The organism is Actinoalloteichus caeruleus, assembly GCF_049311605.1.
GTDB lineage: Bacteria > Actinomycetota > Actinomycetes > Mycobacteriales > Pseudonocardiaceae > Actinoalloteichus_B > Actinoalloteichus_B caeruleus.
This window is the reverse complement of the sequence record NZ_CP186005.1, coordinates 3,856,306-3,971,648: the sequence shown is the minus strand read 5'-3', so window position 1 is coordinate 3,971,648 and position 115,343 is coordinate 3,856,306. Positions and strand designations below refer to the sequence as shown.

Here is a 115,343-nt window from a genome sequence, read left to right as displayed (position 1 = left end):
TCCCGCAGCATCCCGCGCACCTCCTCCTGGAACTCCTCGCTCCACAGGTGCGGGTTCTCGATCTTGATCTGGTTGATCGCGTCGATGCCGAAGTTCAGGTGGATCGACTCGTCGCGCAGGATGTACTGGTACTGCTCGGCGATGCCGATCATCTTGTGCTGGCGGCCCAGCGAGAGGATCTGCGCGAAGCCGGTGTAGAACCACATGCCCTCGAAGATCACGTAGAACGCGACGAGGTCCCGCAGGAAGGCCTGGTCGGCCTCGTGGGTCCCGGTGCGGAACTCCGGGTCCTCCAGGTTCTGCGTGTAGTTCAGCGCCCAGGCGGCCTTGTCGGTGATCGAGGGCACCTCGCGGTACATGTTGAACAACTCGCCCTCGTCGAGGCCGAGGCTCTCGCAGATGTACTGGAAGGTGTGGGTGTGCACCGCCTCCTCGAAGGCCTGGCGAAGCAGGTACTGCCGGCACTCCGGGTTGGTGAGGTGCCGGTAGACGGCCAGCACGATGTTGTTGGCCACCAGCGACTCGGAGGTGGCGAAGAAGCCGAGGTTGCGCTTGATGAGGCGGCGCTCGTCGTCGGTGAGGCCGTTCGGCGACTTCCACAGCGCGATGTCGGCCTGCATGGACACCTCGGTGGGCATCCAGTGGTTGTTGCAGCCGGCCAGGTACTTCTCCCACGCCCAGTGGTACTTCAGCGGCAGCAGCTGGTTGACGTCGGCGCGGGCGTTGATCATCGCCTTGTCGTCGACGCTGACGCGCTCGGCGTCGCGGACGATCTCACCGAGACCGGTGGTGTCGGTCGAGGGCGATTCGGTGTTGGTCACGTCCTGGTCCTTTCCAGAGTTCGGTGGGGGAGCGCGGTGGGCGCTGGAGCGGGGCCGCCGGCGATGTCGGTACGGCGGCCCCACCCGCCAGTCGTCACTGGCAGGCCTCGCACTCCTGGTCCTCCACGGAGCACGCCGCGCCGTCGGCGTCCTGGGGCTTCGCGGGAGCGGCCGGCGCGGGGGCGGCGGCCGGGGCGGCCGAGGCCGAGGGCAGGTTCGGCGACACCGCGTTGAGCTTGCCGTCCGTGCCGCGCAGGGTGCTCTTCTCCACCGCGGTGGCCGCGCGGGACCGCAGGTAGTAGGTGGTCTTCAGGCCGCTGCGCCAGGCCAGCCGGTACAGGGCGTCCAGCTTGCGGCCGCTGGGGGCGTCGAGGTACAGGTTCAGCGACTGGGCCTGGTCGATCCACTTCTGCCGGCGGGAGGCGGCCAGCACCAGCCAGGACGGGTCCACCTCGAAGGCGGTCGCGTAGAGCGCCTTGAGGTCGGCGGGCACCCGGTCGATCTGGCCGAGGCTGCCGTCGTAGCGCTTGAGATCGCTGATCATGTCCTCGTCCCACAGCCCCCGCTCCTTGAGGTCGTGGACCAGGTGCGGGTTGACCACGGTGAAGTCACCGGACATGTTGGACTTGACGAACAGGTTGCGGTACAGCGGCTCGATGGACTGGCCGACGCCGCAGATGTTGGAGATCGTCGCGGTGGGGGCGATGGCCATCACGTTGGAGTTGCGCATCCCCTTGGTCCGCACCCGCTCGCGCAGGGTGTCCCAGTCCAGCCGGGTGGTGCGGTCGACCTCGAAGTTCTCGCCGCCCCGGGCCTGGGCGACCAGTTCCAGGGAGTCGATCGGCAGGATGCCCCGGCTCCACAGCGAGCCCTCGAAGGACTCGTAGCTGCCGCGCTCCTCCGCGAGGTCGCTGGACGCGGAGATCGCGTAGTAGCTGATCGCCTCCATCGTCTCGTCGGCGAACTCGACGGCGGCCTGGGACGACATCGGCAGCCGCAGCGTGAACAGCGCGTCCTGGAAGCCCATCAGGCCCAGCCCGACCGGCCGGTGCCGCAGGTTGGAGGTCCGGGCCTCGGGGATGGTGTAGAAGTTCACGTCGATGACGTTGTCGAGCATCCGCACGGCGGTGCGCACGGTGCGCTCCAGGCGGGCCTGGTCGACCCGGGGGACGCCGTCGCCGTCCGGCCGGATGTGGTTGGCCAGGTTGACCGATCCCAGGTTGCAGACCGCGACCTCCTCTGCGGAGGTGTTCAGCGTGATCTCGGTGCACAGGTTCGAGGAGTGCACCACGCCCACGTGCTGCTGCGGCGAGCGCAGGTTGCAGGGGTCCTTGAAGGTGATCCACGGGTGCCCGGTCTCGAAGAGCATCGTGAGCATCCGCCGCCACAGGTCGACGGCGCGGATGCGGCGGTACACCTGGATCTCGCCGTTGTCGGCGGCCGCCTCGTAGGCCAGGTAACGCTCCTCGAAGGCGGGGCCGGAGAGCTCGTGGAGGTCGGCGACCTCGTCCGGGGAGAACAGCGTCCACTGCTCGTTGGCGGCCACCCGGCGCATGAACAGGTCCGGCACCCAGTTCGCGGTGTTCATGTCGTGGGTGCGGCGGCGGTCGTCACCGGTGTTCTTGCGGAGGTCGAGGAACTCCTCGATGTCGATGTGCCAGGTCTCCAGGTAGGCGCAGACCGCGCCCTTGCGCTTGCCGCCCTGGTTGACGGCGACGGCGGTGTCGTTGGCGATCTTCAGGAAGGGGACGACGCCCTGGGACTGGCCGTTGGTGCCCTTGATGTGGGCGCCCATCCCCCGGACCGGGGTCCAGTCGTTGCCGAGCCCGCCGGCGTACTTCGACAGCAGCGCGTTGTTGCGGATGCCGTGGAAGATCCCGCTGAGGTCGTCGGCCACCGTCGTCAGGAAGCAGGAGGACAGCTGCGGGCGGGTGGTGCCGGAGTTGAACAGCGTGGGCGTGGAGCACATGAAGTCGAAGGACGACAGCAGCTCGTAGAACTGGATCGCCTTGCCCTCGCGGTCGTCCTCCCGCAGCGCCAGCCCCATCGCGACGCGCATGAAGAAGGCCTGCGGCAGCTCGAAGCGAACGCCGCGGTGGTGCTGGAGGTAGCGGTCGTAGAGGGTCTGGAGACCCAGGAACTGGAAGTCGAGGTCACGCTCGGGGCGCAGCGCGCGCCCGAGGCGGTCCAGGTCGAACTCGGCCAGTTCCGGGGCGAGCAGCTCGTGCTCGATCCCCCGGTGGACGAAGGCGGCGAAGGTCTCGGCGTAGCGTTCGGCCATTTCGGACTGGCTGGCCTGCTGGCCGGGTCCGAACAGGAACTCCAGTGCCTCGCGGCGGAGCTTGTCCAGCAGGAGGCGGGCGCTGACCAGCGAGTACTGCGGCTCGTTCTCCACCAGTGTCCGGGCGGCCATGATCTGCGCGGTCTCGAACTCGGCCGAGGTGATCCCGGGGTAGAGGTTGCGGACGGTCTCCTCCACCACGACCCGCTCGCTGACCCCGTCGAGACCGGCGCAGGCCTCGGCGACCACCAGCCGGAGGCGGTCGGCGTCGAGTGGCACCACCTGTCCCTGGGGGTCCCGCACGGTGAGACCGGGAGGGACCGAGGGGCCGGGTTCTGCGGCGGGGGTGGGGGACTGGCTGGCCAGTACGGTCACGACGCTCTCCTCGCGTGCTCGGCTGCGGTGACTTGCGGAGGGCGCGACGCGCGGGCATCGCGGACGGCCGTGCCCCAGACACGGTTCCGTCCCGCGAGACTGCCCGCCCGGCCCACCCTCGAAGCCGTCCGAACGACAGCGCACCCCTGGTGTCGGTGCGCGTGCTGACGGCAGGTCTTCGGACTCGTGGGCGCTCCGGCCGCCGTTGGCCGGCTTCTACTGGCCGTCGCTTCCCGGCGCCCTGGCCGGGCTCCAGTGCTTCTCGAGGCACCCGGTCCCCAGGGTTGGGCGCCATCGGACGGCGGTCGTTCCCACTCACCGCTGCGGGGCAGTTCCGGACTCGCACCGGATTCCCTCTTGCCTCGGTCGGCCCGTCGTCGGGCCTCCCGAACCATCAGCGGCCAAGAGACTACATGTTGGGGTTCGTGCCTCGCGCACCCCCAATATGGTGGCGTGTTGCCGGTTGTGATGCGTTATATTCCCGGCTGCCTCATAACCGGGTACGGTGACTTTGGGTGTGGATCTTCATGACTGCGAGTAGCGATTCGCTGGTCACGTGCGCGCGCGACACGGTGTCCCCGATGGGTTGACCAGCGGGCGTAATGATAATGATTTTCAACTAGGGTGTGGGGTTGTCGGCGGCGGTGATCGCCGCCGGCCAGCACGACCGGGAGGACATCGTGCCCGACGAACGACCAGGCTCCGCCACCGACCGGAGGTCGGCCCGACGCCGCCGCGCCAGGGTGATCCTGATCACCACCCTTGTCGCCGTGGTGGCCACGATCGGGTTGATCGTGTTGGCCCTGCGGCCCACCGACGACACCACCGCGAGAGCCACCGGTGACGAGGCCGGCCTCCGCGTCGTCGCCACCACCAACTTCCTCACCGACACCGTCCGGCGGATCGGCGGCGAACACGTCGACGTCGCGGGACTGATGGGCCCCGGAGTGGACCCCCACCTCTTCCAAGCCAGGGCCGGGCACCTCCACCAGCTCCGCGAGGCCGACCTCGTCCTCTCCGTGGGACTGCACCTGGAGGGCAACCTCCAGACCGTCCTCGACGGGCTCGGGGACACCGCGGTCGTCAGGGTCGCGGAGAGCATCCCGGAGTCGGAACTGCTCGCCGCCCCCGACACCGAGCCGGGGGACGGCGAGTTCGACCCGCACGTGTGGTTCGACGTCAGCCTCTGGTCGAGGGTGGTCGAAGGGATCAGGGACGCCCTGGTGGCCGAGGACCCCGAGCGCGCGACCGCCTACCGGGACGCCGCCGACGAGTACCTCGTCGAGCTCGCCGACCTCGACGAGGAGGTCCGGGACCGCCTCGCCGAGATCCCCGAACAGCGGCGCGTCCTGGTCACCTCGCACGACGCCTTCCGCTACCTCGGACGTGCCTACGACGTCCAGGTCGAGGCGATCCAGGGGATCTCCACGGTGGACGAGGCCACCACGGCCGACATCGACCGCGTCGCGGCGCTGATCGCCGAACGGGGAGTGCGCGCCGTCTTCGTCGAGTCGAGCGTGTCCGGGCAGAGCCTGGAGGCCGTGCTCGCCGCGGCCGGCAGCAGGGGCGCCGAGGTGACCGTGGGCGGCGAGCTCTTCTCGGACGCGGCGGGAGCGGAGGGCACCCCGGAGGGCACGTACGTGGGGATGGTGCGCGCCAACGTCGACCAGCTCGTCGAGGGGCTGCGGTGATCCCGGTCGGGGGCGGGACCCCGGGCGGTCAGCCGGTCAGTCACCAGGGGTCCGCCCTCACCGCGACCGACGTCCGCGCCGGGTACGGCGGCGCGGACGTGCTGGACGGGGTCACCCTGCGGGTACCGGCGGGTCGGCTCGCCGCCGTGGTGGGACCCAACGGGGCCGGCAAGTCCACCCTGGTCAGGGCGGCGCTCGGGCTCGTCCGGTCCAGCGGGCGCTTCACCCTGCTCGACGACACGCTCCGCGCGGTCCGTCGACGCGTCGCCTACGTCCCGCAACGCGACGCCGTCACCAGGGACTTCCCGATCACGGCCGGCCAGGTGGTCGAGATGGGGCGCTACCCCCGGCGCGGCTGGTTCCGTCGACTCACCGAGGAGGACGACGCCGCAGTCGAGGGAGCGCTGCGGCGCACCGGTGTGCTCGACCTGGCCGACCGCCCCCTCGACGAACTGTCCGGTGGGCAACGCCAACGTGTCTTCCTCGCCAGGGCGCTGGCCCAGCGGGCCGACCTCCTCGTGCTGGACGAACCCTTCGCCGGGGTGGACGCCCGCACCGAGGCCGCACTGCTCGACCTGCTCACCGAGCTCTGCCGCGACGAGGGGCGCTCGGTGATCGCGGTGCACCACGACCTCCGCACGGTGCGCGAGCGCTTCGACCACGCCGTGCTGCTCGCTGGTCGGGTCCTCGCCGACGGTGCGCCCGCCGAGGTGCTCCGCCCGGAGCTGCTGGAGCACGCCTACGGCCTCGCCCCGCTGCGCGGGGAGACCGACCAGCCGGGCGCGCGCGCCCCCGCCGGCGTGGCCGCGACCGACCCCCCGGACGGACCGGGGTGGACCCCGGTGACGACAGACGGGGGCCAGGACCGGTGAACTGGCTGATCACCTCGCTGCCCCTGCCCTACCCGGAGGCGGTCGTCGCGGTGGGGGCGGCCGTCATCGGACTGGTCGCGGGTGCGCTGGGTCCCCTGGCTGTCCTGCGGGGCAGGAGCATGTTCGGGGACGCGATGAGCCACGGCACCCTGCCGGGGGTCGTCCTGGGCTTCGTGGTGGCCGGCACCAAGAACCTGCCGTTGATGCTGTTGGGTGCCGGGCTGACCGCGGCCCTGGCCGCGCTGGCCGTGATCGGCCTCGAACGGTACGCGGGCAGCCGCCCGGACGTCGCCATCGGAGTGGTGCTCTCCGCCGCGTTCACCACCGGGATTGTGCTGCTCACCGCGCTGGCCGGCACCGGGAACGCGGGCCAGAGCGGACTCTCCGACTACCTCTTCGGCCAGCCCGCCGGCATGGTGGAACGGGACGTCGTCCTGACCCTCGTGGTAGGGGGGTGCGCTCTGCTGGCGGTCGCCGTCTGGTTCCGCGTGCTGCGCACCGCCGCCTTCGACCCGGGATTCGCCGCCGTCGCGGGGGTGCCCCGCTGGGCCGTGGAGGCGGCCAGCACGGTCCTGCTCGCGGTGGCGATCGTCCTCGGCGTGCGCACGGTCGGCGCGGTGCTCATGGTCGCGCTGCTCGTGGCCCCCGCCGTCGCCGCCCGGCAACTCACCACCCGGCTCGGTGCCCTGCTGACCCTGTCCGCCGCCGTCGGGGCGACGAGCGGAGCCGCCGGAGCGCTCCTCGCCGGACGAGCCGAACTGCCGGCCGGCCCGGTCATCGTGCTGCTGGCCACGTCCGCCGCCGTGCTCGCCGTGCTGTTCGCGCCTCGTCGCGGGGTGCTGGTCCGGACCCGCCGGCCCCGTGCCGCCGGCTCGACTCCCCGCGCCCCGCACGATCCGGGGGCGCGGTCCCGAGTGACGGGAGGCGCCCGGTGACCTCCGACGACCTGGTCATCGTCCTGACCGCCGGCCTGCTGGCCACGTCGTGCGGCCTGCTCGGGACCTTCCTGGTGCTGCGCGGACGCGCACTGCTGCCCGACGCGGTCAGCCACGCGGTGCTGCCGGGGATCGTGGGCGTCTACCTGGTGACCGGGGGCCGGGACACGATCGCCATGCTGCTCGGCGCGACGCTCTTCGGCGTGGTCTGCGTGCTCGCCTTCCAGGCGCTCCGCCGCAGCGGGATCGTCGCCTCCGACGCCGCCATCGCGCTCGTCTTCCCCGCGCTGTTCTCGCTGGGCGTGCTGGGCGTCAGCCAGTACACCTCCGGGGTCCACCTCGACCTCGACTCGACCATCTACGGCGAGCTGACCTTCGCGCCGCTGCGCACCCTGGACCTCGGGGGCACCCAGGTGCCCCGGTCCCTGCTGATCACCGGTGCCGCCGCCGTCGTCGTCCTGGCCGTCGTCGTCCTGTTCTGGCGTCCGCTCGTGCTCACGAGTTTCGACCCCGAGTTCGCCGAGGCCACCGGAATCAGGGTGCGGCTCGTCGAACGGGGGCTGTTGGTGCTGGTCGCGGCCGTGGCCGTGACCGCGTTCGAGAGCATCGGCGCCATCCTGGTCGTGACGTTCTTCGTCGTCCCCTCGGCCACGGCCCAGCTGGTCGCCCGGCGGCTCGACAGCATGCTCGGCATCGCCGTCGCCGTGGGCTGGGTGAGCGCGCTGCTCGGGCAGCGGGCCGCCGTGCGCCTGGACAGCTCGGTGGCCGGCTCGATCGGACTGGCCGCGGTCGGGCTCTTCGTGGTGGCCCTGGTGTTCGCCCCGCGACGGGGTCTGCTGTGGCGGCGGCGCGGACGGGGCCCCCGCGACAGCCCGACCCGCCGCTCCGGGACGAGCGCCGGCCCCACTGCCCGACGGGGCTAGGGGAGCGGCCGGCTGGGATCAGCCGCCGTTCGGGTTCCTCGGGTTGTCCGTGCGGTGCTGGCGGATCGCCTCCCGCCGGGCCAGGCGGTGCTGGCGGCGGATCTCGGCCTCCGCCCACCGCCGGCGGTCATCGGGCGTCACCGGCGTCAGCGGGGGCACCGGACGCGGCCGGTTCTCGGCGTCGACCGCCACGAACACGAGGTAGGCACTCGCCACGTGGGTCGCCGGGACGGACTCGTTCCACCGTTCCGCCACCACGCGCACCCCGACCTCCATCGAGGTGCGGCCCGTCCAGTTCACCTGGGCGCTGGCGTGGACGAGATCCCCCACCTTCACCGGCACCAGGAACAGCATCTCGTCCATGAAGACCGTCAGGGCCGTGCCACCGGAGTGCCGGCCGGCGCACGCGGCCGCCACGTCGTCGACGAACTTCATGATCACGCCACCGTGCACCGTGCCGTAGAGGTTCGTGTCGGAGCCGGTCATGATCTGGCTGAGCGTGGTCGCCGCCGCGGAGTTGGGCTTGCCGGGAAGGGGTGTGCCGGGCGTGTCGGAGGGCATGCCCCGAGCCTAGGTCCCCGCTCATCCCCCACGCCCGCCGACCGTCGGCGCAGCTCACGAGCCCGACCGTCCACCATGTGCGACGCCGGCCGAACGGGTCGGTTTTCTCGCTACGATGCGGCCGCTGGTGGTTCGCGAGGCCCCGAGGGGCCGGACGGAGCAAGAGGGAACCCGGTGCGAGTCCGGGACTGCCCCCGCAGCGGTGAGCGGGAACGAACGCCGTCCCCGTCCCGGTCGTGAGACCAGGGCGGGAAGAGCACTGGACACCCCGACGGGGCGCCTGGGAAGCGACGGCCAGTAGGGGCCGACCAGCACGGTCGGCGTGCCCGCGAGTCCGAAGACCTGCCACCGGCGTGCGCGTCGCCCGGCGCGCACCGGTCCGGACCCGGTGGGAGGCACGACCGTCTGCCCCAGGCGCCCGCCTGGCGCGTGGCTCCACGGCCGCGCGGGAACACCGCCTCCCCGGCCGGACGTGGTACGAGCTCGCGAGGAGAGAGCAGTGACCGACGTTCCGACCACCCCCCGCCCCGCCCCGACCCCGTTGGGCTCGACCGTGCTCGGCTACCCCAGGATCGGCCGCGACCGTGAACTCAAGCGCGCCGTCGAGGCGTACTGGGCCGGGCGGATCGACCAGGACGAACTCCGCCGGGTCGGCGCGAGCATCCGGTCCGAGACGTGGACCGGCCTGCTGGAGGCAGGCCTCGGCTCCGTCCCCGGCAACACCTTCTCCTACTACGACCAGGTCCTCGACACCGCCGTCATGCTCGGCGCGGTCCCGGACCGTTTCCGACGGCTCGGTCTCGACCCGCTCGACACCTACTTCGCCGCCGCCCGGGGACGTGGCGACGCGGCCCCCCTCGAGATGACGAAGTGGTTCGACACCAACTACCACTACCTCGTCCCCGAACTGGGCCCCGACACCGAGTTCTCGCTGTCGGACGACAAACCGGTCGCCGAGTACCGGGAGGCCAGGGCGCTGGGGGTGACCACCAGGCCGGTGGTGCTCGGGCCCGTGACCTTCCTGCTGCTGGCGAAGCGCGCCGAGGACGCGCCGGAGGACTTCACCCCGCTGAGCCTCCTCGACCGGCTGCTGCCCGTCTACGAGCGGCTGCTGACCGAGCTCGGCGAGGCGGGTGTCGAGTGGGTGCAGCTGGACGAGCCCGCCTTCGCGGCCGACCGCTCCGAGGGCGACCTGGCCGCACTCCGCGCCGCCTACGACCGGCTCTCCGCCGTAGCCAACCGCCCGGCGCTGCTGGTCGCCGGCTACTACGGCGACCTCGGCCCCGCGCTGGGCGTGCTCGCCGACACCGGAGTGGAGGCCGTGGCCGTCGACCTGGTGGCCGGCCCCTCCTCCGTGGACGACCTGACCGGGCTGAGCGGCCTGCGGACCAAGACCGTCCTCGCCGGCGTCGTCGACGGCCGCAACATCTGGCGCACCGACCTGGACGCCGCGCTGGGCGCCTGCGCCACCCTGCTGGGGGTGGCCGGCTCGGTGCACGTCTCCAGCTCGGCACCGCTGCTGCACGTGCCCTACGACGTCCGTCGCGAGACGCGCATCGACCCCACCGTCCGCTCCTGGCTGGCCTTCGCGGAGCAGAAGGTCGCCGAGGTCGTCCTGCTCGAGCGCGCGCTCACCGGCGGGACGGGGGAGGTCGCCGAGGAACTGGCCGGCGCCCGGGAGGTCCTGGCCGGCCGGTCCAGCGCCGCCGGTCGCAACCACCAGGTCCGGGCCCAGATCGACGCGTTGCGGCCCGAGCACCGGACCCGGGGCGACTACGAGGTCCGCGCCAAGGCCCAGCAGGACAAGCTGGGGCTGCCGCCGCTGGCGACCACCACCATCGGCTCCTTCCCGCAGACCGACGACATCCGCAGGGCGCGCGCGCTGCGCCGGGCCGGCCGCCTCTCCGAGGACGAGTACCGCCGTCGGATGCGGATCGAGATCGAGCGGGTCATCCGCTTCCAGGAGGACATCGGCCTGGACGTGCTCGTCCACGGTGAGCCGGAACGCAACGACATGGTGCAGTACTTCGCCGAGCACCTCGACGGGTTCGCCGCCACCGAGCACGGCTGGGTGCAGTCCTACGGTTCCCGGTGCGTGCGACCCCCGATCCTGCACGGGGACGTCAGCCGTCCCGCCCCGATCACGGTCGACTGGAGTTCCTACGCCCAGAGCCTGACCGACCGCCCGGTCAAGGGAATGCTCACCGGACCGGTGACCATCCTGGCCTGGTCCTTCGTCCGGGACGACCAACCGCTCGCGGACACCGCCGCCCAGGTGGCGCTGGCGCTGCGCGGGGAGGTCCGCGATCTCGAGGCCGCCGGTCTGCGGGTCATCCAGGTCGACGAACCGGCGCTGCGGGAACTCCTGCCGTTGCGCGCCGCCGACCGCGCCGCGTACCTGTCGTGGGCCGTGGACGCCTTCCGCCTGGCGACCGCGGGGGTCTCGGACGGCACCCAGATCCACACCCACCTCTGCTACTCGGAGTTCGGGGACGTCATCGAGGCGATCGACGGGCTGGACGCCGACGTCACCACCATCGAGGCCGCCCGATCGCGGATGGAGGTCCTGGCGGACCTGCACGAGATCGGGTACCGACGCGGCGTCGGTCCGGGCGTGTACGACATCCACTCGCCCCGGGTCCCCGCGGTCGAGGAGGTCACCGGCCTCGTGGAGGCGGCGCTCGCCGCCGTCCCAGGGCAGCGGTTGTGGATCAACCCGGACTGCGGGCTCAAGACCCGTGGCTACCCGGAGGTCGAGCCGGCGTTGCGCGCGTTGGTGAGCGCCAGCGCGACCGCGCGCGCCGCGCTGGCCGGCGCCGAGTGACGGACTGACGGGGGACGGCCGGCAGGTGGCCGGCGAGTGCGCACCACCAGAACGTGGCGGTGGCGCTCGTCGGCCACGTCCAGCAGGATCTACCTCTGGCCGTGGCCGCCCGTCCCGGGCGGCCGAGCACCACGCGAGGGAGGTCCGGTCCGTTGCCGCACGAGGTTCGCGGAGTCGTGTCCAGGAGCAAGGACGCGCCCGTCACGGTGGAGACGATCGTGGTACCCGACCCGGGGCCCGGGGAGGCGGTGGTCCGCGTCCTGGCCTGCGGGGTCTGCCACACCGACCTGCACTACCGCCAGGGCGGGATCAACGACGAGTTCCCCTTCCTGCTCGGGCACGAGGCCGCCGGCGTCGTGGAGGAGGTCGGCGAGGGCGTCACCGACCTCCGGCCGGGGGACTACGTGGTGCTGAACTGGCGCGCGGTGTGCGGGAAGTGCCGCGCCTGTCGGCGAGGCCGCCCCTGGTACTGCTTCGACACGCACAACGCGGCCAGGAAGATGACCCTGGCCGACGGAACACCGCTCACCCCGGCGCTGGGCATCGGGGCCTTCGCCGAGAAGACCCTGGTGCACGCCGGGCAGTGCACCAAGGTCGACCCCGCCGCCGAACCGGCCGTCGCGGGCCTGCTGGGCTGCGGCGTGATGGCCGGCATCGGGGCCGCCATCAACACCGGATCGGTCGGCCGGGGCGACAGCGTGGCGGTGATCGGGTGCGGGGGCGTTGGCGACGCCGCGATCGCCGGGAGCAGGCTCGCCGGGGCGTCGACGATCATCGCCGTCGACATCGACGAGCGGAAGTTGGAGACGGCGCGCCGGTTCGGCGCCACCCACACCGTGGCCGCGCGTGAGGTCGACGTCGTGGAGCGCGTCCGCGAGCTGACCAACGGCTTCGGCGCGGACGTCGTCATCGACGCCGTCGGGCGGCCCGAGACCTTCCGCCAGGCCTTCTACGCCCGTGACCTGGCCGGAACCGTCGTCCTGGTGGGGGTGCCCACTCCGGAGATGACCATCGAACTGCCGCTGCTGGACGTCTTCTCCCGGGGCGGGGCGGTGAAGTCCTCCTGGTACGGCGACTGCCTGCCCGACCGGGACTTCCCCATGCTCATCGACCTGTACCTCCAGGGACGGCTGAACCTCGCCGACTTCGTCACCGAGCGGATCTCGCTCGACGACGTGGAGGAGGCGTTCGAGAGGATGCACCACGGCGACGTGCTGCGCTCGGTGGTGATGCTCTGATGGCCGCCTCGATCGAACGTGTGGTGACCTCGGGCACCTTCAGCCTGGACGGTCAGGACTTCGACGTGGACAACAACGTCTGGCTCGTGGGCGACGACCGCGAGGTGCTGGTCGTCGACCCGGCGCACGACGCGCGGGCGGTGCTGGCCGCGGTGGGCGACCGCTCGGTCGTGGCCGTCGCCTGCACCCACGGCCACAACGACCACATCAACGCCGCGGTCGAGGTCGCCTCGGCGACCGGCGCTCCCGTGCTGATCAACCCGGAGGACCGCCACCTCTGGGATGTCGTGCACCCCGGCCGGGCACCCGATGGTGAGCTGGTGGACGGTGCCGAGCTCACCGTGGCCGGTCTGACCCTGCGGGTGTTGGCCACGCCCGGGCACAGCTGGGGTTCGGTCAGCCTGCACGTGCCCGAGCTGACCGCGGTCCTGACCGGTGACACCCTGTTCCAGGGCGGCCCCGGTGCCACCGGACGGTCCTTCTCCGATTTCCCGACGATCATCGCCTCGATCCGGGACCGCCTGCTGACGTTGCCGGCGGAGACCGTCGTCCACACCGGGCACGGGGACACCACGACGATCGGAGCGGAGGCCCCGCACCTCCAGGAGTGGATTGACCGGGGGCACTGACCTCCGGCCCGTCACCCGGGTGGCCCTCGGGGTGACGAACGGGCGGTCCGACCGGCCAGCGCGCCCTCGGCGAGGGGTGGTCGGTCGGAACCGCCCGTCGGCCCGATCCCCCTCCCGCCGACGTGGCCCCGTCACCGCCAGGGGAGCTCCGGGCCTCCGACGGGAGCCCGCCCACTCATCCGGTCCGGCTCCGGCGCCCCCGAGTTCCCTCGGGTCCCCGCCCGCGACGTCGGGAGCCGGCGGGCGGGTTCACGGCTCCTGGCCCCTGGCGGGACCGTCCCTGCCAGCGGTGCGCCGGCTCCCCGGTGTGTGGGGACGCCGGACGTGGCGGCGACGGGAGACGGAGAGAGCGGGGAAGCGGAGCCGTGCCATCGCGATCCTCGCCGGCCGTGGGCCGGCTGGCGGTAGGCTGTGGTCGTTCGGGCTCGCGGTGTCGACACCCAGTGCCGGGATCGGCGAGAACGGGGTGTGGACGAGGGATTTGCCCACCACCTGGGTGCCTCCCCTGCGCCCAAGTGGTGGACTGCCCCCCAGCCCCCAGACAAGGAAGACCGGTGCCCCTCGGCATTTCCACTCCACTGAAAGTGGATCGGAGGATGCTTTCAGGACAGTTGAGTCGTTCCTTGCCGCGAGTCTAAGGTGAGAGCGGAGTCCGTTTCAACCCACGTGAAGAGATTGCTCCGTTGGGGTCGTTGTGAGTCTAAGTCGGGGGGACTGAGAGGGTGGCGATGGCCGAGGCGGAGAAGCCCGAGACGCGCACACTGGCCGGCAAGCTGAACCACCTCTTCGCCCGCGTGCACCCGCCGGGACAGGGGGAGTACAGCAACGAGCACGTCGCCGCCGCGATCCGCGAACGTGGGGTGAACATCTCCCAGAGCTACATCTGGGCGCTCCGGAAGGGACGGTCGGACAACCCCACCAAGCGGCACCTGGAGGCGCTCGCCGAGTTCTTCGGAGTCCACGTCGGCTACTTCTTCGACGACGCGCTCGCGCACCGTGTCGACGCCCAACTCGACCTCGTCAACGCCCTGCGCGACGCCAACGTCCGGGACGTCGCCCTCCGCACCATGCAGCTCGACGACGACGCACGACGCTCGGTGGCCCGGATCGTGGAGGAGATCAGCCAGATGCGGGCCGCTGGGCGGACGCCCCCACCCGCCACGGCGTCCGACGCCGACGACCCACGTCGCTGAGCCCGGGACCGGGGCAGGGGCGCGGTCCCACTCCCCGCTCCCTCCTGCCAGCCGTCCCACTTCCCGGCGTCCACCGGGGCGGGCAGGTCGGGACTCGTCCGCGCGCCGCGCCGCGCTTCGCTGCTCCAGGCGGAGATCCGTCGTTCGGCCGAACGGTGGTGCCCCGGGTTGGGGGGATGTCGGGCTCGCTCCGGACGGCATAATGATCGGCGGGTCCCCCGCCAGCCCGCCACGTCGGTCACCCCGCGCGGTGCGCACCGCGGGTGACCCGCCGCTGGTGGTCCTACACCCGGGGTGCCCCGCCGTCCGCCGGGCCAGCGGCCACCCGTGGTGTGGCGGCCAGGGGAACCACGGGTCCGGCCCGGACACGGTCACGAGCCGTGCCGCCCGCCCTCGAGGAGCACCGGGAGGGAAGGGAACGTGGTCGGTGACCAGCGGACGCGGACGACGCGGCAACCCCTGGCGTGCCTACGGATGGCACGCCCGCACGCGCCGCCGTTGACGAGGGAGGTGGCCACCTCGGTGCACTACCACGACCTGCGCCGGCGCTGTGAGGAACGGGTGCGTCAGCTCGACCGGAGCGCGGGGATCCCCCGCCCGTTCGACCTCACCGTGTTCCTCGACCGGCTCGCCCACCACCGAGGGCGCCCCATCACGCTGCACCCCAGCGACCACGTCGCGGGCCGGGCGTGCGGGATGTGGCTCGATCTCGGCGACATGGACGTGATCGCCCACGCCCGGACGACCCCCCTCCACGTGTGGCACATCGTGCTGCACGAGGTGGGGCACATGATCTCCGACCACGCCGGGGCGCACCTGCTGGACCGCGACTTCCTCCGCGCGCTGGCCCCGGACCTCGATCCGGACGTGGTCGTGAGGACCTTGGGGCGTTCCTCCTACTCCGCGGTGGAGGAACAGGAGGCCGAGATGATCGCCTCGCTCATCCTGGGGCGGGCGGGCGCACCACCCAGGCGCTCCCACCGATCGGACACCTCGCCGGACATCGCCCAGGCCGCGGACCGAGCCGAAGACATCTTTGGGGTGTGAATGGTCACCGCACTGTTCCTGACCGTCTCGCTGCTCGTCTCCCTCGCCGCGGCCTTCCGGGCGGTGCGCAACCTGAGACGGGGCCCTGGCGGGAACCCGGGCAGGTGGGCGCTCGTCGGCGTGCTGGGTTCACTGGGGTTCGCCTTCCTCGTCCTCGCCCCCGCGACGCAGGCCGTGCTCGCCGGCATCTACCCCAACATCGGCCGGTTGCTGTCCAACCTCGGGACCCTCGCCGCCGCCTTCTCCGCGGTGATGCTGCTGCTGTACCTCGCTCACCCGCCCGAGGAGGCACGCCGACGGGCCCCCCGCCGGTTCCTGGTGTTCGCGGTCGCCGAACTCGCGCTCCTCGTCCTGTTCCTCGCCGCCGACATCCCCGAGTCCCGGGGGCTGTTCGGCGAGTACTACTCGACCCACCCGACACTCGCCGGCTACGTCCTCGTCTACTCCGCCTACCTGGGCGCCGTCCTGGTCGACCTCGCCTGGCTGGGGTTGAGGTACTCGAACGCCACGGGCGGAAGCCTGCGCATCGGACTCCGGGTCCTCGCCGTCGGCTGCGTCCTGGGACTCTCGTACGTCGCGGAGAAGCTGTACAGCACGACGCGCGCCGCGTTGGAGGGGCCCGAAACCGGGTCGGAGTCCTACTGCGTCACGCCGTTCGACAACTTCGGCTGCGCGATGTCGGTCGGGATGCCGGCGGCGTCCGTGCTGGTCATGACCGTCGGGCTGCTGCTGCCCGCCGTCGCCCCGATCATCAACCGGCTCGTCAGGGCTCCGGGGGAGTGGCGCGCCTACCGTGAGCTGCGCCCGCTGTGGGCGGCGCTGTACGAGGCCGTGCCGGAGATCGCGCTGACCTCCCCCGACGCCGTCAAGGGCGACTACGGCCGGCGCGACGTGGGCATGCGCCTCTACCGCCGCGTCATCGAGATCCGGGACGGTGTGCTCGCGCTCCGGCCCTATCGGGACCCCTCCGTCGCCGAACAGGTGGGCGGCGCGGGCCGCGCGGCCGGTCTCACGGGAGAGGACCTCGCCGCCACCGTCGAGGCGGCGGTGATCAGCGCGGCCATCGCCGGCGCACGGTCCGGCCGGCCGGTCGACCCCGGTGGTGGCGACTCGGCCTCCCCCGACCCCGGGCCGGAGACCGCCCTACCGCCTGACCTGGCCAGCGAGACCGCCTTCCTGCGTCGGGTCTCGGTCGCCTTCGTCTCCTCGGCGCTGGTGCGGCCCCACCGGGGCGAGCGCGCCTCCGACGACGTGCCCTCGGGGGCCTGATCGGCATGGCGGCAGCAAGGGAGCACCACCCGGAAGTCCCGAAGCCCGGCCAGGGGGCGGACGGCCCGGCCGAGCGCCCGATCGGGGCGGGTTGTCCCTCGGCGGCGGCACGGCGGGCACCAGACCAGCCGCCCACCGGGGACGAGGACGGGCCCGACCTCTTCCAGGACGAGTGGTTCCGCGACCCCCACCCCACCTACGCCCGCCTGCGGGCCGAGTGCCCGGTGCGCCAGGTCAGGTCCCCCGGGGGCCACGAGGCCTGGATCGTCCTCGGGTACGCCGAGGCCCGGGAGGCCCTGGCCGACGGCAGGATCAGCAAGGACGTGCGCGCCGCGGGCCACATCTTCGCGAGGAGCGGCCGGCGCAGGGACCTCGCCCCGGCCGTCAGCCAGACCATGCTGGCCACCGACCCACCGGACCACACACGGCTGCGGGGCCTGGCCAGGGCGGCCTTCACACCGGCGGCGGTCCACCGCCTGCGCCCGAGGATCCGGGCCATCGCCGAGGGACTGGCCGAGTCGATGGCGGCCGAGGCCGGCCCGGTGGACCTCGTCGAGCGTTTCGCGCTGCCCCTGCCGGTGACCGTCATCTGCGAACTGCTCGCCGTCCCCGAGGCCGACCGCGCGGCGCTCGGCGCGTGGTCCTCGCGGCTTTTCCTCGCCGGGCAGCCCGAGGTGATCGACGAGGCGTCCCACCAACTCGCGGACTACCTGTCCGAACTGGTCGAACGGCGTCGCCGCCAACCCGGCGACGACCTGCTCTCCGAGCTGATCGCCGCCCGGGACGCGGGCGACCGGCTCAGCGAGGGCGAACTCGTCTCGCTGGCGGCCCTGCTGCTGATCGCCGGCCACGAGACCACCACGAACCTGCTGGGTACCGCCGTGCTCTCCCTGCTCACCCATCCCGAGCAGCTCGCCTGGCTGCGCGCGGACCTCGCTCGGCTGCCGGCCGCGGTCGAGGAGCTCCTGCGGCACGACGGTCCGGTGAACGTCGCCACCTTCCGGTTCACCACCGAACCGGTGCGGCTCGCGGGGGTCGACCTGCCGGCCGACGCCGTCGTGATGGTCTCGCTCGGTGCCGCCGACCGGGACCCGTCCCGTTTCCCCGAGCCCGACCGGCTGGACCTCCGCCGACGGAGCGCGGGCCACCTGGCCTTCGGGCACGGCATCCACTACTGCCTCGGAGCGCCGCTGGCGCGGGCCGAGGCCGAGATCGGTCTGGGGGTGCTGCTGAGGCGGTTTCCCGGGCTCCGGCTGGCCGGGCCCCCCGAGGAGGTCGGGTGGCGCCGCAGCAGGCTCATGCGGGGCCCGGAGAGCCTGTTCGTGTTGACCCGGGCCGAGGCGGGCACGGCACCCTGACCGGCTCGGTACCACCGACCGCGTCCTCGGGCAACGCGCCCACGTGGCGGGGCGGACCGGCTCAGTGGCGGCCCGCCCCACCCCGCTGGTCGGATCAACCGATCTTGACGCCCCGGGCGGCGGTGAACCGCTGCGTCACGTCGGCCCAGTTGACGATGTTCCAGAACGCCTTGACGTAGTCCGCCTTGACGTTGCGGTACTGCAGGTAGAAGGCGTGCTCCCACATGTCGAGCATGAGCAGCGGGTACGAGCCGGCGGCCAGGTTGCCCTGGTGGTCGTAGAGCTGCTCGAGGATCAGCCGCTGCCCCAGCGAGTCCCAGGCCAGGATCGACCAGCCGGAGCCCTGGATGCCCAGCGCGTTCGCCGTGAAGTGCGCCCGGAACCCGTCGAAGGAACCGAAGAACTCGTCGATGGCCGCGCCCAGCTCGCCGTCCGGCTTGTCACCACCGTCGGGGGACAGGTTCGGCCAGAAGACGGAGTGGTTCACGTGACCGGCGAGGTTGAACGCGAGGTTCTTCTGGAGCAGGTTGGCCGAGCCCAGGTCGTTCTTGTCCCGGGCCTCCGCCATGCGCTCCAACGCGTCGTTGGCGCCCTTGACGTAGGTCGCGTGGTGCTTGTCGTGGTGCAGCTCCATGATCTCGCCGGAGATGTGCGGTTCCAGCGCCCCGAAGTCGTAGGGCAGATCGGGCAGCGTGTATGGCGTGGTCACAGGTCCCACCTCATGTCGGGCAACGGTCAACACGGAAACCCGGGCGTCGGCACCGACGGTGTCGCCACCCGGCTCTCGTAAAGCTACCGCCGGAAGATCGGGCGAGCAGGCGGAGGGGCTGGGCCACGCGACCGTTCGTCGGTCGGCCCGGACGACGAACGGTGCCATCGGGACGCGCGGCCGGTCAGCCCGGCACCACCGGTCCGCGCTGCTCGGCGAGCTGCTCCGGCCGGTCGGCTCGCCGCGAGGCAGAAGAACGTGAGAAGCGCTTGCCTCTGTCCGAGAATCTGGATCAGGGAGCTAACGCGGCACGCCGTGGTGCCGACAGTCCTGATGGAGGTGCGACCGCGCATGAGCGTTGACATGGCCGTGGGAACCGAGACGACGTCCGACACCCCGCCGACCACCCCCTTCACCGTCGTGTGGAGTAGGGGCCACGCGTACGTCCTCGAGGACGCCCCGGGCCGGGCCCGTTGGGTCGGCGTGGACGACAGGGGGCGTGCCCTGACCCTCACCAACGCGCAGCTCCAGCGGCGCGGTTGGAGCCGCACGAGCTCCTGACGGGAGCACTCGGCGCCCCAGTCAGGCCGGTGTGTAAGGCTTGACCTGGGGCGCGAGGGGGCAAGCGGCCCTGGGACCAGGACGTGAATGGGGTGGCGATGGGGCCCGAGGGCAGGCCGAACGAGCAGGGGGCACCGGACGGCTTCCTCAGCGCGCAGCTGGGAGACACCAGCTGGACGGCGATCAAACAGGACCGGATCCTCACGGTCCCGAACCTGTTGAGCTTCCTGCGGCTCGCCGGGGTGCCGGTCTTCCTCTGGCTGCTCCTCGTCCCGCGCGCGGACGTCGCCGCGCTCCTGATCCTGGTGCTCAGCGGTATCACCGACTGGCTCGACGGGAAGCTGGCCAGATGGCTGGACCAGTCGAGCCGGTTGGGCGCCATGCTCGACCCGGCGGTCGACCGGTTGTACATCGCGGCCACCCTGGTGGCCTTCGCGATCCGGGACATCGTGCCGCTCTGGCTGGTCCTGGTCCTCTTCGCCAGGGAGATCGTCCTCGGTCTCGCCCTGCTCGTCCTCCGACACCACGGGTTCGGGCCCTACGAGGTCCACTACCTCGGCAAGGCGGCGACGTTCTGCCTGCTCTACGCGTTCCCGCTCCTCCTGTTGGCGCAGGGGACCTCCACCGTCAGCCTCATCGCGCAGCCGGTGGCGTACGCGTTCACGGTCTGGGGCTGCGCGCTGTACCTGTGGTCCGGGCTGCTGTACCTCTGGCAGGGCGCGCGGGCCGTCCTCGGGAGCGGGGCCGCGGCGGGGACCCGCCCCGAGACCAGCGGGGTCAGCTCCGAGTAGGGGGGAGTTCCGCCGGCACCGGCTCCTTGGCAGGATGAGCCCAGCGAACCAGTGATCGGAGGAGAGATGTCGGCGGTTCCGGAAGAGTTGCGCTATACCCAGGAGCACGAGTGGGTGGCGATCCAGGAGTCCGGCACGGTGCGGATCGGCATCACGGACTACGCGCAGCGCCAGCTCGGGGACGTGGTGTTCACCCAGCTGCCGGAGCCGGGCCAGCGCTTCGCGACCGGCGATACGATCGGCGAGGTCGAGTCGACCAAGTCCGTCTCCGAGATCTACATGCCCCTTGCCGGCGAGGTCCTGACTCGGAACACTGGGTTGGAAGATCAACCGGAGTCCCTGAACGAGGACCCGTACGGGGACGGGTGGATGATCGAGGTGCGGCCGGACGACCCGAGCGAGCTCGAGGGTCTGCTGGACGCGGGTGAGTACGCCAAGCTGGCCGACAACGGCTGAGCGGGCGCGGGAACTGTACGAGAGGGATTGGCGCCGGCCCCCGGTCGCCAATGTTCATGACCACGGGAGTCGGGCCACGTGCGTTGGTGGCGGCAGGGTAGTTTGAGATCGGCTTTGGATCGCCTAACCAGCAGGAGGAGAGCTCAGGTGAGCACCAACGACGGGCCCGGCACTCCGCCGGAGCGGTCCCCGGAACAGACCTCGGTCTTCCGCGCGGACTTCCTCAACGAGGTGGAGCCTTCCGACTCCCCCGCGGCGGAGCCCGCGGTCTCGGGGGTCGACGCTCTTCCGACGGGTTCCGCGTTGCTGGTGGTCAAGAGGGGCCCGAACGCCGGGTCCCGCTTCCTGCTCGACAGGGAGACCACCAGTGCGGGGCGTCACCCGGACAGCGACATCTTCCTCGACGACGTGACGGTGTCCCGCCGTCACGCCGAGTTCCGCCGTGAGGGCGACGAGTTCGTCGTCGTCGACGTCGGCAGCCTGAACGGGACCTACGTCAACCGGGAGCCCGTGGACACCGCGGTGCTCGCCAACGGCGACGAGGTCCAGATCGGCAAGTTCCGGCTCGTCTTCCTGACCGGTCCGATCGGGGGCCAGGAGGAGCGGTGACCCCGGCCGGGCGGCCCGGACACGAGGCGATCAGCGTCGGGGCGGTGCTCACCGAGCTCCGTCCCGACTTCCCCGACCTGTCGCTGGCCAGGGTTCTCTTCCTGGTGTCGGAGGGCTTGGTATCGCCCTCCGAGTCCCGGTCCGGGTCACCCGTCTTCACGTCGGACGACATCGCGCGCCTCCGCCTGGTGCTCGCCGCTCAGCGGGACCAGGGGTTGCCCCTGAGCTGGATCCGCGATCGACTCGAGGCCGACCCGCGCTGGAGCGGTCGGAGCGAGGAGCGCCCGGACCCGTGCCCGGGCGATGCGGCGGAGGACGCTGGTCGCGCGGCCCGGCTGACCCGGGAGGAGATGCTCGCCGCCGCCGGCATCGACGAGGTCATGCTGGTCGAGCTCGAACACTACGGACTGGTCCGGTCGGGAGCTGTCGGCTTCTTCGACCGGGACGCCGTGCGGATCGCGCGCCTGGTGCGGCACGCCGCCGACTACGGTCTGGAGCCGAGGCACCTCCGAGCCCTGCGGACGTCCGCCGACCGGCAGGTAGCGTTGATGGCGCAGGCCGTCGCCCCACCGCAGAGGCCGTCCGACCGCGATCCCCACGCCGGCCTCCGGGCGGAGGAGAGGCTGCGGGAGCTGTCCGCCCTCTCGGCGACCCTCTACGAGCTGCTCCTGCGGTCGAGCGTCCGGAGTACCGGTGGTTGGTGAGCGGACGGCGGCCATAAGGATGGTTGCCGAGTTGACACGAAGAATCACGAGCGTAGTGAGCCCGAGGCGGGTAGCGTCGAAGCTGTCAGTGCGCCATCCTCGATTGTGTGATGTCCGCTCGACGTGGTTCGCGGGAGGAGGGGAGGCCCGATGAGCAGCGAGATGCGTGTGGTCGGCGTACGGGTGGAACTACCCGCCAACACACCGATCCTCCTGCTGCGCGAGGTCGAGGGTGAGCGCTACCTGCCGATCTGGATCGGCTCGGTGGAGGCCACCGCGATCGCCCTCGAACAGCAGGGTGTTCGGCCTCCACGTCCCCTGACGCACGACCTCCTCAAGGACGTGATCGGCGCGCTGGGCCGGGAGCTCGAGCAGGTGCGGATCACCGACATGCGCGAGGGCACCTTCTACGCGGAGCTCGTCTTCGACGGCGATGTCCGGGTGTCGGCCCGTCCGAGCGACTCGGTCGCACTGGCCCTCCGGGTCGGGGTTCCCATCCACGCCGACGAGGAGGTCCTCTCCGAGGCCGGCCTGATGATCCCGGACGAGCAGGAGGACGAGGTCGAGAAGTTCCGCGAGTTCCTCGACTCCGTCTCGCCGGAGGACTTCCGGGGCGCCGACACCTAGCCCTCGCGCCCGCGTCACCCGCCACGGACGGCGAGCGCCGCGACGGCGGGGTCGATTCCGCTGAAGGATGCTTGTTCAGTCAATCGGGTGATCATGGTGCCCCTCGAGTTGCGGCCCCCGAGCACCCCCACCAAGGTCGAACGTAAATTCAGCGTGTGGAGTTCTCCGCGCGTCGCGTTGACCTGTTCGCACGCCAGTCCTACCGTCATCCAGGACGAGGCGCACCCGTGGTGCCACCTCAGGTGCATACTCAGATGTCCGGTGGTCCGGATCGACCACCAGGGCGACGTTCGTCGGTCTCGGGACCGCACGAGGAGGAGGCAGGCGTGGTCGAGGATTCGCCCATCCAGACAACTCCGGGTGAGCAGGGCGCCTTGTTCCCGGACTCGCTGCTGCCGGACGAACTGGTCGGCTACCGGGGCGCCGCCGCCTGCCAGATCGCGGGCATCACCTACCGCCAGCTCGACTACTGGGCGCGGACCGGTCTGGTGGGGCCCTCCATCCGCAGCGCCCACGGTTCCGGCAGCCAGCGGTTGTACTCCTTCAAGGACCTCCTGGTCCTCAAGGTCGTCAAGCGGCTGCTCGACACCGGGGTGTCCCTGCAGAACATCCGGGTGGCGGTGGAACACCTCCGAAAACGAGGTGTCCGGGACCTCGCGAGGATCACGTTGTTCAGCGATGGCACCACCGTGTACGAGTGCACGTCGCCCGAGGAGGTCGTCGACCTCCTGCAGGGTGGGCAGGGCGTGTTCGGCATCGCCGTGAGCGGAGCGATGCGGGAGATCAGCGGAACGATCCACGAGTTCCCCGCCGAACGCGCCGACGGTATGGAGATCCAGGAGGACCACGTCGACGAGCTCTCCCGACGGCGAGCCCAGCGCACTGGTTGAGCCGCGCGTCGCGGCAGGGCGCCCGGCGGGCCGGATGACGGCTCGGTATCCCCGGAGCGGCCCGAGGTGACCACGCCGGGTGACCCCGGCGCCGCGTCGGAGGGGCGGCCGAGGTCCAGTGCGCGGGACGATCCGCACGGGCAGGGGCGGGCGCGCCACGGCCGGGTAGGCTGACGCGTGTAGTCGTAGGACTCCACGCGGGAGAGTCCGCACCGCATGCCGGTGCGGCGCCGAAGGAGCAACTTTCCCCGGAACCTCTCAGGCAGCCAGGACCGCGTGGACGAGACACCTCTGGAAAGAGGGTGGGTGAGCGGGCGGGTTCCGACCCGGCGTTGACCAGCCCCGCCGACGGTGCAAGTCCGGTGCTGGTGGACCGGGCGAAGCTCTCAGGCACCCGCGCGCCGGGTAGCGACAGAGGGGGAGCCCTCGCCATCCTGCCCGGAGGCGGGAAGCCCGACGACTACCGAGGTCCGGTCATGACGACGTCAGAGCACGCCCTCCGCCCCACACCAGCCCTCTCCGAGTTGGAGCGAGCCACGCCGTTCGCCGACCGCCACATCGGCCCGGACGACGCGGGACTGGCCCGGATGCTGTCGGTCGTCGGGGTCGGCTCGCTCGAGGAGCTCGCCGACCGCGCGGTGCCGGCGGACATCCGCGACGACAGCCCGGCCGTGGGGCTCGAACGGCCGCTGTCCGAGCACGAGGTCCTCGCGGAGCTGCGCGGCCTGGCGGCCAGGAACCGGCCGATGGTCCAGATGATCGGTCTCGGATACCACTCCACGATCACCCCGCCGGTGATCCGGCGGAACGTGCTGGAGAACCCGGCCTGGTACACCGCCTACACCCCCTACCAGCCCGAGATCTCGCAGGGGCGGCTGGAGGCCCTGCTCAACTTCCAGACCGTGGTGGCCGACCTCACCGCCCTGCCCGTCGCCAACGCCTCGATGCTCGACGAGTCCACCTCCGCCGCCGAGGCCATGACCCTGCTGCGCCGGGCCGGCCGGTCCCGGTCCGACCGGTTCCTGGTGGACGCGGACACCCTCCCCCAGACCGTGGAGGTGCTGCGGACCCGGGCCGAACCCCTCGGGATCGAGCTGGAACTCGTGGAGCTGGGCGGCGACGCGGCCCTGCCCGAGGGGGACTTCTTCGGTCTCCTGCTCGCCTACCCCGGCGCCTCCGGCCAGGTCGTCGACCTCGAGGCCGTCGTCGAGGCCGCCCACGAGCGCGGCGCCCTGGTCGCGGCCGCCACCGACCTGCTGGCGTTGACCCTGCTCCGCCCGCCGGGTGAGTTCGGGGTGGACGCGGTGGTGGGCTCGACCCAGCGTTTCGGGGTGCCCCTCGGTTTCGGCGGGCCGCACGCGGCGTTCCTCTCCGTCCGGGAAGGGCTCCAACGGCAGCTGCCCGGGAGGCTGGTGGGGGTCAGCGTCGACGCGGACGGCGCCACGGCGTACCGCTTGGCCCTCCAGACCAGGGAACAGCACATCCGCCGCGAGAAGGCCACCAGCAACATCTGCACCGCCCAGGTGCTGCTGGCCGTGGTGGCCGCGATGTACGCCGTCCACCACGGAGCGGAGGGCCTGCGCACCATCGCGCTGCGCACGCACCGGATGGCCGTGGTGCTGGCCGAGGGGCTGCGGCGGGCCGGGCTCCGCGTGGTCCACGACCACTTCTTCGACACCGTCGTCGTGGAGGTGCCGGGTCGCGCGGAGCGGGTGGTGGCCGCCGCACGCGACCTCGGCGTCAACCTTCGGCTCGTCGACGCCGACCACGTCGGCGTGTCCTGCGGGGAGGACACCACCCGCGGCCACCTCGACCTCGTCTGGCGAGCGTTCGGGTCGGACGCCTCCGTGCCGTCCGACCCGCGGCCCGACGTCGACGACCTGGACCGGCGGACACCGGACGCGGTCCCGGACGGGCTGCGCCGTACCAGCGGCTACCTCACCCACCCGGTCTTCGAGGCGCACCGGTCGGAGACCGCGCTGCTGCGCTACCTGCGCCGACTCGCGGACTCGGACCTGGCCCTCGACCGCACGATGATCCCGCTCGGTTCCTGCACCATGAAGCTGAACGCGACCGCCGAGATGGAACCCATCACGTGGCCCGAGTTCGCCGGGCTGCACCCCTTCGCCCCCGCATCCGACGCCGCCGGGCTGCTGTCCGTGGTCGAGGACCTGGAACGGTGGCTGGCCGAGATCACCGGGTACGACGCGGTGAGCCTCCAGCCCAACGCCGGGAGCCAAGGCGAGTTCGCCGGACTGCTGGCGATCCGCGCCTACCACCGCGACCGGGGCGAGCCGCACCGCGACGTCTGCCTGATCCCCGCGAGCGCCCACGGGACCAACGCCGCGAGCGCGGTGATGGCGGGCATGCGCGTCGTGGTGGTCCGCTGCGACGAGTCCGGGAACGTCGACCTCCCGGACCTGCGCCGGCTCGTCGGGGAACACCGCCACGACCTGGCCGCCATCATGATCACCTACCCCTCGACCCACGGCGTCTACGAGGACACCGTCCGCGAGGTGTGCGCCGAGGTGCACGACGCCGGCGGACAGGTCTACGTCGACGGGGCCAACCTGAACGCGTTGATCGGCCTGGCCCGCCCGGGCCGGTTCGGTGCCGATGTCTCCCACCTGAACCTGCACAAGACGTTCTGCATCCCGCACGGCGGAGGTGGACCGGGAGTGGGGCCGGTCGGCGTCCGGGCGCACCTGGCGCCCTTCCTGCCCAACCACCCCCTCCAACCGGCGGCCGGACCGGCGACCGGGGTCGGGCCGATCAGCGCGGCGCCCTGGGGGAGCGCCTCCATCCTGCCGATCTCCTGGGCCTACGTGCGGATGATGGGCGCCGAGGGGTTGCGACGGGCCACCCTCACCGCCGTCGCCGCCGCGAACTACGTCGCTGCTCGGCTGTCGCCCCACTACCCGGTGCTCTACACGGGCGCGGGTGGCCACGTGGCCCACGAGTGCATCCTCGACCTGCGTGAGCTGACCAGGACGACCGGGGTGACGGTCGACGACGTCGCCAAGCGCCTCGCCGACTACGGCCTGCACGCCCCCACGATGTCCTTCCCGGTCGCCGGGACCCTCATGGTCGAGCCGACCGAGAGCGAGGACCTGGCGGAGCTCGACCGCTTCTGCGACGCGATGATCGCCATCAGGGGGGAGATCGACCGGGTCGGTTCCGGGGAGTGGCCGGCCGAGGACAACCCGTTGCGCAACGCGCCCCACACCGCGGCCTCCCTGGCCGGGGACTGGCGGCACCCCTACGAGCGGGAGCTCGCCGCGTTCCCCACCGGCCGCCACCGGGACAAGGTGTGGCCCCCGGTGCGGCGGATCGACGGTGCCCGTGGCGACCGCAACCTCGTCTGCTCCTGCCCGCCGCTGTCCGCCTACCAGGACTGAGCGGACCGGTCGTCGGGACAAACGGGTGTACGACCCCGGTGAACTGTTGGATCCGGCCGCTGGCGCGTCGTGGCGGCTGGCGCGCCGCGGCTGGTTGGTGGACCGAGCGGCGCTGCGCGCCCTGGTCGTGAAGCGGGACGAGGCGGTCCGGCGGGCGGCGGTGTCGGCGGACCGCCGGACCCGGGTGTCGGCCCGGGTCCGCGCCGCCGCTCGGGCCGGGGCCGACCTCGCCGCCCTCCGCTCCGAGGCGCGCGGGCTGAAGGAAGGGGAACGGGCGGCGCGAAGTGCGGCGCTGGCGGCGTCGGAGCGCCTCGCCGCGTTCCTGCTCGACGTGCCCGCGACTCCTGACGACCGGGTGCCCGACGGCGCCACCGAGGAGTGCGCGGTCGAGCTCCGCCGCTGGAGCGCGCCCGGTGCGGGTCTTCGGGCAGAGACGACCACGGCCGAGCGGCCCGGCGGCCGAACACCAGCCGATCCGGGCCGCACGAGCGTGACCAGGGCTCGCCTCGAACGGGTGGTCGGCGGGTTCCTGCTCGACCTGCACGGCACTCGCCACGGCTACGACGAGGTGTCCCTGCCGCTCCTCGTGGAGCCCGAGATGAGCCACCGGGGGCCCCGGGGACCCGCCGCGCCGGCCTCGCTGGTGGGCCTGACCTCCGCACAGGGGACGCGGTACGTCGCACCGGGCGGGGACATCGGGATGACGCTGGTCCACGCCGGGCGGAGCCTGCCGGTCGAGCGGCTGCCCCTCGCCCACGTCGCGCTGAGCCCCCAGCTGGGGGTGGACGACCTCCGCTCCCCCGGGGGCGGAGGAGCGAGCCAGCCCGGCGTGGGGCAGACCACGACCGTCGACCTGCTCCGCGTCTGCCTACCGGAGCGCCTCGACGTGGAGTTCCGCCGGCTGGTCGCCCATGCCGAGGAGTGCCTCCGACACCTGGAGCTGTCCCACCGGGTCCTGCTGGTGCCCGCCGGTGATCTCGGTTTCGCCGCGCGGCGGGCGGTCCGCATCCAGGTCTGGTCGCCGCGCCGTCGCCGCTACCACGACCTGACCACCATCTCCGACTGCGGCACCTTCCTGGCCCGGCGGACGAACACCAGGGTCAGGCCGCGCGAGGGCGGCCGCCAGTACGCCGGCATCGTGCACGGGGCGGCACTCCCCGTGGGGCCGACCGTGACGGCCCTCCTCGAGCAGCACGGGCGGACCGACGGTCTCGTGCGGGTGCCGGCCGCGCTCGTGGGCGGGCTGGTGGGGCGTCGGCTGCTCGCGGTCGTCTGACGGGGTCGAACGGCCAGGTCTGGACGCCCGGCGGGCGTCTCCGGTGGGGAGTGCCCGGCCCACGGCCGAGGGGTCAGGTACCCAGCAGTTCCCGCCACCGCGCTGTCACCGCGCCCGTCACCGCGCGCTCGGCGGGTTCGAGCGTGTCCATGGGCGTGGTCCAGGACAACCCGGGGGAGGGGTCCGGGTAGGCGGTCACCGAGGCCACCCGGAACCCGGCCTGGGCGAGGAAGCGTTGTGACGTTCGTTCGGTGAGGAAGTCCCCGAACCGTTGGGCCGCGCGCAGGGTCGCGGTGTCGCCGCTGGCGTCCTTCACCGACACCAACGGGAACTGCACGGACGGGGTGGGAGCCAGCGGCAGGCCCACGATGGCCTCGGGCGGCGCGTCCGCCCCGTCCTTGCCCACGTTGCGCCGGTAGAGGTCGACCTCGGCGACCGGGACCGCGGCGAGCGAGCCGGTGAGGGGCGTGTCCGCGCCGTCCATCATCTGGAGGGCCTCCCGGCCCGTGCTGGGCACGTCGGCGGGTTGCCCTCCGGCCACCGCCGCCAGGTGCTGCTGGGCGCTCGCCCCGTCGAGGACGTCCTCGGTGACCGGGCCGGACTCGGACCCGCTGCTCGTCGCCAGCACGGCCTGGAGCGCGAGCTGGCTGGCGCGGTTCATCGCCGGGTCGGGCACGGCCAGGGAGAAGGTGCCCCACTCCGCGCGCTGCACACCGCCCCAACCGGTGGCGAGGGCCATCCCCGCGACGGTCTCCCAGGTCGCCTCGCCCTCCTGGAGGGCGGCCGCGCCGGCGGCCGGCACGGCGAGCAGGACCGGGCTGCTCGCGACGATCTGCGGCTGCGATCCGAGGACGGCGTTGTTCTCGCTGGCCAGGCGGTCCGTCCAGACCGTGGAGTCGGGGATCCAGGCGGCGGGCCGAGGCCCCGCCAGCTCCTCGTCCCACTCCTCGCCGGTGAGCCCGTCGACGACGGCGGCGGATGACGCGGTGTGCACCTCGGCCCGCACGCAGTGGTTCTGCACGCGCGGCGAGGAGGCGTTCCACTGCTCGGCCGCTGCGGTGACCGGTTCGGTCATGCTCGCCGTGACGGTGACGGGCAGGACCAGCTCACCCGCCGAACAGTTCTCCGCCTCGGCGTCGGCACGCCGGTCGACCATGTCGCTGAGCGCGCCGTAGCCGATGACGCCCAGGACGGAGACCACCACGAGACCGAGGACGAACAACGGCCAACCGGCGATCTTCCGTCGGAAGCCGAGTCCAGTTCCGCGATGTCGCGCCATTAAGTGTCCTCTCTAGCCACCTGTTCGTGTCAGATGGCTTCAAAAGGTAACGAAAATTGCGTGGCTGATTCCACGAAGCCGCATTGGTTCCCGAAGACCTTAGCCCATGAGAGGCAAGGGACGTGTTAATCCGGTTGCGCAACGTTAACCCCGGCGGGCGGCAGTCGGGTAATGGTTACCCGGCGGGCGCCGCGCCCGCCGCGTCGGCTCACTCCCGGGGGGCAGCGGTGAGCCTCGCGCGTGGCACCGGGGGTCATGACGACCCGGACAGGCGGGAGGGGGGTGGCGAGAGCCACCCCCCTCCCGGTCGCGCACTGTCAGTGAGCACCCACGTGCATCGCGTCGCGCACGGTGCCGACGTACTCCTCCAACAGATCCTCCAGTGCCACCACACCCAACAGGCGACCGTCCTTGTCGACCGCCCTCGCCAGGTGGCTCTGCGCCCGGCGGAGCGTGGTCAGGGCGTCGTCGAGACGGTCCTCGGCGGACACGACCGGCAGGCCCCGGACGCGGCTGGCCGCGACCGGGGTCGACGGGTCGGCGCCGGCCTGGTCCAACACGTCCTTCACGTGCAGGTAACCGGCGAGACCCCCCTCGTCGTCGAGGATGGGGAAGCGGGAGAAGCCCGTGGTGGACACCACCCGCTCCACGTCCCCCACGGTCGGGTTCCGGGGAAGCGTCGTCAGCTCACCGGTCGGTACGAGCACCTCCGCCACCGTGCGCTCGGCGGACGACAGGGTCTTGGCCAGCCGACGGTGCTCCGAGTCGTCCAGGAGGCCCTCCTTGCGCGACTCGGTGATCAGCAGCGCCAACTCGTCCGAGGTGTAGGCCGAGCCCAGCTCGTCCTTCGGTTCGACCTTCGCCAGCCGCAGCACCCCGTTCGCCGCGACGTTGAACAGGGAGATCAGCGGCTTGGTCAGCCGGACGAAGAGGACGTGCGGCGGCACCAGCCACAGCGCCAGGCGCTCCGGCGTGGCGATGGCCAGGTTCTTCGGGACCATCTCACCTATCAGCAGGTGCGCCAGGCCCACCAGGGACAACGCGATGATGAACGCGATGGTGTGGAGCAGGAACGCCGGGATCGCGAGTGGGCCCAGCGCCCGTTCGATCATCACCGCGACCGCCGGCTCGCCGAGCCGGCCCAGCGCCAGTGAACAGATGGTGATGCCCAGCTGAGCACCGGCCAGCATCAGCGACGCGTTCTTCCCCGCGTCCAGCACCACCCGCGCTCGGGTGGTGCCCTGTTCGAGCATGGCCTCCAGGCGGTCCCGGCGGGAGGACAGCAGGGAGAACTCGGCGCCGACGAAGAAGGCGTTCAGCGCCAGCAACACGACGATCAGCGTGATCGCGACCCAACCGCTCACCGTGCGACCTCCTCACGGGCCGAAACGGCCCCCTCCAGCGCCGGGGTTCGCGCCGCCTCCGTCCGCACCACCCGCACCTCGGCGATGCGGTGGCGGTCCATCCGGGTGACCGTCAGCTGCCAGCCCTCGACGGCGATGTCGTCGTCCACGGAGGGGATCCGGCCGAGCCTGTCGAGGACGAACCCGGCCAGGGTCTCGTAGTCGCCCTCGGGCAACACCAGGCCGGTGGCCTCGGCGAGCTCGTCGTCCCGGAGCAGGCCCGAGATCAGCCAGCTCTCCTCGCCCAGCGGGCGAACGGCCGGGACCTCGCGCCGGTCGTGCTCGTCCCGCACGTCACCGACGATCTCCTCGATGACGTCCTCCACGGTCACCAGGCCGGCGCTGCCGCCGTACTCGTCGACGACCATCGCCAGCTGGAGCCCCGAACCACGCAGCCGGTTCAGGAGGGTGTCACCGTCCAGCGAGTCCGGAACGGTGGGAACCGGCCTGGCCAGGGACGACACCCGGATCCTGCCTCGCTCGGCCGCCGGGATCCCGAAGGCCTGCTTGACGTGCACCACGCCGCGCACGTCGTCGAGGTCGACACCGTGCACGGGGAAGCGGGAGTACCCGGTCCGCCGGCCCAGCTCGACGAGCTCGTCCACCGTGGCGTCCGGCCCGAGGGAGGCGATGCGGACGCGGGGGGTCATCAGGTCACCGGCGGTGCGCTCGCCGAACCGCAGTGACCTGCCCAGCAACGCCGCCGTACCGGCGTCGAGGGTGCCCTGGGCGGCGCTGGCCCGCACGATGGAGCTGATCTCCTCCGGGGAACGCGCCGAGCGCAGCTCCTCGATGGGTTCGACCCCCAGCTTGCGGACAAGCCAGTTCGCCGCGTTGTTGCTGCCGTCGATCACCCAACGGAAGATCCGGGTGAACGCCGAGTAGACGCCGACGACCGCGCGGGCGGTGGCCAGCGGACGGGAGATGGCCAGGTTCTTCGGGACCATTTCCCCGAAGATCATGGACAGGGAGGTGGCCAGGAAGAGCGCGATGGCCAGTGACAGGCCGCCCACGAGGCCTTCTGGCATCCCGAGCGCGCTCAGGCCGGGGCTGATCAGCTGGGCGATGGCCGGCTCGGCCATGTACCCGGTGACCAGGGTCGTGATGGTGATGCCCAGCTGGGCACCGGAGAGCTGGAAGGACAGCGTGCGGTGGGCCTGCTGCACGTTGCGCGCCCGGCGGTCGCCGACCTGCCGCACGTGCGTGTCGACCGTGCTCCGCTCCAGCGTGGTCAGGGAGAACTCGGCGGCGACGCAGACGAAGGTGCCCGCGGTGATCACGACAACGCCGAGGAGAAGGAGAACGCTGATCAGTACGTCGTTCATCGGACACCCCGGAAGGGGGCGGCCGGGCTGGGACAGCCGGGTTGGTGACCCGGCTTGCTACTGCTACCGGGTGAGTCGGCTTCCGGCACGGAAGTCATCACTCCTCAGTATTCGAGTTGGTGTTAAACGCAGCCAGTGTAAGGGTGAACGGGCGGAAACTGGACGCCCTGCCCGCCGGATCGTGGCGCATTTCCCCTCCTCAGGAGGTTGCGGGCCGCACGTTCCGTGATTTCGCCCACTGTCCGTCACCGCCCGTGTCGCCCTCGTTCCGAGTTGTGCCCGACCGCGCGTCACCGCACGGTGGGGAGGCCGGAGCGGCGTCCGTCCGGGTGGACCGGCGGGGGAGGTGCGCGGTGACCGGGAGCGACGGAGGGAAGTCGGACGGCGGCTTCCTCGGGCAACCACGGGGCCTGGCCACCCTCTTCTTCACCGAGATGTGGGAGCGCTTCTCCTTCTACGGCATGCGGGCGATCCTCGCCTACTACCTCTACTACTCGGCCGTCGACGGCGGCCTGGGCATGCCGCGGTCGTCGGCGTTGGCGCTGGTCGCCGCCTACGGGTCCGCGGTCTACATGGCCAGCGTCGCCGGTGCCTGGGTGGCCGACCGGCTGCTCGGCACGCAACGAGCGGTGCTCTACGGCGGGGTGCTCATCATGTGCGGGCACATCACGCTCGCGATCGTTCCCGGGATGGCGGGGGTGGCGGGTGGGCTCGGCCTGATCATCGTCGGGACCGGACTGCTGAAGTCCAACGTCACCGCCATCGTCGGCACGCTCTACCAGGTGGGTGACCAGCGCAAGGACGCCGGTTTCTCGCTGTTCTACATGGGCATCAACCTGGGGAGCTTCGTCGCGCCGCTGCTCACCGGGCTGGCGGCGAGCAGGGCGGACTTCCACCTCGGTTTCGGGCTTGCCGCGATCGGCATGGCCCTGGGCCTCGTCCAGTACGTGCTCGGCCGGAAGCACCTCGGGCAGGCCAGCCAGGAGCCCACCAACCCGCTCGAACCCGCGGAGCGGCGGTGGCTGCTGCCCCGGCTCGGCCTCGCGGCGCTGGCCGCGGCGGGGGTGCTCGCGGTGCTCGCCCTCGGCGGCTGGCTGACCTCCGGCCGCGTCGTCAACCTGTTGAGCCTGCTGTCGGTGCTGCTGCCCGTCGGCTACTTCTGGGTCATGCTGCGCAGCCGGCGCCTGGACCGGGTCGAGCGCGACCGGGTCCTCGCCTTCGTGCCCCTGTTCGTGGCCAGCGTCATGTTCTGGACGCTCTTCGAGCAGCAGTCCACCGTGATCGCGGCCTTCGCTGACAGCAGGGTCGACCGCGACCTCCTCGGTTTCGAGATCCCGCCCAGCTGGTTCCAGTCCGTCAACCCCGTCGCCATCCTCCTGCTGGCGCCGCTGTTCGCCCTGCTGTGGACCAGGCTGGGCGCACGGCAGCCCGGGACGCCCACCAAGTTCTCCGGCGGTCTCGTCCTGGTCGGGGTGTCGTTCCTGGTCATGATGCTGGCCAGCGCGACCCTGCCCGAGGAGGGCGCCAACCCGCTCTGGCTGGCCGGGGCCCTGGTCGTCATGACCTGCGGGGAGTTGCTGCTCTCCCCGGTGGGGCTGTCCGTCAGCACCTCGCTGGCACCCCGGGCCTTCGCCGCGCAGATGGTGGGGCTCTTCATGCTGTCGGTGGCCGCCGGTTCGGGTGTCGGTGCCCAGCTGGTCCGGCTGTACTCCCCGGAGTCCGAGTTGCTCTACTTCGGCGTGCTCGGGCTGGTGGCGGTGCTGCTCGGCGTGTCCCTGGTCCTGGCCGCCCCGCTGATCCGGCGCCGGATGCACGGCGTGCGCTGAACCCGGGCACGTCGTCGGGGGCCGACCACCACCGACCCGGTCGTCACGCCCTGGCGCTGTGCCGCCGCACCGACTCCTCGACCAGGTCGAGCACCGGCTCGAGGTCGTCGGCGGGCAGACCCATCGCCAGGTGCGAGACCAGCCCCTCCAGGACCAGCTCCAGGTAGCTGGTGAGCACGTCGATGTCGACGTCGTCGCGCAGCTTGCCCGCCGCGCGCTGCCGGGCCAGCCGCTCGCGGGTGGCGACGGTCAACTCCTTCGACCGCTCGGCCCACCGCGCCCGGAAGTCCGGGTCGGTGCGGAGGCGGCGGGAGACCTCCAGCCGCGTACCCAGCAGGTAGGAGGGGTGCGCGTCGCCCTCGACGTCCGGCGGGGCCGCGATCAGGTTGCGCATCACCTGCACCAGGCCCTGCTCCGCCACCACCTCGGCCATCCGGTGCGCGTCGTCCTCGGCGAGGGCGAGGAACAACGACTCCTTGTCCTTGAAGTGGTGGAAGATCGCGCCTCGGGACAGCCCGGTCGCCTCCTCCAACCTGCGGACCGTGGCCCCCTCGTATCCGTGACGGGCGAAGCACGCCCGCGACCCGTACAGGATCTGGCGGCGGCGCGCGTCGAGGTGGTCCTGGCTGACCCGTGGCATGGGGAGATCGTCGCAGTCGACGACATCGAGGTCCAACCAGCCGGTACCTCCGCCGGCGCGTCCTCGGTCACACCGCCCCGGCTCGCTGACGGGGATGCGCGCTCCGCGGATGAGGTGTAGTTTCGGTAGTCGTCCGACTACCTGGGGTGATGTCGATGGCGTCCACGCGGAACCCGCGGGATGTGGTCAGCAGCGCACGTCCGGCCGGAAACGTCGAGTCCGCCAGGATTCGCAGCCGCGTGGAGGCCGAGGCCTATGTCGCCTCCGTCTGCTTCAAGCACGGCCCACCGCGGCTGGCGGGAGTCGAGCTCGAATGGACGGTCCACCACCACGACGATCCCACCCGGCCCGTACGCGCGGAGCACCTCGCGCTGGCCCTGGGTCCGCACGCCCCACCCTCACTGGTACCGGACAGCCCCCACGTCCCCCTCGCCGCTCGGTCGGTCGTCACCGTCGAGCCCGGCGGGCAGGTGGAGATCTCCACGGCGCCGAGGACGGCCGCCTCCGACCTGATCGCGGCCACCTCCGCCGACATCGACCAGCTCCGCCGCCTGCTGGCGGCGGTCGGCCTCGAACTCGGGAGCCAGGGGACCGACCCGCACCGTCCGGTGCGGCGCCTCCTGCGCACCCCGCGCTACGCGGCCATGGAGACGAACTTCAACCGCCGGGGACCGGCGGGGCTCACCATGATGTGCAGCACGGCCGGCCTCCAGGTGTGCCTGGACGCCGGGGAGGGCGGGCAGGTGGCCGCCAGGTGGGCGGCGGTCCACGCGCTGGGTCCCGTCTTCCTCGCCGCGTTCGCCAACTCGCCGACCCTGAGCGGGATCCGCAGCGGGTGGGCCTCCACCAGGATGCTGACCCTGTACAACACCGACCCACCCCGCACCCGCCCCGGCGGCCCGTCCGCCGACCCGGGCGCAGCCTGGGCGCGGAGGGCCTTGGAGACCCCGGTGTTGTGCGTCCGGGAGCGGGAGGAGCCGTGGCCGACGCCGATCGGCGTCACCTTCGGCGACTGGATCGACGGCGCGCTCCACCGGAGGCCCACGTTCGAGGACCTCGACTACCACCTGACGATGCTCTTCACCCCGGTCCGACCGCGCGGCTACCTGGAGATCCGCTACCTCGACATCCAGCCGGACGAGGACTGGGTGGTCCCGGCCGCCCTGGTCCTCGCCCTGTTCGCGCGGGATCGCACCGTCGACCGGCTGCTGGAACTCACCGAACCCGCTCGCGGCCGCTGGTTGACCGCGGCCTGCCAGGGCCTGCACGACCCGGTGCTGGCCAGGACCGCCACGTCCGTCCTCACCCTGGCCCTCCAGGGCCTGCGTGACCTCGGTCTGCCGCCACCGGTCCTCGACCACGTCGTGCGGCGCACCGACCAGCTCGTCCACACCCGGGTACCCCGGGTGCTCGGCGCCTGACCGGAGGTGACGACCCATGTCCTTCTCCCCACCCGGCACCAGCGTGGGACCTGACCGCCGAGACGAGGACGCCCTGCGCGACCGGGTCGCGCGGGAGCTCGACCGGGCACGCCGGCGCACCCGGTACCTGACCGAGGCCGTCGACGACGGTGACCTCCGCCGGCAGCACTCGCCCCTGATGTCCCCCCTGGTGTGGGACCTCGCCCACGTGGGCAGCCAGGAGGAGCTGTGGCTGGTCCGCGACGTCGGGGGTCGCGTCCCCCTCCGACCCGACATCGACGACCTCTACGACGCGTTCCGCCACGCGAGGGCGGACCGACCGGCCCTGCCGCTCCTCTCCCCGGTGGAGGCCAGGGGGTACGTGGCTTCGGTGCGGGCCAAGGTGTTGGACGTCCTGGCCGGCGTTCCGCTGCGGGGGCGTCGCCTGGTCGCCGACGGCTTCGCGTTCGGCATGATCGTGCAGCACGAGCAGCAGCACGACGAGACGATGCTGGCCACCCACCAACTCCGGAGCGGCGAGCCGGTGCTGACCGCACCGCCGGTGCCCGGTCCCTCCGTGCCGCCTGGTCCGGACGAGGTGCTGGTCCCGGCGGGGACGTTCACGATGGGCACGTCGGTGGAGCCGTGGGCGCTGGACAACGAACGGCCGGGGCACCCGGTGCGCGTGCCCGCCTTCCACCTGGACACGAAGGCCGTCACCAACGCCCGTTTCGTCGAGTTCATCGAGGACGGCGGCTACGAGCGGCCCGAGTTGTGGAGCGAGGAGGGGTGGGCGGCGTGCCTCGCGTCCGCACTGCGCGCGCCCCTGTTCTGGCGGCGGGACGGCGACGGGCGGTGGTGGCGGCGGGTGTTCGGCCGTTGGGAACCGGTGTCCCCCGAGGAGCCGGTGGTGCACGTGTCGTTCCACGAGGCCGAGGCGTTCGCGACCTGGTGCGGCAGGAGGTTGCCCACCGAGGCCGAATGGGAGAGGGCCGCGCGGTTCGACCCGAGGAGCGGGGAGACCCGCCGCTACCCCTGGGGCGACGAGGCACCCACCGACCGGCACGCCAACCTCGGCCAACGGCACCTGCGCCCGGCCCCCGCCGGGGCGTTCCCGGCCGGGACGTCGCCACTGGGCGTCCACCAACTGCTCGGCGACGTGTGGGAGTGGACCAGCACCCCGTTCCGGGGTTACCCGGGGTTCGCGGCCTTCCCGTACCGCGAGTACTCCGAGGTGTTCTTCGGCGAGGAGTACCGCGTGCTGCGGGGCGGCAGCTTCGGCACCGACCACGCCGTCGCCAGGGCCACCTTCCGCAACTGGGACTACCCGGGGCGGCGGCAGATCTTCGCCGGGTTCCGCTGCGCGCGGGACGCCAGCCCCGAGGAGGTGGACTGACCGTGTGCCGACACCTGGCCTACCTGGGGCCGGCCATCCCGCTGCACGACGTGGTGGTCGCGGCGAAGCACTCCCTGTACCGGCAGTCGTGGGCGCCCCGCGACATGCGCGGTGGCGGCACCGTCAACGCCGACGGTTTCGGTGTCGGCTGGTACCCGAGCGTGCCGGGGCCGCCCGTCCGGTACCGGCGCGCCGGGGCGATCTGGGCCGACCCCGGGTTCGCCGAGCTGGCCGGCGGGCTGTCCGCCGGGGCGGTGCTCGCGGCGATCCGCTCGGCGACCACCGGGATGGCACCGGGAGAGGCGGCGTGCGCCCCCTTCCGCATCGACCGGTGGCTGTTCAGCCTGAACGGCCGCATCGCCGGCTGGCCGGACTCGGTCAACGCCCTCGCCGCCACCCTTCCCCCGGCCACGCTGGCCGCCCTGCCCGCCGCCACCGACACGGCCCTGCTGTGCGCGTTGCTGGCGCGACGGCTCCACGCGGGCGAACGACCACCGGAGGCCGTCGCCGACCTCGTGACCACCGTCCTCGACCTCGCCCCCGAATCCCGGCTCAACCTGCTCCTCATCGACGGCACCAGCGTCGTCGCCACCACCTGGACCCATTCGTTGTGGGTCAGGCACGACCTCGGCCACCAGCTGACGATCGCCTCCGAACCGACCTGTGAGGAGCCCACCTGGCAGCAGGTCCCGGACGGCTCGCTCATCCAGGGCAACCTGCACCACCTGCGGGTCGAACCGTTGGCACCGGCAGGGGCGGTGATCTCGTGAGGAGCCCCGTCTTCGACGTCCGCCTCGACGAGCGGGCGGCAGCCGAGGCGTTGCGCGCCGACGTGCGGGTGGGGCTCACCGACGTCCCCCGGTGGATCTCACCGACGTGGTTGTACGACAGCCGGGGCAGCGAGCTGTTCGACGAGATCACCCAGTTGCCGGAGTACTACCCGACCAGGGCCGAGCGCGCGGTCCTGCGGCGGGCGGCACCCGAGATCGCGGTGTCGGCCAGGGCGAACACCCTCGTGGAGCTGGGATCGGGTTCCGCGGACAAGACCCGCCTCCTGTTGGACGCGATGACCGCCCTCGGCGACCTGCGCAGGTACGTGCCCGTCGACATCTCGATGTCGGCACTCCGCCAGTCCAGCACCGAGATCGCCGCCGACTACCCGGAGCTGGACGTGCACGGGGTGCTCGGCGACTTCACCCGCGAACTCGGCCCGCTGCCGGCCGAGGGGTCCCGCCTCGTGGCGTTCCTCGGGGGGACGGTGGGCAACCTCGACCCGGACCAGCGCCGGCTCTTCTACCGCACGGTGCGGTCCCACCTGCGGACCGGCGAGTGGCTGCTGGTCGGCGCGGACCTGGTGAAGGACCCGGCGACGCTGCTGCGGGCCTACGACGACCCGGCGGGAGTCACGGCCGAGTTCGACCGCAACGTGCTCCGCGTCCTCAACCGGGAACTCGACGGCGACTTCGACGTCGACGCCTTCGAGCACGTGGCCCGGTGGGACCCCCAGGAGGAGTGGATCGAGATGCGGCTGCGCGCCCGACGTCCGCTCCGCGTCCGGTTGGGCGCCCTGGACCTGACCCTCGACCTGGCCGGGGGAGAGGAGATCCGGACGGAGATCTCGGCGAAGTTCCGACCGGAGCGGGTGCGGTCCGAGCTGGCGGACGTCGGGTTCGCGGTGAACGCCGAGTGGACGGATCCGGAGCACGGTTTCACGGTGTTCCTGGCCGCCGCGACCTGAGCGGCGCTGGGCGCGGTTCCGGTCGCACGTCGTCGACGCCGTGCCGGCGACACGCGCGGTCCGGGGCGGGGAACGTCGCGGACCGTTCGGTCAGCAGTGGTCCAGCATCTCCAGCAGCGCCGCTCGTTCCGGCTCGGTCACGGTCAGCTCCCAGTGGTGCTTGACCGCGATCCAGTCCTGGGCGTAGGTGCACCAGTACCCGGTGGCCGGCGGCTTCCACTGGTCCGGGGTCTGGTCGCCCTTCGCCCGGTTCGAGGAGGCCGACACGGCGATCAGCTGCGGGGTGTCGAGGTCGTTGGCGAACCGCTCGCGCCGCTCGTCGTCCCACTCGTCCGCGCCGCTGCGCCACCCGGCGGCGAGTGGTACCACGTGGTCGATGTCCAGGTCCGAGGCGTCGTCGAACTCCTCGTCGTCGTACACGCTGTGCCAGGTGCCGGACTGCGAGCGGCACTCCTCGTCGGTGACGACGTCGACCCCGTCGCGGACCAGCACGGTCTCCCTGGTGTTGCAGTTGTCGCCCTGGCTGATCCAGTGCCGGAAGCGGTCCCGCGAGTACCCGCGCATCGGGCGTTCGGCGGCGATCTCCAGCTCGTCGAGCAGGGCGGCCGCGCCGTCGGCGTCTCCCGGGGTGGGAGCACCCTGGCCCGACCCGATCTCCTGTTCCTGGTCGTCGAGGAACGGCAGGTGGTCGCGGGCGACGTACCCCACCACCACGAGGGCCACCGCCACCAGGGTGATGAGCACGGACCGCACCGTGGTGTTCTGCTGCTTGCCGCCGGAACGGGACTGTCCTGTCATCCTCGCCTCACCCAGAGCGGGCCGTGGTGCCGAGCCCGAATGTGCACTGCCTGCCGGAGATCAGCCTATCGGGGGCTCAGGGGACCGATCACTTGCCTGATGAGGTGATTTCTGGTGACGGGCGAGCGGCCGGGCGCGGTCACCGGTCCCGCCGGCACCGGAGGGCGCGTTCCCGTGTTCCGGCGGTGGCACCGGGAACCGACGTCCGGTGTGGAGGCCGGTGCGGGGGCGGTGCCGGACCGCCGACGTCGGCGTCCGGCCGACCGGGGCGGCCAGCGCTCACCACGGCCCGATCGGTGGGCGTGCCCCTGACCAGGACGGGCCCCTGGCGGTCACCAGAACAGGCTGCGGGCGATCAACAGCACGGCGCTGAAGGCGGTGACACCCAGGAGAGCGCGGCGGAGGAGACCGGCGTCGACCACCCGCCGCAGCGGACCCGACAGGGCGAAGCCCGCCAGGAGGAAGGGCAGCAACGCGGCGGCGGCGACCAACTCCGTCGTGCCGACCTGACCGCCGACGGCGAGTGCCAGGACGGACAAGGTCGAGCCGAGGCAGAAGTACGCGCCCATCGTGGCGCGCACCTTCGGCCCTTTCTCCCGTTGGTACAGCAAGGCCACCGGAGGACCCCCGATCGAGGAGGCGGTACCGAAGACGCCACCCGCGGTGCCGGCCACCAGCAGCGCCCCACGAGTCGGGCTGGGACGCCAGGAGAGGACGGAGAGGACGACGCACACCAGCACTGACACGCCCACCACCACGGAGAACTCGCGCTGCGGCAACCAGACGACCGCCCAGACCCCGACAGCCGTGCCCGCCGCCCGACCGATCATCGCCCAACCCACGCCGCCCCAGTCGGTCGAGCGGTGCTCGCGGACGAGGGTCATGGCGGCGTGCAGCGTCCCCACCACGAGGAGGGGGACCGGTACCAACTCGGGAGCGATCATGATCAGGAACGGCGCGGCCAACAGGTTCATGCCGAGACCGACCGCTCCCTGGATGGTCGCCCCGACCATGACGATCAGACCTGCCACGAACAGGGCGGCCAGCGACATCGTTCCTCCCGAACTCAGGTGAAGCCCCTTCCCGGCAGCCAGGTGTGGCGTGCCCACGCCACACGATGTTCCGGCTCGTGGAAGGGTGCTTCCGTCACATGACCGCCTGCGGGCCGGCGCAACCCTAACGTGTGGTGCCCGGTGGGAACAGCCCGTTGAGGCGGACCGGGGGCGGACTCGGGGCCGCGCCCACCCGCCGCGCGGTACCACCTCCTCCGCCGGCTGACCCGAGCACCGGGTGACGACACTGGCAGCCCCGGCCAGGACCGGGAGCGAACCCCTCGGTGACCAGCGCGGAGGTGGCCAGCTGGGGTGGTGGGCCCCGGCCTGTCCGCTGGGCGGGCACCGAGATCGGCGGGGACGACGGGCTCGCGGGCCGACCCCGACCCCGTGGTGGGTGTGGCGGAGGACACCGCGCCGTCCCGTCGCCCGATATCGCCAGCGAACACCGCCCACGGCCACCGGCGGGCGACGGGTCACCCTGGCGCGTCACGGAGCCGCCCACCTGGACGTTGACCTTGGTTCTTCCGGCTGGCTACGCTTTTTCGGCTCGTCGGGGGCTCACGCACACTCGTGGAGGCAGCGATGGCCAGACGACCGACCTCACTCCTGGCGCTCGGGATCAGCCTCGTGCTGCTCGCCGGGGCTGCCGTCACCGCGACCGCCTCGTCCGACCCCACCGGCCGCGCCGCCCTCACCGCCGACCTCGACCGCATCCTCGACGATCCCCGGCTCGCGGGAGCGCGGACCGCGGTGGTGGTGCGGTCCGCGGAGACCGGTGAGACCCTGTACGACCGGGGCGGCTCCGACCTGCTGCTCCCCGCCTCCAACGGCAAGCTGCTCACCGCGGCGGCCGCGCTGTCCGCGCTGGGCCCCGACCACCGGTTCACGACCAGCCTGCACGCCGCCTCCCCGCCCAGGGGAGGCGCCCTCCCTGGCGACCTCCACCTCCGGGGGACCGGCGACCCGACCATGTTGGCCGAGGACTACGCGGAACTCGCCGAACGGCTGGTCGAGGCAGGGGTGCGGGTCGTGCGCGGCGACCTGGTGGCCGACGACACCTGGTTCGACGAGGTCCCGTTGGGGGTTGGCTGGTCCTGGGACGACGAGCCGTACTACTACTCGGCGCAGATCTCCGCGCTCACCGTCGCGCCGGACACCGACTACGACTCCGGGACCGTCGTCGTGCGCGTCGTGCCGGGCGACCAGCCCGGCGACCCGACGACCGTGGAGGTGGTACCCCCGACCGACCACGTCCGGGTCGTCAACCAGTCCACCACCGCGATGGCGGAGGACGCGGCCGGCTTCGCGGTGGAACGGCGACGGGGCGGCAACGACATCGTCGTGCGGGGCTCGCTGGCGGCGGGTTCCGGCCCGGTGGAGCGGTACAGCACCGTCGACGACCCCACCGGGTACGCGGCGGACGTGCTCCGGAGCGCTCTCGACGAGGCGGGGATCAGGGTGAACGGCGGGATCCGCCGTGGCGCGACGCCGGAGGACGCCGTTCAGCTCGCGGTCCGCGAGTCGATGCCGCTGCGGGAACTGCTGGTGCCCTTCATGAAGCTGAGCAACAACGGCCACGCCGAGATCCTCGTGAAGACCCTGGGGGCCGAGCTCCGGGGTTCCGGGACCTGGGCGGCCGGCACCGAGGTCCTCTCCGAGGAGCTGGCCGAGCTGGGCCTGCCCGCTGCCGGCTACCGGATGGTCGACGGATCGGGCCTGTCCCGGATGGACATGGTGACCGCCGGCCAGCTCGCCGACCTCCTCGTCCAGGCGCGCGAGGAGCCCTGGTTCGAGGTGTTCCTGGCGTCGCTACCGGTGGCCGGCGATCCCGACCGCCTGGTCGGGGGCACGCTGCGGTCGCGGATGGCCGGCACGGAGGCGGAGGGCAACGTGCTGGCCAAGACCGGTTCCCTGACCGGCGTGACGGGACTGTCGGGGTACGTCACCGCCACCGACGGCCAACCGTTGGTGTTCTCGATCCTGTCCAACAACTACCTCTCGCCCAGCCCGCGCGACGTCGAGGACGCCGTCGCGGTCCGGCTGGCGGAGTACCGGGGCGCGGAGGACCGGCCACTGCCCATGTCGCGTGCCACCGGCGCTCCGGTGTCGCCCTCGGACGACCCCGCGACCGGCGTCGACGAGTCCGTCCTCGAGTGCTCCTGGGTACCGGCTGGCTGCTGACACCCAGCGGGGCGCCACGCACCAGCACCGGACCGCCGTCGGGGCCGTCGGCACGGGCCCGGCGATACGAGAACGGCGCGGTGACCGCCCGGGTTCGGGGGTCACCGCGCCGCCGCGCTCGGCACGCCTGGATCAGCCGCGCACCATCTTCCGCAGCACGTACTGCATGATGCCGCCGTTGCGGTAGTAGTCCGCCTCGCCCGGGGTGTCGATCCGGACCACGGCGTCGAACTCGACCCGCTGCCCGTCCTCCCCGGTGGCGGTCACCCGGACGGTCCTGGGGGTGGAACCGTCGTTCAGCTCCGTCACCCCGCTGATGTCGAAGGTCTCGACACCGGACAACCCGAGCGACTCCACGCTCTCGCCCTCCGGGAACTGGAGCGGGAGCACCCCCATCCCGATCAGGTTCGACCGGTGGATGCGCTCGAAGGACTCCGCGATGACCGCGCGGACGCCCAGCAGCGACGTGCCCTTGGCCGCCCAGTCGCGGGAGGACCCGGATCCGTACTCCTTGCCCGCCAGGATGACCAGCGGCACGCCCGCCTCGGCGTAGGCCACGGAGGCGTCGTAGATCGTGGTCTGCTCACCGCCGGCCAGGAAGTTCCTCGTGAAGCCGCCCTGGACGTCGTCGAGGAGCAGGTTCCGCAGCCGGATGTTGGCGAAGGTCCCCCGGATCATCACCTCGTGGTTGCCACGACGGGAACCGTAGGAGTTGAAGTCCTTGCGCTCGACACCGTGCTCCCGCAGGTAGCGACCGGCGGGGGAGTCGGCCTTGATGGCACCGGCCGGCGAGATGTGGTCGGTGGTGACCGAGTCGCCGAGCCGGGCCAGCACGCGGGCACCGGCGATGTCGGTGACGGCCTCGGGCTCCATGCCCATGCCCTCGAAGTACGGGGGGCGGCGGACGTAGGTGGAGTCGGCGTCCCACTCGAAGGTCTTGCCCTCGGGGGTGGGCAGCGAACGCCAGCGGTCGTCACCGGCGAACACGTCGGAGTAGCCCTCGCTGAAGCCCTCCGCCGAGATCGCCGAGCCGATGACCTCCTGGACCTCCTGCGGGGAGGGCCAGATGTCCGACAGGTACACCGACTCGCCGTTCTGGTCGGTGCCCAGCGGTTCGGTGCTCAGGTCGAGGTCCATCGAGCCGGCCAGCGCGTAGGCCACCACCAGCGGCGGGCTGGCCAGGTAGTTCATCTTGACGTCCGGGTTGATCCGGCCCTCGAAGTTGCGGTTGCCGGAGAGGACGGAGACCACGGCGAGGTCGGCGTCGTTCACCGCCGTCGAGATCTCCTCCTGGAGCGGCCCGGAGTTGCCGATGCAGGTGGTGCAGCCGTAACCGACCAGGTTGAAGCCGAGCTTCTCCAGGTAGGGCAGGAGCCCCGCCCGCTCGTAGTAGTCCATGACGACCTTGGAGCCGGGGGCGAGGGTCGTCTTCACCCACGGCTTGGAGGACAGGCCCCGCTCGACGGCCTTCCTGGCCAGCAGCGCCGCCCCGATCATCACCGAGGGGTTCGAGGTGTTGGTGCACGAGGTGATCGCGGCGATCGCCACCGCGCCGTGGTCGAGCTCGAAGGTGCCGGCCTCGGTGGTGACCCTGGTCGGACGGCTGGGACGCCCGGCGGCGCCGTTCGCCGCGGACAGCACGGTCCGGGGCTTGCCGCCCTCGTCATCCGCGTGGGCGTAGGTGGGCGAGTCGCTGGCTGGGAAGGACTCCTCCACGGCCTCGTCCACGACGGACTCACCGGGGCTGACGTACTCGCCGATGGTGTTGCGGAACGCCTGCTTGGCCGCGGCCAGCTCGATCCTGTCCTGGGGGCGCTTCGGGCCGGCGATGGAGGGCACGACGGTGCCCAGGTCCAGCTCCAGGGTCTCGGAGTACAGCGGCTCGGCGTCGGGGTCGTGCCAGAGCCCCTGCTCCTTGGCGTAGGCCTCGACGAGCGCGACCTGCTCGGCGGACCGACCGGTCAGCTTGAGGTAGTCGATGGTCTCCCCGTCGACGGGGAAGATGGCGCACGTCGACCCGAACTCGGGGCTCATGTTCCCGATGGTCGCGCGGTTCGCGAGCGGCACCGCGCCCACGCCCGACCCGTAGAACTCGACGAACTTGCCGACGACACCGTGTTCCCGCAGCATCTCGGTGATCGTCAGCACCAGGTCCGTCGCGGTCGTGCCCGAGGGCAGTTCGCCGTGCAGCTTGAACCCCACCACCCGGGGGATCAGCATCGAGACCGGCTGGCCGAGCATCGCGGCCTCGGCCTCGATCCCGCCGACGCCCCAGCCCAGCACGCCGATGCCGTTCACCATCGTCGTGTGGCTGTCGGTGCCCACCAGCGTGTCCGGGTAGGCCTGCCCGCCACGGGTCATCACGACCCGGGCCAGGTGCTCGATGTTCACCTGGTGCACGATGCCGGTTCCCGGCGGGACCACCTTGAACTCGTCGAACGCGCTCTGGCCCCAGCGCAGGAACTGGTAGCGCTCGCGGTTGCGCTGGTACTCCAGGTCCACGTTGCGCTCGAAGGCGTCCGGGCTGCCGAAGATGTCCGCGATCACCGAGTGGTCGATGACCAGCTCGGCCGGGGCCAGCGGGTTCACCTTGCTGGGGTCACCGCCGAGCTGGGCGACGGCCTCCCGCATGGTGGCCAGGTCCACCACGCAGGGGACGCCGGTGAAGTCCTGCATGATCACCCGGGCCGGGGTGAACTGGATCTCGGTCGACGGGTCGGCCTTGGGGTCCCAGTTCACCAGCGCCCGCACGTGGTCGGCCGTGATGTTCTGGCCGTCCTCGGTGCGGAGCAGGTTCTCCAACAGGATCTTCAGGCTGAACGGGAGTCGGTCGGCTCCGGGCAGCGCGCTCAGTCGGAACACCTCGTGGGAGGCGTCGCCGACGGTGAGCGTGCCGCGCGCGCCGAAGCTGTCCTGGCTCGCAGGTGCGGTCACGTCAAACACTCCATCTCGCGACGGTGCAAGGTCAGTTCGGGAGACGGGTCAAGTCTGGCCCAGCCGGTTCTGCCGTGCCGATCGACCTCGCCGCAGCACAAACAGTACGCTTGTCCTTTTTTGGTTTTCAAGGCGGGGTGCGGTTTCCGGGTCGAGGTACCACCACGTCACGGAGCGGTTCGCGGGCGACCGGATCAGCGCGGGGCCGTCGCCAGCAGCGCGTCGATGTCCTCGGGCTCCACGCTGCTCAACACGACCGCCATCAGGTCGATCCCGGTGCGGAACGGGCTGACGTACCACTCGCCGTCCACCTCGACCGTCACGATCCCCGCCCCCAGCACGTTCTCGGCGAGACGCTCGATGAACGGCAACGCCTCCTGCGGGAACGCGGGGTCCTGCGACAGGCTCATCCGGGCCTGTTCCACCGGGCACAGCCGCTCCGAGCCCTGCGGTCCGGTGGCCTGGAGGCAGTCGCCATCCCGCTGGATCGACACCTGCTCGCCGTTCACCTCCAGGGACACGTGGTCGAGGGAGACCCGCGTCCCACCCGTCACGTCGGTGGTCGACGTGTTCAGCTCCACCAGGCGCGCCCCCGTCGGCTCGGTCTGCCCCACCGCCTCCAGCAGGAGCGGGCCGAGGTCGTGGACCACGGCCATCTCGTCGGGCGGCAGCAGTTCCACCAACCGGCGAACATCCACGTCCAACGCCGCCGTCACCAGCTGCTCGACGGCCGCCTCGGGGGAGTCAGCCCCGACGGCCGGGACGGAGTCCCTCGGCCACCCCATGCCCGACTCCCGCAGCGCGAAGTCCGCCACGGTGTAGAACATGCTCGGGTACCACTCGCCGTCGACCTGGATGGTCGCGATCCGCAGCGGCTGGCCGGTCTCCGGCAGGCTGGCCAGGTCGATGGTCTCGCTTTCGGCCGTGGTGTCCGGGAGCTCGGGCATGACGTCCAGGACCTTGTCCGAGAAGGGCATGTCCTCGGGCGACGCGCTCTCCAGGGTGAGCGTCCCGGAGGACACCGAGTTGATGACGAGGTGCTCGTTCACCCGTTCCTCGGCCGCCTCGTCGAACGCCAGACCCTCGAGTGAGCCATTGAAGCTCAGCGCGGCGGGGTCGGCGGACTCGTCGAAGATCCCGATCCGGGTCAACTCCCCGGTCATGATCTCGAAGTAGTCGGCGCTCAGCCTGGCCTCCGCCGGTGCGAGCGACTCGAGGAGGCCGACGGCGTCCTCCTGCTCGACGGCCGTGAGCAGCCGACTCGCCGCGCTGGCCGGATCAGCCTCACCGGACGCCGCGGCGGAACCGTTGCCGAAGGCGAAGTAGCTGCCCACGGCCGCCGCGCCCACCGCGACCACACCAACCAGCGAACCGACGAGCAGGCCGGTGCGCCGGTTCTTCGCCGGCGGTGGCTGACCGGGGCCGCCGGGAAAACCACCGGGGCCGCCGGGCGGTAACTGCCCCGGGTAGGGCTGACCCTGCTGCGGGTACTGGTAACCCTGCGGCGGCTGCGGGTGGCCGCCACCGTGTGGCGGGGTTCCCGGGGGCGGCCCAGCCGGCCCAGGGGCGTACGGGGCATGCTGGTCCGGGCCGGGCTGCTCAGGCTGCCACGGGTTTCCGAGTCCCGGTGGGTAGGTCACGTCACTTCTCCTGTTGCCGATGGAACGTCGTCCGGTGGACGACGAGCGCGCCGAGGCTGCCGATGAGGACCACGACCGCCCCCAGTGCGGTCGTGACGGGGCCGAGGGCCATGACCGTGATCAGGCCGGCGCTGGTGATCCCTTGGACGCTCGCGATGACCCCCACGGTTCCCGCGAGGAGCGAGAAAACCACGCCGAGCGCCGCACCCGTCCTCGACCACCCCGCCAGGTGCAGCAGCAGGATCGCCGCCGCAAGGGGGACCAGCATCGGCCACCCGGGGAGCAGGTACTCCACCGGAGTGCCCTCCACCAGGCCGAACCGGCGCAGCACTCCCACGGTCTGGTGGCTGTCCCGGTACGTCGAGCCGGACCTCAACCACGGCAGGAACGTGCCCACCACCGCCACGACCAGTCCGGCACCACTCACCACCGAGGCGGTCCTCCCGGCCTTCGCACGCACGGACGCAGTCTCGCAGCTCACCCGGACGGGCGAAACGACTCCGGCGGTCGGAGCCGGAACCACCCCGAGATGAGCAGCGGTTCTCCTGCGCCCGGCGTGATGTACGTGACTGGTGGGACAGCTGCGACGAATGGCCACTCCTGATGCCCTGGTGCACAGTTGCTCACGCGATGGCGAGGTGTCCGGGGCGACCCACCGCGACGCGCACGACGGTGGTGAGTGCCCGGGCTGGTCGGCGGGGGTGAGCACGGTGCGGGCACGTGAACCGGTACGAGGACTGCTCGTCGGTGGCCTGGGCGCGCTGCTCACGGTCGGCCTCGCCGGATCGTCCCTGGCCGCACCGCCGCCCAACCCCTCGGACTCCGACATCGACGGCCAACGGGCGGAAGTCGACGCGAACGCGGCCAGAGTCGGGCGCCTCACCGGCCGGCTGGCCGAGGTCGAGGCGCGACTGGATGCCGTGCTCACCGAGGTGGCGCTGCGCCGCGAGGACGCGAGCCGAGCACAGGTGGACCTCGACAGGGCGCGGTGGCGCCACCAGGAGGCGGAGGACAGGGCCGCCGAGGCCGCCGAGGCCGCGCGTGACGTGGGAGACCGGCTGGCCGCGCTGCGGACCGACATGGACTCCTTCGCCTCCGAGAGCTACCAGGGCGGCGGGGCCGTCAACTCCCTCGGCGCCTACCTCGGCGCCAGCAGCCCCAAGGACCTGCTGGACCGCGCGCAGTACCTGGACGCCGTCGGCGAGAGCCACCAGGCCGCGATGGAGGAGCTGCAGCACGTCAGCACCGACAAGGCCAACAAGGACGCCGCGGCCCGCGACACGCTGCGCGAGGCGCGGGCCAGCGCCGACGCCGCCCTCGAGGCGGAACGGGCCGCGGACACCGCCTACCGGGCCGCCCGTGAGGCCGAGGACGAACAACGGTCGCTCGCCGCCGAGATCGAACGAGAACGCGAGGAGGTCCAGGAGGAACTGGACGCGGCTCGCGACCGGGTCGACGGACTGGAACGGCAGCGGCGCCAGTACGAGCGGTGGCGTCAGGAGGAGGACGACCGGCTGGCCGCGCTCCAGGTCAACCCCCAGCAGGTCGACCCGGGCGCCCTCGCCCCTGGCGAAACCCACCCCGCGCCGAGCCTTCCCGCTCCACCCGCCGACGCCGACGCCGCGATCGAGACGGTGGTGCGCCGCGCCCTGGCCCAGGTGGGAGTGCCCTACTCCTGGGGAGGGGGCAACGCGAACGGGCCCACGCTCGGGGTCCGCGACGGCGGGGTCGCCGACACCCACGGGGACTACCGGAAGGTCGGCTTCGACTGTTCGGGGCTCATGCTCTACGCCTACGCCGGTATCGGGGTGGCCATCCCCAAGTACAGCGGCTACCAGTACGAGGCCGGCCGGCGGGTGCCCCTCGCCGAGAAGCGACGCGGTGACCTCGTGTTCTGGGCGACCGGCGGCAGGATCTACCACGTCGCCCTGTACCTCGGCGACGGCCTGATCGTCGAGGCGCCCTACTCCGGCGGCCACGTCAGGGTCACCCCGATGCGCTACGGGGGCGTCGTGCCGCACGCCGTTCGCCTCGTCTGAGCGGGCGCGCCCGCGCTGACGTCCTCGGCCCACGCGCGCCGTCGGCTACCCCGGACCACGGGCGGGAACCCGGGGTGCGCGGCCCGGGGAGGTGTGCCGCCGTGCCCGACGGCGTGGCGTTCGCCCTTGCCGACGTCCAGGCCGAGGAACACCCCGAAACCGCTGTTCATCCACCATGCCGTTCGTTCGTCGCGGGTGGTCGCCGGTCGAGCCTCGATGGCCAGCACCCACGTGACGACGGGACCTACCGTGTTGGTGGCCGTGTCCCTGTCCAGCGGTCCTTCGACGCCACCAGGTCCGGTGACACCACCCCCGGACGATGGGTTCGACCGGGGGCGTCAGTCATGCCGGGCCTGGCGACCATGACTCCTTGATCAGGAGCTACGGAAAAGGTAACGGGGGAGCGGGGGCGGTCCCTCCCGGCGAGCCGAGGAACGGCGTCCAGCGGTACTGGTCCCGGCCCTTCGGCGGTGGGACGAGCGGTGATCCTCGGGCCGGACGTCCCCCTCCCAGCCCTCCGCGCCCAGGCCGGGAGGCACCAGGACCCAGGCCGGTGGGGAACCCTGCCACCGGCCGCGTTACCAACCCGGTGCCGCGTCGTCAGGCGCGAGCAGTGCCGGCCAGCCACCCGCACGGCACCGCCCACCGCTTCCCCGACCCCGGGCGCGGACGTCACCAGCAGCGGCACCGGTCCGGTCAGGAACCGAGAAGCGGGGGTGCCGAGCCGCATCTAGCCTGGCCGACATGGACGTCACCATCCACGCCAGCTTCCTCCCGCACACCGATCCCGACGCCTCCCTCGTCTTCTACCGCGACGTCCTCGGCTTCGAGGTCCGGAACGACGTCGGGTACGGGGGGATGCGGTGGATCACGGTCGGCCCCACCGGCCAGCCCGGCACGTCCATCGTCCTCCAACCCCCGGCCGCCGACCCCGGTGTCACGGACTCGGAGCGGCGCGCGATCACCGAGATGATGGCCAAGGGGACCTACGCCGGCATCCTCCTGGCCACCCGGGACCTGGACGGCACCTTCCACCGGCTGCGCGAGGCGGACGCCGACATCGTCCAGGACCCGGTGGAACAGCCGTACGGGATTCGGGATGGTGCCGTCCGCGATCCCTCGGGCAACCTGCTCCGCATCCAGGAACTGCGCTGATCCGCCCAGCGCCCGGGGCCGCCGCGCCACGTGGGACGACCGGGCCTCCTCGGGCGCCGACCGCCGCCGTCGCCGTTCCGGGCTCGGCCGCTGTCAGCAGGCCCGACCACCCGGCACCGGGGCGCCGGTCAGGTTTCGGGTGCGCGGGGCGCCGGCACGGGCGCTCCGACCCCGGGTCGCGGACCGGATGCCGGGGACTCCGCCCGGGGCGTCCCCGTTCCCCGTTCCCCGCGAACCGCACCGACCGCGAACGGCACGTGGCCGTCGTCCTCCGACGTCCCCGGCGCGGGCGGCGCCCGACCGCGAACGGCGGACCCCGACGACCGCACCCCACCAGGGGAGGGAGACCACGATGAGCAGGGCCGCGAGGACGGGTTCCCCCTCGTCCGCCGGACTGGCCGCCGACAGCCACGACGTGTTGCGCGTGCACGGTGCCCGGGAGAACAACCTCCGGGACATCAGCGTGGAGATCCCGAAACGCCGGCTGACGGTGTTCACCGGCGTCTCCGGATCGGGCAAGAGCTCGCTCGTGTTCGGCACGATCGCGGCGGAGTCCCAGCGGTTGATCAACGAGACCTACAGCGCCTTCGTCCAGGGGTTCATACCGGCCCTCGCGAGACCCGAGGTCGACGTCCTGGAAGGGTTGACGACGGCCATCATCGTCGACCAGCAACGGCTCGGGTCGGACCCGCGCTCCACCGTCGGCACCGTCACCGACGTCCACGCGATGCTGCGCGTCCTCTTCAGCCGGCTCGGCCAACCCCACGTCGGCTCGCCGAACGCCTTCTCCTTCAACGTGCCCTCGGTCCGCGCCCACGGCGCGATCACCGTCGAGCGCGGAGCGAGCCGGACCGTCAGGCAGACCTTCTCCCGCACCGGGGGCATGTGCCCGCGCTGCGAGGGCAGGGGAACGGTCTCGGACCTCGATCTCACCCAGCTCTTCGACGACTCCAAATCCCTCGCCGAGGGCGCGCTCACCATCCCGGGCTGGAAGTCGGACAGCCTGTGGACCGTCCGCGTCTACGCCGAGTCCGGCCTCCTCGACCCGAACAAGCCGATCCGGGAGTACACGCGCGGGGAGATGGACGCCTTCCTCCACCACGAACCGACCAAGGTCAGGGTCGAGGGTGTCAACCTGACCTACGAGGGGCTCATCCCCAAAGTGCGCAAGTCCTTCCTCGCCAAGGACCGGGAGGCCATGCAGCCGCACATCCGGGCCTTCGTGGACCGGGCGGTCACCTTCGCCACCTGCCCCGACTGCGACGGCACCAGGCTGGCCGAGGCGGCCCGGTCGTCCAGGATCCAGGGGAGGAACATCGCCGACGTCTGCGCGCTCCAGATCAGCGACCTCGCCGAGTGGGTCCGCGGCCTCGACGAACCCTCCGTGGCGCCGCTGCTGGACGCGATGGGGCGCACCCTCGACTCGTTCGTGGAGATCGGCCTGGGCTACCTCTCCCTGGACAGGCCCTCGGGAACCCTGTCGGGTGGTGAGGCGCAACGGGTCAAGATGATCCGGCACCTCGGCTCCTCGCTCACCGACGTCACCTACGTCTTCGACGAACCCACCACCGGCCTGCACCCCCACGACATCCAACGCATGAACGACCTGCTGCGGCGACTCCGGGACAAGGGCAACACGGTGCTGGTCGTGGAGCACGAGCCGGAGACCATCGCGATCGCCGACCACGTGGTCGACCTCGGTCCCGGAGCCGGCGGCGCGGGCGGCACGGTCTGCTTCGAGGGCACGGTCGAGGGCCTCCGGTCCAGCGGCACCACGACGGGACGGCACCTGGACGACCGGGTCTCCGTCAAGGAGGTGGTGCGCACGCCCACCGGGAGGTTGGAGGTGCGGGGGGCCACCAGGCACAACCTCCGGGACGTCGACGTCGACATCCCACTCGGCGTGCTGGTCGTCGTCACCGGCGTCGCCGGTTCGGGGAAGAGCTCGCTGGTGCACGGGTCGCTCCCCGCCGACGTCCAGGCGGTGTCCATCGACCAGACCCCCATCAGGGGCTCCCGCCGGAGCAACCCGGCGACCTACACCGGCCTGCTCGACCCGGTACGCAAGGCCTTCGCGAAGGCCAACGGGGTGCGGCCGGGGCTGTTCAGCGCCAACTCCGAAGGGGCCTGCCCGAACTGCGGTGGCGCGGGTGTCGTCTACACCGACCTCGGGATGATGGCCGGTGTCGCCACCACCTGCGAGGAATGCGAGGGCAGGCGCTTCCAGGCCTCGGTGTTGGAGCACCGACTCGGAGGGCGCGACATCAGCGAGGTGCTCGGGATGTCGGTCTCCGAGGCGGAGGAGTTCCTCGGTGCCGGCGAAGCGCGGGTGCCGGCGGCGCACACCACCCTCGAACGCCTCGTGGACGTGGGCCTGGGGTACCTGCGGCTCGGACAGCCACTGACCACGCTGTCCGGTGGTGAACGCCAACGCCTCAAGCTCGCCACCCGCATGGCGGAGAAGGGCGGTGCCTACGTCCTCGACGAACCCACCGCCGGCCTGCACCTCGCCGACGTGGAACGACTCCTCGGCCTGCTCGACCGGCTCGTCGACTCCGGGAAGTCGGTCATCGTCGTGGAGCACCACCAGGCCGTGATGGCGCACGCCGACTGGATCATCGACCTCGGGCCGGGTGCCGGGCACGACGGCGGCCGGGTCGTGTTCGAAGGGACCCCCGCCAGCCTCGTCGCGGCGCGGTCCACGCTGACCGGCCGACACCTGGCGGCCTACGCGGGCGCCTGACCGGCAGAGGGCTCGACCGGTGTTCGCGTCGATCTGGGTAGGGTGGGGACGACCGCACAAGATGGATCGGGGTACGCGGATGCGTCGTGGAGGGGTTCGGATCAGGCGGGTCGTCGACCGGGTCAACACCTGTGCCGTCGCCCAGCGCGAGTCGCCCCGGTGGGGCCATTGGGTCCGCCGCTACCTGACCACCGTCACCTACACCGGCCGCCGTTCGGGCCGCAGCTTCACGATCCCGGTCGCCTACCGACGCCGAGGCGAGTACGTGCGCATCCCGGTCAAGCTGCCGGACGCCAAGAACTGGTGGCGCAACTTCACGGGCACCGGCGGGCCGCTGAGCCTGGAACTCGACGGTGCCCCGCGCGCCGGGCACGCCGTGGCGTGCCGGGACGAGCGCGGGCGGGTCACGGTCATCGTCCGGTTGCGCGACTGAGCGCACGGGTGGCGGGGAGCCGTCGCCGGAGTCCGACGTGGCCGGTGGCTGACGCCCCGCACCACGGCCACCCCTTTCCTCCCTCGCGCCTCCGCACCCGCGGCGCACCGCTGCCCCATCGGGCCATCGGCCGTTCGGCCCGGGTGCCGACACTGGCGGGGGCTGAGTTCCGACCCGGCGCCGGTGCCCGGCCCGTCGTGCACCCGCTCGCCGCGTCCCCGGTCCCGGCCCCACGGGAGGTGGCGCCCGGGCACCTCGCGGTCGACAACCGAGCAGGGGCGGGGGATCGTGAGGCGGCAAGCCCCGCCCGAGCGATCGGGAACACCTGCCAGGGACGCCTCCCCACCAGGGAGGCGAGGTGCCGGAGGGCCCGGACCCGACGGCGGAGCGCACCGGCCGACCGGGTGAGGACGGCCCGAACCAGGAGGGCACCGTGACGAGCGCAGCTCCCGTCCAGCACGCGCTGGTCCTCGCCGGCGGGGGTTCCCGCCGTTTCGGGGGAGGCGACAAGACCACGCTGCGGGTGGGCGGGGCCACGTTGCTGGACCGCGTCCTGGGTGCCGTACCCACCGGCACCGACACGGTCGTGGTCGGACCGGAACGTCCCACCGGCGCGGTGGTCCGCTGGACCCGCGAACGGCCCCCGGGCGGCGGGCCGGTCGCCGGGATCGCCGCCGGCCTCCACCTGCTGCCTCCCGCCGACTCCCGCCCCGGGATCCCCCTCGTGGCCCTCCTCGCCGCGGACCACCCCTTCCTCACCCCGGGCACCCTGCACCGGTTGGCGGTGGCGCTGGTGGGGACGACCGGCAGCGGCGCCGTGCTCGTCGATGACGCGGGACGCAGGCAGTGGCTGGTGAGCCTGTGGCGGCTGGACGCCCTGCGCTCGGCGGTCCCCGAGGATCCCGCGCACGCCGCCCTGCGGTCCACCCTGGGCGCGCTGCCGGCCGTCGACGTGCCCTCGGTCGGTGCCGAGGCGTTCGACGTGGACGACAGGGAGGCGGCCGCGCGGGCCGACGAACTGGCCTGAGCGGCCACCCATCCGTTCTGGCGTGAGCGGCCAGCCGTCCGTCCTGGCGGGAACCGGTCCGGTCGACAGCCTCCACTCCGCCCGCACCGCCGCCCACCGGCCACCCGCCCCCCGGTGTCGCGGACGCACGGCGGGCCCCTGGTGGCCGCCCCTGACCGAGGCATCCACCCCCATGCGCCAGCCCGCCTGCCATCCTCACCGGTGCCGAGGCGCTGCCTGGTCACGGAGCCAGGACCGACCGCGCGGCGGGGTGGATCGGACCGTGCCCGTCGCCGAGTACGAGCTGCCCGGACCCGGCAGCGAGCCCCACGGGATCGCGGGTGGGGGCGGACGGGGCGCCGTGAGTGGCCCGTGGAGTGCGGATCGCCAGCTCGGGTCGGGTGCGCGGAGCCAGGCGGTGGCTGACGAGGAGGAGCGAAGGGGCGCGTCTCGCTGGCGGCCGGGGCGCGGCGCCGTGCCGCGGCCCGGCGCGAGGACCCGCCCCCCGGCTCGCGCCGGGACCACGTCCGAGGGCGCCGTGACCAGTTGACCGCGGCCACACCCCTGTTCGGGTTAGCTGTCCGCACTCGCCGACGTGTCGAGTCCGCAGCGGTCCACGGGGGTTCGGCGATACGGTGGTGCCCGTCGTCCGGCGGTCCGCCGGGGTGGTCCGGTCGCCTCGGCGGGGGCGGGGGTCACCCCAGCCCGCGGATGCCGGACACCGAGGCACCACGAGACGTTTTGTCGCAGGAGGTAGGCAGAGTGACCGAGGGCGGGCAGGCCGGCACGGACCAGGGGGGCCAGGCGTCCGGTTACCAGACCGTGGACAGTCACCCGGCCAGCACTCCGGCACAGGACGCCGGGGTCCTCGAACGGATGGTGTTCGAGATCAAGCGGGTGATCGTCGGCCAGGATCGACTGGTCGAGCGGATACTGGTCGGGATGCTGGCCAGGGGCCACATCCTGCTCGAGGGTGTGCCCGGTGTCGCCAAGACGCTGGCAGTGGAGACCGTCGCCCGCGTCATCGGAGGTTCCTACTCCCGCCTCCAGTTCACCCCCGACCTCGTCCCCGCCGACATCCTCGGCACCCGGATCTACCGGCAGGGGAAGGAAGCCTTCGACGTCGAACTCGGTCCCGTCGTCGCGAACTTCGTACTGGCCGACGAGATCAACCGCGCCCCGGCGAAGGTGCAGTCGGCCCTGCTGGAGGTGATGGCCGAGCACCACGTCTCCCTCGGCGGTCGGACCTTCGACATGCCCCAGCCCTTCCTCGTGCTGGCGACGCAGAACCCGATCGAGAACGAGGGGGTCTACCCCCTGCCCGAGGCCCAACGGGACCGCTTCCTGTTCAAGGTCCAGGTCGAGTACCCCAGCCCGGAGGAGGAACGCGAGATCGTCTACCGGATGGGCGTCCGGGCCCCGGAACCCCAGCAGGTCGTCGACCCGCGCGAACTCAGCAGGCTCCAGGACGTCGCGAGCCAGGTCTTCGTGCACCACTCGTTGGTCGACTACGTCGTGCGCCTGGTGGTGGCCACGCGCACCCCTGCCGAACACGGTCTCGCCGACGTCGCAGACTGGATCGCCTACGGCGCGTCCCCCCGAGCCACCCTGGGACTGGTCGCGGCCGCGCGCGCGCTGGCGTTGTTGCGGGGCCGGGACTACGTGCTCCCGCAGGACGTGGTGGACATCGCGCCCGACGTGCTCCGACACCGGTTGGTCCTCTCCTACGACGCTCTCGCCGACAACGTGCCCGTGGACCACGTGGTCTCCCGCGTGCTCCAGACCGTTCCGCTGCCGCAGGTCTCCGCCCGCCCGCAGCAGCCGAGCATGCCGGCACCCGTCGTGCACAACCCCGCCCACCCGCTGCCGTGACCGGAGTTCGGACCACGCCCGACCAGCCCCGACCCGCCTGGGCGCCTCCGACCACGCGGCCGGGGCGGCCCGAGGCGGCACTGCGGTCACTCGAACTCGTGGTTCGGAGGAGGCTGGACGGGCTGCTCCAGGGCAACCACCTCGGCCTGCTGCCCGGGCCGGGCAGCGAGCCCGGCGACGCCCGGGTCTACCAGGTGGGGGACGACGTCCGGCTGATGGACTGGGCGGTCACCGCGCGGACGACGGAACCCCACATCCGGGACACCGCCGCCGACCGGGAGCTGGAGACCTGGCTGGTGATGGACCTCTCGGCCAGCCTCGACTTCGGCACCGTGAACTGCGAGAAGCGGGACCTCGCGGTGGCCGCCGCCTCCGCCCTGGCCTACCTCACCAGGAACGGGGCCAACCGGGTCGGGGCGGTGATCTCCACCGGTGACCGGACGCGTCGGCTCCCCCCGGGGAGCGGGCTGCCACACCTCAGGTCCCTGATCAAGGAGATCGCCGACACCCCTCGGGCGGAGCAGGGTGTTCGGGGCGACCTCGGGGCGGCACTGGAACAACTTCGCAGGCCGAGGCGCAGGCGGGGCCTGGTGGTGGTGATCTCGGACTTCCTCGGCCCCCTGGACTGGGTCCGTCCCCTGCGGGCGCTGGGAGCCCGGCACCAGCTGCTGTCGGTCGAGGTGCTGGACCGCCGTGACCTCGAACTCCCCGACGTGGGAACGGTCGTCCTCGCCGACCCGGAGACGGGGCGGCAGCGTGAGGTGGAGACCACCCCGAGGCTCCGCCGGGACTTCGCCGCCGCCGCCTCGGCCCACCGGGCCGAGGTCGGACGGGAACTGCGGCGCGCCGGCGGCGCGCAGCTCACCCTCCGCACCGACTCCGACTGGATCGCCGACATCGTGCGGTTCGTCGTGACGCGCAAACGACAGTGGTCAGGGGGTACGCGCTGATGCCGAGCCTGGCGTTCGGTGGTTTCGCCACGCCATGGTGGTTCCTGCTCCTGCTCGGGGTGGCCGCGCTGGCGGTTGGCTACCTGCTGGCGATGCGCCGCCGACGACGGGACGCCCTGCGCTTCGCCAACCTGGAGCTGCTCGACAGGGTCGCCCCGCCCACCCCGGGATGGCGGCGCCACACCCCCTCGGGCCTGCTCGGCGTCGCCCTCGTGCTCCTCACGGTCGGTCTGGCCGGCCCGACCACCGAGGACCGCGTTCCCCGGAACCGGGCCACCGTGATGCTCGCGATCGACGTGTCGCTGTCGATGCAGGCCACCGACATCGAGCCGAGCCGGTTGGAGGCGGCCCAGGACGCCGCCGCCGAGTTCGTCGAGGGCATGACCCCCGGGGTCAACGTCGGGCTGGTGTCCTTCGCCGGGTCAGCCACGGTCCTGGTGCCGCCCACCGTCAACCGGGACACCGTGGTCCAGGCGATCCAGGGGCTGCGGCTGGCCGAGGCCACCGCGACCGGGGAGGCCATCACCGCCTCCCTGGCGGCCATCGAGTCCTTCGGGGCCATCGTGAGCGGTGCGGAGGGGCCACCACCCGCCCGCATCGTGCTGATGACCGACGGGAAGCGGACCGTGGGCAAGCTGGAGTTGGACGCGGCCGAGGAGGCTGCCGAGGCCGAGGTGCCGATCTCCACCATCTCCTTCGGCACCGACTCCGGTCGGGTGGAGATCCAGGGGCAGGAGATCGACGTCCCGGTCGACGACGTCATGATGGAGCAGATCGCCGAGATCTCCGGCGGCGAGTTCTACAAGGCGGCCAGCGCCGAGGAGCTCCACCGCGTGTACGACACGCTCGGTGAGCAGATCGGTTACGAACTCCAGCAGGTCGACGCCTCCAAGCCCTGGTTCGTGCTGGGCACCGTCGTCGCGGTGCTCGCCGGGACCTCATCCCTGCTGATCACCAGGCGTGGCATCTGACCCGAGCCGGCCCCCACCCCCGCACAAGTGGCCGACGAACGGGGAATCAGCGCATTCCTTGTAGGACGCCGCATGTCGGCCGGCGGGAGGCGTCCCATAGCGTTGCGTCCAGTCTCGCTCCATCGGCTCGCAGGAGGACGTCTTGGCACGGTCGGTTCTGGTCACCGGAGGAAACCGCGGCATCGGCCTGGCGATCGCCCAGGCCTTCGCGGCGCAGGGCGACAGGGTCGCCGTGACCCACCGGGGCAGCGACGTCCCCGAGGGACTGCTCGGGGTGAAGTGCGACGTCACCGATGCCGCCCAGGTGGAGGCGGCCTTCGCCGAGATCAAGGAGCAGCACGGTCCGGTGGAGGTGCTGGTCGCCAACGCCGGGATCACCGACGACACCCTGCTGCTCCGCATGAGTGAGGACCAGTTCGCCCGGGTCCTCGACGCGAACCTGACCGGCAGCTACCGGGTGGCCAAGCACGCGGCGAGCGCCATGCTCAGGAAGCGGTGGGGCCGGATGGTCTTCATCTCGTCGGTGGTGGGGCTGACCGGTTCCGCCGGCCAGGTGAACTACGCGGCGAGCAAGGCCGGTCTGGTCGGGATGGCCCGCTCCATCGCCAGGGAACTGGGTTCCCGGAACATCACCGCGAACGTGGTCGCGCCGGGATTCGTGGCCACCGACATGACCGACCAGCTCCCGGAGAAGCGGCGTGAGGAGATCCTCGGCCAGGTCCCGCTGGGCCGGTACGCCACCTCGGAGGAGGTCGCCGCGGCGGTGACCTGGCTCGCCTCGGACTCCGCCGCCTACGTCACCGGCGCGGTCATCCCCGTCGACGGCGGCCTCGGCATGGGGCACTGACCCTCCCCGACCACCACTCCAAGCACAGCAACCAGGAAGGACGACACAGGTGACCGGACTGCTGGAGGGCAAGCGCCTCCTGATCACGGGTGTGATCACCGACTCCTCGATCGGTTTCCACGTCGCGAGGAAGGCGCAGGAGGAGGGCGCGACGGTGGTGCTGACCGGTTACGGCCGGCTCAGCCTCGTCGAGCGCATCGCCGGTCGACTGCCCACGCCGGCGCCCGTGGTCGAACTCGACGTCACGGACCAGGAGCACCTCGCCACCCTCGCCGAGCGGGTGGGACAGCACGTGGACGGGCTGGACGGCGTGCTCCACTCCATCGGGTACGCCCCGCCGTCCTGCCTGGGAGGTGGCTTCCTCGACGCGCCGTGGGAGGACGTCGCCACGGCCATGCACACCTCGGCCTACTCGCTGAAGTCCCTGACGACCGCGCTGATGCCGCTGCTCGCCGAGCGGAGCTCCGTCGTGGGGATGGACTTCGACGCCAGGCAGGCCTGGCCCGTCTACGACTGGATGGGCGTCGCCAAGGCGGCGTTGGAGTCCACCAACCGCTACCTGGCGCGGGATCTCGGCGGGAGGGGGGTCCGGGTCAACCTCGTCTCCGCCGGACCGCTGAAGACGATGGCCGCGAAGTCCATCCCCGGTTTCGAGGGCCTGGCCGACGCCTGGACGAGCCGCGCCCCCCTCGGCTGGGACGTCACCGACCCCGAGCCGGTGGCCCGCACGGTGTGCGCGATGCTCTCGGACTGGCTGCCCAGCACCACCGGTTCCATCGTGATGGCTGACGGCGGCTTCCACGCGGTCGGCGTCTGACGCACCGCCAGCCACGGCCCGCCGAGGGGCTTATGGCCGCCGCCACAGCCGGTGCCACCCCCTGCCGCCGAGAACCGGGCAGCGGAGTAGAAAAGGCACGTGAGCTACGACGCCGTGCTGCTGCTGTCCTTCGGCGGGCCGGAAGGCCCTGAGGATGTCCGCCCGTTCCTGGAGAACGTGACACGAGGACGCGGGGTCCCGCCGGAACGGCTCGACGACGTCGCCGAGCACTACCTGCACTTCGGCGGGGTCTCGCCGCTGAACCAGCTGAACCGCGACATCATCGACCGCGTTCGGATCGAGCTCGACCGCCAGGGACTCGACCTCCCGGTGTACTTCGGCAACCGCAACTGGGAACCGATGGTTGAGGACACCGTCGCGCGGATGGCCGCCGACGGTGTTCGACGGGCCCTCGTCTTCGCCACCAGCGCCTACGGCGGGTACTCGGCGTGCCGGCAGTACGACGAGGACATCGAGCGCGCCAGGAACGCGGTGGGCGAGCGGGCCCCGGAACTGGTCAAGCTACGCCAGTTCTTCGACCACCCGCTGTTCGTCGCCGCCAACGCCGACGCGGTGCGTGCGGCGCTGGAGGAGATCCCCGCGGAACGACGCGCCTCGGCCAGGGTGATCTACACCGCCCACTCGGTGCCCACGGCCGCCGACGCCGTGGCCGGCCCCGCCTCCGAGGGCGGGCACCGCTACTCGCGGCAGGTGGCCGAGGCGGCCCGCCTGGTCTCGGCCGAACTCGGAGCCACCGAGTACGACGTGGTCTGGCAGTCCAGGTCCGGCCCGCCGCAGGTCCCGTGGCTGGAACCCGACGTCGTCGACCACATCGAGACCCTCGACCCGGCCGAGGTGCCGGCCGTGGTGGTCTCCCCGATCGGGTTCGTCAGCGACCACCTGGAGATCCTGTGGGACCTGGACGAGGAGGCGAGGGAGGCCGCCGAGGAACGCGGGATCGGGTTCGCCCGCGCCGCGACGGCGGGAGCTGACCGCCGCTTCGCCGAACTCGTCGTGGAGTTGGTGCGCGAGCACGTGTCCGACGCGCCGCGACGCAAGCTGTCCGAGTTGGTCTCCGGCGGGTGCACCGTGAACGGGGCACCCTGCGCGGTGGGCTGCTGCGAACGGGTGGGCGCCCACCGCTGAGGCGGACGCGGCGGGCCTCGGCGGGCGGTGCGGCCGAGGTGAGCGGAGGCTGAGCGCCACCGGCCACCGGGGGTGTTCCGGTTGCGGCCGCCCACGGGGGCGACGGCGAGGACCGGCGGACCCCGCGTACGCCGGTGCGGGCACTCGGGGGACACCGAAGGGGAGCGTCAGTTCTCGACGACGGGCTCCATGCCGAGGATCCGGCTGCGGAACATGTAGCACAGGACGAGGGCGATGGTGCCCAACGTCTCGGTGTCCTCCGCGACCCGGTCCAGATCAGACCGGACCCGGTCGGGTTCACCGTTGGCCATGTCCCGGATCGCCCGCCCGGCCAGCAGCAGCGCGCGTCGGCGCGAGTCCTCCACCAGCTCCGGGTTCGTCGTGGCGGTGTCCAGCTCGGCCGTCATCGTGCCCGCCGAGCCCTCCTTCGTCTCGATCACCCGCGCGGTGACCTGGGAGCCGGGGGGCAGCCGGGAACCGAGGACCCGCGCGAGCAGGGTGATGGCCCGTCGTAGCCGGTCGGGACCCGTCAGCAGGACCCCCGCGGCCCGGGCGCCCTCCGACCCGTCGCCGTGCCACATCCTGCTGATCACGACGAGCAGGTCCTCCAGAACCGTCTGGTCCTCCTCCCCCCGGGGGATCACCGCGAGCCAGTCGAGCAGCACCAGGTAGTGGGAGGGGACCGCGAGCGGGGAGATCGTGCTGTCGACGATGCGTGCCACGGTCGAGCTGATCGCCGACTGCGCCTCGGCCGGCCAGGCCGCCACGGCCTCACAGATCCGGTGGGCCGCGTCGGTGTCACCCGCCACCGTCGCCTGGAAGAGCTGGCCGACGGCCTGCATGGTCAGTTCCCGGCTCGGATCGTCCTGGGCCGGGGCCGGCACCTGGATGCCACCCGCCTCGTCGTGCGGAGCGAACCGCACGATCGTCGTCGTCCACTGGCGGAGGAGCGCCCCGAGGCTTCCCGCCGCGCGCACCTCGTGCACGACGCGGTCGAGCTGTTCGGGATCCCGGGATCTGATCGCCACGATCGCTCGATCCGACCAGTCCGCGAGCTTCGCCTTCTCTCCGCCGCCTTGTCGCACGCGGTCATCCTCTCGCACGTCGGCGAAGTCCCGCGACTCCGCCTGCCAGCACCGCCGGGTACGGGTGGCCCTGGTCGTCGACCACCCCCCCCGGTCCGGTCGTCAGTGTCGGGCCGCGCGGTCGCCGAGGACCCGTGCCGCGTCGTCCACGGCGGTCATCCGGGCGGCGCGGACCGCGTTGAAGATGGGACGCAACGCCTCGTCGCGGGCGCGGGCCGCCGAAGCCGACAACGCTCCCCCCGGAGCGTCCCTGCTGGCGACGTCCAGGATCGCCGCCACCTCGGCGGACCGTTCCAGCACGCGCAGCGCGCGCTGCGGCATCGCCTCCGGCCACTCAGGACGGGGCGTGTTGGCCAGGGCCGCGGCGATCTCCTCGCGCACGCCGGGGCGTTTCCGGGCGACGCCCAGCTCGGTGAGCGCGGTCGCCGCCTGCCGCATCGCCGCGGCCAGACCGTGCTCGGCCTCACCGATGGGGTGCAGGGGTGTCGGTGGCATCTCGGGGAGTTCGTGGACGCTCCAGCGCATCAGCCCCTCCGGCCCCGGCCGGGGGACCAGACCGATGCCCGCCTCCGGAAGCACGACGGCTTCCCCCGCGAGCAGCGCGGCCTCGCTGAACGGGCCAGGACCGCCGAGACCGCGCACGTCACCCGCGACGGGGAGGACGAGGCGCGCGTTCGTCTCGGGACAGCGCCGCAGAGCGGCGAGCAGCATGGCGAGACCGGTCGGACCGTCGTTGGGGCCGGGCAGGTCCAGGGTCGCGGCGGTCTGGTCGTCAGCCGCTCGTACCTCGTGGGCTTCGGCCCAGATGTTCAGGGCATCAAGCACATCATCGGCGGCGGCCGAACCGCGCAGCCAGGCGGATGTCCAGATGACCATCGTCGCACTCGGGGATGGCACGGCGCACGAGAGTACTCGGTCGGGTGGCCAGACGTCGAAGGGCCACCACCAGTCCGCTCCCGCCGCCGGGACCCGCCCGGAACACCCGGGGCGCCACCTCCGGTTACCGTTGTCGACCATGCCGTTCGGAAACCCGGGCCTGCCCGGCCTCGACCCCCATCGGCCACGTCGGTCCGTACCGGAGCTGCCCGTCGAGGAGGGCCTGGTGGTGGAGGACCCGGTGAGCGGGTTCTGCGGCGCCGTCGTGAGGGTGGACGGCGGCGGCGTGGTGCTGGAGGACCGGCACGGCCGCCGCCGTGTGTTCCCACTGCGCGCGGCGGGCTTCCTGCACGAGGGACGTCCCGTGACCCTGGTGCGCCCGCGCCCGGCCGCTGCCCCCGCGCCGGCGGCGTCCCGCTCCGCGTCCGGTTCGACCAGGGTCGACGGGTTGCGGGCCCGGGTGGCGAGGGCGAGCCGGCTCTGGGTCGAGGGAACGCACGACGCCGAGCTGGTGGAACGGGTGTGGGGGCACGACCTGCGGGTGGAGGGGGTGGTCGTGGAGCCCCTCGGCGGCGTCGACCACCTCGCCGACCGCCTGGTGGAGTTCGCCCCGGGGCCCGGCCGCCGGGTCGGCGTGCTGGTGGACCACCTCGTCGAGGGCAGCAAGGAGTCCCGGCTGGTCGCCGAGCTCTCCTCGCTCCCGGGCAGCGACCACGTCCTGGTGACGGGTCACCCGTACGTGGATGTGTGGCAGGCCGTGCGCCCCACGTCGGTGGGGGTGACCGCGTGGCCGGAGGTGCCCAGGGGGCGCGAGTGGAAGGAGGGGGTGTGCGCCGCACTCGGTTGGTCGGACGCCGCCTCGGGCTGGCGCCGGGTGCTGACCGGGGTCGACAGCTTCCGTGACTTGGAGACGCCGCTCATCAACGCCGTGGAACGCCTCATCGACTTCGTCACCGAACCGGACGCCGAGCGCGCCGGCTGAGGCCTCCGGACGGCGCAACCCCTGTCGCCCCTCGTGCACCGGCCCCCGCTTCCTGACCCGGAACCGGGCGCTGTCTGCCACCATGGAGGCATGGCGGCGCTGCTGTGGGTCATCGCGGGAACGGTGCTCATCATCGCCGAGGTGCTGTCCGGGGAGTTCGTCCTCGTCATGCTCGGCCTGGCCGCGCTCGCCGCGGCGGCCTCGGCGGGGCTGGGCCTGCCGCTGTGGGTCGACGTCGTGGTCTTCACCGTCGTCTCGCTGGGGCTGGTCACCCTCGCCAGACCCGCGTTGAAGCGCCGGATGCGGGTGGGTGACGAGGTCAGGATGCACACCGACGCCCTGATCGGAGGCAAGGCGACGGTGGTGGCCACGACCGACTCCCAGGACGGGCGGGTGCGGATCGCGGGGGAGCTGTGGTCCGCCCGCAGTTTCGACGAGACCCAGGTCCTGGAGGAGGGGCAGGAGGTCGTCGTGCTCGACATCAGGGGAGCGACCGCCGTGGTGTGGCGGGAACCGTGGGAACTGCCCTCCTGACCAGGTCCCACCGAGGACCTCCGCCGCTCGTTGACAAGAAAGGTGGACACTGATGACGTCAGTGATCGTGCTGGCGGTCGTGGTGTTGTTGGTCATCACGATCGTCGCCAAGGCCGTCCTGGTGATCCCGCAGGCGACCGCGGCGGTCATCGAGCGGCTGGGCCGGTTCCGCACGGTCGCGGCTCCGGGGCTGAACTTCCTCGTACCCTTCTTCGACCGGGTGCGGGCCCGGATCGACCTGAGGGAACAGGTCGTGTCGTTCCCGCCGCAACCCGTGATCACCGAGGACAACCTGACGGTGTCGATCGACACCGTCGTCTACTTCCAGGTCACCGAGCCCCGGGCCGCCGTCTACGAGATCTCCAACTACATCGTCGGTGTCGAGCAGTTGACGACCACGACGCTGCGCAACGTCGTGGGCGGGATGAGCCTGGAGCAGACGCTGACGTCCCGCGACCAGATCAACAGCCAGCTGCGGGGTGTCCTCGACGAAGCCACCGGGAGGTGGGGCATCCGGGTGGCGCGGGTGGAGCTGAAGGCGATCGACCCGCCGCCCTCCATCCAGGACTCGATGGAGAAGCAGATGCGCGCCGACCGGGAGAAGCGCGCCATGATCCTCACGGCCGAGGGTGAGCGGGAGTCGGCCATCAAGACCGCCGAGGGGCAGAAGCAGTCCCAGATCCTCGCGGCGGAGGGGTCCAAGCAGGCGGCGATCCTCGGCGCCGAGGGCGAGCGGCAGTCGGCGATCCTGCGCGCCCAGGGTGAGCGCGCCGCCCGGTACCTCCAGGCGCAGGGGCAGGCCAAGGCGATCGAGAAGGTGTTCGCCGCGGTGAAGGCGGGGAAGCCGACTCCCGAGCTGCTCGCCTACCAGTACCTGCAGACCCTCCCGCAGATGGCGCAGGGCGACGCCAACAAGGTGTGGGTGATCCCCAGCGACTTCAACAAGTCGTTGGAGGGTTTCGCCCGGATGCTCGGCGCGCCGGGCGAGGACGGGGTCTTCCGCTACGAGCCGCCCACCGAGGAGGTCCCCGAGTCCCGCCCCGAGGCGGAGGACGAGGCCGTGGCCGCCTGGTTCGACACCTCGACCGACCCCAAGGTCGCCGAGGCGGTCCGAGCCGCCGAGGAGGTCGCCCGCAAGGAGGTCCCCGGCCCCGTCGCCGGACTGCGGGGACCGGGGGACAGCCCCTCCCCCTCGGCCACGCCGTCCGCCGGGGCAGCCGGCCGGGCGCTCGGGCAGGCGGCGCCCCAGCCCCCCGTTCCCGGGGCCGCGTCGGAGAAGACCACCGAGCCGGAGCGGCGGGACTGAGCCGACCGGCCGGCGGGTGATCCGTCGGTCAGTGTCTAGCTCGGCGACCCGTCTTTCGGGTTGGAAAGCTCCGATCTTGTGGACCGACCACCGTTCTCATCGCGGAACAATCGGGAAACAGTTGCGCAGCGTGGCAGGGTCCCCCGGCGATGCTTCAGCGTCCGGGGGACCCCTCGCGGCCATTGATTACGGTCAGCGACTCGCTGCGCTGCGTGGGTGGGAGTGTGCACAAGCCGATCAGGAAAGGGACTAATGTCGGCACCATGGATTCCTCCACGCACAGCGAACGGACGACGGGCAGGGTCGGGCGCTACAAGTCCACTTCTCGTGAGGTTCCCACGCGTGCTGGAGCACGGCGGGGAGCCACCACAGGCGACCGCCACGACGCGGTGCCGCCCGCCGAGATCGCGCAGGAGGTGGGGGAGGCCGCCCGCCAGCTGGGAGACCAGCTCGGCGACCCGAGCGCCCCGCACACCCTGGCGGACGTGGAGCGCATCGTCGAAGGCCTGACCGGTGCCGTCGCCGGTGCCGCCGTGGGCCTGGACGGGCTCACCCACTGGCTGCGCAGCACCGGATACGGTGGAGACCTCTCCGGGCACGCCAGCGCGGTCGCCGAGCGCCTCGCCCATGCCGGGGACGACCTGGCGATCTTCGCGGAGGCGGTGCGGAAGGCCGCCGGCGGAACGGAGTAGGAGGGCCCGTCCGCACGGACGGGGCGCGGGCCCGGACGACGCGACACGTGCCTGAGGCGGGTGTGGGCCCGCGTGCGGAGGGGTGTGCGGTGGAACTCCCAGCGAGTGTGGCCAACTTCGTCGCCGGCCAGCCGACCGGTGTCGAGGGAACCGAGCGGACCACGCTGGTGGACCCGAGCAGCGGAACCGAGTTCGGGTCGGCGCCCATCAGCCGGTGGAACGACGTGGACACGGCCATGCGCCGTGCCGAGAACGCCCACACCGGGTGGGCCGCGACCACTCCCCACGAACGGCAGCGCGCTCTCCTGCGCTGGGCCGACCTGGTGGAGGGAGCGGCCGACGAGTTCGTCGCGGCCGAGTGCGCGAACACGGGCAAGCCGGCGCGGCAGGTCGCCGAACGAGAACTCCCCCTCGCCGTCGAGCACATCAGGTTCTTCGCCGGAGCGTCCCGCGTCCTCGACGGCGTCGCCGCCGGCGAGTACCAGCGGGGGCACTCCTCCCTGCTGCGCAGCGAGCCCCTCGGCGTCTGCGCGCACATGATGCCGCACAGCCACCCGATGTTCCTGGCCGCGGCGGGCGTGGCCCCCGCGCTGGCCGCCGGCAACGCGGTGGTCCTCAAACCCGCGGAGACGACCCCGCTGACCAGTGTGATGCTGGCCGAGCGCGCCGCCGAGGCACTGCCGCCCGGGGTTCTGAACGTGATCTGCGGGGATCGGGACACCGGACGGGCCATGGTGGCGCACGAGGTCCCCCGCCTGGTGTCGCTGACCGGCGCCGTGCGGTCCGGCATGGAGGTGGCGGGCTCGGCCGCCGCGGACCTCAAGCGCGTCCACCTGCGGCTGGGTGGGAAGGCGCCAGCCCTGGTGTTCGGCGATGTGGACGTTCCCCTGGTCGCGGGCGAGCTGGCGAGGGCGGCCTTCGCCAACGCGGGGCAGGACTGTCTGGCGGCCGCCCGCGTCCTGGTGGCCGACGAGGTCTACGACGAGCTGGTCGCGGCGTTCGTCCACGAGGTGCGGGGCCTGCGGGTTGGTCCGCCCAGCGACCGGGACGCCTTCTACGGGCCGCTGAACAACGAGAACCAGGTGGAGCAGGTCGAAGGGGTGCTCGACCGCCTCCCCGAGCACGCGACGATCCTCACGGGAGGAGTTCGTTCCGACCAGCCGGGGTACTTCTTCGAGCCCACGGTCATCGCCGGCGTCGACCAGGACGACGAGACCGTGCAGAACGAGATCTTCGGTCCGGTCGTCACCCTCCAGCGGTTCACCGACGTCGACCAGGCGGTGGGGTGGGCCAACGGCGTCCGGTACGGCGGGGCGGCGAGCGTGTGGACTCGCGACCACGCCAGGGCGGTGCGCCTGTCGGGCCTGCTCTCGTTCGGATGCGTCTGGATCAACAACCACGGCAGCGTGGTGGCCGAGATGCCGCAGAGCGGGTTCCGCCACTCCGGGCACGGCACCGGGATCTCCCGTCACGGTCTGGACGACTACACCCGGTTCAAGCACGTGATGAGCCGCCTCTGACCCGAGGGGAGCGCCGCGCGGACACCGTCACGCCGCCACGTCGGTGGCCCCGCGCGGGCCGGGCGGAGCGGGCGCTCGGGCCCACCCCGCCCGCCGGCCCCGGCGCGGGTCAGAGCAGCGGTGGACGGCGGTCTCGCCAGGGGCGCGCCCGCTCGAAGGCGTGGCACGCGGCGAGCACCCGGTGATCGGTGTACCGGCCGCCCACCACCTGGAGACCCACCGGCAGCCCGCCGGAGGTGACACCGCACGGGATGCTGGCCGCCGGCTGCTGGGTCATGTTGAACGGGTAGGTGAACTGGCACCAGCTCGTCCACCGGTCACCCGGCCAACCGGGCGGGACCTCCCGACCCGCCTCGAACGGCGGAATGGGCATGGTGGGCGTCAACAACAGGTCGAAGCGTTCGTGGAACCGGCCCATCAGCGCGCCCATGGCCGCGCGGCGCGCGTTCGCGGTGAGGTAGTCACCGGCGGAGAAGGACGCTCCCAGTTCGGTGATCTCCCGCAGCCCGGGGTCGAGTTCGGCGCGCTGCTCCGGGGTGAGGTGCTCGACGGACTTGGCGGCGCCGGCGAACCACAGGGTGTGGAACTCGGCGACGGGGTCGGTGAAACCCGGGTCCACCTCCTCCACCTCGGCTCCCAGCTCCTCGAACACGCGGGCGGCCTCGGCGACCACGGCGGCGACCTCCGGGTCCACCCGCACGTACCCGAGGGTCGGGCTGAAGGCGATCCGGAGCCCGGAGACACCGGAGTCGAGGTTCCCCAGGAAGGACGCGGCCGGTGGGGGCACCGTCGACCAGTCCCTCGGGTCGGGACGGGCGATCACGTCGAGCAGCAGGGCGGAGTCCGCGACGCTGGTGGTCATCGGGCCGACGTGCGCCAGCGACCCGAACGGGCTCTGGGGGTGGTGCGGGACCCAGCCGTAGGTGGGCTTGTGGGCGAAGACCCCGCAGAAACTGGCGGGGATGCGGACCGAGCCACCGCCGTCGGTGCCCACGGTCAGCGGAGCCATCCCGAGCGCCACGGCGGCGGCCCCGCCTCCGCTCGATCCTCCCGCCGTGCGCCCGGTGTCCCAGGGGTTGCGCGTCACTCCGTGGAGGGGGCCGTCGGTGACCCCCTTCCAGGCCAGTTCGGGCGTCGTCGTCTTCCCGACCAGCACCGCGCCCTGTTCCCGGAGGCGGGCGACGCTGGGACCGTCCTCGGTCCAGGACTGCGCGGGGGAGACGCTCCGCGATCCGCGCAGGGTGGGCCACCCCGCTGTGAGCAGCACGTCCTTGATCGAGGTGGGCACACCGTCGACCAGGCCCTCCGGCGCGCCCCGCGCCCAGCGTTCGGTGGACTCCTTGGCAGCCCTGGTGGCGTGTTCGGGATCCACCAGGCAGAACGCGTTGACCTCGGGATCCACCTGCTCGATCCGCTCCAGCACCGCCGCGGTGGCCTCGGCCGGGGACAGCTCCCCGTTCCGGAAGGCGGAGAGCATCTCCACCGCGGTCAGATCCGCCGCACTACCCACCACTGACCTCCATCAAGACGTCGAGACGTACCCGAGTCGCTTGTCGACGACGTTGAGCGGCTCCCGTCCACCGAGGACGCGCCGCAGGTTGTCGCCGAACAGCTCGACCAGTTCGTCCCGCCATCCCACCACGTCCCCGGACATGTGGGGAGAGACGATCACCGACGGGGCCGACCACAGCGGGGAGTCCTCGGGGAGCGGTTCCTCCTCGAAGACGTCGAGGGCCGCGCCGCCGATCGTCCCGGCGGCCACCGCCTCCTCCAGCGCTCGCTGGTCCACCAGCGGGCCGCGCCCCACGTTCACCAGCACGCCCTCGGGACCGAGCGCGGCCAGTTCCCGCGCGCCCACCAGTCCCCGGGTGGCCTTGGTCAGCGGGGCGGCGAGCACGAGGTGGTCGGCGTCGGGCAACAGGGTCGCGAGTTCGCTCGACGGGTGCACCTGACCGAGGTCGGGGTCGGAGTCCCTCCCCGTCCGCCCGACACCGGTCACGGCGACCCCGGCCGAGGTGAGGGACCGTCCGATGGCTCGTCCGATCGGGCCAGTGCCCACCACGACGGCGTGGCTACCGGCCAACCGGCGGGTCTCCCGGTGCCGCCACCTCCGTTCTCCCTGGAACCGGAGGGTGCTCGGCAGGTCCTTGGCGAAGGCGAGCAGCAGACCGAGGACGTACTCGGCCATGGGCTGGTCGAAGACCCCCCGGGAGTTGGTGAGCAGGACGTCGCTGTCGACCAGGGCGGGGAACATCATGCGGTCCACCCCCGCGCTGGCCGTGTGGACCCAGCGCAGCCGATCGGCACGGGGCCAGCTCTCCGCCAGCGCGTCGGAGTTGAAGTCCCAGACGAAGAGCACGTCGGTGCCGGGCAGCAGTTCGGCCAGCTCCGCCGGTCCGCCGGCCGCCCGGACCTCGGCCACCAGCGGGCGGACCGGCGCGAGGTCGGGTGGGGCGTCCGCCCCGTGCAGGACCGTGATGACCGGTGGGTGCGGAGACATGCGGCGTGACCCCCTCGCTTCGGCTGCCGGTGCGGCCGCGACCGTCGACGGAGAGCGTTCGTCCGTTCGCCGTAAAGAGCCGACATGTCGGCGGTAGCCATTGACACGCTAGGAACCGCTCGTAGGATTGTCAACAATCCGCACAGGCACCACGGGGTACACCGCAACGGGCACGCGGAGACCACGACGAGACAACGCCGGTCGTCGCGCACCACCTCCCAACCAGGTCCAGTCTCCACCGCCCGGAGGTTCCGGTATGCCGAAGTACATGTCGATCGAGCTCGCGAAGCGCGGAGTGTCCTGCGTCGCCGAACTGCTCGAGAAGGACGCCCCCCGAACCTGCGCGGCCGTCTGGGAGGCGCTGCCCCAGGCCGGGGACGTCCACCACGCGAAGTACGCGCGCAACGAGGTCTACACGATGGTGCCCCACTTCGCCGAGGTGGAGCCGGGACTGGAGAACCCGACGGTCACGCCGATCCCCGGTGACGTCGTGTACTTCGCCTTCCCCGGCGGCATGCTCGACCGGGACTTCAAGGAGGAGAAGGGCATCGGGCACCTGCCAGGGGTGATCGACCTCGCGATCTTCTACGGGCGAAACAACCTGCTGCTCAACGGTGACGTGGGCTGGGTCCCCGGCAACGTGTACGCCACCATCGTCGAGGGGCTCCCGTTGATGGCCGAGGCGTGCCACGACGTGTGGAGATCCGGCAGCGTCGGCGAGCGGCTCATCTACCGGCGTCACGCGGGCTGATGGTGGGTCCGAAGTGCCGCCCGAGGGTCTCGGGGCTGTCGGCGGTCCATTCCTGCACGACGGGATCGGCGTCGTCGCCCCCTTCGATTTCGCGCTCGACCGCGAGTTGTGGCGGTGGGTCCCTCCCGAGGCGACCCTCCACCTGACCCGGGTGCCGTTCGTCCCGGTCCCGGTGACGGTGGAGATGGCCACGATGATCAGTGACGAGGAGGCCGTCCACCGCGCCGCGCGTGACCTGCTCGCCCCCGAGCCGAAGGTGTTGGCCTACGCCTGCACCTCGGGCAGTTTCGTCAACGGGGCGCGGGGGGAGCACGCCCTGACGTCGATCATGCTCGAGGCCGGCGCCCCGGCGGCCGTCACCGCCTCCGGGGCGCTGGTCGAGGCGCTGTCCGTGCTCGGGGTGACCCGCCTCGCGGTCGCCACCCCCTACGTGGACAGCATCAACGAACGCCTGGTCTCGTTCCTGGGCGAGTTCGGCGTGCGCGCCGTGTCCTGCCAGGGGCTCGGGTTGCTGGGCCAGATCTGGAAGGTCTCCTACCAGGAGGTCGTCGAGATCGTCCGGCTCGTCGACCGCCCGGACGCCGAAGCCGTCTTCGTCAGCTGCACCAACGTGCCCACCTACGACGTGATCCCCCTGTTGGAGCGCCTCCTCGGCAAACCCGTGCTGACGGCCAACCAGGTGACCATGTGGGGAGCTCTCCGCCTGTTGGGGCGGAGCGCGGCGGCCGAGGACCAGCGGTTGATCCGTTCCAGTCACATGTCGGCCGCCTGAACCGGGCGACCCATCACCACGAAGTGTAGGATTGTCGACAATTCCCGAGGTCGGCGTCGTTCCGCCAGGAGCGGCGCCGTGGGTGTCGGCAGCTGGAGACCACCGTCGCCCGGAGGGGCGCGTCGAGACAACCGGAGGTGCGTTCGTGACCGTGACGGTCGGCATTCTCTACCCGGGTTACAGCGCGGAGGACGACTACCCGAGGCTGGAGGGCCAGCTCGGAGGTGGGGTGCGGCTTCCCCTGGTGCACACCCTGATGCGCGAGGACGCCCACCGTGTCGACGCCCTGCTCGACGTCGGCGGCGAGGACGTCCTCGCGGACGGTGCCGCCGCGCTCGCGGGGCACGCGCCCGACGCGGTGGTGTGGGCCTGCACGTCCGGGAGTTTCGTCTTCGGGTGGGAGGGGGCCCACACGCAGGTGGAGAAGCTCGCCGCCGCGGCGGGCGTACCCGCGTCCAGCACCTCCTTCGCGTTCGTCCGGGCAGCCAGGGCCCTGGGGGTGAGCCGCGTCGCCGTGGCCGCGACCTACCCCGCCGACGTCGCCGAGCGGTTCGTGGAGTTCCTCGGTCGAGCCGGCATCCGGGCGCTCACCCTCACGAGCAGGGGCATCGTGACGGCGGCCGAGGTGGGGACGCTGGGGGAGGACGACGTCCTCGATTTCGTGGCGGCCAACGACCACGTCGACGCCGAGGCCGTCCTGGTCCCCGACACCGCCCTGCACACCGCGAGCCTGCTGGACCGGCTGGACGAGCGGCTCGGGAAGCCCGTGCTCACCGCCAACCAGGTGAGCGTGTGGGAAGGACTGCGGTTGGCCGGGCGGACGGCCACCGCCGGGCTGGGGGCGCTGTCCAGACCCCAGCCCGTCACTGAGTGAGGCCGGGCGGGGACGACCGCCCGGTGGGGAGGAGAGGGTGACGTGGTCAGCCTGACGGAGGACACGACACCGGGCGGAATCGCGCCACTCGCGCGCAGGTCCACGGCGGAGATCGTCGCGGAACGGCTGCGGGAGGCCATCATGCACGGCGGGCTCCCGCCGGGCAGTCAACTGGGTGAGATCGACCTGGCCAACCGGCTGGGCGTGAGCCGTGGGCCGCTGCGCGAGGCCATGCAGCGGCTGGTGCAGGAGGGCCTGCTGCGCAGCGAACCGCACCGGGGCCTCTTCGTCAGCACCCTGGACGAGGAGGAGATCCGCGACGTCTACACGGCAAGGCTCGCGGTGGAGGGCGCGGCCTGCCAGCTCATCATGCGGGGCGACCGCGCCCTCGCCGTGTCGGAGCTGACCTCCGCCCACCAGCGGATGGTGGCCGCCGCTGCCGCCGACGACCGGATCGCCTTCAGTGATGCCGACCAACTGTTCCACCAGCGCCTGGTCGCCGTGTCGGGCAGTCAGCGGCTGGAGCGCATGGCGCAGACCCTGCTGGTGGAGACCAGGATGTGCCTCACCGCGCTCCAGGAGACCTACCGGCCTTCCGGGGACACCGTCGAGGAACACCGCCTCCTGGTGGACGCCATCGAACAGGGGGACGAACGGCTGCTGCTGGAGCGGCTGGAAGCGCACATGACCGAGGCGGTGGAGCGCCTGACGAGCGCCTCCTGAGGTCCGTCCGAGGTCCGGCCGGCGCCGCTTGAGCGTTCGGCTCCGTGCGGCGCGCGGCCGGGCCCGGCCCCCGGGCGCGCACCGGCGGTGGTGCCGGGCGGACCTACCGCCAGGAGGGCCACGCGGAGGTGGGACGGCCGGCGGGATGGCCTCCCGAGCGGAGCCTCAGAAGCCGATGTTCACCAGCTTCGTCTCCAGGAACTCGTCGATGCCGGTGTGACCGCCCTCGCGTCCGACGCCCGAGTGCTTGATCCCGCCGAAGGGCGCCGCCGGGTTGGACACCAGGCCCTGGTTCAGACCCACCATGCCGGTCTCCAGGCCCTCGGCCATGCGCAGGCCCCTGGCGAGGTCCCGGGTGTAGACGTAGCTGACGAGGCCGTACTCCGTGTTGTTCGCGGCTGACAACGCCTCCTCCTCGGTGTCGAACGCCGAGATCGGGGCGACCGGGCCGAAGATCTCCTCCGACGACATCCGGGCCTCCCACGGCACGTCCTGCAACACCGTCGGCGTGAAGAAGTGACCGCCGCGCAGTCGTTCGTCGGTGGGCACGTCACCTCCCACCACGACCCGGGCCCCGCGGTCCACGGCGTCCCGCACCAGGGTGCGGACCTTCTCCTGCGCCCGGGCATCGATCAACGGACCGACCTGGGTGCTGTCCTCCACACCGGGACCGAGGCGGAGCGCGCTCATCCGCTCGGCCAGCCGCCGCCCGAACTCCTCGGCGACGCCCCGCTGGGCGTAGATGCGGTTGGCCGCGGTGCAGGCCTCGCCCATGTTGCGCATCTTGGCGGTCATCGCGCCGTCCACCGCCGCGTCGAGGTCGGCGTCGTCGAAGACGACGAACGGGGCGTTGCCACCCAGTTCCATCGACACCCGCAGGACCTGCTGCGCGGACTGCTCGATGAGCCGCCGCCCCACGGCGGTGGAACCGGTGAAGGAGATCTTCCGCGCCCTCGGGTCGCGGATGAGCGGTTCGACCACACCGCCCGCGTCCGTCGCCGGCACCACGTTGAGCACCCCGGGGGGCAGCCCCGCGTCCTTGAGGATGCCCGCGAGGGCGAGCATCGACAGCGGGGTCTGGTGCGCGGGTTTGATCACCATGGTGCAGCCGGCGGCGATGGCGGGGCCGATCTTCCTCGTCCCCATCGCCATCGGGAAGTTCCACGGCGTGACGAAGAGGCAGGGGCCGACCGGTTGGCGCATGACCAGGAAACGGCTGGCCCCGTTGGGGGCGACCTGGTAGCCGCCGTCGATGCGGACCGCCTCCTCGGAGAACCAGCGGAAGAACTCCGCCGCGTAGGCGATCTCGCCGCGCGCGTCGGCGAGGGGCTTGCCGTTCTCCCTCGTCATCAGCACGGCGAGCTCGTCCTGGCGGCGCATGAGCTCCTCGAACGCCCGGCGCAGGATCTCCCCGCGCTCCCTGGGCGGGTGGGCCGCCCAGGAGGCCTGCGCGGCGACGGCGGCGTCGAGGGCCGCGGTCCCGTCCGAGGGCGAGGCGTCCGCCACCTCGCAGAGGAGTTCCCCGCTCGCCGGGTCCCGGACCTCGAAGGTGGCCCCGCCCGTGGCCGGCACCCACTCGCCGTCGATGAACAGGTCCTTCGGGGTGTGGGCGAGGAGATCGCCCCGTGCGGTGGCGTGCTGCTGGGTACCGGTCATGATCCCGACCTTCCCTCCGCGGGTGTGGACATGCAACCGCTGGGATGGTTGCATGGACGATGATTGTCGACAATCCTACAGTGGGAGTGCGATCATGGCCCAGCTCTCTCCTCAGCTCAAGCAGGCCACTCCGGTGCGAGCCGTCCGAGGTTCCGGGGTGTACCTCTACGACGCGGAGGACCGGACCTACCTGGACTTCACCTCCGGAATCGGCGTTGTCAACACCGGGCACTGCCACCCCCGGGTGGTCGAGGCCGCGCAGCGCCAGGTCGGGAAGCTCATCCACGGCCAGTACACGACGGTGCTGCACGAACCGCTGCTCGAACTCACCGAACGGCTCGGCGAGGTCCTCCCTGCGGGGCTGGACTCGGTCTTCTACCTCAACTCCGGGAGCGAGGCCGTCGAGGCCTCGGTACGCCTGGCACGGCACGTGACGGGCCGGCAGAACATCGTGGTCTTCCAGGGCGGGTTCCACGGGAGGACGATGGGAGCGGCGGCCCTCACGACCGCCGGGACCAAGTTCCGCGCCGGCCTGGGCCCGCTGATGCCGGGGGCGGCCGTCTCGCCCTACCCCTTCGCCTACCGCTACGGCTGGTCGGAGGAGCAGGCGGTGGAGTTCGCCCTCCGCGAGCTGGACTACCTGCTCCGGACCGTCAGCGCACCCGCGGACACCGCCGCCTTCATGGTCGAACCGGTCCTCGGCGAAGGCGGCTACGTGCCGGCCCCGGCGGGGTTCCTGGCCGGACTGCGCCAGCGGGCCGACGAACACGGTGTCCTGCTCATCCTCGACGAGGTCCAGACGGGCTTCGGCCGCACCGGCCGGTTCTGGGGCCACGAGCACCACGGCGGGGTCCGCCCGGACATCCTCATTACCGCGAAAGGCCTCGCCAGCGGCTTCCCGCTCTCGGCCATCGCCGCGCCGGCGGAACTGATGAGCCAGGCGTGGCCGGGCTCGCAGGGGGGCACCTACGGCGGCAACGCGGTCGCCTGCGCCGCCGCGATCGCCACCCTGGAGGTGATCCGGAGCGAGGCCCTCGTCGAGAACGCCGAGGAGATGGGACGCCGGCTGCTGGAGGGGACCAGGAAGATCGCGGTCGACCACGCCACCATCGGCGACGTCCGGGGCCTCGGCCTCATGATCGGTGTCGAGTTCACCGGCGCCGACGGCGAGCCCCGGCCCGACCTGGCGCAGCGGGCGCACAAGGAGGCCGCGGACCGGGGACTGCTCCTCCTCACCTGCGGCGCCCACGGCAACACGGTACGGATGATCCCGCCGCTGGTCGTCAACGCCGAGCAGGTGGACGACGCCCTCACCCGGTGGCAGGAGGCGGTCCAGGCGGCCACCTCCTGAGGTGTCCACACCGGATGGCCGCCGGTGAAGTCCCGAGTGTCCACGGAATTGATCCAAACCGGTGTGGCCCATGACACCGCTCGGTATTGTCGCGACTACGACGCGAGAGGGTTCCAGTTCGTGAGGATGTGAGTGCGGTGGTGTGGTCTGCGCGGCGTCCGGCGGGGTCCGGCGAGCTTCCGGTGGACCAGCGGACCCCACCCGCTCAACCCGCTCGGCCGGGGCGAGGTGGGGCACGGTGACCGGACCGGCGACGCCGGTCACCTCCCCACGTCCCGCTCGCCGGCTCCGACGCCGCCGATCGCGTGGGGCGTTCAGCGGGTGGCACACCACACCGGGACGCCTGTCGCTCATCGCCGTGGGCCTCGTCGTCGCCAGTGTCCTCGCCGGCCTGGTCGGGGCGATCGGGGCGCACCGCAAGGCGGTGGCGCTCGACGAACTCGTCACGAGGAGCGAGCCCCTCAGCGTCGCCGCCCAGGACCTCTACGCGGCGCTCTCCGACGCGGACGCGACGGCGGCGACCTCGTTCCTCACCGGCGGCACGGAGCCGGCCGAGGTGCGTGACCGGTACTCGCTGAACATCGCCCGGGCGGCCGCGGCCCTCACCCGGGCGGCGCACGGCGTGGACGCGGCCGGAGCGGACGCCGCTCCGGTGACCCGCCTGGCCGCCCAGTTACCGATCTACGCCGGCCTGGTCGAGACGGCACGGGCGAACCACCGCCAGGGGAACCCGGTCGGAGCCGCCTACCTCCGGTTGGCCTCGGGTGGGCTGATGCAACAGGACATGCTGCCCGAGGCCCGGGAGCTTTACCAGGGGGAGTCGGCGGCGGTCTCGGCCGACCGGGAACGCGCCGCCGCGCCACCGGTGGCGGAGGTGACGTCCGGACTGGTGCTCCTGGCCGGGCTCGTCGGTGCCCAGCTGTACCTCCACCGCCGGACGCGGCGGGTGTTCAACATCGGGCTCGTCGGCGCGACCCTGGCCGCCGTCGCCTGGCTGGGGTGGTTGGTGCTGTCCCACCTCAGTGTGGCCGGGCACCTGGAGGACAGCAGGGTGCACGGCTCCGACCAGGTCAACGTGCTGGCCAGCGCCCGGATCGCCGCCCTGGAGGCACGGACCGGGGAGACCCTCGTCCTCGTCGCCCAGGGGACGGGGCAGGAGTACGAGGAGGACTTCGACACCGCCTTCGCCCACCTGTTGGGTGAGGACGGGAACAGCGGGTTGTTGGGGCGGGCCAGGGAGATGGCCACGGACGACCGGGTGCGGCACTCCGTCGAGGAGGCGACGAGGGCGGCGCGTTCCTGGCTGCGGGGCTACGGGGTCGCCCGGGACCACGACCGGCGCGGCGAGTACGACGAGGCGGTGGCGGTGACGGTGGGCCACGGCACCACCTCGGGGGACGGGACCGGCGGGACCGGTGCGGACTTCGGCAGCGTCGAACGCGGCCTCCACGACGCCGTCGAGGTGACCCGCGACGAGTTCGCCGTCCGCGCCGCCCAGGCGCAGTCCCTGCTCCCCGGCCAGGTCCCCGCCGCACTCGTGCTCGCCGCGCTCGTCGCCACGGGATCCGCCGTCGGGATCGGACAGCGGGTGAGGGAGTACCGATGACCAGGAGACGCGTTCTCGTGATCGCGGCGGTGGCCGGGCTGCTCACCTCCTGCGCGGCCACCCCGTCCGCGCTGCCCTCCCCACCCGCCTCCGTCGAGGCGCCGGTTCCCGTCGGGGCCAGCCAGGTCACGAGCCTGCCACCGGCGCCCGAGATCGACACGGACTGCGATCCCACCCGGAGCTTCCGGCCCACCCCCGTCCTCCCGGCGCCGGGCCAGATGCCGCCCGGGTCCACCATGGCGCGCATCGTGGAGGACGGGTTCCTGCGTGCCGGCGTCGACCAGACGACCAACCTGATGGGCTACCGCGACCCGGCGACCAACCGCATCGACGGCTTCGACATCGAGATGGTGCGGGAGATCGCCAGAGCGCTGTTCGGAACGGACGACGTCGACGACCGCATCAAGTGGGTGACCATCACCTCCGACCAGCGGACCAAGGTGCTCGTCGAGCCGGAGGAGGGTAGCGAGGAAGCGGACCAGCCCCAGGTCGACATCGTCGTCCGCACCATGACGGCGACCTGCGAACGGTGGCAGGAGGTGCTGTTCTCCACCACCTACCTCCTCGCCCGGCAGCGGATCGTCGTACCGCAGGACAACGAGGACATCACCGGCAAGGAGGACCTGGCGGGGCACCGGGTCTGCTCGGCCACCGCGTCCACCTCGCTGCGCCGACTGGTGGAACTGCGGGACGGACCGCTGGTCACCGCCGTGCCGCACTGGTCCGACTGCCTGGTGATGCTGCAACGACAGCAGGTGGACGCGGTGTCCACCGACGACACCATCCTGGCCGGGATGGTGGCCCAGGACCCGAACCTGAAGGTCGTGGGCGAGCCCTTCTCGTCCGAGCCCTACGGGATGGCGTTCAACCGCGAGGCGGAGGACTTCGTCCGCTTCGCGAACGGAGTGTTGGAGCGGATGCGGGCCGACGGCACCTGGCAGCGCCTGTACGACGACTGGCTCGCCGGCCCCCTCGGACGGGTCTCCCCACCTCCCGAGCCCCGGTACCGGGACTGACCGTGCCCACCCCAGGAGGTCGTGCGATGCCTCTTCCCCGTGAGACCGGCCCAGCCAGCGGTCGGTGGTTCCACCGCAACCCGGCCGGCCACCGCCGGTGGAGCCACCGATGACGCCCGCGCTCACCGGCGATTGCCCCAGACCGGGGTGCGGCGGCCGGGTTCGGGAGGGCTACTGCGACCGTTGCGGGCACGCCACCGCGACATCGGGGGACCAGCGGACCTCCCTCACCGGCCGGTTGACGCCCGTCGAGGACGTCCCCGAACGGGGAGACCGCCCCTCCCGGGTGTCCGCCCGGCTGGACGCCGTGGAGCCCGCGCCACCCCGGCCACCCCTGGGCAGGGGGGCGGAGCGCTCCGCGCCGGCGGGGGGAGCGCGACCGGCACCGCCCGGTCAGGCCGGGGTGAGCCGGGTACCACCCGCGGCGGTGGGAGCCGCGCCACCCGCCGAGAACACACCCGCACCGCAGGTACCCGAACCCCCGCGAGCGGCCCCCCAGGGGGCATCCGCCCGGCCCGGTGACTCGGCGAAGGGCGTGGACCGCACGGTGCTCACCGCCCTCGCGGGAACCCCCGAACGGACGGGGCGCGGGACACGACCGACGCCGGCCGGGCAAGGCCCGGCGGCCGGCTCCGACCGGACCTCCACCCGCACCAGCGGACGCGGGCTGCTGGGCGGTGGCCTCGTCGAGGTACCCCAGGTGCCGCCGCGTGACCCCAGCGCGGCCGTCCTCCTCGACCCGGAGGTGCCCGAGTCCGGCAGGTTCTGCAGCGACAGCCGGTGCGAGAAGCCGGTGGGCCGAGGCAGGGGCGGCCGGCCGGGGCGGACCGAGGGGTACTGCCCGCACTGCGGGGCCCGGTTCTCCTTCACCCCCAAACTCGCGCGGGGCGACGTGGTCGCCGGCCAGTACGAGGTCCTCGGCCCGATCGCCCGTGGGGGCTTCGGCTGGGTGTACCTGGCCAGGGACCGCAACGTCAACGGCAGGTGGGTGGCGCTCAAGGGCCTGCTGAACAGCGAGGGCGCCGACGCGATGGAGTCCCAGCTCAACGAACAGCGCTCACTCTCCGAGGTCCAGCACCCCAACATCGTGCACATCCTCAACGTCGTGCGGCACCCGCCCCCGGCTCCGACCGGTGCGGGGGAGACCTCCGGTTACATCGTCATGGAGTACGTGGACGGCCCCTCCCTGCGGGAACTCCTCGACCAGCGGCGATCCGCCCAGGGGCGGTCCGCCACGCTCCCCCTGGAACAGGCGATCGCCTACGTGCTGGAGATCCTGCCCGCCCTCGGCTACCTCCATGACCACGGGTGGGTCTACTGCGACCTGAAACCCGACAATGTCATCCACACCCCCGACCAGGTCAAACTCATCGACATGGGCGGGGCGCTGCGCCTGGACCAGCGCTACGAGGCCTTCTACGGCACGGTCGGGTACCAGGCCCCGGAGATCGCCCGGCTCGGCCCCTCCGTGGAGTCCGACCTCTACACCGTCGGTCGGCTGCTGGCCGTGCTGTCCTTCCCGTTCCCCGGCTACAACCAGGAACACCGGGAGAGCCTCCCGGACCCCGGAACCGTTCCCCTGCTCGTGGAGTTCGAGTCCTTCGACCGCCTCCTCCGCCGTGCCTGCCACCCCGACCGGACGCGGCGGTTCCGCGACGCCGGGGAGATGGCCGAGCAACTGCGCGCCGTGTTGCGCGAGGTGCTGGCGCTCCGGGGGCGACAGCCCCCACCAGGGCGCTCGTCGCTCTTCACCCACGAACGCGGGGTCATCGGCGGCGACCGGGGCCGGGACATCGCGCTGACGACGACCCCACCCGAGCCCGCCGAGGTCACCCGCCTCCTCCCGGTGACGCTGGTCGACCCCGACGACCCGGCGGCCGGCTTCCTCGCCGGCGTCCGGGACGCCACTCCCGCGCAGCTGCGCGCGGCGCCGGTGTGGACGGCGGAGGTCGGGCTGCGCCTCGTGCGGGCGCACCTGGAGGAGGGCGATCCCGACGGGGCCCGGCGAGAGCTCGGCGAGCTGACCGGTCTCGCCGACCAGGACTGGCGGCCGTCCTGGTACGAGGGCGTGGCCGCGCTGCTCGCCGGGCGCACCGGCGAGGCCCGAGACCACTTCGACCGGGTGTACGCGCGCGTACCGGGCGAGACGGCCCCCAAGCTCGCCCTCGCGCTCGCCGACGAGGCGGACGGGGCCATCCAGCAGGCCGAACGTCGCTACCGGCAGGTTTGGAAAGGGGACCACACGTATGTCAGCGCCGCCTTCGGCCTGGCCCGGGTACTGCTCGTCCAGCACGACTACCCCCGGGCGGTCGCCGTGCTGGAGTCCGTCCCGGAAACCTCCAGCCAGTACCTGGGTGCGCGGGTCGCGGCTGTCAGCGCCCGCGTCGGCGGGCGATCGCCGCACCAGGTGCGGTCGGAGGACCTCATGGCGGCGGCCGAGCGCCTGGCCACCCTCCCCCTGGACACCGAACGGCGCCTCAGACTGGTCGTCACCGTCCTGCTGGCCGCCCGCGCGTGGTGGGCGACCCAGCCGGCCGGCGCCCCGCGTCCGGGACCGATCTTCGGGCGGGAGTTCCGGGACCACTCCCTGCGGCTCGGACTGGAGGAGGCCTACCGCGGTCTGGCCAGGACCATCGACGACCGGGCGGAACGCATCGCCCTGGTGGACCTGGCCAACGCCGTGCGACCGAGAACTCTCGTGTGACCACCCCCGCCGAGCGCGATGACGAGGCAGGATGACGACCCTCGGCCGCCCGGTGCGGCGCCACACGACAGACCAGCAGAAGGGAGGCCGGGCCGCTGACTCGGTGCCCGTGCCGAGGCCCGCCCGCACACCCGATGAACGAACAGCTTTCACTGCGACCCGCCCGCGACGGCCTGGGCCCGCACTGCCCGCGGTGCGACTCGCCAGGGGAGCCGGGCGACCGGTTCTGCGAGGCCTGCGGAGCGGCCCTCGTCGTCCAGGAGGCCCAGGCAGCGCTCTGCCCCGACTGCGGGGCGGAGGTGGAGGTGACGACCACCCACGTCGACACCGCCGGCCAGTGCGCCGCCTGCGCCCGCCGCACCCTGGCGGCGCCCCCGGACCGGATGGAACTGGACCTGGGGACCGTCGTCGGCGTGAGCGACCGGGGCCTGCGGCACCGCCGCAACGAGGACGCCCTGGCGCTGCGGGTGCTGTGCGGCACCGACGACGAGCCGCTCGCGGCCGTGGCGGTGGTGTGCGACGGTGTGTCGTCCTCGTCCACCCCGGAGGACGCGTCCAGGACCGCCGCCTACACCGCGGCGGAACTCCTCGCCGAAGCCGCGCGGGACGACCTGGACGCGATGACGGCGACGCGGAGCGCCGTGCGTTCGGCCGTCGAGGCGGTCAGCGCCCTCCGCGTCGGTGACGACCCGGAACCGCCGTCCTGCACCTACGTCTCCGCCGTCGTCACGCCCAGCGAGGTGACCGTCGGCTGGATCGGCGACAGCCGCGCCTACTGGCTCGCCGCTCCCGAACCCACCGGCCAGCCCTCCGGCACGCCCTCCTCCCGGTTGACCACGGACCACTCCTGGGCGCAGCAGATGGTCGACCTGGGGCAGCTCAGCGAGGAGGAGGCGCAGGCGGACCGCCGGGCCAACGCGCTCTGCCGGTGGGTGGGAGCGGACTGCGACGGCCGGCCCCCCAACCTCGCGGCGATCCGCCCGACCGCCCCCGGCTGGGTGCTGCTGTGCAGCGACGGCATGTGGCACTACCTCAGGGAGGCCGACGACCTGGCCCGGCTGGTGGCCGTCTTCGACGACCCCCTGGACGCCGCCCGGGCGCTGACCAGGCTGGCCCTCGACGGCGGCGGCCACGACAACATCACGGTGGCGCTCGTCCCGTTCCCGCTTCGCGAGACCACGAGCCCACGCGGCTGAGAGGGGGTTCGATGGTGCGGCAGGTCAGCTTCACGCTGGAGGTCGACCACAACCGTTTCGTGTCGGAGCGTGCGTCCGAGGCGCACCTGGCGATCACGGTGACCGGCCACCACCCCGTCAGGGAGGACGGAGAACCGGGCGAGCCACCGGACGGCGGCACCCGTGCGTCGGAAGAGGGGACGCTCTCCGAGGTCCTGCTGGTCGACTGCTCCTCCTCGATGCGCTTCCCCGCGACCACGATGCCCGAGACCAGGCGCGCGGCCGTCGCAGCCGTGGACCTGCTGCCCGAGGGCGCGAGGTTCGCGGTCGTCGCCGGGACGACCACCGCCAGGGTCGTGTACCCGGAGACCGGTGGGCTCGCCGTCAGCAGCGCGCGGACCCGGCGGGAGGCCGCCACCGCGATCGGTGGGCTGACGCCCGACGGGGGCACCGCGATGGGCAGGTGGTTGCGGGCGGCCAACGACCTCTTCGCCGACCTCCCGGGCCCTCGCCACGCCATCCTCCTCACCGACGGCCTCAACCAGGGCGAGTCCCTGCGGGAACTGGCGGCCGCGTTGGAGGAGTGCCGGGGGCGGTTCGTCTGCGACTGCCGTGGGGTCGGCACCGGCTGGCGGGTGGACGAACTGCGGTCCATCACCACCGCGCTCCTGGGCACGGTCGACATCGTGGCCGATCCCGAGGACCTGGCCGCCGACTTCCGCTCGACCGTGGCGGCCGCCGTCGCCCGGGTGCAACCAGCCGTGGCCCTGCGGGTGTGGACACCGGAGCTGACCCGGCCGCGGTTCCTCCGGCAGGTGCACCCGGAGGTGCGCTCCCTCGAAGGCGTTCAAGTCCCGGGCGCGCCGCAGGACCTCGACCACCCCACCGGCAGCTGGGGCGCGGAGAGCCGCACGTACCACCTCTGCGTGGAGATCCCGCCGCTGCGGGTCGGGGAGGAGGTGCTCGTCGCCCGCCTCACCGTCGTCCAGGAGGACGGCGGTCCTCCCCTCGGCGCGCCCGTGCTGGTCACGGTGACCGGGAGCGCCGATGTCGACCGGGTGGCCCGCGTCGACCCGGTGCTGGCCCATTACACCGGCCAGACCGACCTCGCGGAGGCCGTCCGCACCGGACTGGACGCCCGCCGCCGTGGGGACACCGAACTGGCCACCGCCATGCTCCAGCGAGCGGTGGCACTGGCCACCGAGTCCGGTCACGAGGAGACCGCCGAGCTGCTCGCCGAGGTGGTGGAGGTCGTGGACGAGAGGAGCGGGACCATCCGGCTGCGCGCGCGGGTCGCCCGCGAGGCCGAGATGGCCCTCGACGCGCGGTCGACCAGGACCCTCCGGCTGGGACGCCCGCGATGACCTCGACCGCGGCATCCCGGACCACGTGCGCCGTCCGGCGGGCGGCGTGAACCCGGCCGGACGTGCCGGCGACCCCGAGCGCGTCGTGGACGGGGCGGGATGCTCCTCACCGGAGCGTGCCGCGCGGGAGCGGCGGTCCCCGGGCACCGCCCTCGCACCGGAACCCGGCCTCGGTCCGCCCACCGCGTGCCGGACCGGGACCGACGCCGCGGTGGGGGCGGCGTGCCCCCGGTGCGGCTGTCCGAGGGTGGGCCGGTTCTGCGAGGAGTGCGGACACGACTGCGAGGGGCCGGCCGGGGGCCGCGCGGACGGCTCAGGGCCGCCGGCTGGTGGGCCTCGCAACTGGGTGGCGCTCGTCACCGTCGACCCCCGGTACTTCGCCGGTGTCCTGGCGGAGGCGGGCAGTGCCGGTGAGCGGTTGCGGCTCCCCTCGGAGCGCCCCCGACGGCGCTACCCGCTCGCCGGCGACCGGGTGCGGATCGGCCGCGCCAGCCGGTCCGCACCCGAACCACCCGCGATCGACCTGGGCGTCCCACCCGAGGACCCGGGCGTCTCCCGGGAACACGCGGTGCTGCTTCGCGGGGCGGAGGGCGGCTGGTCGGTGGTGGACCTCGACTCGGCGAACGGCACGATGCTGGACAGCGGTCTGGTGCTCCGGCCGCACGTCCCACACCCGATAGGGGAGGGGACCCGGGTGCACCTGGGAGCCTGGACGACGATCGAACTGAGAACGTGGTGAGGCACCTGGCAAGATCATCAACGCGTCGGGCGCCGTGGGGGTTCCGCACCGGCGCGGGCGGAGCGCGTCCTATCGTGTCAGGGGTACTCGGTGATCTCGGCGGGGCGCCGCGCCGGGCGGACACCTCGGCCTGATCGATACCGGTGGAGAGGACAACTTCGGTGGACTCCGTCATTGACGTCGGCAGCGGCTTCCTGGACTGGTTGTACGGGATGTTCGGCGTCAACCTCCTGCCCGGTGACTGGGTGTGGTCCGCGATGATCACCGGTGTCGGCATGAGCCTGCTCGTCACGGCCGGTGCCGCCTTCGTCGCCCTGCTCCGCAAGGGGATCGGCAACCGCTACACAGCCCCCGTCGTCCTGGTGCTGGTCACCGTCGGGGTGGGCACCAGCTTCCTCCTGCCCTACGTGCTGGCCACCTCGAACGTGCGGCTGGTCCATCCCGCCTCCAGCAGCTTCTTCGGCCTGTCCGGGACGGTCTCGGAGGAGGTGTTCGGCTCGGACCAGGCGTTGTGGACCCGGGCACTGGCGATCCTCGTCCTGGTCCTGCTGCCCCTGCTGCTGCTCGGCCTGGTCGCCTGGCAGGGCAGGCTGGCCGCGCGACGCGGACCGGCGTGGCCCGGTCGGATGTTCTGGATGCCCTTCCTCCTGCTGGTGTTGCTGCTCGGCGGCGAACCCGCCGGAGTGGTGGCCAGCCTCTGGATCGGTTCCCTGCCCGCCGCGGTGGCCGGTGTCATCGTGGTCGCACTGCTCGGCTCCCCACCCCGCGCCGTCATCGAGCGCTCCGAACGGTCCCGCGACTGGGACCACGACCGGGACGGCGCCCGGGACCGGCGGGACCTCGACCCCGACGACCGCTACGCGGCGCAGGCCCTCGCGGGGCGGGAGGCGGAGGAGGCCCGCCAGATCCAGGCCCGCCAGCAGGAACTCGACCAGCGGGAGCGCGCTCAGCAGCTGCGGCAGCGGGAGCTGGACCAGCGGGAACGGGAGGTTCGGCTGGCCGCGATGAACCCGCAGCCATCCCAGTCCTCCCAGTACCCCGCCACCCAGGTCGACTCGCGGGCCGCTGAGGGCTCCGGCACGGGCGAGCAGCCCGCGCCCGAGCGGGCCTCGGGGTCCTCCGAGCTGGCCAACACGCCCGGTCCGCTGCCCTTCCCGGTGGCCGGGGCGGTGGCGGCGACGCCAGGGGCGGGGGACACCGCGCAGGCCACCGAGGTCGCGCCCGCGCTGTTCGGCGCCGGGCACGGCGCCAGCAGGAGCCAGGGACGGTTCCAGCGCATCCGGCAGCTCGGCAAGGGCGGGTTCGGATCCGTCTGGTTGGCGATGGACACCAGCCTGAACCGGATGGTGGCCGTGAAGATCGCCCACGCGCCCGATGCCGAGGGCGAGGAGCGGATGATCCGGGAGGCGCGGGCCCTCGCCGCCGTGCGGCATCCCAACTGCGTCCGGATCTACGACATCGTCAACGACCTCGGCGACGGCAGCGACGGTCTTGCCCTCGTCATGGAGTACCTCGAGGGTGACGCGCTCTCCGACGTCGTCCGCGAGAACACCCTCGACGACGTGGCCGCGGCGCGGCTGTGGGCCAGCATGGCCGAGGCCTTGGGGGCGGCGCACGAGAAGGGGTTGCTGCACCGCGACATCAAGCCGGCGAACATCCTGGTCGACCAGGCGGGCGTCGCGCACCTCATCGACTTCGGCATCGCCCGCAGCAGCGGCGACAGCAGCCTCACCGCCACCGGGATGATGGTGGGCACTCCCGACTACATCGCCCCCGAGGTGGCGCGCGGCGGGGACGCCACCCCCGCCTCCGACGCCTGGCAGTTGGCCGCCACGGTCAGCTACGCGCTCACCGCGAACCCGCCCAGGGGCTACCGGGAGAACGCGATGGCCTCCCTCATGGCGGCCGCGCACGACCCGGAACTGGTGCACCTGCCCGAGCACAGCGTGCATCGGCAGCTGCTCCTCGCCGCGCTGGACCAGGACCCGGCGCGGCGTCCCCCGCTCCCGGTGATCGTCCGCGAACTCGGCGGGTGGCTCGGACGGGCCGGGCTGAGCAACGAGGGACCGGTGACCCGGCGCATCACCCCGGACGACCCCGACCGCACCCAGGTGCACCGGCCCGGCCACACCGAGGCGGGTCGGGCGCCGGCGAGTGGCCAGCACCCGCCGTTCCCCCCGCCGGGAGGGCAGCACCAGTCCGGCAACCAGCCGCCGCCCCCGCAGCAACCCCCGGGGCAGCAACCCCCGGGGCAGCCACCGTTCCCCGGTCAGCAGCAGTCCCGGCCGTTCCCACCGCCCGGCCACCGGCAGCCGCCGCCCACCCGGCACCAGCCGCCGCCCCCGCCCCCCGGTCAGCAGCCCGGCCGAGGCGGCACCCGTCGGATGAACCTGGACGACGAGAACTGGGGCTGAGCGCCGCCCCTGGCAGGCCCGCCAGTCGCCACCGGCGACTGCCACCCCCGGAACCCGTCGCGAGCAGGACGGGGGCGGTGCGGTCAGCGCTCGAGGACGGCCGGGCGGTCGGGGTGGTCGACCCGGACGACGACGTCGGCCACCTCCCGAGGAGCGACCTCGCGCTCGTACCGGTCGAACGCCGGCAGGGTCCAGCCGCGCTCGGCGGTGGTGCGGCGGCGCAACGCCGGCTCGGAGAGCCACAGGTGCACGGCGAGATCCCACGGCAGGCCGTGACCGAGCAGCAGCCCACCGCTGACCAGCAGCACGGTGCCCTCGTCGACCCGGACCCGGCTCGCCCGGGCCGAACGGTCCGAGGCGGCGTCCCAGAGGCGGGGCAGCGCGCGGCCGTCACCGTCCGGTCCCAACGGGGTGAGCACCTCCCGCCGCAGCGCCCCCACGTCCGTCCAGTCCTCGTAGTAGGCGTCGGGGTTGGTGCGCCCCCGTTCCAGCCGGAGGGCGGCGGGACGCGGGAAGTCGTCCGCGCTGACCGCGAACACCTCCCGCCCCCTCCGCCGGAGCCGGCCGACCAGCGCCGTCGCGAGGTCGCCCGGCTCCGCCGCCGGCGCCCCGTCCACCACGACCCGGGGTCGGGGCGAGGCCGGCAGCCCGGCGATCCGCTCGGCGATCCGTTCGGCCAGCCGGTCCGGGCTGAGCGGTGTCATGCGCATGGTCCGACCTCGCCGAGGTGACCAGGCGCGGCGGTCGGTCGGGCACGGCCCTGGCGCCCCCCGTCCCGCCGCCGGCTGCCCGGGTGGGCGAGGACGTGGTCACGCCGGGAGCAGCAGCAGCTTCCCACTGGTCCGCCTCGCCTCCAGGTCCTCGTGCGCCGCGCGCGCGTCGCGGAGCGGGTAGCGGCCTCCGATCCGCAGATCGAGCCGCCCCGAGGTGATCAGGTCGAACAGCTCCCTCGCCCGCCACTCCAGTTCCGCCCGGTCGGCGATGTGGTGGGCCAGGGTGGGCCTGGTGACGAACAGGCTGCCACCCGAGTTCAACCGTTGGAGGTCGAACGGGGGGACCTGCCCGCTCGAACCGCCGAAGAGCACCAGCATCCCCCGGGGCCGCAGGCTGGCCAGGCTCGCGTCGAAGGTGTCCCTCCCGACCCCGTCGTAGACGACGTCGACGCCGGCGCCGTCGGTGAGCCGTCGAACCTCCTCGGCCACGTCGGCGTCGGTGTAGCGGATGATCTCGTCGGCTCCCGCGGTCCTGGCGAGGTGTTCCTTCTCATCCGTCGACACGGTGCCCAGGACACGGGCCCCCCGGGCCTTGGCGAGCTGGACGAGGAGCAGACCCACCCCGCCGGCCGCCGCGTGGACGAGGACGGTGTCGCCGTGCCCCACCGGTCTGGTGGAGGCGACCAGGTAGTGGGCGGTCATCCCCTGGAGGGGCATCGCGGCGGCCTGCTCGTCGCTGACAGCGTCGGGGACGAGCACCGCCCCGTCGGCCGGCACCGCGACGCGCTCGGCGTAGCTACCCGAGGTCTGCGCCCAGGCGACGCGGTCCCCGGGGGAGAAGCGGGTCACGCCGGAGCCCACCGCCGCCACCGTGCCAGCCCCTTCCAGGCCGGGCACGAAGGGGACCTCCATCCGGTACACCCCGGAGCGCTGGTAGGTGTCGATGAAGTTCACGCCCGCCGCTCCGAGCTCGACGAGCACCTCGCCGGGTGCCGGTTCGGGATCGGGCAGCTCCACCGGGGCCAGTACCTCGGGGCCGCCGGTCTCCCTCACCTGGATCGCCCGCATGTCGTCTCCTCCCGCTGGGGTGTTCGTCGTTTCGCGTGGCCCTCATTGGATCATCGTGGTGGCGGTGTCACCCGCCCAGCGCCACCCGGCGGGCCAGGCCCAGGGGGAGCGCGCCGGAGCCGGCGATCGTGTCGTGGAAGGCCTTCAGGTCGCCCCGGCCGGCGGCCAGGTAGTCGGCCCGGATGTCCTCGATCTCCAGGCAACCCGTCAGGTAGGAGGGAGCCTGCGTCGGCCACGAGCAGTAGCGCGAGACCTCACCCACCGCCGTGTCCTCGGTGAGGGAGGCCTTGGTGCTCATGAACTCCCTGGCCTGCTCGACGGTCATGTCACCGGCGTGCAGGGCGGTGTCCACGACGATGCGGGCCGCCCGGAACAACCGCGCCTCCAGGTGCCCGAGTTCGTGGGCGGGGTTGGTGAAGTACCCCTGCTCGCGCATCATCGTCTCGACGTAGAGCGCCCAGCCCTCGCTGAAGTACGAGGTGCGGAACGTCTTCCTGACCCGACGGGGGTTGCCGGCCATCCAGGAGAGGTGCCAGTGGTGACCGGGGTAGGCCTCGTGCACGGCGATGGTGGGCATCTGCGCCCGGGCGTTGGTCTGGAGGCGCTGGATGATCTGCTCCTCCGAGTACCCGTCCGGGGTGTGGGGGACGAAGAAGTGGCCGGTGCGGGAGTCCGTCAGCGGCGGTGGGGACATGTAGGAGGCGACGGAGAGGATCGCCCGCTGGAAGGCCGGCGCGGGGACCACCTCGCAGTGCTCCCCCTCGGCGAAGGTGACCAGGTCCCGTTCGGCGACGAACCGCCGGGCGCGGGCGGTCTCGGCCGCGTACTCGTCCCGCATCGCCTCGAGGGTCGGGGGGTAGTCCTGCTGGAGCCTGGTCATCACGGCGTGCCAGTCCTCCGACCCGCCGGGGACGCTCCGGGCCAGTTCGCGCATCTCCTCGTCGAGCGCCGCGTAGGCGGCCTTGCCCCGTTCGTGCAGTTCGGCTGCCCCGTACCCGAGGAGCTCCTTCTCGACGAGCAACCGGGAGTAGCGGTCCTCGCCCAGCCGCCAGTCGCCGTTGGCCCGCCGCCCGAACTCCTCGAGGAAGTCGACGACCGCGTCGAAGGCGGCCGCCGCCGGTTCGGCGGCGGTGGCGACCTTGTCACGCAGGCCGGGGTCGGAGACCAGGCCGGGCAGGGTCCCGGTGACGAACGACCGACCTGTCCGCGCCTGCCGCAGGCCGCGTTCCACGAGCAGTGGGGCGGCCAGGTCCGAGTCGAGGTTCAGCCGGCAGGCGGTGAGCACCGCCGGGACCTCGGCGAGCTTGCGGATGGTGTGCTCGACGAGCTCCGGTTCCGGCAGGAGCTTCTGGAGGAACGGGTAGAACAGCCCGCGGAAGACGGGGCCGACGTAGACGGCGGGGTCGCGGCGCCAGGCCGGCCACTCCTCCTCGACGCGGGCGCCCCGCAGGACGGCGAGCACCAGGTCGCGGTCGATCCGCGACTCGTGGTCGAGTCCGTTGTCGACCACGGACTCGAAGGTGCGCAACCAGTCCGCGTTGCCCGAGCGCGTGGCCACCAGTGCCGACTCGGAGTAGTCACCGAGGGTGTGGAGGTGCTCGACCGAGCCGAGCAGGCCGGCGTGCACCGGGTTGCGGTCGTAGTACCAGGCCAGGTAGTCGTCGAGGACGGTGGTGAAGGAGGGAGTCGCGGTCACGCCAGCACGATAGTCGTTTGTCTTGCTAACAACCAGGGGAGTGGGCCCCACGGCACCGATATCCAGCGACACGTGGGTTTTCCCGCCCGCCGCGAACTCCTAGGGTGGGGGCATGAGTGAGGACACCACGCACCCTCCCGTGCGGGGCGCCGACCAGAAGGCGTTGCGCCGTTTCGTCCGCCGGCACGACGGAGCGGCACGGGCCGTCATCAGCCCGCTCGGCCGCCCCGGTGCGCGGATCTGCCTGGTGGGCGGGGACGGGGCGCTCGGTGACCTCGTGGTGCGCGACGACGAGACCGCCCGGCGGCTGTGCGCCTCGGTTCCCGGTGTCGAGATCAGCGACTGGGACCAGCCCACCGTGGCGGCGCTGGCGATCGGGCCGGAGCACCGGCGCCGGATGGCCGGTCCCCGCGCTCGCGGCCGGTGAGGCGGCCCGGTTCCTCCTCCGGCGGCCGGGTGGTGCTGGTGACCTGCGCCGAGCTTCCCGGAGGGGACGCTGACGACGCCGAGCTGGTGACGGCCCTGGGTGAGGTCGGTGTCTCGGCCCGCTGGGCGGCCTGGGGCTTCGAGGCGACCGACGACGAGGTGGTCGTGCTCCGGTCGCCCTGGGACTACACCTGGCGGCGGGCCGAGTTCCTGGAATGGTGCTCCTCGGTTCCCACCCTGCTCAACCCCGTCCGGGCGGTGCGGTGGAACACCGACAAGCGCTACCTGGTGGAGTTGTCGCACGCCGGGCTCCCGGTGGTACCCACCCAGCTGGTGGCACCCGGGGAGCCAGCGGACTGGCCGGGCGGGGAGGTCGTCGTCAAGCCCTCGGTGGGGGCCGGCGCCCGGGGCGCCGGACGGTTCGGTCCCGAGGAGCGCTCGGCGGCACAGGCCTGGCTCGCCGAACTGCACGCCAGCGGCGCGACCGCCGTCGTGCAGCCCTACCAGCACGAGGTGGACCGCCGGGGCGAGTACGCGTTGGTGTTCCTCGGTGGCCAGTACTCGCACGCCTTCGCCAAACCCGCCCTGCTCACCGGGCCCGCCGCCAGGGACGCCGGGCTGTCGGTGGACGAACAGGGGCTGACGCCGGCAGCGCCGACGGGCAGGTGGCGACGGGTCGCCGAGGACTGCGTCGACCTGGCAGCCGACCTCCTGGGCATGTCCAGATCGGACCTGCTCTACGCCCGGGTCGACCTCGTCGGGGGAGACGGGGGTGACCCGGTGTTGTTGGAGCTGGAGGTCACCGAACCCACCCTGGGGTTCGGCGCGGCCGATCCCGCCGCCGTCGCCCGCTTCGCCTCCGCCGTGCGCAACCGGGTCCGGTGAGGACCGAGGCCGGCGGCCGTGGCGGGACCCGGCACCAGCCACCACTGGCGTCGCTCCACCGGGCGGGGCGCGGGTGCCCCCACCGCGGTCGGCTCAGGGCATCGCGGCCCGCAGCCGCAGCAGACTGGGGTCGCTGATGGGTTCGTCGAGGTCGCCGCAGAACGCCGCGACGGCCCGGGTCCTCGGGTCGGCCACCAGTAACGTCCTGATGCGCCGCCAGGAGATCAGGTTCGGGTGGTCGAACTCCTCGCACGCCTCGGCGGGGGTGAGCAGCTCGATCGCCTGGTCGAGGTCCGCCAGCTCCAGGGGGTAGCTCCCGCTGCCGGAGACGTGCCCGCAGACGGTGGCCAGCACCACCGCGGCCAGCTGGTGGGTACCGACGTTCACCACCGGGAAGTCGACGTCGTCCCAGATCGACACGCCCACGCCGAACGCGGCTGGCGCCGTCCAGCCGGGAATGGCCGCTTCCATCCGTTCCCGTGCGCTCCGGACCTCGTCCGGAGTGCTCCAGCGCTCTGTCATCGTCGGCTCCCGTGAGTGCGGCCCGTGGCGGACCGGTGCGGTGATCGGCCCGCCTGATTGATCGATCGAGAGTCAGCAGCTACCGTACTTTCAGTGGTCAGTGAAACCAACCGGCAGAGGCTGATGCCATGACCGACAGAGGTAGCTACTCGACACCGAGCGCCAACTGGATCGAGCAGGTCGCAGCATTCTACGTCGAGGAGGGGATGCCCCTGATCGCCGGCCGCATCCTGGGGTACCTCCTCATCTGCGACCCGCCCGAGCGGACGGCCGCCGAGCTCTCCGCCGCCCTCGACGCGAGCAGCGGTTCGGTCAGCACCAACATCCGGCTGTTGGTCCGGGCCGGCGTCGTGAGCAAGACGACCCGGCGGGGCAAGGAGGCCGCCCTCTACCGGGTGGAGGAGAGCCGGTGGCCGGACTTCGTGCAGGGCCGCTTCGACCGCGTGCGCGGCGCGCGGGACCTCACGGCGGCGGGACTGCGGCTGCTGTCCGGCGACTCGGAACGCGCCGCCCGGCTCCGAACGGTCAACCAGTTCTACGAGTGGCTCGCCGACCAGCTCCCCGAGCTGTGGGAACAGTGGTCGCGGGACCGCCCCCGCCGACGCTGACCGCGCCCGCCGCCCCGTGCTCAGTCGGAGCTTCCCGCGCCGACCGGCTCCCGGGGAGCGGCGGCCGAGCCGTCCGAGGCCCGCCCTCGGGTGGAGAAGGGGACCGGCGCGCGGCCCCGGTCACGCAGGGTGGTCCAGAACCACGCGACGACCACCACCGTCGCGCCGGCGCCCAGCACGTGCAGCGCCACCAGCACCTCGGGAACGCCCGTCCAGTACTGGACCATCCCGACCGTCCCCTGGGCGAGTACGACGCCCACCACCCACCAGAACCCGCGCCACATCCGCGCCGGCGCCGAGACCGCCCGCATCGTGAACCCGAGGGCGATGAGCATGCCCAGGAAGAGGAACAGGAACTCGGCGTGGACCTGCGCCAGGTTGGCGACCGGCAGCTCCAGGCGAGGCGTGTCGATGTCCCCCGAGTGCGGTCCGGCCGCCGTGACGAGCGTGCCGGTGACCAGCAGCCCCGCCAGGACGATGTTCATCGTGAGCACCAGTCCGCGCACCGCGCCGGGCACGAGCGGACGTTCCTCCTGGTCGCCCTCGGTGCTCGCCCGCACCAGGAGCACCGCCAGCCAGACCAGCAACGAGGATCCGAGGAAGTGCAGGGCGACCGTCCACCACCGCAGCTCCATCAGCACCGTGATGCCGCCCATGATCCCCTGCGCCAGGGTGCCGAGCGGCATCGCCAGCGCGAGCAGCACCAGTCGACGCCGCCGAGGGCGGGTGATCAGAGCCAGGAACAGGCAGGCCAGCGAGACGAAGCCCACCACGCCGGTCAGCAACCGGTTGCCGAACTCGATCCACTGGTTGAGGGTGTCGTACTCGGGGTGCGCGACGGGGACGAGACTTCCGGGGAAGCAGTTCGGCCAGGTGGGGCAGCCCAGCCCCGACCCGGTGACCCTCACCACCGAACCGGTGACCGCGATCCCCGCGTGGGTCACCACGGCGGCGATCGCGAACGCGCGCATCAGCCGGGGACTCGGCGAGGAGAAGCGGTCCAGGAAACGGACGAGAAAGGCGGGAAGCGACACGCCGCAATGCTAGGCCGGGCCCCGCTCAGGTCAGTCGGGTGGTACGCACTGCCGAGACGCCCGCCACTGTCGCCCAACCGAGCAGCACCACCAACGGCGCCCACCCGGGGAAGGCACCCTCGCGCAGCACCGACTCCATCCCCTCGGCCAGCGCCGACGACGGGAGCAGGCGCACCACGGCGGCCAACCCGTCGGGAAGGCTGTCCACCGGGAGGACCACTCCTCCCGCGAGGAGCAGCACGAACCACACCGCGTTGGCGATCGCCAGCACCGCCTCGGCCCGCAGCGCCCCGCCGACCAGCACGCCAAGCGCGCCGAACGCGGCCACCCCGAGCAGGAGCAGGCACACGCCGCCCGCGACTCCAGCCAGGGAGGGCGTCCACCCCAGGAAGGCGGCCACCACGCCGAGCAGCAGCAGCTGGACCGCGACGATCGCCAGGTTGGCGAGCACCCGGGCGGCCACCAGCGACCACCGGGGCAGCGCGGTCGCCGCCAGGCGTTTGAGCACGCCGTAGCGGCGGTCGAACCCGAGCATGATGGCCTGCCCGGTGAAGGCGGTGGAGATCACCGCGAGCGCGAACACGCGGGGGGCCACCGAGTCCACCCTCGGCTCGTCGATGGGCAGCAGCGGGAGGGTGCTCAGGCCGATGAGCAGCGCCATCGGGATGATCATCGTGAGCAGGAGCTGCTCGGCGTGGCGCAGGTTGAGCAGCAGCTCGGTCCTGGCCTGGGTGAACAGCATCCGCGACACGCGCCCGCGCCCGGGTGACGGGGTGAACGTGCCCGGCGCGAAACGGGACTCCGGCGAGAGCACGTCGGTCACGAGCGGAGCTCCCGTCCGGTCAGTTCGAGGAAGACGTCTTCCAGGCTCCTGGTCGCCACCCGCATGTCCTGGGCGTAGGCCTCGTGGCGCGCGCACCACGCCGTCACGGTGGAGGCCACCTGGGGTGTGATCGTCCCGCGCACCACGTAGGTGCCGGGTCGGGGTTCGCTGACCACGCACCCGGCGGGCAGCGCGCCGGCCAGCACGTCGGTGTCCAGACCGGGGCGGGTGCGGAACCGCAGCTGCTGGTCGTCGGTCGCGGTCAGCTCGGACGGGCTGCCCCGCGCGACCACGGCGCCGTGGTCGACGATCACGACCTGGTCCGCCAGCTCCTCGGCCTCGTCCATCAGGTGGGTCGTCAGCAGCACGCTGACGCCGTCCGCCCGCAGGGCCGCGACGAGTTCCCACACGAGCAGCCTGCTCTGCGGGTCCATCCCGGCCGTTGGCTCGTCGAGGAACACCAGTTCCGGGCGTCCGACGAGGGCGCAGGCCAGGGAAAGGCGCTGCTTCTGGCCACCCGAGAGCCGCTTGTAGCGGGTTCGGCGGGCGCCCTCGAGCCCGAGCACCCGCAACAGCCAGTCGACGTCCAGCGGGGCGGCGGCGCAGGCGGCGACCAGCCGCAGCATCTCCTCCGCCCCGACGCCCGGGTAGGCGCCACCGCCCTGCGGCATGATGCCGACCCTCGGGCGCAGGCGGGGGGCGTCGGCGACCGGGTCGAGCCCCAGGACGCGCACCGATCCGCCGTCCGGGCGGAGGAAACCCTCGCAGATCTCGACGGTGGTCGTCTTGCCCGCGCCGTTGGGGCCGAGCAGCGCGAGCACCTGACCCCGGGGAAGAGTGAGGTCGAGCCCGTTCACCGCTACCGTCGTCCGGTAACGCTTCACCAGGCCCCGGACCTGGACAGCGGGTTCGTCGGCGGTGGGGCTCACGACGGTTGAGCCTAACCGCAGGGTCATCGGCCGGGCGGCGCCGGGTGGAACAGCCGCTCAGCCTTCGGGATGCGGCCGCGCACCAGCAGCAGCGGCAGGATGAGGGTGACCAGTGCGGCCAGGATGGCGAACTGCGGCACGTACAGGCGGTGGTCGAACGCCGACCCCGGCGGGAACACCGCGCAGGCCACCAGGGCCGACAGCCAGGTCGCGGAGAGCCGGAACCGCAGCCGGGTGCTGGACGCGGCCAGCGGGAGAGCGGCCCACAGCAGGTACCACGGGTGGAGGACGGGGCCGAGCAGCATGACCGCGCCCAGCCCGGCGCCGAGCCCGACCATCGGTTCCATCCTGCCCCGGAAGGACACCCACAGCAGGCGGCCGCAGACACCGGCGGCGGCGGCGTACCCGAGCGCCCTGGCCAGGGCCAGGATGGCGTCGGTGTGGTTGCCGAGTCCGAGCAGGATGCCGAGGCCGGCACTGGTCTGGCTCACCGCGGTGACCGGGGAGAGCCAGCTGCGGACCATCCCGGGGGTGCTCAGCGCCTCGATCCAGCCGAAGCCCAGGCCGCTGCCCAGCGACGCGGCCACCACCACGGTCGCGAACACCGCCAGCATCCAGGCCGCGGTGCGCAGCAGGTCGCTGATCCGGCCACCGGCCCGGCGGGCCAGCGCGGCGCCGAGGAACCCGAGCGCGAGCGCGGCGGGGAGCTTGACCATGGCGGCGGTGGCCACGATGACGGTGCCGAGCAGGGCGGACCGGGCCAGCGCGAGTTCGAACCCGGCGAGCATCAGACCGATCGCGAGCGCCTCGTTGTGGATGCCGCTGACCAGGTGGAACAGGACGAGCGGGTTGGCGGCCCCCAGCCACAGCGCGTAGGTGGGCTGGACGCCGCACCGCCGCGCGAGGCGGGGCAGCGCCCAGACGATCATGGCGAACCCCGCGAGGGCGAGCACCCGGTGCAGCAGGATCCCGGGGATGACGTTGTCGCCGCCCACGATCATCGTGATGCCGCGGGACAGGATGAGGAAGAGCGGCTGGTAGGGGGCCGGGGTCTCGCGCCAGATGTTGGTGACGCCCCGGGTCAGCGGGTCGTCCACCCCGAGGGCGTCGGCCGGTCCCAGTTCGTAGGGGTTCATGCCCCGCACGGCGATCTCGCTCTGCGCGAGGTAGCTGTAGACGTCCCGGCTGAACATCGGTGGGGCCACGACGAAGGGCAGCGCCCACATCACCATGGTGCGGTCCATCTGGGAACGGGAGATCAGCCTCCGCCGGCGTGGGGCGGCCAGTCTGCCCAGCCACAGCCAGGCGAGCACCACCATCAACATCCCGGTGAAGGTGCAGGCCAACGCGACGGTGGGCATCCGGGTCATCAGGCCGAGCACACGGACGCCGGGGAGCGGGTTGATCACCGGGGCGGCCCCGGCGCCGAGCGCCCCGACACCCATCAGCAGTGCTCCGACGGTGCCGAAGCGCCGGACGACGTCGAGTTGGCGTCGTTCGGCGTCGTTCAGGGGCTCCGGGTCCGTCAGCGGCTCGGCGCGGGTCGCGGTGGGGGTGGTGGTGCGGGCGCCCGCACCACCCCGGTCCGGGTGCCGATCCGGCCTGGTGTGATCTTCGTCTTCGGTCGGCTGGCCCCCGACCGTCTCGCCCGCCGCCACGAGACGGAAGAGTATCTGCCGGCCCCGGGCCCCGGTGCCGGTACGGCCCCGATCGGGTATTTTGCCCGGTTGACCAGCCGAGACGGTGTTCCGCCCCGCCGGGGACCGCGGAGGGCGACCAGCCGTGGGCGTGATGTGGATCACGTGATCGCCGTGAGGTTTTGCGTGTCCGGGGGAAATACGTAACCTGTGTGTTGTGAAATTGGCGGGACAGGCCACCGAGGGGTGCGGTGACGCGGAGGGCGACCAGCTCGCCTCCGAGGCGCCGCAACCCATCGACGGTCGGGCCCGCCAGTCGGTGGCGCGGGTCCTGCTGGAGCAGGGGCCGCGCACCGCCGCGGCGATCGCCGAGCAGCTCGGCGTCAGCGCGGTCGCGGTGCGACGACACCTCGACGCGCTGCTCGCCGAGGGCCACGCCTCCAGCCGGGAGGCGCCCAGGCCCGCCGGCTCACGCCGTCGTGGCCGCCCGGCCCGGCTGTTCCAGCTCACCGAGCGGGGACGGGCGCAGTTCGGGCACGCCTACGACGACCTGGCGGTCGCCGCGCTGCGCTTCCTCGCCGAACAGGGCGGGGAACGGGCGGTCCGGCTGTTCGCGGAGCGCCGTGTCGCGGCGCTCGTCGAACGGCACCGGGACGCGGTTGTCGCCGAACCGGACGTCGCGGCGAGGGCGGAGGCGCTGGCCGCGGCGCTGAGCAGGGAGGGCTACTCTTCCTCGACCCGCCGGGTCGGGACAGGGGAGCAGCTCTGCCAGCACCACTGCCCCGTGGCGCACGTCGCCGCGGAGTTCCCGCAGCTGTGCGAGGCGGAGACCGCGGTGTTCGCCGACCTGCTCGGAACCCACGTGCAGCGCCTCGCCACGATCGCCAGGGGTGACGCGGCCTGCACGACCCACGTGCCGGTCAACCCCACCCCGGGCGACCGGAACGACGATCGACAATGACCGCGCGCTCGCCCGTCCGGGCGAGGCGCGGAACCCGAACAGTGATCCGGCGCGTTCGGCGCGTCCGGGCATGACAGCCCCGATCCGGGACGGAGGGGAATCCGTATGACTGCCGCTGCCGAGCAGCGCACACCCACCACGCAGACGGAGCCGCTGAGCCAGGAGGAGACCCTGGCGACTCTGGGCAACTACGAGTACGGCTGGGCCGACTCCGACGTGGCGGGTGCCAGCGCGCGGCGTGGCCTGAACGAGGACGTCGTTCGGGACATCTCCGCCAAGAAGAACGAGCCGGACTGGATGCTGGAGACCCGGCTGAAAGCGCTGCGGCTCTTCGAGCGCAAGCCGATGCCGAACTGGGGAGCCGACCTCTCCGGCATCGACTTCGACACCATCAAGTACTTCGTGCGCTCCACCGAGCAGCAGGCCACCAGCTGGGAGGACCTGCCCGAGGACATCAAGAACACCTACGACAAGCTGGGCATCCCCGAGGCGGAGAAGCAGCGGCTGGTCGCGGGTGTCGCCGCGCAGTACGAGTCCGAGGTCGTCTACCACAAGATCCGGGAGGACCTGGAGGCCCAGGGCGTCCTCTTCCTGGACACCGACACCGGCCTGCGGGAGCACCCCGAGCTGTTCCGCGAGTACTTCGGCTCCGTCATCCCGGCGGGCGACAACAAGTTCTCCGCGCTGAACACCTCCGTGTGGTCCGGCGGCTCCTTCATCTACGTGCCCAAGGGCGTCCAGGTCGACATCCCGCTCCAGGCCTACTTCCGGATCAACACGGAGAACATGGGCCAGTTCGAGCGGACGTTGATCATCGTCGACGAGGACGCCTACGTCCACTACGTCGAGGGCTGCACCGCGCCGATCTACAAGTCCGACTCGCTGCACTCGGCGGTCGTCGAGATCATCGTGAAGAAGGGCGCCCGCTGCCGGTACACGACCATCCAGAACTGGTCGAACAACGTCTACAACCTGGTCACCAAGCGCGCCAAGGCCGAAGAGGGCGCGACCATGGAGTGGGTCGACGGCAACATCGGCTCCAAGGTGACCATGAAGTACCCGTCGGTCTTCCTGATGGGGGAGCACGCCAAGGGCGAGGTGCTGTCCATCGCCTTCGCCGGTGAGGGCCAGCACCAGGACGCCGGCGCGAAGATGGAGCACCTCGCGCCGCACACCTCGTCCACCATCGTCTCCAAGTCGGTGGCCCGGGGCGGCGGGCGGACCTCCTACCGGGGTCTGGTGAAGGTCGCCAAGCGCGCCCACCACTCCAAGTCCACCGTGAAGTGCGACGCGCTGCTCGTGGACACCATCAGCCGGTCCGACACCTACCCCTACGTCGACGTGCGTGAGGACGACGTCGTCATGGGGCACGAGGCGACCGTGTCCAAGGTCAGCGACGACCAGTTGTTCTACCTGATGTCGCGTGGGCTGACCGAGGACGAGGCCATGGCGATGATCGTGCGCGGCTTCGTGGAGCCGATCGCCCGCGAGCTGCCCATGGAGTACGCCCTCGAACTGAACCGACTGATCGAGCTGCAGATGGAAGGGGCCGTCGGCTGAGATGGCTGCACCACTGGACACCACCCCGGCCCAGCACGGGCTGACCGACCACTCGCACGGAGGACCGGTGATCCCGCAGTCCTCGCGGGGCGAGCGCTTCACCTCCTACGAGGTCGACGCGTTCGAGGTCCCCGGGGGCCGCGAGGAGGACTGGCGGTTCACGCCGCTGAAGCGACTGCGCGGGCTGCACGACGGCTCGGCCACCGCCACCGGCTCGTTCGCCGTCGCCGTGGACAGCGGCGTGGAGGGCGTGACGGTGGAGACCGTCGGCCGGGAGGACGAGCGGCTGGGAGCGGCGGGCGTGCCCGCCGACCGGGTCGCCGCGCAGGCCTGGTCCTCCTTCACCGAGGCCACCGTGGTCACCGTGGCCGCCGACACCAGGCCCGAGGGGCCCGTCCACGTCACGGTCACCGGTCCCGGCCAGGGCACCACCGCCTACGGCCACGTCCAGGTCCGGGCGGAGCGGTTCGCCGACGCCGTGGTGGTGCTGGACTACCGGGGCGCGGGCACCGTCGCCGACAACGTCGAGTTCGTCGTCGGGGAGTCGGCCCGGCTCTCCGTGGTCACCGTGCACGACTGGGACGACGACGCCGTCCACGTCGGCGCCCAGCACTCGGCTGTCGGCCGGGACGCGACCCTGCGGCACCTCTCCGTCACCCTCGGCGGGGACCTGGTCCGGGTGTCCTCCACGGTGAACTACCGCGAGCGGGGAGGCGACGCCGAACTGCTCGGCCTGTACTTCGCCGACGCGGGGCAGCACCTGGAACACCGCCTGCTGGTGGACCACTCGGTCCCGAACTGCCGGAGCAACGTCCTCTACAAGGGCGCGCTCCAGGGTGAGGGCGCCCACACCGTCTGGATCGGTGACGTGCTGATCCAGGCGGCGGCCGAGGGCACCGAGACGTTCGAACTGAACCGGAACCTCATCCTCACCGACGGCGCCCGCGCCGACTCCGTGCCCAACCTGGAGATCGAGACCGGGGAGATCGAGGGGGCGGGGCACGCCAGCGCCACCGGCCGGTTCGACGACGAGCAGCTCTTCTACCTCCAGGCCAGGGGCATCCCCGAGGACGTCGCCCGCCGGCTGGTCGTCCGAGGGTTCTTCGGCGAGATCCTGCAGAAGATCACGGTCCCCGAGGTCAGGGAACGCCTCGAGGCCGCGATCGACGCCGAACTGGCGGCGGTCGGCGCGTGACCCACACGCCGGTGTGCCCGCTGGCGGACCTCGACGAGGGACGTCCCGTCGCGGTGTCCGTGGCGGGCACACCCGTGGTACTGGTCAGGCGGGGCGACGACGTGCACGCGTTGCTGGACCGGTGCAGCCACGCCGAGGTGCCCCTGTCCCAGGGCGAGGTCACCGGTGACGGCCTTGAGTGCTGGTTGCACGGAGCCTGCTTCGACCTGCGGACCGGGGAACCCTCCGGCCCGCCGGCCAGCGAGCCGGTCCCGGTGTACGCCGTGGAGGTCCGGGACGGACACGTCCACGTCGCCACCGAGCCGGTCGGAAGTCCCGACTAGTACCCGCCGCGCCGTCTCCCGCCGGCCCCCACCCCCAAGCCACCCGTCAACACCAGGAGAACGAACACACCATGGCCACCCTCGAAATCAAGGACCTGCACGTCTCGGTCAGGACCGACGACGCCGCCAAGGAGATCCTCCGGGGCGTCAACCTGACGGTGAACTCCGGCGAGACGCACGCGATCATGGGTCCGAACGGATCGGGCAAGTCGACCCTCGCCTACGCGATCGCCGGCCACCCCAAGTACGAGGTCACCTCCGGTTCGGTGCTGCTCGACGGTGAGGAACTGCTGGAGCTCGAGGTCGACGAGCGGGCCCGCGCCGGGCTCTTCCTCGCCATGCAGTACCCGGTCGAGGTCCCCGGCGTCTCGATGTCGAACTTCCTGCGGACCGCCGCGACCGCCGCGCGGGGCGAGGCCCCGCAGGTGCGGCACTGGGTCAAGGAGGTCAAGCAGGCGATGGCCGACCTCGACATCGACCCGTCGTTCGCCGAGCGCAGCGTGAACGAGAACTTCTCCGGCGGTGAGAAGAAGCGGCACGAGATCCTCCAGCTGGACCTGCTCAAGCCGAAGTTCGCCGTGCTCGACGAGACCGACTCCGGTCTCGACGTGGACGCGCTGCGGGTGGTGTCCGAGGGCGTCAACCGCTACACCGCGAACAAGGACAAGGGAGTGCTGCTGATCACGCACTACACCCGCATCCTCAAGCACATCACCCCGGACTTCGTGCACGTCTTCGCGGGCGGCCGGGTCGTCGAGTCGGGCGGTGCCGAGCTGGCGACCCAGCTGGAGGAAGAGGGCTACGTGCGCTTCACCGGTGCCAAGGAGTCGGCGGCGGTCTGAGCCGGCGGGAACAGCGGCGCGAGGCGAGGATCATGCGAGCAGTGGAAGGAGGCGGCGGGCGATGACATCGACGGCGACGCCGCTGGACATCGTGACAATCAAGGCCGACTTCCCGATCCTCGCCCGCACGGTGCGGGACGGCAAGCGGCTCGTGTACCTGGACTCGGGCGCCACCGCGCAGCGCCCGACCCAGGTGCTCGACGCCGAGCGCGCCTTCCTGGAGACCTCCAACGCGGCGGTGCACCGGGGAGCGCACCAGCTCGCCGAGGAGGCCACCGACGCCTACGAGAGCGCCCGCGCCCGCGTGGCCCGGTTCGTCGGCGCCCGGCCCGAGGAGGTGGTGTTCACCAAGAACGCCACCGAGGGGCTGAACCTGGTGGCGTACGCGATGAGCAACGCCGCCACCGGCGGCCCCGAGGCGGAGCGGTTCCGGGTGGGGCCCGGTGACGAGATCGTCGTCACCGAGATGGAACACCACGCCAACCTGGTGCCCTGGCAGCAGCTGTGCCAGCGCACCGGCGCCACCCTCCGCTGGTTCGGGGTGACGGACGAGGGCCGGCTCGACCTCGGTGACCTCGACGAACTCGTCACCGAGCGCACCAGGGTGGTGGCGTTCACGCACCAGTCGAACGTCCTGGGCACCGTCAACCCCGTGGCCGCGCTCGTCGACCGGGCCCGCCAGGTGGGTGCGTTGACCGTGGTCGACGCCTGCCAGTCCGTTCCGCACCTGCCGGTCGACCTCGCCGGGCTCGGCGTCGACTTCGCGGTGTTCTCCGGGCACAAGATGCTGGGCCCCTCCGGGGTCGGCGTCCTCTACGGCCGGAGCGAGCTGCTGGAGTCCCTGCCCCCGTTCGTCACCGGGGGATCCATGATCGAGATGGTGCGGATGGAAGGGTCCACCTTCGCGCCGCCACCGCAACGGTTCGAGGCCGGCGTGCCGATGACCTCCCAGGCGGTGGGTCTCGGTGCCGCGGTCGACTACCTCTCGGTGGTCGGGATGGAACGGATCGCCGCCCACGAGCACCTGCTCACCGAGGCAGCGCTGTCCGCGCTCTCCGAGGTCCCCGGTGTCAGCATCGTGGGTCCCACCAGCATGGTCGACCGGGGCGGCGCGGTGTCGTTCACCGTCGACGGGGTGCACCCGCACGACGCGGGGCAGGTGCTCGACAGCCTGGGGGTGGCCGTGCGCGTCGGACACCACTGCGCCTGGCCGTTGCACCGTAGGATGGCCGTTCCCGCGACGGTGCGGGCCACGTTCTATCTCTACAACGACCTTGACGACGTGACGACGCTGGTGGAGGGCGTCCGGGAGGCACAGCGCTTCTTCGGGACGGCCTAGGGGAGCTCGGGATGCAGTTGGACCAGATGTACCAGGAGATCATCCTGGACCACTACAAGAACCCCCACGGCCGAGGTCTGCGTGAGCCCTTCGACGCGGAGTCCCACCAGATCAACCCGGTGTGCGGTGACGAGGTCAGCCTGCGGGTCAACCTCGACGGCGCGGCCGGGACGGATCCGTCGGCGACGGTCGTCGACGTGTCCTACGACGGGCAGGGCTGCTCGATCAGCCAGGCGGCGACCTCCGTGCTCACCGATCTGGTCATCGGCCGCACCGTCCGGGACGCCTTCGACGTGCACGCCGCGTTCGTCGAGTTGATGCAGGGACGTGGGCAGGTGGAACCTGATGAGGACGTACTGGGGGACGGCATCGCGTTCGCCGGGGTGGCCAAGTACCCGGCGCGGGTCAAGTGCGCCCTGCTCGGGTGGATGGCCTTCAAGGACGCGGTGTCCCGTTCGACCGGCAAGGAGGAGACACGATGAGCGACGCCCAGGCTGAGCAGGCGGTGGGGGGCGCGTCCACCGAGGACCGGAGCGCGGCCTCGCTGCCCGAGCCGCCAGCCCCCCGCGCCGACCTTCCCTCGGTCGAGGACCTCGAGGAGGCCATGCGCGACGTGGTCGACCCGGAGCTCGGCATCAACGTCGTCGACCTCGGCCTGCTCTACGGCGTGCAGGTGGGGGAGGACAACGTCGCCACCCTCGACATGACGCTGACCTCGGCGGCCTGCCCGCTCACCGACGTCATCGAGGACCAGGCCAGGGCCGCCCTGACCAGCGGGCCTGGTGGCGGTCTGGTGAGCGACATCCGGATCAACTGGGTGTGGATGCCGCCATGGGGGCCGGAGAAGATCACCGACGACGGCCGCGAGCAGCTGCGGGCGCTCGGCTTCACCGTCTGATCCGCGACCCTCGGCACGGCCGGCGCGCCCATCGGGCGGCCGGCCGTGCCGCGTTCGTGGTCCCTCAGCGGTCGGCCGTCGCGAACTGGGCGGCGGCGAGATCGGCGTAGAGGCCGTTCTGGGCCACCAACTCCTCGTGGGTGCCCACGGCCGCCACCCGCCCGGCGTCGAGGACGACGATGCGGTCGGCCGAGACCACCGTGGAGAGCCGGTGCGCGACCACGATGACGGTCGTCGTCCGGACGATCTCGTCGATGGTCTCCCGGAGGGCGAGCTCGTTGGCCGCGTCCAGCTGGGAGGTGGCCTCGTCGAGGAGGAGCAGCCGAGGACCTCGGAGCAGCGCCCGAGCGATCGCGACCCGCTGCCGTTCCCCGCCGGAGAGCGTGGTGCCCCGATGCCCGACCACCGTGTCCAGCCCGTCCGGCAGTCGGTTGACCAGCGCGTCCAACCGGGACTTGGCGACCGCGTCGGCCACCGCCGCGTCGTCCGCGTCCGGTGCTCCCAACATCAGGTTCTGGCGGAGGGTGCCGGCCAGGACCGGCGTGTCCTGCTCGACGTAGCCGATGCTGGCGCGAAGGTCGCTCAGCGGCCAGTCCCTGACGTCGCGGTCGTCGACCATGACGCGTCCCGACTCCGCCTCGTGGAAGCGCTCCAACAGCGCGAAGACCGTTGACTTGCCCGCCCCCGACGGGCCGACGAGTGCCGTGAGGCCCCGAGCGGGGACGGTGAAGCTCACGCCGCGGTGCACGGGATCCGGGGCGTCGGGGTAGCGGAAGACCACGTCCTCCAGCCGGACGGTGGCGGGTTCCGAGGTGCGTGCCGGGGCTCCGGCGGGGCTCTCCTCCACCGGCATGGCCTCGACCTCGTTGATCCTGCCGACCGCGGCCAGTCCCACCTGTGCCTGGGCCGCCGCGTTGAGCAGCAGGGAGATCGGCCCCATCAGGTAGAAGAGGTAGAGCAGGAACGCCACCAGGGTGGCGACGTCGCTGGCGCCGGAGGCGACCCGCATCCCGCCCATGCCCAGCACCGCCAGGAAGGCGACCTGCACGGACAGCCCCGAGGCGGTGCCCGCGATGGCCTGCCACAACGCGGCCGTCACCCCCTCCCGCCATGCCGTGCGCGCCGCCCGCTGGATCGAGGCGAGTTCCCGGTGTTCCGCCCCTGAGGCCTTGACGGTGCGGAACGCGCCCAGCACCCGCTCCAACTCGGCGCCCATCCGTCCCACGGACTCCTGGGACCGCGTCATCGCCTGCTTGATCCGGGGCAGCACCACCCACTGCACGAGACCGACGAACACGAACACCAGCAGGGTCACCCCGAGCAGCACGAGGTCGAGGACGGCCATCAGCACGATCACCGCGACGAGGGTGAGCGAGCCGGTCAGGCCGTCGACCAGCGACCGGGTGGTGACCTCGCGCAGGAGGACCGTGTCCGAGGTGACCCGGGACATCAGATCACCCGGCGCGGTCCGCTCGTAGGCGGAGACCCGCAGTCGCAGGAGCCGGTCGACGACACGTCCCCGCGCGGAGAGCACCACCGACTCGGCCGTCCTCCCCAGCACGTACTCGCCGACGGCCCCGACGATCGCTCCCGCCACCAACAGGCAGGTGAGCAGCAGCAGGATGTCGCCGATCTCCTCGCCCGTTCCCAACGCCGCGACCAGCGACTGGGCCGCGAGCGGTTGCGCCAGCCCGGCCGCGCTGCTGACCAGGCTCAGCAGACCAGCCCCGATCAGGGTGGCCCGGTGCGGCCTCGCGTGGGAGAGGAGCGTGCGCCAGGGGCCTCGGGCCCCGCCGCTCCCCTCCGGTTCCGCTGCGGTTCCGGCGTGTCTCGGTCTCGTCACGGAGTCTCCCCAGTGGTCAGCCTCGGCGCGGTCGCGTCCGCGTCCCCGCCGCTGGAGGAGACGGGTGACGTCAGGAGCGGCCGGGCGTGGGGACCACGGTCGGCGGAGAACGTGCCCGGGGGCGGGCGTGGCGTCGACGTCCTGCAGCGGAGGGGTGCGCCTCGCCACCACCAACGTGTGAGGGGCGACAAGCGTTCCGTGACCGCCCTGGGGGCGGGCGTGCGCCGGACCTCCGGTCGTCCCGTGCCTGGCCGGGGCTCAGGGCCTGGCGAGCATGGTGCCCAGCACCAGCCTGGCCCGCAGGTCGGGAGTCGCCGGCCCGAACAGGGCCAGCATCGCCGACATGGTGCCCACCAGGTCGTGCCGGGAGGACAGGTAGGCGGTGCGCAGCTCCGCCGGCAGCCCGAAGAACGCCTCGAAGAACCTGCTGGTCTGCCGGGGGGACAGCCCCAGCAGCGCCTCGCGTCCCCGCGTCCGCAGGGCGTGGACCATCCGCGCCGCGGGTGGCCAGAGCACACCGTGCGCCCCCGCGACCGCCGCTCGGGGGCCGGGGGCCCAGTGCCGGGCCAACGCGCGGGCGGTGGGCGCGGCGGAGGCGAGGGCCGCCGCGACGCCGTAACCGCTGGCCGGGTGCAACATGCCAGCGGCGGAGCCGAACCGCAGCACCCGCCGGGGGGCGGGGCGGGGCGCGCTCATGTCGATCCACACCCGTTCGCTGGCCTGCGCGGCGGACACCCGCACGCCGTGCCGGCGCAGCCGGGCGTGCAGCAGCTCCCGCAGCGTCACGATCGGCAGTCCGGGGCGGCGCACGAGTGAGGTCTCCTCGACGAGCACCCTGCCGTCGCCCAACGGAACGCAATAGCAGAACGTCGCCGTCGCGGAATCCGGCACCGGCGGCCGCCAGTCCATCATCACGGCCTCGTCGGGAGCCACCAGGCGTCGGGCCTCCTCCTCGGGGAGGACGAGCCCGAACGCGGTCTGCGCCGGCACCTCGCCTCGTTCCCGGGACGAGCTGCCGGTCGCGTCCACCAGGACCGTGGTGCGCAGTCGTTCGCCACCGGCGAGCCGGAGCCGTGACCCGCCAGGACCGTGCTCGGCGCCGACGGCGCGTCCCCGCACCAGGGTGACGGAGTCCCGCCGCAGCTCCCCGGCGAGCGCCGCGTTGTCCAGGACGCAGTACTCCCGGTCGGTCCACCACCGCTGGGTGGCGGCGGCCACCCGCACGCGGGGCGACCGGGAACGCACGGCGCGCCGGCGGACATCCGCCGGGAGTTCGTCGGCGAAACAGGCGTAGGTGGGACGCCAGGGACGCCGGGGGAACGGGGCTACGAGTGCGGTGGCGAACCCTTCGTCCGCGCAGGCGGCGGCCAACGCCGTTCCCGCCGGCCCGGACCCCACGATCGTCACGTCGAACTGCCGGGACATGCGTGTGATTCCACCAGGTTCGACGCGGGTTCGCAGATCAGGAGGTGGCGGGAGCGTCCCACCAGAGGCCAGTCCTGGGAACACCGCCGTTCCGCTGGAACCGGGGTCGGCCCTGGTGGGGGCCGTCGCGACGTGGCGGTCGTCCTTCCCCGCTCCGGTTCAGAACCGGGCGCCGATCGGCGAACCGTCGGCGGGCACGAGGAAGTCGGAGCTGGGTACTGAGCCGTCCGGAGACCGGGGGCCGGTGAGGATCGCCGGGTCCACGCTGAGCAGGTCCGCCGCCGTCCAGTCCTGCCCGCCGCTCCACGAGTTGCCCGTCCCCGACGGTGTTCCCCGCGACACCGAGCTGGCGTTGCCGACCGCGAGGTTGCCGATCAGCACCGCTGGCGACCGGCGGAGGTCGAACCCGTTGCCGCCGTTGCGGTAGGCGGTCGAGCGCTCCACCCGGTGCGCCCCGGGGTTGCCGTTGTCCTCGAAACCGTCGACGGCGTTGTCGAAGGCGATGCTGTTCCGCACCTGGTGGCCCACGGCCGGGGCGGGGGATCCGCCTCCGAGCTTGAACCCGTTGCCGTCGCCCTCGAAGTCAGGGAACCCCCACCGGTTCTCCCCGTTGCCCCACGCCACGCTGTCCTCGATCGTGATGGGCGATTCGAACATCCACGCGTCGAACCCGTCGTCGGCGTTGTTCCAGAGCCGGGCGCCCCGCACCACGTTGCCCTCGCCCCGGCCCTCCTTGATGGCCAGCCCGTCGGCGCTCTCCCCGTTCTTCCTGGGGTCGTGGTTGCCGTACGAGTCCAGGTCGAGGATGAGGTTGCGGCTCGACTCGCCCTGGAGTTGGAACCCGCTCTCGTAGTTGTCCCTGGTCACCAGGTTGGCGAAGACGTTGTCATCGCAGTCGGAGCAGTAGATCCCGTAGGGGCCCCGGATGATCTCCAGGTCCGTGATGTGCCAGTGGGATGCCTCCTGGTGGATGGCGCCCCGTTCCGGTCGCGGGATGCTCCCCCCGATCGGGGTGTGCGAGGCGGGGAGCCCGTCGCCGTCGATGACGGCGTGCTCACCCGGGTAGCTGGTCAGGGTGATCGGGGCGTCGGGGGTGCCGTCGCGGTCGATGGTGATGTTCGTCGTCAGCCGGTACACGCCCTCGCGGACGGCGATGACGTCGCCCGGTCCGGCGAGTTCGACGGCCCGGTGGATCGTCGCCAGCGGAGCGGCCACGGTTCCCGGCGCGTCGTCGTCCCCGTCGGTGGCGACGACCAGGGTGGGTTCGCTCGTCGGGAGCGGGGTGAGCGCCGGGCCGTCCGGTGCCGGCGGCGAGTGGGTCAACCCGCCGGCGGCCACCGCGGTGAGGACGGCGATCGTGGGCGCGACACGACGTGCGTGCGGAATCATCGGGGTCTCCTCGTCGACGATGACGGGCGGGGACGGTCCCGGTACCCGGTGCGGAGGTCCGGGGAGTGCGCCGATTCTCTGCCCCGTCAGTGCCACCGGGTACCGCCGGCCGCTGTCCGGTAGTGGTCAGCGGGTGCGCACCGTGAGCCCACCGTGGACCTGGGCGGTGAGGAGCCTCCGGGGGAAGGCGGTGTGGCGCGCGGGGGCGTGTGCGGTGTTGGCACCGGTGCGGACCGCGCCGGTACTACGGTCGGGGGCGTGACGAGCCACTCCGAAGTCAGGGCGGTCCGCCGCGGCGGGCACGCCACCCGTGGTGCCGCCGAACTCGCCAGCAGCCCGTTCCGGGTCGACCGGGACCGGGTCGCCAGCTCCCCCTCGTTCGCCCGCCTCGGCGCGGTCACCCAGGTCGTCAGCTCCACGGGCAGCGGCCTGCTGGTGCACAACCGGCTGACGCACAGCCTGAAGGTCGCCCAGGTGGCCAGGGGCATCGCCGAACGGATCCACGCCGACGCGCGCCAGCACGCCGCCGTCGACCGGCTCGGCGGCCTGGACCTGGACGTGGTGGAGGCCGCTTCCCTCGCCCACGACCTGGGACACCCGCCGTTCGGTCACCTGGGCGAACAGGTGCTGGACCGGCTGGCCCGGCACCGGTTCGGCCTGCCCGACGGGTTCGAGGGCAACGCCCAGACCTTCCGCATCGTCACCACCACCGACGCCGGTGGGTTGCTGACCCCGGGCCTGGACCTCACCGCGGCGGTCCGGGCAGCCCTGCTCAAGTACCCGTGGACCCGGCTCTCCTCCCCGCGACCGCACCCCCGGACGATGCGGGTCCCGCCCCGGGGGGCCGCCGAACCACCCGACGCACCCGGCACCGGGTCGGCCAAGTTCTGCGTGTACGTGAGCGAGCTGGACGACCTCCTCCAAGCCCGCGCGCCGTTCCTGGGTCGGATCGACGACTGGCAGCAGACCGTCGAAGCGTCCGTGATGGACACCGCCGACGACATCGCCTACGCCATCCACGACCTGGACGACTTCTACCGGCTGGGGGTGCTCCAGCACGCCACCGTCGCCGCCGAGCTCGGCGGGTGGCTGGCCTCGGCGACGGAACTGGCGGGTCTGAGCGAGGCGGACCTGGGCGGGCACAGCCGCCAGCCCGGCCGTTCCGTCGAGGAACTGCGGCGGAGGTTGCACGCCAAGGACTCCTGGGTCGTCGACGACGAGGCCTTCGCGATGGCGGTCTCCCGGGTGCGGAAGGAGGTCGTGGACGGCCTGCTCGCCGCGCCCTACGACGGATCGGTCGAATCGGAGCAGGCGGTGGCGGCCTTCTCCTCGCGGTGGTCCTCCCGGTTGGTCGACGGTGTCCGGGTCGTCGAGGAACCAGCGGTCCGCCGTGGACACGTGACGCTCGCCGCCGAGCAGTGGCACGAGGTGCAGGTCCTCAAGTTCGTCCACCGGCGCTTCGTGCTGCTGCGGCCCGACCTGGCCATGCACCAACGGGGGCAGGCCCGGCTCCTGACCCGTCTCGTGGAGGCGCTGGACCAGTGGCTCAGCGACCGGTTGGAGGCGGACCGCCTTCCCCGCCGGCTGCATGACCTGGTCGAGCTGGCGACGGTTGAGTACGAGGACCTGGCCAGGACCTCACCGGAGGTGCTCGTCGGGGCCACCGGTGACGAACCCAGGGGCCCCGACGCCGTGCGCGGCCTGGCCAGGGGGCGGGCCGTGGTCGACTTCGTCGCCGCGCTGGGCGATGGCCAGGTGCCCGCGCTGATGGACGCGTTGTCCGGTCGTTCCAGCAGGCTGTGGACCGAGACCTTCGTGCTCTGAGGCGGGTGGGCATCGACGGGAGCCGCGTGACCAGCCCCGCCCTCGGTGGGACGCGCACGCGGGGACGTCCCGATCCAGCGCCGGCGCGGGTGGTCGGCCGCTCGGTGGCGCCCCTGCCGGCGGCGGCCGCACCCGGAGCGGATCGGCTCCGACATCGCACCCGCCGCCACGTCGGCGGCGTCCCGCCGGCCTAGGCTCGGTCGCGTGATCCGCCCTGCCGTGTTCCCTCGCACTCCGCACGCGGCGAACGCCGCGCCTCCCGCTGTCCCCCGGCGAGTCCGGAGGTCGCCGCGCGCGCTCACGGGACGGGGGGACCCGGGCTGGCCGGCCGGCCCACCGCCGTCCTGGTCCCGGCGAGGGGCGGAGGTCCGGGGATGAGCAGGGTGCGCCAGGTCGCCGGCGGTGGCCGCGCGGTCGAGGTGTCCCCGGAACGCCTCGGGGGCTGGTTCCTCCGGTTCTCGGAGCGGCACGGCGGGGTGACGGGAACGGAGGTCACCGCCAGGGAGGTGCGGGTCGTGGGTGCGGACGGGGCCACCGCCACGGTGCTGGTGCCTTTCCAACCGCTGGTCGCGGGGCACGGCCGGTACCCGGGGCTCGAGGTGGGGCCGCTCGTGGACCACGCGCTCGCCCCGAGGTCGATCGGCCTGGTCCTGGTCCGGCTGGGCGGTCACAGCGTCGGCGTCGTCGAGAACGGCGCCGTGGTCGTCTCACGGACCGGACGACGGCAGGTGCACGGCCGCAACAAGGCCGGCGGGTGGTCCCAGCAGCGGTTCGCCCGCCGCCGGGAGGGGCAGGCGCGACTGGCGCTCGACGCGGCCGCCGACACCGTCGCCGAGGTGCTCGTGCCCCGGCTGGCCGCCCTGTCCGCCGTCGTGCTCGGCGGCGACCGCCAGGCCCTCGACGCCCTCCGGGCCGACCGCCGGCTCGCCGGGGTGTTCGCGCTGGCCGAGGACCGGGTGCTCGACGTGGGCGAACCCCGCCGCACGGTGCTCGACGAGGCCGCGCGGCGCGCGCGGGACGTGGAGATCGTGGTCAGGGACAGGTGATCGCCGCGGCGGCGGGCAGCGAAATCGGCTTGCCGTCGGCCCGTACACTCGGCATGTGGTCGGCATGGTGCGGGCAGCGGGCCCGGTCATGGTGATGACGGTTGGTGTGTGCGCTCGACCACGTTCGCATCGGAGTTTTTCTTGATCTCTGCGACAGACCTTGAACTGCGCGCTGGTTCGCGGATCCTGCTGGCCGACGCCACCCTGCGGGTGCAGCCGGGCGACCGGATCGGGCTGGTGGGACGCAACGGCGCTGGCAAGACGACCACCCTGCGGGTGCTGGCGGGCGAGGGGTTGCCCTACGCCGGCGAGGTCCGGCGGTCCGAGGAGCTGGGCTACCTCCCGCAGGACCCCCGGGAGGGTGACCTCTCCGTGGCCGCCAAGGACCGCGTCCTGTCGGCCAGGGGGTTGGACGAGCTGCTCAGGGAGATGGACAAGGCGCAGACCGCGATGGCGGAGCTGGTGGACGACGCGCAACGCGACTCCGCCGTCCGCCGGTACGGGCGGCTCGAGGAGCGCTTCTCCGCGCTCGGCGGGTACGCGGCGGAGAGCGAGGCGGCCCGGATCTGTTCCAACCTGGGACTGGCGGACCGGGTGCTCGACCAGCCGCTGCGCACCCTCTCCGGCGGCCAGCGCCGCCGGGTCGAGCTGGCCCGGATCCTCTTCGCCGCTTCCGAGGCCGGGGTGAACGGGCGGTCCACCACGACGCTGCTGCTCGACGAACCGACCAACCACCTCGACGCGGACTCGATCGGCTGGCTGCGGGACTTCCTCAAGGCGCACTCCGGTGGGCTGGTGGTCATCAGCCACGACGTCGACCTGCTGGCCGCCGTGGTCAACAAGGTCTGGTTCCTGGACGCCACCCGGAGCGAGGTCGACGTCTACAACATGGAGTGGCGTCGGTACCTGGACGCGCGGGCCGCCGACGAGAAGCGGCGCCGCCGGGAGCGCGCCAACGCGGAGAAGAAGGCCGGCGCGTTGATGGCGCAGGCCGACAAGATGCGGGCTAAGGCGACGAAGGCGGTCGCCGCCCAGAACATGGCCCGCCGCGCCGAGAAGCTGCTGGCCGGGCTCGACGAGCAGCGGGTCGCCGACAAGGTGGCCCGGATCGTCTTCCCCAAGCCGGCGGCCTGTGGTCGCACCCCGCTGACCGCGGAGAACCTGAGCAAGTCCTACGGTTCCCTGGAGATCTTCACCGGCGTGGACCTGGCGATCGACCGCGGCTCCCGGGTGGTGGTGCTGGGGCTGAACGGCGCGGGCAAGACGACGCTGCTCAGGTTGCTGGGGGGGATGGAGCCCGCCGATGCCGGCTCGGTGGTGGCCGGGCACGGCCTGCGCCTGGGTTACTACGCGCAGGAACACGAGACCCTCGACCACGAGGCCAGTGTGTGGTCGAACATCCGGTCGGCGGCGCCCGACACGCCGGAGCAGCAGCTGCGGAGCCTACTCGGCGCGTTCCTGTTCACCGGGGAGCAGCTCGACCAGCCGGCGGGCACTCTCTCCGGTGGCGAGAAGACCCGGCTGGCCCTCGCGGGACTGGTGTCCAGCGCGGCCAACGTCCTCCTCCTCGACGAGCCCACGAACAACCTCGACCCCGCCAGCCGGGAGCAGGTGCTCGACGCGCTCCGCAGCTACCAGGGTGCCGTGGTCCTCGTGACCCACGACCCGGGCGCCGTGGAGGCGCTGGAACCGGAACGGGTGATTTTGCTTCCGGATGGTACCGAGGATCACTGGTCCGAGGAGTATCTGGACCTCGTGCAGTTGGCGTAGTGTGATCCCGCCGAATGGCGGTCTACGCAGGTTGCGGGCGTGTGACGTGACCCGTCGTCGCGGCGGGAACACTTTGCGATGTTTTCCCATGATCGCCTGGCATTAACGCTGTTGGTGTTCGATCATTGCGGCGACAGGGGCCCGGGAGCGGCCCGACCTGCTCGGACGGAAGGCGGGACAAGGTGGCTGACCTGAAGAAGGGCGCCCGCATCACCGGCGCCGCACGGGACAAGCTTGCGAGCGACCTCAAGAGGAAGTACGAGAAGGGCGCGAGCATTCGCGCCCTGGCCGAATCGACGGGCCGTTCCTACGGCT

Annotated in this window: 98 protein-coding genes and 3 riboswitches (2 of these 101 only partly in view); of the genes, 69 read left to right on the top strand and 29 right to left on the bottom strand. The window is 72.4% G+C overall.

The window, feature by feature from the left end; genetic code table 11:
• Positions 1–821, bottom strand: partial view of a ribonucleotide-diphosphate reductase subunit beta gene (locus tag ACOJVX_RS15885; RefSeq protein ID WP_016700898.1) — the 5' portion only. It extends 259 nt beyond the left edge of the window; 821 of the gene's 1,080 nt are visible here — the first part of the coding sequence; it begins with the start codon at positions 819–821; its stop codon lies off the left edge, out of view.
• A gap of 94 nt (positions 822–915) precedes the next feature.
• Positions 916–3,468 carry a ribonucleoside-diphosphate reductase subunit alpha gene (locus tag ACOJVX_RS15880; RefSeq protein WP_245588793.1) on the bottom strand — a complete coding sequence of 851 codons (2,553 nt, stop codon included), beginning with the start codon at positions 3,466–3,468 and terminating at the stop codon, positions 916–918.
• A gap of 161 nt (positions 3,469–3,629) precedes the next feature.
• A riboswitch (cobalamin riboswitch) is annotated at positions 3,630–3,888 on the bottom strand.
• Positions 3,889–4,103: 215 nt separating this feature from the next.
• On the opposite strand from ACOJVX_RS15880, the gene ACOJVX_RS15875 reads away from it, so the two are divergent.
• The 4 genes from ACOJVX_RS15875 to ACOJVX_RS15860 are packed head-to-tail and all read left to right on the top strand — an operon-like array spanning position 4,104 to position 7,898.
• Positions 4,104–5,168, top strand: coding sequence for a metal ABC transporter solute-binding protein, Zn/Mn family (locus ACOJVX_RS15875; protein WP_418154859.1), 1,065 nt, complete (start codon positions 4,104–4,106; stop codon positions 5,166–5,168).
• Positions 5,165–6,040, top strand: coding sequence for a metal ABC transporter ATP-binding protein (locus ACOJVX_RS15870; RefSeq protein WP_422646884.1), 876 nt, complete (start codon positions 5,165–5,167; stop codon positions 6,038–6,040). The genes ACOJVX_RS15875 and ACOJVX_RS15870 overlap by 4 nt, the downstream gene beginning before the upstream one ends.
• Positions 6,037–6,975 carry a metal ABC transporter permease gene (locus ACOJVX_RS15865; RefSeq protein WP_103056533.1) on the top strand — a complete coding sequence of 313 codons (939 nt, stop codon included), beginning with the start codon at positions 6,037–6,039 and terminating at the stop codon, positions 6,973–6,975. The genes ACOJVX_RS15870 and ACOJVX_RS15865 overlap by 4 nt, the downstream gene beginning before the upstream one ends.
• Entirely contained in the window at positions 6,972–7,898 is a 927-nt protein-coding gene (locus ACOJVX_RS15860; protein ID WP_422646883.1) for a metal ABC transporter permease, read from the top strand. The genes ACOJVX_RS15865 and ACOJVX_RS15860 overlap by 4 nt, the downstream gene beginning before the upstream one ends.
• 18 nt (positions 7,899–7,916) lie before the next feature.
• Here the strand turns inward: ACOJVX_RS15860 and ACOJVX_RS15855 are convergent, their stop codons facing one another.
• Positions 7,917–8,459 carry an acyl-CoA thioesterase gene (locus ACOJVX_RS15855; RefSeq protein ID WP_026418741.1) on the bottom strand — a complete coding sequence of 181 codons (543 nt, stop codon included), beginning with the start codon at positions 8,457–8,459 and terminating at the stop codon, positions 7,917–7,919.
• Positions 8,460–8,570: 111 nt separating this feature from the next.
• Positions 8,571–8,823, top strand: a riboswitch (cobalamin riboswitch).
• 135 nt (positions 8,824–8,958) lie between these two features.
• On the opposite strand from ACOJVX_RS15855, the gene metE reads away from it, so the two are divergent.
• The 7 genes from metE to ACOJVX_RS15820 all read left to right on the top strand — a co-directional run bounded on the left by metE (position 8,959) and on the right by ACOJVX_RS15820 (position 18,017).
• Complete coding sequence (gene metE / locus ACOJVX_RS15850) at positions 8,959–11,283, top strand: 5-methyltetrahydropteroyltriglutamate--homocysteine S-methyltransferase (protein ID WP_051313934.1); 2,325 nt, start codon at positions 8,959–8,961, stop codon at positions 11,281–11,283.
• Positions 11,284–11,435: 152 nt separating this feature from the next.
• Positions 11,436–12,521 carry an S-(hydroxymethyl)mycothiol dehydrogenase gene (locus tag ACOJVX_RS15845; RefSeq protein ID WP_035292035.1) on the top strand — a complete coding sequence of 362 codons (1,086 nt, stop codon included), beginning with the start codon at positions 11,436–11,438 and terminating at the stop codon, positions 12,519–12,521.
• A complete protein-coding gene (locus ACOJVX_RS15840) occupies positions 12,521–13,150 on the top strand; it encodes an MBL fold metallo-hydrolase (RefSeq protein ID WP_422646882.1) in 630 nt (209 codons plus the stop codon). Before ACOJVX_RS15845 ends, ACOJVX_RS15840 begins: the two co-directional genes overlap by 1 nt.
• A 728-nt stretch (positions 13,151–13,878) precedes the next feature.
• Positions 13,879–14,343, top strand: coding sequence for a helix-turn-helix domain-containing protein (locus ACOJVX_RS15835; protein WP_035292091.1), 465 nt, complete (start codon positions 13,879–13,881; stop codon positions 14,341–14,343).
• Positions 14,344–14,817: 474 nt separating this feature from the next.
• Positions 14,818–15,390, top strand: a complete 573-nt coding sequence (locus ACOJVX_RS15830) for a hypothetical protein (RefSeq protein WP_211237525.1) — start codon at positions 14,818–14,820, stop codon at positions 15,388–15,390.
• Positions 15,391–16,659 (top strand): MAB_1171c family putative transporter, encoded by a 1,269-nt coding sequence (locus ACOJVX_RS15825; protein ID WP_026418746.1) that lies wholly within the window; start codon positions 15,391–15,393, stop codon positions 16,657–16,659.
• A gap of 5 nt (positions 16,660–16,664) precedes the next feature.
• On the top strand, positions 16,665–18,017 hold the full coding sequence (locus ACOJVX_RS15820) for a cytochrome P450 family protein (protein WP_245588784.1): 1,353 nt from the start codon (positions 16,665–16,667) through the stop codon (positions 18,015–18,017).
• Between the two features lie 94 nt (positions 18,018–18,111).
• Here the strand turns inward: ACOJVX_RS15820 and ACOJVX_RS15815 are convergent, their stop codons facing one another.
• A complete protein-coding gene (locus tag ACOJVX_RS15815; RefSeq protein WP_026418747.1) occupies positions 18,112–18,726 on the bottom strand; it encodes a superoxide dismutase in 615 nt (204 codons plus the stop codon).
• Positions 18,727–19,077: 351 nt separating this feature from the next.
• Between ACOJVX_RS15815 and ACOJVX_RS15810 the strand changes: the two genes are divergently transcribed.
• From ACOJVX_RS15810 to ACOJVX_RS15770, 9 genes are all read left to right on the top strand, one after another.
• The gene (locus tag ACOJVX_RS15810) at positions 19,078–19,287 is read left to right on the top strand and encodes a hypothetical protein (RefSeq protein ID WP_026418748.1); all 210 of its coding nucleotides are present in this window, start codon (positions 19,078–19,080) and stop codon (positions 19,285–19,287) included.
• 92 nt (positions 19,288–19,379) lie between these two features.
• Complete coding sequence (locus ACOJVX_RS15805) at positions 19,380–20,078, top strand: CDP-alcohol phosphatidyltransferase family protein (RefSeq protein ID WP_245588795.1); 699 nt, start codon at positions 19,380–19,382, stop codon at positions 20,076–20,078.
• A 66-nt stretch (positions 20,079–20,144) separates the two neighbouring features.
• A complete protein-coding gene (gene gcvH, locus ACOJVX_RS15800) occupies positions 20,145–20,534 on the top strand; it encodes a glycine cleavage system protein GcvH (RefSeq protein ID WP_026418750.1) in 390 nt (129 codons plus the stop codon).
• A gap of 147 nt (positions 20,535–20,681) precedes the next feature.
• A complete protein-coding gene (garA, locus tag ACOJVX_RS15795; protein WP_026418751.1) occupies positions 20,682–21,143 on the top strand; it encodes a glycogen accumulation regulator GarA in 462 nt (153 codons plus the stop codon).
• On the top strand, positions 21,140–21,847 hold the full coding sequence (locus ACOJVX_RS15790; RefSeq protein WP_026418752.1) for a hypothetical protein: 708 nt from the start codon (positions 21,140–21,142) through the stop codon (positions 21,845–21,847). The genes garA and ACOJVX_RS15790 overlap by 4 nt, the downstream gene beginning before the upstream one ends.
• Before the next feature lie 150 nt (positions 21,848–21,997).
• Positions 21,998–22,474, top strand: coding sequence for a bifunctional nuclease family protein (locus tag ACOJVX_RS15785; RefSeq protein ID WP_016698100.1), 477 nt, complete (start codon positions 21,998–22,000; stop codon positions 22,472–22,474).
• A 326-nt stretch (positions 22,475–22,800) separates the two neighbouring features.
• A complete protein-coding gene (locus ACOJVX_RS15780; RefSeq protein ID WP_026418753.1) occupies positions 22,801–23,364 on the top strand; it encodes a MerR family transcriptional regulator in 564 nt (187 codons plus the stop codon).
• Between the two features lie 188 nt (positions 23,365–23,552).
• Positions 23,553–23,649: riboswitch (glycine riboswitch) on the top strand.
• Positions 23,650–23,840: 191 nt separating this feature from the next.
• On the top strand, positions 23,841–26,762 hold the full coding sequence (gene gcvP, locus ACOJVX_RS15775; RefSeq protein WP_026418754.1) for an aminomethyl-transferring glycine dehydrogenase: 2,922 nt from the start codon (positions 23,841–23,843) through the stop codon (positions 26,760–26,762).
• 25 nt (positions 26,763–26,787) lie between these two features.
• Positions 26,788–28,038, top strand: coding sequence for an aminoacyl--tRNA ligase-related protein (locus tag ACOJVX_RS15770; protein ID WP_026418755.1), 1,251 nt, complete (start codon positions 26,788–26,790; stop codon positions 28,036–28,038).
• Between the two features lie 73 nt (positions 28,039–28,111).
• Here ACOJVX_RS15770 and ACOJVX_RS15765 read toward each other — a convergent pair whose 3' ends face one another.
• From ACOJVX_RS15765 to ACOJVX_RS15755, 3 genes are all read right to left on the bottom strand, one after another.
• Positions 28,112–29,317, bottom strand: a complete 1,206-nt coding sequence (locus tag ACOJVX_RS15765) for a substrate-binding domain-containing protein (protein WP_051313935.1) — start codon at positions 29,315–29,317, stop codon at positions 28,112–28,114.
• Positions 29,318–29,634: 317 nt separating this feature from the next.
• The gene (locus tag ACOJVX_RS15760; RefSeq protein WP_026418756.1) at positions 29,635–30,681 is read right to left on the bottom strand and encodes a hemolysin family protein; all 1,047 of its coding nucleotides are present in this window, start codon (positions 30,679–30,681) and stop codon (positions 29,635–29,637) included.
• Complete coding sequence (locus ACOJVX_RS15755; protein WP_026418757.1) at positions 30,678–32,045, bottom strand: hemolysin family protein; 1,368 nt, start codon at positions 32,043–32,045, stop codon at positions 30,678–30,680. Before ACOJVX_RS15755 ends, ACOJVX_RS15760 begins: the two co-directional genes overlap by 4 nt.
• A gap of 353 nt (positions 32,046–32,398) precedes the next feature.
• On the opposite strand from ACOJVX_RS15755, the gene ACOJVX_RS15750 reads away from it, so the two are divergent.
• The gene (locus tag ACOJVX_RS15750) at positions 32,399–33,871 is read left to right on the top strand and encodes a peptide MFS transporter (protein ID WP_422646881.1); all 1,473 of its coding nucleotides are present in this window, start codon (positions 32,399–32,401) and stop codon (positions 33,869–33,871) included.
• Positions 33,872–33,914: 43 nt separating this feature from the next.
• Here ACOJVX_RS15750 and ACOJVX_RS15745 read toward each other — a convergent pair whose 3' ends face one another.
• Complete coding sequence (locus tag ACOJVX_RS15745) at positions 33,915–34,511, bottom strand: TetR/AcrR family transcriptional regulator (RefSeq protein WP_026418759.1); 597 nt, start codon at positions 34,509–34,511, stop codon at positions 33,915–33,917.
• 155 nt (positions 34,512–34,666) lie between these two features.
• Between ACOJVX_RS15745 and ACOJVX_RS15740 the strand changes: the two genes are divergently transcribed.
• From ACOJVX_RS15740 to egtD, 4 genes are read left to right on the top strand one after another with little or no spacing between them, the layout of a single operon-like run.
• A complete protein-coding gene (locus tag ACOJVX_RS15740; RefSeq protein ID WP_030105998.1) occupies positions 34,667–35,932 on the top strand; it encodes a glutamate-cysteine ligase family protein in 1,266 nt (421 codons plus the stop codon).
• A 16-nt stretch (positions 35,933–35,948) separates the two neighbouring features.
• Positions 35,949–37,307 (top strand): ergothioneine biosynthesis protein EgtB, encoded by a 1,359-nt coding sequence (gene egtB, locus ACOJVX_RS15735; protein ID WP_051713044.1) that lies wholly within the window; start codon positions 35,949–35,951, stop codon positions 37,305–37,307.
• A gap of 2 nt (positions 37,308–37,309) precedes the next feature.
• Positions 37,310–38,077, top strand: a complete 768-nt coding sequence (egtC, locus tag ACOJVX_RS15730; protein ID WP_026418762.1) for an ergothioneine biosynthesis protein EgtC — start codon at positions 37,310–37,312, stop codon at positions 38,075–38,077.
• The gene (gene egtD / locus ACOJVX_RS15725) at positions 38,074–39,045 is read left to right on the top strand and encodes an L-histidine N(alpha)-methyltransferase (RefSeq protein WP_026418763.1); all 972 of its coding nucleotides are present in this window, start codon (positions 38,074–38,076) and stop codon (positions 39,043–39,045) included. Before egtC ends, egtD begins: the two co-directional genes overlap by 4 nt.
• Before the next feature lie 90 nt (positions 39,046–39,135).
• Here egtD and ACOJVX_RS15720 read toward each other — a convergent pair whose 3' ends face one another.
• Complete coding sequence (locus ACOJVX_RS15720) at positions 39,136–39,843, bottom strand: HNH endonuclease family protein (protein ID WP_026418764.1); 708 nt, start codon at positions 39,841–39,843, stop codon at positions 39,136–39,138.
• A 332-nt stretch (positions 39,844–40,175) separates the two neighbouring features.
• Positions 40,176–40,895, bottom strand: a complete 720-nt coding sequence (locus tag ACOJVX_RS15715) for a sulfite exporter TauE/SafE family protein (RefSeq protein ID WP_103056538.1) — start codon at positions 40,893–40,895, stop codon at positions 40,176–40,178.
• Between the two features lie 585 nt (positions 40,896–41,480).
• Here ACOJVX_RS15715 and dacB point away from each other — a divergent pair.
• Positions 41,481–43,079: a D-alanyl-D-alanine carboxypeptidase/D-alanyl-D-alanine endopeptidase gene (dacB, locus tag ACOJVX_RS15710; protein ID WP_422646880.1), complete on the top strand. Its 1,599-nt coding sequence runs from the start codon at positions 41,481–41,483 to the stop codon at positions 43,077–43,079.
• Positions 43,080–43,211: 132 nt separating this feature from the next.
• Here dacB and ACOJVX_RS15705 read toward each other — a convergent pair whose 3' ends face one another.
• From ACOJVX_RS15705 to ACOJVX_RS15695, 3 genes are all read right to left on the bottom strand, one after another.
• Positions 43,212–46,013 carry an aconitate hydratase gene (locus ACOJVX_RS15705; protein WP_026418768.1) on the bottom strand — a complete coding sequence of 934 codons (2,802 nt, stop codon included), beginning with the start codon at positions 46,011–46,013 and terminating at the stop codon, positions 43,212–43,214.
• A 194-nt stretch (positions 46,014–46,207) separates the two neighbouring features.
• Positions 46,208–47,653 carry a flagellar basal body protein FliL gene (locus tag ACOJVX_RS15700; protein WP_422646879.1) on the bottom strand — a complete coding sequence of 482 codons (1,446 nt, stop codon included), beginning with the start codon at positions 47,651–47,653 and terminating at the stop codon, positions 46,208–46,210.
• A gap of 1 nt (position 47,654) precedes the next feature.
• Entirely contained in the window at positions 47,655–48,080 is a 426-nt protein-coding gene (locus ACOJVX_RS15695; protein ID WP_155886124.1) for a hypothetical protein, read from the bottom strand.
• Between the two features lie 211 nt (positions 48,081–48,291).
• On the opposite strand from ACOJVX_RS15695, the gene ACOJVX_RS15690 reads away from it, so the two are divergent.
• The 11 genes from ACOJVX_RS15690 to ACOJVX_RS15640 all read left to right on the top strand — a co-directional run bounded on the left by ACOJVX_RS15690 (position 48,292) and on the right by ACOJVX_RS15640 (position 61,632).
• Positions 48,292–49,692: an NlpC/P60 family protein gene (locus ACOJVX_RS15690; protein ID WP_422646878.1), complete on the top strand. Its 1,401-nt coding sequence runs from the start codon at positions 48,292–48,294 to the stop codon at positions 49,690–49,692.
• A 744-nt stretch (positions 49,693–50,436) separates the two neighbouring features.
• Positions 50,437–50,847: a VOC family protein gene (locus ACOJVX_RS15685; protein ID WP_030106007.1), complete on the top strand. Its 411-nt coding sequence runs from the start codon at positions 50,437–50,439 to the stop codon at positions 50,845–50,847.
• Positions 50,848–51,199: 352 nt separating this feature from the next.
• Positions 51,200–53,590: an ATP-binding cassette domain-containing protein gene (locus ACOJVX_RS15680; protein WP_026418772.1), complete on the top strand. Its 2,391-nt coding sequence runs from the start codon at positions 51,200–51,202 to the stop codon at positions 53,588–53,590.
• A 79-nt stretch (positions 53,591–53,669) separates the two neighbouring features.
• The gene (locus ACOJVX_RS15675) at positions 53,670–54,023 is read left to right on the top strand and encodes a hypothetical protein (RefSeq protein ID WP_026418773.1); all 354 of its coding nucleotides are present in this window, start codon (positions 53,670–53,672) and stop codon (positions 54,021–54,023) included.
• Positions 54,024–54,456: 433 nt separating this feature from the next.
• Positions 54,457–55,050: a molybdenum cofactor guanylyltransferase gene (gene mobA, locus ACOJVX_RS15670; RefSeq protein WP_030226842.1), complete on the top strand. Its 594-nt coding sequence runs from the start codon at positions 54,457–54,459 to the stop codon at positions 55,048–55,050.
• Positions 55,051–55,905: 855 nt separating this feature from the next.
• Positions 55,906–56,901 (top strand): AAA family ATPase, encoded by a 996-nt coding sequence (locus ACOJVX_RS15665; protein ID WP_248783893.1) that lies wholly within the window; start codon positions 55,906–55,908, stop codon positions 56,899–56,901.
• Positions 56,898–57,851, top strand: a complete 954-nt coding sequence (locus tag ACOJVX_RS15660) for a DUF58 domain-containing protein (protein WP_026418775.1) — start codon at positions 56,898–56,900, stop codon at positions 57,849–57,851. The genes ACOJVX_RS15665 and ACOJVX_RS15660 overlap by 4 nt, the downstream gene beginning before the upstream one ends.
• An 8-nt stretch (positions 57,852–57,859) precedes the next feature.
• Positions 57,860–58,822 (top strand): VWA domain-containing protein, encoded by a 963-nt coding sequence (locus ACOJVX_RS15655; protein WP_026418776.1) that lies wholly within the window; start codon positions 57,860–57,862, stop codon positions 58,820–58,822.
• Between the two features lie 142 nt (positions 58,823–58,964).
• The gene (fabG, locus tag ACOJVX_RS15650; RefSeq protein ID WP_026418777.1) at positions 58,965–59,669 is read left to right on the top strand and encodes a 3-oxoacyl-[acyl-carrier-protein] reductase; all 705 of its coding nucleotides are present in this window, start codon (positions 58,965–58,967) and stop codon (positions 59,667–59,669) included.
• Between the two features lie 49 nt (positions 59,670–59,718).
• The gene (gene fabI, locus ACOJVX_RS15645) at positions 59,719–60,486 is read left to right on the top strand and encodes an enoyl-ACP reductase FabI (protein WP_026418778.1); all 768 of its coding nucleotides are present in this window, start codon (positions 59,719–59,721) and stop codon (positions 60,484–60,486) included.
• 99 nt (positions 60,487–60,585) lie between these two features.
• The gene (locus ACOJVX_RS15640) at positions 60,586–61,632 is read left to right on the top strand and encodes a ferrochelatase (RefSeq protein ID WP_418154685.1); all 1,047 of its coding nucleotides are present in this window, start codon (positions 60,586–60,588) and stop codon (positions 61,630–61,632) included.
• A 167-nt stretch (positions 61,633–61,799) separates the two neighbouring features.
• Here ACOJVX_RS15640 and ACOJVX_RS15635 read toward each other — a convergent pair whose 3' ends face one another.
• Positions 61,800–62,660: a hypothetical protein gene (locus ACOJVX_RS15635; RefSeq protein WP_418154686.1), complete on the bottom strand. Its 861-nt coding sequence runs from the start codon at positions 62,658–62,660 to the stop codon at positions 61,800–61,802.
• A gap of 159 nt (positions 62,661–62,819) precedes the next feature.
• A complete protein-coding gene (locus ACOJVX_RS15630) occupies positions 62,820–63,614 on the bottom strand; it encodes a hypothetical protein (RefSeq protein ID WP_103056540.1) in 795 nt (264 codons plus the stop codon).
• Positions 63,615–63,732: 118 nt separating this feature from the next.
• On the opposite strand from ACOJVX_RS15630, the gene ACOJVX_RS15625 reads away from it, so the two are divergent.
• The 5 genes from ACOJVX_RS15625 to ACOJVX_RS15605 all read left to right on the top strand — a co-directional run bounded on the left by ACOJVX_RS15625 (position 63,733) and on the right by ACOJVX_RS15605 (position 68,627).
• Positions 63,733–64,575: a DUF3097 family protein gene (locus tag ACOJVX_RS15625; RefSeq protein ID WP_418154688.1), complete on the top strand. Its 843-nt coding sequence runs from the start codon at positions 63,733–63,735 to the stop codon at positions 64,573–64,575.
• A gap of 90 nt (positions 64,576–64,665) precedes the next feature.
• Complete coding sequence (locus ACOJVX_RS15620) at positions 64,666–65,109, top strand: NfeD family protein (RefSeq protein WP_030226834.1); 444 nt, start codon at positions 64,666–64,668, stop codon at positions 65,107–65,109.
• A gap of 52 nt (positions 65,110–65,161) precedes the next feature.
• Complete coding sequence (locus tag ACOJVX_RS15615) at positions 65,162–66,415, top strand: SPFH domain-containing protein (protein ID WP_026418784.1); 1,254 nt, start codon at positions 65,162–65,164, stop codon at positions 66,413–66,415.
• A 263-nt stretch (positions 66,416–66,678) separates the two neighbouring features.
• Entirely contained in the window at positions 66,679–67,107 is a 429-nt protein-coding gene (locus ACOJVX_RS15610) for a hypothetical protein (RefSeq protein ID WP_026418785.1), read from the top strand.
• A gap of 89 nt (positions 67,108–67,196) precedes the next feature.
• Positions 67,197–68,627: an aldehyde dehydrogenase family protein gene (locus tag ACOJVX_RS15605; protein ID WP_248783890.1), complete on the top strand. Its 1,431-nt coding sequence runs from the start codon at positions 67,197–67,199 to the stop codon at positions 68,625–68,627.
• A 109-nt stretch (positions 68,628–68,736) separates the two neighbouring features.
• Here the strand turns inward: ACOJVX_RS15605 and ACOJVX_RS15600 are convergent, their stop codons facing one another.
• Both ACOJVX_RS15600 and ACOJVX_RS15595 read right to left on the bottom strand, forming a co-directional pair.
• A complete protein-coding gene (locus ACOJVX_RS15600) occupies positions 68,737–70,137 on the bottom strand; it encodes an amidase (protein WP_103057148.1) in 1,401 nt (466 codons plus the stop codon).
• A 12-nt stretch (positions 70,138–70,149) separates the two neighbouring features.
• Positions 70,150–71,127: a D-2-hydroxyacid dehydrogenase gene (locus tag ACOJVX_RS15595; RefSeq protein ID WP_026418788.1), complete on the bottom strand. Its 978-nt coding sequence runs from the start codon at positions 71,125–71,127 to the stop codon at positions 70,150–70,152.
• A gap of 256 nt (positions 71,128–71,383) precedes the next feature.
• Here ACOJVX_RS15595 and ACOJVX_RS15590 point away from each other — a divergent pair, with 256 nt between their 5' ends.
• The 4 genes from ACOJVX_RS15590 to ACOJVX_RS15575 all read left to right on the top strand — a co-directional run bounded on the left by ACOJVX_RS15590 (position 71,384) and on the right by ACOJVX_RS15575 (position 74,247).
• Positions 71,384–71,878: a DUF3830 family protein gene (locus ACOJVX_RS15590; RefSeq protein ID WP_026418789.1), complete on the top strand. Its 495-nt coding sequence runs from the start codon at positions 71,384–71,386 to the stop codon at positions 71,876–71,878.
• A 13-nt stretch (positions 71,879–71,891) separates the two neighbouring features.
• On the top strand, positions 71,892–72,650 hold the full coding sequence (locus tag ACOJVX_RS15585; RefSeq protein WP_026418790.1) for a maleate cis-trans isomerase family protein: 759 nt from the start codon (positions 71,892–71,894) through the stop codon (positions 72,648–72,650).
• A gap of 145 nt (positions 72,651–72,795) precedes the next feature.
• Positions 72,796–73,524: a maleate cis-trans isomerase family protein gene (locus ACOJVX_RS15580; protein WP_026418791.1), complete on the top strand. Its 729-nt coding sequence runs from the start codon at positions 72,796–72,798 to the stop codon at positions 73,522–73,524.
• A gap of 42 nt (positions 73,525–73,566) precedes the next feature.
• Positions 73,567–74,247, top strand: coding sequence for a GntR family transcriptional regulator (locus tag ACOJVX_RS15575; protein ID WP_026418792.1), 681 nt, complete (start codon positions 73,567–73,569; stop codon positions 74,245–74,247).
• Positions 74,248–74,412: 165 nt separating this feature from the next.
• Here ACOJVX_RS15575 and ACOJVX_RS15570 read toward each other — a convergent pair whose 3' ends face one another.
• Complete coding sequence (locus ACOJVX_RS15570) at positions 74,413–75,903, bottom strand: NAD-dependent succinate-semialdehyde dehydrogenase (RefSeq protein ID WP_026418793.1); 1,491 nt, start codon at positions 75,901–75,903, stop codon at positions 74,413–74,415.
• A 94-nt stretch (positions 75,904–75,997) separates the two neighbouring features.
• Here ACOJVX_RS15570 and ACOJVX_RS15565 point away from each other — a divergent pair, with 94 nt between their 5' ends.
• The 8 genes from ACOJVX_RS15565 (at position 75,998) to ACOJVX_RS15530 (ending at position 88,272) form a co-directional block, all read left to right on the top strand.
• Positions 75,998–77,254, top strand: a complete 1,257-nt coding sequence (locus tag ACOJVX_RS15565; protein ID WP_030226827.1) for an aspartate aminotransferase family protein — start codon at positions 75,998–76,000, stop codon at positions 77,252–77,254.
• A gap of 238 nt (positions 77,255–77,492) precedes the next feature.
• Positions 77,493–78,860 (top strand): hypothetical protein, encoded by a 1,368-nt coding sequence (locus ACOJVX_RS15560; RefSeq protein WP_051313941.1) that lies wholly within the window; start codon positions 77,493–77,495, stop codon positions 78,858–78,860.
• A complete protein-coding gene (locus tag ACOJVX_RS15555; protein WP_026418795.1) occupies positions 78,857–79,876 on the top strand; it encodes a glutamate ABC transporter substrate-binding protein in 1,020 nt (339 codons plus the stop codon). Before ACOJVX_RS15560 ends, ACOJVX_RS15555 begins: the two co-directional genes overlap by 4 nt.
• Before the next feature lie 109 nt (positions 79,877–79,985).
• Positions 79,986–82,580 (top strand): serine/threonine-protein kinase, encoded by a 2,595-nt coding sequence (locus ACOJVX_RS15550; RefSeq protein ID WP_103056542.1) that lies wholly within the window; start codon positions 79,986–79,988, stop codon positions 82,578–82,580.
• A gap of 134 nt (positions 82,581–82,714) precedes the next feature.
• Entirely contained in the window at positions 82,715–83,776 is a 1,062-nt protein-coding gene (locus ACOJVX_RS15545) for a protein phosphatase 2C domain-containing protein (RefSeq protein ID WP_422646877.1), read from the top strand.
• A gap of 11 nt (positions 83,777–83,787) precedes the next feature.
• Positions 83,788–85,119: a vWA domain-containing protein gene (locus ACOJVX_RS15540; RefSeq protein ID WP_035292039.1), complete on the top strand. Its 1,332-nt coding sequence runs from the start codon at positions 83,788–83,790 to the stop codon at positions 85,117–85,119.
• A 346-nt stretch (positions 85,120–85,465) separates the two neighbouring features.
• A complete protein-coding gene (locus ACOJVX_RS15535; RefSeq protein ID WP_162147301.1) occupies positions 85,466–85,858 on the top strand; it encodes an FHA domain-containing protein in 393 nt (130 codons plus the stop codon).
• A 161-nt stretch (positions 85,859–86,019) separates the two neighbouring features.
• A complete protein-coding gene (locus ACOJVX_RS15530) occupies positions 86,020–88,272 on the top strand; it encodes a serine/threonine-protein kinase (protein WP_051713035.1) in 2,253 nt (750 codons plus the stop codon).
• Between the two features lie 83 nt (positions 88,273–88,355).
• Here the strand turns inward: ACOJVX_RS15530 and ACOJVX_RS15525 are convergent, their stop codons facing one another.
• From ACOJVX_RS15525 to ACOJVX_RS15515, 3 genes are all read right to left on the bottom strand, one after another.
• The gene (locus ACOJVX_RS15525) at positions 88,356–88,982 is read right to left on the bottom strand and encodes a uridine kinase (RefSeq protein ID WP_026418798.1); all 627 of its coding nucleotides are present in this window, start codon (positions 88,980–88,982) and stop codon (positions 88,356–88,358) included.
• A 99-nt stretch (positions 88,983–89,081) separates the two neighbouring features.
• Positions 89,082–90,053 (bottom strand): quinone oxidoreductase family protein, encoded by a 972-nt coding sequence (locus ACOJVX_RS15520; RefSeq protein WP_026418799.1) that lies wholly within the window; start codon positions 90,051–90,053, stop codon positions 89,082–89,084.
• 67 nt (positions 90,054–90,120) lie between these two features.
• Positions 90,121–91,749 carry a DUF885 domain-containing protein gene (locus ACOJVX_RS15515; RefSeq protein WP_026418800.1) on the bottom strand — a complete coding sequence of 543 codons (1,629 nt, stop codon included), beginning with the start codon at positions 91,747–91,749 and terminating at the stop codon, positions 90,121–90,123.
• A gap of 112 nt (positions 91,750–91,861) precedes the next feature.
• Between ACOJVX_RS15515 and ACOJVX_RS15510 the strand changes: the two genes are divergently transcribed.
• Together ACOJVX_RS15510 and ACOJVX_RS15505 are read left to right on the top strand one after the other, a co-directional pair.
• Positions 91,862–92,176: a hypothetical protein gene (locus ACOJVX_RS15510; protein WP_026418801.1), complete on the top strand. Its 315-nt coding sequence runs from the start codon at positions 91,862–91,864 to the stop codon at positions 92,174–92,176.
• Positions 92,173–93,060: an ATP-grasp domain-containing protein gene (locus tag ACOJVX_RS15505; RefSeq protein WP_155886126.1), complete on the top strand. Its 888-nt coding sequence runs from the start codon at positions 92,173–92,175 to the stop codon at positions 93,058–93,060. Before ACOJVX_RS15510 ends, ACOJVX_RS15505 begins: the two co-directional genes overlap by 4 nt.
• A 93-nt stretch (positions 93,061–93,153) precedes the next feature.
• Here the strand turns inward: ACOJVX_RS15505 and ACOJVX_RS15500 are convergent, their stop codons facing one another.
• Positions 93,154–93,582: a hypothetical protein gene (locus tag ACOJVX_RS15500; protein WP_026418803.1), complete on the bottom strand. Its 429-nt coding sequence runs from the start codon at positions 93,580–93,582 to the stop codon at positions 93,154–93,156.
• Between the two features lie 128 nt (positions 93,583–93,710).
• Here ACOJVX_RS15500 and ACOJVX_RS15495 point away from each other — a divergent pair, with 128 nt between their 5' ends.
• Positions 93,711–94,190 carry a GbsR/MarR family transcriptional regulator gene (locus ACOJVX_RS15495; protein ID WP_026418804.1) on the top strand — a complete coding sequence of 160 codons (480 nt, stop codon included), beginning with the start codon at positions 93,711–93,713 and terminating at the stop codon, positions 94,188–94,190.
• 20 nt (positions 94,191–94,210) lie between these two features.
• Here the strand turns inward: ACOJVX_RS15495 and ACOJVX_RS15490 are convergent, their stop codons facing one another.
• The 4 genes from ACOJVX_RS15490 to mptB are packed head-to-tail and all read right to left on the bottom strand — an operon-like array spanning position 94,211 to position 98,634.
• Positions 94,211–95,224: a COX15/CtaA family protein gene (locus tag ACOJVX_RS15490; RefSeq protein WP_026418805.1), complete on the bottom strand. Its 1,014-nt coding sequence runs from the start codon at positions 95,222–95,224 to the stop codon at positions 94,211–94,213.
• Between the two features lie 25 nt (positions 95,225–95,249).
• Positions 95,250–96,047, bottom strand: a complete 798-nt coding sequence (locus tag ACOJVX_RS15485; RefSeq protein ID WP_026418806.1) for an ABC transporter permease — start codon at positions 96,045–96,047, stop codon at positions 95,250–95,252.
• Positions 96,044–97,003 carry an ABC transporter ATP-binding protein gene (locus ACOJVX_RS15480; protein ID WP_051313946.1) on the bottom strand — a complete coding sequence of 320 codons (960 nt, stop codon included), beginning with the start codon at positions 97,001–97,003 and terminating at the stop codon, positions 96,044–96,046. Before ACOJVX_RS15480 ends, ACOJVX_RS15485 begins: the two co-directional genes overlap by 4 nt.
• Positions 97,000–98,634, bottom strand: coding sequence for a polyprenol phosphomannose-dependent alpha 1,6 mannosyltransferase MptB (gene mptB / locus ACOJVX_RS15475; RefSeq protein WP_026418808.1), 1,635 nt, complete (start codon positions 98,632–98,634; stop codon positions 97,000–97,002). Before mptB ends, ACOJVX_RS15480 begins: the two co-directional genes overlap by 4 nt.
• Positions 98,635–98,836: 202 nt before the next feature.
• Between mptB and ACOJVX_RS15470 the strand changes: the two genes are divergently transcribed.
• The 8 genes from ACOJVX_RS15470 to ACOJVX_RS15435 all read left to right on the top strand — a co-directional run bounded on the left by ACOJVX_RS15470 (position 98,837) and on the right by ACOJVX_RS15435 (position 105,731).
• Entirely contained in the window at positions 98,837–99,574 is a 738-nt protein-coding gene (locus ACOJVX_RS15470; protein ID WP_026418809.1) for a helix-turn-helix transcriptional regulator, read from the top strand.
• Between the two features lie 105 nt (positions 99,575–99,679).
• Positions 99,680–101,134 (top strand): Fe-S cluster assembly protein SufB, encoded by a 1,455-nt coding sequence (gene sufB / locus ACOJVX_RS15465; RefSeq protein ID WP_026418810.1) that lies wholly within the window; start codon positions 99,680–99,682, stop codon positions 101,132–101,134.
• A gap of 1 nt (position 101,135) precedes the next feature.
• Positions 101,136–102,329, top strand: coding sequence for a Fe-S cluster assembly protein SufD (gene sufD, locus ACOJVX_RS15460; RefSeq protein ID WP_026418811.1), 1,194 nt, complete (start codon positions 101,136–101,138; stop codon positions 102,327–102,329).
• The gene (locus tag ACOJVX_RS15455) at positions 102,326–102,652 is read left to right on the top strand and encodes a Rieske (2Fe-2S) protein (protein ID WP_026418812.1); all 327 of its coding nucleotides are present in this window, start codon (positions 102,326–102,328) and stop codon (positions 102,650–102,652) included. The genes sufD and ACOJVX_RS15455 overlap by 4 nt, the downstream gene beginning before the upstream one ends.
• Before the next feature lie 71 nt (positions 102,653–102,723).
• A complete protein-coding gene (sufC, locus tag ACOJVX_RS15450; protein ID WP_026418813.1) occupies positions 102,724–103,494 on the top strand; it encodes a Fe-S cluster assembly ATPase SufC in 771 nt (256 codons plus the stop codon).
• 61 nt (positions 103,495–103,555) lie between these two features.
• Positions 103,556–104,833: a cysteine desulfurase gene (locus ACOJVX_RS15445; protein WP_026418814.1), complete on the top strand. Its 1,278-nt coding sequence runs from the start codon at positions 103,556–103,558 to the stop codon at positions 104,831–104,833.
• An 11-nt stretch (positions 104,834–104,844) separates the two neighbouring features.
• Positions 104,845–105,315, top strand: a complete 471-nt coding sequence (gene sufU / locus ACOJVX_RS15440; RefSeq protein ID WP_026418815.1) for a Fe-S cluster assembly sulfur transfer protein SufU — start codon at positions 104,845–104,847, stop codon at positions 105,313–105,315.
• Entirely contained in the window at positions 105,312–105,731 is a 420-nt protein-coding gene (locus ACOJVX_RS15435; RefSeq protein WP_026418816.1) for a metal-sulfur cluster assembly factor, read from the top strand. The genes sufU and ACOJVX_RS15435 overlap by 4 nt, the downstream gene beginning before the upstream one ends.
• A gap of 64 nt (positions 105,732–105,795) precedes the next feature.
• On the opposite strand, the gene ACOJVX_RS15430 is transcribed toward ACOJVX_RS15435, so the two are convergent.
• The 3 genes from ACOJVX_RS15430 to ACOJVX_RS15420 form a co-directional block, all read right to left on the bottom strand.
• Positions 105,796–107,574, bottom strand: a complete 1,779-nt coding sequence (locus ACOJVX_RS15430; RefSeq protein ID WP_030226796.1) for an ABC transporter ATP-binding protein — start codon at positions 107,572–107,574, stop codon at positions 105,796–105,798.
• 258 nt (positions 107,575–107,832) lie between these two features.
• Entirely contained in the window at positions 107,833–108,999 is a 1,167-nt protein-coding gene (locus tag ACOJVX_RS15425) for a lycopene cyclase family protein (protein ID WP_030226793.1), read from the bottom strand.
• 159 nt (positions 109,000–109,158) lie between these two features.
• Positions 109,159–110,388 carry a right-handed parallel beta-helix repeat-containing protein gene (locus tag ACOJVX_RS15420; protein WP_030105260.1) on the bottom strand — a complete coding sequence of 410 codons (1,230 nt, stop codon included), beginning with the start codon at positions 110,386–110,388 and terminating at the stop codon, positions 109,159–109,161.
• Between the two features lie 258 nt (positions 110,389–110,646).
• Here ACOJVX_RS15420 and ACOJVX_RS15415 point away from each other — a divergent pair, with 258 nt between their 5' ends.
• The 4 genes from ACOJVX_RS15415 to ACOJVX_RS15400 all read left to right on the top strand — a co-directional run.
• Positions 110,647–112,212, top strand: coding sequence for a deoxyguanosinetriphosphate triphosphohydrolase family protein (locus ACOJVX_RS15415; protein ID WP_030226790.1), 1,566 nt, complete (start codon positions 110,647–110,649; stop codon positions 112,210–112,212).
• Positions 112,213–112,586: 374 nt separating this feature from the next.
• Positions 112,587–113,258 (top strand): acVLRF1 family peptidyl-tRNA hydrolase, encoded by a 672-nt coding sequence (locus ACOJVX_RS15410; protein ID WP_026418820.1) that lies wholly within the window; start codon positions 112,587–112,589, stop codon positions 113,256–113,258.
• Positions 113,259–113,399: 141 nt separating this feature from the next.
• Positions 113,400–115,028, top strand: coding sequence for an ABC-F family ATP-binding cassette domain-containing protein (locus ACOJVX_RS15405; RefSeq protein ID WP_026418821.1), 1,629 nt, complete (start codon positions 113,400–113,402; stop codon positions 115,026–115,028).
• 182 nt (positions 115,029–115,210) lie between these two features.
• Positions 115,211–115,343 carry the 5' portion of a helix-turn-helix domain-containing protein gene (locus ACOJVX_RS15400; RefSeq protein WP_016699280.1) on the top strand. It continues 77 nt past the right edge of the window, so only the first 133 of its 210 coding nucleotides appear in the window; the start codon lies at positions 115,211–115,213; the stop codon falls past the right edge of the window.

Excerpts from the sequence above, each read along its gene's own strand:
- ACOJVX_RS15675 (WP_026418773.1), top strand. The coding sequence starts at position 53,670 with ATGCGTCGTGGAGGGGTTCGGATCAGGCGGGTCGTCGACCGGGTCAAC.
- ACOJVX_RS15825 (WP_026418746.1), top strand. The coding sequence starts at position 15,391 with ATGGTCACCGCACTGTTCCTGACCGTCTCGCTGCTCGTCTCCCTCGCC.
- ACOJVX_RS15540 (WP_035292039.1), top strand. The coding sequence starts at position 83,788 with ATGGTGCGGCAGGTCAGCTTCACGCTGGAGGTCGACCACAACCGTTTC.
- ACOJVX_RS15555 (WP_026418795.1), top strand. The coding sequence starts at position 78,857 with ATGACCAGGAGACGCGTTCTCGTGATCGCGGCGGTGGCCGGGCTGCTC.
- ACOJVX_RS15550 (WP_103056542.1), top strand. The coding sequence starts at position 79,986 with ATGACGCCCGCGCTCACCGGCGATTGCCCCAGACCGGGGTGCGGCGGC.
- ACOJVX_RS15765 (WP_051313935.1), bottom strand. The coding sequence starts at position 29,317 with ATGGCGCGACATCGCGGAACTGGACTCGGCTTCCGACGGAAGATCGCC.
- ACOJVX_RS15520 (WP_026418799.1), bottom strand. The coding sequence starts at position 90,053 with ATGCGGGCGATCCAGGTGAGGGAGACCGGCGGCCCCGAGGTACTGGCC.
- ACOJVX_RS15855 (WP_026418741.1), bottom strand. The coding sequence starts at position 8,459 with ATGCCCTCCGACACGCCCGGCACACCCCTTCCCGGCAAGCCCAACTCC.
- dacB (WP_422646880.1), top strand. The coding sequence starts at position 41,481 with ATGGCCAGACGACCGACCTCACTCCTGGCGCTCGGGATCAGCCTCGTG.
- ACOJVX_RS15590 (WP_026418789.1), top strand. The coding sequence starts at position 71,384 with ATGCCGAAGTACATGTCGATCGAGCTCGCGAAGCGCGGAGTGTCCTGC.
- ACOJVX_RS15835 (WP_035292091.1), top strand. The coding sequence starts at position 13,879 with ATGGCCGAGGCGGAGAAGCCCGAGACGCGCACACTGGCCGGCAAGCTG.
- ACOJVX_RS15665 (WP_248783893.1), top strand. The coding sequence starts at position 55,906 with ATGGTGTTCGAGATCAAGCGGGTGATCGTCGGCCAGGATCGACTGGTC.
- ACOJVX_RS15720 (WP_026418764.1), bottom strand. The coding sequence starts at position 39,843 with ATGACAGGACAGTCCCGTTCCGGCGGCAAGCAGCAGAACACCACGGTG.
- egtB (WP_051713044.1), top strand. The coding sequence starts at position 35,949 with ATGTCCTTCTCCCCACCCGGCACCAGCGTGGGACCTGACCGCCGAGAC.
- ACOJVX_RS15565 (WP_030226827.1), top strand. The coding sequence starts at position 75,998 with ATGGCCCAGCTCTCTCCTCAGCTCAAGCAGGCCACTCCGGTGCGAGCC.
- gcvP (WP_026418754.1), top strand. The coding sequence starts at position 23,841 with ATGACGACGTCAGAGCACGCCCTCCGCCCCACACCAGCCCTCTCCGAG.
- ACOJVX_RS15820 (WP_245588784.1), top strand. The coding sequence starts at position 16,665 with ATGGCGGCAGCAAGGGAGCACCACCCGGAAGTCCCGAAGCCCGGCCAG.
- ACOJVX_RS15810 (WP_026418748.1), top strand. The coding sequence starts at position 19,078 with ATGAGCGTTGACATGGCCGTGGGAACCGAGACGACGTCCGACACCCCG.
- ACOJVX_RS15500 (WP_026418803.1), bottom strand. The coding sequence starts at position 93,582 with ATGACAGAGCGCTGGAGCACTCCGGACGAGGTCCGGAGCGCACGGGAA.
- ACOJVX_RS15420 (WP_030105260.1), bottom strand. The coding sequence starts at position 110,388 with ATGATTCCGCACGCACGTCGTGTCGCGCCCACGATCGCCGTCCTCACC.
- ACOJVX_RS15685 (WP_030106007.1), top strand. The coding sequence starts at position 50,437 with ATGGACGTCACCATCCACGCCAGCTTCCTCCCGCACACCGATCCCGAC.
- sufB (WP_026418810.1), top strand. The coding sequence starts at position 99,680 with ATGACTGCCGCTGCCGAGCAGCGCACACCCACCACGCAGACGGAGCCG.
- ACOJVX_RS15510 (WP_026418801.1), top strand. The coding sequence starts at position 91,862 with ATGAGTGAGGACACCACGCACCCTCCCGTGCGGGGCGCCGACCAGAAG.
- sufU (WP_026418815.1), top strand. The coding sequence starts at position 104,845 with ATGCAGTTGGACCAGATGTACCAGGAGATCATCCTGGACCACTACAAG.
- ACOJVX_RS15410 (WP_026418820.1), top strand. The coding sequence starts at position 112,587 with ATGAGCAGGGTGCGCCAGGTCGCCGGCGGTGGCCGCGCGGTCGAGGTG.
- ACOJVX_RS15480 (WP_051313946.1), bottom strand. The coding sequence starts at position 97,003 with ATGACCCTGCGGTTAGGCTCAACCGTCGTGAGCCCCACCGCCGACGAA.
- ACOJVX_RS15595 (WP_026418788.1), bottom strand. The coding sequence starts at position 71,127 with ATGTCTCCGCACCCACCGGTCATCACGGTCCTGCACGGGGCGGACGCC.
- ACOJVX_RS15620 (WP_030226834.1), top strand. The coding sequence starts at position 64,666 with ATGGCGGCGCTGCTGTGGGTCATCGCGGGAACGGTGCTCATCATCGCC.
- gcvH (WP_026418750.1), top strand. The coding sequence starts at position 20,145 with ATGTCGGCGGTTCCGGAAGAGTTGCGCTATACCCAGGAGCACGAGTGG.
- ACOJVX_RS15785 (WP_016698100.1), top strand. The coding sequence starts at position 21,998 with ATGAGCAGCGAGATGCGTGTGGTCGGCGTACGGGTGGAACTACCCGCC.
- ACOJVX_RS15495 (WP_026418804.1), top strand. The coding sequence starts at position 93,711 with ATGACCGACAGAGGTAGCTACTCGACACCGAGCGCCAACTGGATCGAG.
- ACOJVX_RS15425 (WP_030226793.1), bottom strand. The coding sequence starts at position 108,999 with ATGTCCCGGCAGTTCGACGTGACGATCGTGGGGTCCGGGCCGGCGGGA.
- sufC (WP_026418813.1), top strand. The coding sequence starts at position 102,724 with ATGGCCACCCTCGAAATCAAGGACCTGCACGTCTCGGTCAGGACCGAC.
- ACOJVX_RS15570 (WP_026418793.1), bottom strand. The coding sequence starts at position 75,903 with ATGACCGGTACCCAGCAGCACGCCACCGCACGGGGCGATCTCCTCGCC.
- ACOJVX_RS15680 (WP_026418772.1), top strand. The coding sequence starts at position 51,200 with ATGAGCAGGGCCGCGAGGACGGGTTCCCCCTCGTCCGCCGGACTGGCC.
- ACOJVX_RS15445 (WP_026418814.1), top strand. The coding sequence starts at position 103,556 with ATGACATCGACGGCGACGCCGCTGGACATCGTGACAATCAAGGCCGAC.
- ACOJVX_RS15615 (WP_026418784.1), top strand. The coding sequence starts at position 65,162 with ATGACGTCAGTGATCGTGCTGGCGGTCGTGGTGTTGTTGGTCATCACG.
- ACOJVX_RS15435 (WP_026418816.1), top strand. The coding sequence starts at position 105,312 with ATGAGCGACGCCCAGGCTGAGCAGGCGGTGGGGGGCGCGTCCACCGAG.
- sufD (WP_026418811.1), top strand. The coding sequence starts at position 101,136 with ATGGCTGCACCACTGGACACCACCCCGGCCCAGCACGGGCTGACCGAC.
- ACOJVX_RS15755 (WP_026418757.1), bottom strand. The coding sequence starts at position 32,045 with ATGAACGACGTACTGATCAGCGTTCTCCTTCTCCTCGGCGTTGTCGTG.
- ACOJVX_RS15740 (WP_030105998.1), top strand. The coding sequence starts at position 34,667 with ATGGCGTCCACGCGGAACCCGCGGGATGTGGTCAGCAGCGCACGTCCG.
- ACOJVX_RS15715 (WP_103056538.1), bottom strand. The coding sequence starts at position 40,895 with ATGTCGCTGGCCGCCCTGTTCGTGGCAGGTCTGATCGTCATGGTCGGG.
- ACOJVX_RS15830 (WP_211237525.1), top strand. The coding sequence starts at position 14,818 with ATGGCACGCCCGCACGCGCCGCCGTTGACGAGGGAGGTGGCCACCTCG.
- ACOJVX_RS15625 (WP_418154688.1), top strand. The coding sequence starts at position 63,733 with ATGCCGTTCGGAAACCCGGGCCTGCCCGGCCTCGACCCCCATCGGCCA.
- ACOJVX_RS15840 (WP_422646882.1), top strand. The coding sequence starts at position 12,521 with ATGGCCGCCTCGATCGAACGTGTGGTGACCTCGGGCACCTTCAGCCTG.
- ACOJVX_RS15525 (WP_026418798.1), bottom strand. The coding sequence starts at position 88,982 with ATGCGCATGACACCGCTCAGCCCGGACCGGCTGGCCGAACGGATCGCC.
- ACOJVX_RS15545 (WP_422646877.1), top strand. The coding sequence starts at position 82,715 with ATGAACGAACAGCTTTCACTGCGACCCGCCCGCGACGGCCTGGGCCCG.
- ACOJVX_RS15610 (WP_026418785.1), top strand. The coding sequence starts at position 66,679 with ATGGATTCCTCCACGCACAGCGAACGGACGACGGGCAGGGTCGGGCGC.
- ACOJVX_RS15745 (WP_026418759.1), bottom strand. The coding sequence starts at position 34,511 with ATGCCACGGGTCAGCCAGGACCACCTCGACGCGCGCCGCCGCCAGATC.